Source organism: Coprobacillus cateniformis (assembly GCF_009767585.1).
In the GTDB taxonomy this organism is placed as follows: Bacteria; Bacillota_I; Bacilli_A; order Erysipelotrichales; family Coprobacillaceae; genus Coprobacillus; species Coprobacillus cateniformis.
This window is the reverse complement of the sequence record NZ_WSNW01000001.1, coordinates 1,182,118-1,297,460: the sequence shown is the minus strand read 5'-3', so window position 1 is coordinate 1,297,460 and position 115,343 is coordinate 1,182,118. Positions and strand designations below refer to the sequence as shown.

Annotated in this window: 114 protein-coding genes, 3 pseudogenes and 1 other annotated feature (2 of these 118 only partly in view); of the genes and pseudogenes, 103 read left to right on the top strand and 14 right to left on the bottom strand. The window is 39.0% G+C overall.

All coding sequences use genetic code 11. The features are described from left to right. The 7 genes from GQF29_RS06660 to GQF29_RS06630 form a co-directional block, all read left to right on the top strand. On the top strand, nucleotides 1–672 hold the 3' portion of the coding sequence (locus tag GQF29_RS06660) for a beta-glucoside-specific PTS transporter subunit IIABC (RefSeq protein ID WP_008789308.1). 1,179 nt of this gene lie to the left of the window's left edge; the window shows 672 of its 1,851 coding nt (coding positions 1,180–1,851); its start codon lies beyond the left edge, outside the window; it ends in the stop codon at nucleotides 670–672. An 11-nt stretch (nucleotides 673–683) separates the two neighbouring features. Further along, nucleotides 684–1,520: a PHP domain-containing protein gene (locus GQF29_RS06655; RefSeq protein ID WP_008789309.1), complete on the top strand. Its 837-nt coding sequence runs from the start codon at nucleotides 684–686 to the stop codon at nucleotides 1,518–1,520. Continuing rightward, nucleotides 1,517–2,275: a tyrosine-protein phosphatase gene (locus tag GQF29_RS06650; protein WP_008789310.1), complete on the top strand. Its 759-nt coding sequence runs from the start codon at nucleotides 1,517–1,519 to the stop codon at nucleotides 2,273–2,275. The genes GQF29_RS06655 and GQF29_RS06650 overlap by 4 nt, the downstream gene beginning before the upstream one ends. A gap of 3 nt (nucleotides 2,276–2,278) precedes the next feature. Further along, nucleotides 2,279–2,947 (top strand): MgtC/SapB family protein, encoded by a 669-nt coding sequence (locus GQF29_RS06645; RefSeq protein ID WP_054689500.1) that lies wholly within the window; start codon nucleotides 2,279–2,281, stop codon nucleotides 2,945–2,947. Nucleotides 2,948–3,027: 80 nt separating this feature from the next. Further along, nucleotides 3,028–3,259 (top strand) — a binding site (T-box leader). Nucleotides 3,260–3,295: 36 nt separating this feature from the next. Beyond that, nucleotides 3,296–4,786 carry a lysine--tRNA ligase gene (gene lysS / locus GQF29_RS06640; RefSeq protein ID WP_054689517.1) on the top strand — a complete coding sequence of 497 codons (1,491 nt, stop codon included), beginning with the start codon at nucleotides 3,296–3,298 and terminating at the stop codon, nucleotides 4,784–4,786. 321 nt (nucleotides 4,787–5,107) lie between these two features. Next, the gene (locus GQF29_RS06635; protein WP_160340769.1) at nucleotides 5,108–6,784 is read left to right on the top strand and encodes an AAA family ATPase; all 1,677 of its coding nucleotides are present in this window, start codon (nucleotides 5,108–5,110) and stop codon (nucleotides 6,782–6,784) included. A gap of 20 nt (nucleotides 6,785–6,804) precedes the next feature. Continuing rightward, entirely contained in the window at nucleotides 6,805–7,623 is an 819-nt protein-coding gene (locus tag GQF29_RS06630; RefSeq protein WP_160340768.1) for a DNA adenine methylase, read from the top strand. 57 nt (nucleotides 7,624–7,680) lie between these two features. Here GQF29_RS06630 and GQF29_RS06625 read toward each other — a convergent pair whose 3' ends face one another. The 4 genes from GQF29_RS06625 to GQF29_RS06610 form a co-directional block, all read right to left on the bottom strand. Further along, the gene (locus tag GQF29_RS06625) at nucleotides 7,681–8,781 is read right to left on the bottom strand and encodes a site-specific integrase (RefSeq protein ID WP_054689495.1); all 1,101 of its coding nucleotides are present in this window, start codon (nucleotides 8,779–8,781) and stop codon (nucleotides 7,681–7,683) included. Further along, nucleotides 8,781–9,065: a helix-turn-helix domain-containing protein gene (locus GQF29_RS06620; RefSeq protein WP_054689494.1), complete on the bottom strand. Its 285-nt coding sequence runs from the start codon at nucleotides 9,063–9,065 to the stop codon at nucleotides 8,781–8,783. The genes GQF29_RS06625 and GQF29_RS06620 overlap by 1 nt, the downstream gene beginning before the upstream one ends. Nucleotides 9,066–9,077: 12 nt before the next feature. Beyond that, nucleotides 9,078–10,319 carry a MobV family relaxase gene (gene mobV / locus GQF29_RS06615; RefSeq protein WP_054689493.1) on the bottom strand — a complete coding sequence of 414 codons (1,242 nt, stop codon included), beginning with the start codon at nucleotides 10,317–10,319 and terminating at the stop codon, nucleotides 9,078–9,080. 186 nt (nucleotides 10,320–10,505) lie between these two features. Continuing rightward, complete coding sequence (locus tag GQF29_RS06610) at nucleotides 10,506–11,477, bottom strand: AAA family ATPase (RefSeq protein WP_160340767.1); 972 nt, start codon at nucleotides 11,475–11,477, stop codon at nucleotides 10,506–10,508. Nucleotides 11,478–11,777: 300 nt separating this feature from the next. On the opposite strand from GQF29_RS06610, the gene GQF29_RS06605 reads away from it, so the two are divergent. The 50 genes and pseudogenes from GQF29_RS06605 to GQF29_RS06340 all read left to right on the top strand — a co-directional run bounded on the left by GQF29_RS06605 (nucleotide 11,778) and on the right by GQF29_RS06340 (nucleotide 65,747). Beyond that, on the top strand, nucleotides 11,778–12,449 hold the full coding sequence (locus GQF29_RS06605; RefSeq protein WP_054689491.1) for a helix-turn-helix domain-containing protein: 672 nt from the start codon (nucleotides 11,778–11,780) through the stop codon (nucleotides 12,447–12,449). 94 nt (nucleotides 12,450–12,543) lie between these two features. After that, complete coding sequence (locus tag GQF29_RS06600) at nucleotides 12,544–12,873, top strand: hypothetical protein (RefSeq protein WP_054689490.1); 330 nt, start codon at nucleotides 12,544–12,546, stop codon at nucleotides 12,871–12,873. A 76-nt stretch (nucleotides 12,874–12,949) separates the two neighbouring features. Then, nucleotides 12,950–13,867: a helix-turn-helix transcriptional regulator gene (locus GQF29_RS06595; RefSeq protein WP_054689488.1), complete on the top strand. Its 918-nt coding sequence runs from the start codon at nucleotides 12,950–12,952 to the stop codon at nucleotides 13,865–13,867. A gap of 50 nt (nucleotides 13,868–13,917) precedes the next feature. Continuing rightward, a complete protein-coding gene (locus GQF29_RS06590; protein WP_160340766.1) occupies nucleotides 13,918–14,490 on the top strand; it encodes a GNAT family N-acetyltransferase in 573 nt (190 codons plus the stop codon). A gap of 129 nt (nucleotides 14,491–14,619) precedes the next feature. Further along, nucleotides 14,620–15,213, top strand: a pseudogene (locus GQF29_RS06585) (amino acid--tRNA ligase-related protein); the annotation flags it as partial. A gap of 568 nt (nucleotides 15,214–15,781) precedes the next feature. Next, nucleotides 15,782–17,170: a zinc-ribbon domain-containing protein gene (locus GQF29_RS06580; protein WP_008789313.1), complete on the top strand. Its 1,389-nt coding sequence runs from the start codon at nucleotides 15,782–15,784 to the stop codon at nucleotides 17,168–17,170. Then, a complete protein-coding gene (locus GQF29_RS06575; RefSeq protein ID WP_008789314.1) occupies nucleotides 17,167–17,346 on the top strand; it encodes a hypothetical protein in 180 nt (59 codons plus the stop codon). Before GQF29_RS06580 ends, GQF29_RS06575 begins: the two co-directional genes overlap by 4 nt. Nucleotides 17,347–17,859: 513 nt before the next feature. After that, the gene (locus GQF29_RS06570; RefSeq protein ID WP_202086284.1) at nucleotides 17,860–18,714 is read left to right on the top strand and encodes a ParA family protein; all 855 of its coding nucleotides are present in this window, start codon (nucleotides 17,860–17,862) and stop codon (nucleotides 18,712–18,714) included. Then, on the top strand, nucleotides 18,671–19,609 hold the full coding sequence (locus GQF29_RS06565; RefSeq protein WP_008789316.1) for a ParB/RepB/Spo0J family partition protein: 939 nt from the start codon (nucleotides 18,671–18,673) through the stop codon (nucleotides 19,607–19,609). Before GQF29_RS06570 ends, GQF29_RS06565 begins: the two co-directional genes overlap by 44 nt. A 284-nt stretch (nucleotides 19,610–19,893) precedes the next feature. Continuing rightward, nucleotides 19,894–24,144 (top strand): SpaA isopeptide-forming pilin-related protein, encoded by a 4,251-nt coding sequence (locus GQF29_RS06560; RefSeq protein WP_017144063.1) that lies wholly within the window; start codon nucleotides 19,894–19,896, stop codon nucleotides 24,142–24,144. A 160-nt stretch (nucleotides 24,145–24,304) separates the two neighbouring features. After that, nucleotides 24,305–24,601, top strand: a complete 297-nt coding sequence (locus tag GQF29_RS06555) for a hypothetical protein (protein ID WP_008789318.1) — start codon at nucleotides 24,305–24,307, stop codon at nucleotides 24,599–24,601. 12 nt (nucleotides 24,602–24,613) lie between these two features. Further along, the gene (locus GQF29_RS06550; RefSeq protein WP_008789319.1) at nucleotides 24,614–24,892 is read left to right on the top strand and encodes a hypothetical protein; all 279 of its coding nucleotides are present in this window, start codon (nucleotides 24,614–24,616) and stop codon (nucleotides 24,890–24,892) included. A gap of 25 nt (nucleotides 24,893–24,917) precedes the next feature. Continuing rightward, the gene (locus GQF29_RS18605) at nucleotides 24,918–30,650 is read left to right on the top strand and encodes an N-6 DNA methylase (protein ID WP_438266054.1); all 5,733 of its coding nucleotides are present in this window, start codon (nucleotides 24,918–24,920) and stop codon (nucleotides 30,648–30,650) included. Nucleotides 30,651–30,824: 174 nt separating this feature from the next. Then, a complete protein-coding gene (locus GQF29_RS06540) occupies nucleotides 30,825–32,945 on the top strand; it encodes a recombinase family protein (protein WP_117599152.1) in 2,121 nt (706 codons plus the stop codon). Continuing rightward, a complete protein-coding gene (locus tag GQF29_RS06535) occupies nucleotides 32,870–33,247 on the top strand; it encodes a TnpV protein (RefSeq protein WP_054325472.1) in 378 nt (125 codons plus the stop codon). Before GQF29_RS06540 ends, GQF29_RS06535 begins: the two co-directional genes overlap by 76 nt. A gap of 340 nt (nucleotides 33,248–33,587) precedes the next feature. Further along, entirely contained in the window at nucleotides 33,588–34,148 is a 561-nt protein-coding gene (locus GQF29_RS06530) for an RNA polymerase sigma factor (RefSeq protein WP_071428839.1), read from the top strand. Beyond that, nucleotides 34,145–34,837, top strand: a complete 693-nt coding sequence (locus GQF29_RS06525) for a hypothetical protein (RefSeq protein WP_054690455.1) — start codon at nucleotides 34,145–34,147, stop codon at nucleotides 34,835–34,837. The genes GQF29_RS06530 and GQF29_RS06525 overlap by 4 nt, the downstream gene beginning before the upstream one ends. Before the next feature lie 560 nt (nucleotides 34,838–35,397). Beyond that, entirely contained in the window at nucleotides 35,398–36,420 is a 1,023-nt protein-coding gene (locus tag GQF29_RS06515; RefSeq protein WP_173783928.1) for an AAA family ATPase, read from the top strand. Nucleotides 36,421–36,600: 180 nt separating this feature from the next. Beyond that, nucleotides 36,601–37,866 carry a plasmid recombination protein gene (locus GQF29_RS06510; RefSeq protein ID WP_117599154.1) on the top strand — a complete coding sequence of 422 codons (1,266 nt, stop codon included), beginning with the start codon at nucleotides 36,601–36,603 and terminating at the stop codon, nucleotides 37,864–37,866. Nucleotides 37,867–37,989: 123 nt separating this feature from the next. After that, the gene (locus GQF29_RS06505; RefSeq protein ID WP_054325550.1) at nucleotides 37,990–38,178 is read left to right on the top strand and encodes a transposon-encoded TnpW family protein; all 189 of its coding nucleotides are present in this window, start codon (nucleotides 37,990–37,992) and stop codon (nucleotides 38,176–38,178) included. Between the two features lies 1 nt (nucleotide 38,179). Further along, a pseudogene (locus GQF29_RS06500) lies at nucleotides 38,180–38,914 on the top strand (helicase); the annotation flags it as partial. A gap of 7 nt (nucleotides 38,915–38,921) precedes the next feature. Then, nucleotides 38,922–39,296 (top strand): TnpV protein, encoded by a 375-nt coding sequence (locus tag GQF29_RS06495; protein ID WP_001129922.1) that lies wholly within the window; start codon nucleotides 38,922–38,924, stop codon nucleotides 39,294–39,296. Between the two features lie 366 nt (nucleotides 39,297–39,662). Then, the gene (tet(O), locus tag GQF29_RS06490) at nucleotides 39,663–41,582 is read left to right on the top strand and encodes a tetracycline resistance ribosomal protection protein Tet(O) (RefSeq protein WP_000691758.1); all 1,920 of its coding nucleotides are present in this window, start codon (nucleotides 39,663–39,665) and stop codon (nucleotides 41,580–41,582) included. Between the two features lie 51 nt (nucleotides 41,583–41,633). Further along, nucleotides 41,634–41,807 carry a cysteine-rich KTR domain-containing protein gene (locus GQF29_RS06485; protein WP_002779755.1) on the top strand — a complete coding sequence of 58 codons (174 nt, stop codon included), beginning with the start codon at nucleotides 41,634–41,636 and terminating at the stop codon, nucleotides 41,805–41,807. Between the two features lie 487 nt (nucleotides 41,808–42,294). Continuing rightward, nucleotides 42,295–42,807 carry a sigma-70 family RNA polymerase sigma factor gene (locus GQF29_RS06470; RefSeq protein ID WP_000241709.1) on the top strand — a complete coding sequence of 171 codons (513 nt, stop codon included), beginning with the start codon at nucleotides 42,295–42,297 and terminating at the stop codon, nucleotides 42,805–42,807. A gap of 94 nt (nucleotides 42,808–42,901) precedes the next feature. Then, a complete protein-coding gene (locus tag GQF29_RS06465) occupies nucleotides 42,902–43,327 on the top strand; it encodes an RNA polymerase sigma factor (RefSeq protein ID WP_000323895.1) in 426 nt (141 codons plus the stop codon). 83 nt (nucleotides 43,328–43,410) lie between these two features. Beyond that, nucleotides 43,411–43,581: a hypothetical protein gene (locus GQF29_RS19095; RefSeq protein WP_000331638.1), complete on the top strand. Its 171-nt coding sequence runs from the start codon at nucleotides 43,411–43,413 to the stop codon at nucleotides 43,579–43,581. A 458-nt stretch (nucleotides 43,582–44,039) separates the two neighbouring features. After that, a complete protein-coding gene (locus GQF29_RS06455) occupies nucleotides 44,040–45,065 on the top strand; it encodes an AAA family ATPase (RefSeq protein WP_001170964.1) in 1,026 nt (341 codons plus the stop codon). A gap of 416 nt (nucleotides 45,066–45,481) precedes the next feature. Next, nucleotides 45,482–46,555, top strand: coding sequence for a MobV family relaxase (mobV, locus tag GQF29_RS06450; protein WP_014636936.1), 1,074 nt, complete (start codon nucleotides 45,482–45,484; stop codon nucleotides 46,553–46,555). A gap of 8 nt (nucleotides 46,556–46,563) precedes the next feature. After that, entirely contained in the window at nucleotides 46,564–47,418 is an 855-nt protein-coding gene (locus tag GQF29_RS06445) for a ParB/RepB/Spo0J family partition protein (RefSeq protein ID WP_000743700.1), read from the top strand. Nucleotides 47,419–47,463: 45 nt separating this feature from the next. Continuing rightward, complete coding sequence (locus tag GQF29_RS06440; RefSeq protein ID WP_001206986.1) at nucleotides 47,464–47,694, top strand: YdbC family protein; 231 nt, start codon at nucleotides 47,464–47,466, stop codon at nucleotides 47,692–47,694. Further along, on the top strand, nucleotides 47,694–47,957 hold the full coding sequence (locus GQF29_RS06435; protein ID WP_000253176.1) for a hypothetical protein: 264 nt from the start codon (nucleotides 47,694–47,696) through the stop codon (nucleotides 47,955–47,957). The genes GQF29_RS06440 and GQF29_RS06435 overlap by 1 nt, the downstream gene beginning before the upstream one ends. A gap of 54 nt (nucleotides 47,958–48,011) precedes the next feature. Next, the gene (locus GQF29_RS06430; protein ID WP_001820670.1) at nucleotides 48,012–49,868 is read left to right on the top strand and encodes a recombinase family protein; all 1,857 of its coding nucleotides are present in this window, start codon (nucleotides 48,012–48,014) and stop codon (nucleotides 49,866–49,868) included. A gap of 1 nt (nucleotide 49,869) precedes the next feature. Further along, nucleotides 49,870–50,808: a hypothetical protein gene (locus tag GQF29_RS06425; RefSeq protein ID WP_054689833.1), complete on the top strand. Its 939-nt coding sequence runs from the start codon at nucleotides 49,870–49,872 to the stop codon at nucleotides 50,806–50,808. A gap of 20 nt (nucleotides 50,809–50,828) precedes the next feature. Beyond that, the gene (locus GQF29_RS06420) at nucleotides 50,829–51,791 is read left to right on the top strand and encodes a DUF3991 and toprim domain-containing protein (RefSeq protein ID WP_008789321.1); all 963 of its coding nucleotides are present in this window, start codon (nucleotides 50,829–50,831) and stop codon (nucleotides 51,789–51,791) included. After that, nucleotides 51,788–52,207, top strand: coding sequence for a DUF3846 domain-containing protein (locus tag GQF29_RS06415; RefSeq protein WP_008789322.1), 420 nt, complete (start codon nucleotides 51,788–51,790; stop codon nucleotides 52,205–52,207). Before GQF29_RS06420 ends, GQF29_RS06415 begins: the two co-directional genes overlap by 4 nt. A 256-nt stretch (nucleotides 52,208–52,463) precedes the next feature. Next, nucleotides 52,464–52,805, top strand: a complete 342-nt coding sequence (locus tag GQF29_RS06405) for a plasmid mobilization protein (RefSeq protein ID WP_002594670.1) — start codon at nucleotides 52,464–52,466, stop codon at nucleotides 52,803–52,805. Then, the gene (locus GQF29_RS06400; protein ID WP_008789324.1) at nucleotides 52,796–54,181 is read left to right on the top strand and encodes a relaxase/mobilization nuclease domain-containing protein; all 1,386 of its coding nucleotides are present in this window, start codon (nucleotides 52,796–52,798) and stop codon (nucleotides 54,179–54,181) included. Before GQF29_RS06405 ends, GQF29_RS06400 begins: the two co-directional genes overlap by 10 nt. Beyond that, nucleotides 54,165–54,959, top strand: coding sequence for a PcfB family protein (locus GQF29_RS06395; RefSeq protein WP_008789325.1), 795 nt, complete (start codon nucleotides 54,165–54,167; stop codon nucleotides 54,957–54,959). Before GQF29_RS06400 ends, GQF29_RS06395 begins: the two co-directional genes overlap by 17 nt. A gap of 6 nt (nucleotides 54,960–54,965) precedes the next feature. Then, nucleotides 54,966–55,850, top strand: coding sequence for a hypothetical protein (locus GQF29_RS06390; RefSeq protein ID WP_008789326.1), 885 nt, complete (start codon nucleotides 54,966–54,968; stop codon nucleotides 55,848–55,850). A 12-nt stretch (nucleotides 55,851–55,862) separates the two neighbouring features. Beyond that, a complete protein-coding gene (locus GQF29_RS06385) occupies nucleotides 55,863–56,066 on the top strand; it encodes a hypothetical protein (protein WP_008789327.1) in 204 nt (67 codons plus the stop codon). Beyond that, on the top strand, nucleotides 56,053–57,861 hold the full coding sequence (locus tag GQF29_RS06380; protein ID WP_008789328.1) for a VirD4-like conjugal transfer protein, CD1115 family: 1,809 nt from the start codon (nucleotides 56,053–56,055) through the stop codon (nucleotides 57,859–57,861). The genes GQF29_RS06385 and GQF29_RS06380 overlap by 14 nt, the downstream gene beginning before the upstream one ends. A gap of 19 nt (nucleotides 57,862–57,880) precedes the next feature. Continuing rightward, nucleotides 57,881–58,243, top strand: coding sequence for a hypothetical protein (locus GQF29_RS06375; RefSeq protein WP_008789329.1), 363 nt, complete (start codon nucleotides 57,881–57,883; stop codon nucleotides 58,241–58,243). A 73-nt stretch (nucleotides 58,244–58,316) separates the two neighbouring features. Next, nucleotides 58,317–59,153, top strand: coding sequence for a VirB6/TrbL-like conjugal transfer protein, CD1112 family (locus GQF29_RS06370; RefSeq protein ID WP_002594677.1), 837 nt, complete (start codon nucleotides 58,317–58,319; stop codon nucleotides 59,151–59,153). 135 nt (nucleotides 59,154–59,288) lie between these two features. Next, entirely contained in the window at nucleotides 59,289–59,657 is a 369-nt protein-coding gene (locus GQF29_RS06365; protein ID WP_002594679.1) for a PrgI family protein, read from the top strand. Nucleotides 59,658–59,759: 102 nt separating this feature from the next. After that, on the top strand, nucleotides 59,760–60,410 hold the full coding sequence (locus tag GQF29_RS06360; protein ID WP_002594680.1) for a hypothetical protein: 651 nt from the start codon (nucleotides 59,760–59,762) through the stop codon (nucleotides 60,408–60,410). Between the two features lie 74 nt (nucleotides 60,411–60,484). Then, nucleotides 60,485–62,815, top strand: a complete 2,331-nt coding sequence (locus GQF29_RS06355) for a VirB4-like conjugal transfer ATPase, CD1110 family (RefSeq protein WP_008789330.1) — start codon at nucleotides 60,485–60,487, stop codon at nucleotides 62,813–62,815. A gap of 13 nt (nucleotides 62,816–62,828) precedes the next feature. Continuing rightward, nucleotides 62,829–63,230, top strand: coding sequence for a DUF6075 family protein (locus GQF29_RS06350; protein ID WP_002594682.1), 402 nt, complete (start codon nucleotides 62,829–62,831; stop codon nucleotides 63,228–63,230). 6 nt (nucleotides 63,231–63,236) lie between these two features. Next, nucleotides 63,237–64,004 carry a class B sortase gene (gene srtB, locus GQF29_RS06345; protein ID WP_008789331.1) on the top strand — a complete coding sequence of 256 codons (768 nt, stop codon included), beginning with the start codon at nucleotides 63,237–63,239 and terminating at the stop codon, nucleotides 64,002–64,004. 39 nt (nucleotides 64,005–64,043) lie between these two features. Further along, a complete protein-coding gene (locus GQF29_RS06340; RefSeq protein ID WP_008789332.1) occupies nucleotides 64,044–65,747 on the top strand; it encodes a lysozyme family protein in 1,704 nt (567 codons plus the stop codon). 64 nt (nucleotides 65,748–65,811) lie between these two features. Here the strand turns inward: GQF29_RS06340 and GQF29_RS06335 are convergent, their stop codons facing one another. Beyond that, on the bottom strand, nucleotides 65,812–66,264 hold the full coding sequence (locus GQF29_RS06335; RefSeq protein ID WP_008118497.1) for a hypothetical protein: 453 nt from the start codon (nucleotides 66,262–66,264) through the stop codon (nucleotides 65,812–65,814). Between the two features lie 226 nt (nucleotides 66,265–66,490). On the opposite strand from GQF29_RS06335, the gene GQF29_RS06330 reads away from it, so the two are divergent. Next, nucleotides 66,491–66,826 (top strand): helix-turn-helix domain-containing protein, encoded by a 336-nt coding sequence (locus GQF29_RS06330; protein WP_002594686.1) that lies wholly within the window; start codon nucleotides 66,491–66,493, stop codon nucleotides 66,824–66,826. A gap of 155 nt (nucleotides 66,827–66,981) precedes the next feature. Then, nucleotides 66,982–67,197 carry a hypothetical protein gene (locus tag GQF29_RS06325; protein WP_002594687.1) on the top strand — a complete coding sequence of 72 codons (216 nt, stop codon included), beginning with the start codon at nucleotides 66,982–66,984 and terminating at the stop codon, nucleotides 67,195–67,197. A gap of 282 nt (nucleotides 67,198–67,479) precedes the next feature. Here the strand turns inward: GQF29_RS06325 and GQF29_RS06320 are convergent, their stop codons facing one another. Then, a complete protein-coding gene (locus GQF29_RS06320) occupies nucleotides 67,480–68,814 on the bottom strand; it encodes an IS30 family transposase (protein WP_008789333.1) in 1,335 nt (444 codons plus the stop codon). A 304-nt stretch (nucleotides 68,815–69,118) separates the two neighbouring features. On the opposite strand from GQF29_RS06320, the gene GQF29_RS06315 reads away from it, so the two are divergent. The 8 genes from GQF29_RS06315 (at nucleotide 69,119) to GQF29_RS06280 (ending at nucleotide 77,954) form a co-directional block, all read left to right on the top strand. Beyond that, entirely contained in the window at nucleotides 69,119–69,325 is a 207-nt protein-coding gene (locus GQF29_RS06315; protein ID WP_008789334.1) for a helix-turn-helix domain-containing protein, read from the top strand. 17 nt (nucleotides 69,326–69,342) lie between these two features. Then, nucleotides 69,343–69,588 carry a type I restriction endonuclease gene (locus GQF29_RS06310; RefSeq protein WP_008789335.1) on the top strand — a complete coding sequence of 82 codons (246 nt, stop codon included), beginning with the start codon at nucleotides 69,343–69,345 and terminating at the stop codon, nucleotides 69,586–69,588. Between the two features lie 128 nt (nucleotides 69,589–69,716). Continuing rightward, entirely contained in the window at nucleotides 69,717–71,369 is a 1,653-nt protein-coding gene (locus GQF29_RS06305) for a histidine kinase N-terminal 7TM domain-containing protein (RefSeq protein ID WP_160340765.1), read from the top strand. Then, nucleotides 71,366–72,655, top strand: a complete 1,290-nt coding sequence (locus GQF29_RS06300; protein WP_008789338.1) for a sensor histidine kinase — start codon at nucleotides 71,366–71,368, stop codon at nucleotides 72,653–72,655. Before GQF29_RS06305 ends, GQF29_RS06300 begins: the two co-directional genes overlap by 4 nt. Further along, nucleotides 72,656–73,300 (top strand): response regulator transcription factor, encoded by a 645-nt coding sequence (locus tag GQF29_RS06295; RefSeq protein ID WP_008789339.1) that lies wholly within the window; start codon nucleotides 72,656–72,658, stop codon nucleotides 73,298–73,300. It begins immediately after the preceding gene. 161 nt (nucleotides 73,301–73,461) lie between these two features. Beyond that, complete coding sequence (locus GQF29_RS06290) at nucleotides 73,462–73,845, top strand: hypothetical protein (protein ID WP_017144065.1); 384 nt, start codon at nucleotides 73,462–73,464, stop codon at nucleotides 73,843–73,845. Between the two features lie 312 nt (nucleotides 73,846–74,157). Beyond that, nucleotides 74,158–76,854 carry an InlB B-repeat-containing protein gene (locus tag GQF29_RS06285; RefSeq protein WP_160340764.1) on the top strand — a complete coding sequence of 899 codons (2,697 nt, stop codon included), beginning with the start codon at nucleotides 74,158–74,160 and terminating at the stop codon, nucleotides 76,852–76,854. 488 nt (nucleotides 76,855–77,342) lie between these two features. Then, entirely contained in the window at nucleotides 77,343–77,954 is a 612-nt protein-coding gene (locus tag GQF29_RS06280; RefSeq protein ID WP_008789344.1) for a YczE/YyaS/YitT family protein, read from the top strand. A 313-nt stretch (nucleotides 77,955–78,267) separates the two neighbouring features. Here GQF29_RS06280 and GQF29_RS06270 read toward each other — a convergent pair whose 3' ends face one another. Beyond that, entirely contained in the window at nucleotides 78,268–78,624 is a 357-nt protein-coding gene (locus GQF29_RS06270; protein ID WP_008789346.1) for a GDSL-type esterase/lipase family protein, read from the bottom strand. A gap of 186 nt (nucleotides 78,625–78,810) precedes the next feature. Between GQF29_RS06270 and GQF29_RS06265 the strand changes: the two genes are divergently transcribed. From GQF29_RS06265 to GQF29_RS06195, 14 genes are all read left to right on the top strand, one after another. Then, a complete protein-coding gene (locus GQF29_RS06265; protein WP_160340763.1) occupies nucleotides 78,811–82,806 on the top strand; it encodes a M64 family metallopeptidase in 3,996 nt (1,331 codons plus the stop codon). 77 nt (nucleotides 82,807–82,883) lie between these two features. Next, nucleotides 82,884–83,363, top strand: a complete 480-nt coding sequence (locus tag GQF29_RS06260) for a DUF5640 domain-containing protein (RefSeq protein WP_008789348.1) — start codon at nucleotides 82,884–82,886, stop codon at nucleotides 83,361–83,363. Between the two features lie 15 nt (nucleotides 83,364–83,378). Next, on the top strand, nucleotides 83,379–84,152 hold the full coding sequence (srtB, locus tag GQF29_RS06255; protein WP_083807000.1) for a class B sortase: 774 nt from the start codon (nucleotides 83,379–83,381) through the stop codon (nucleotides 84,150–84,152). Nucleotides 84,153–84,198: 46 nt separating this feature from the next. Continuing rightward, on the top strand, nucleotides 84,199–85,182 hold the full coding sequence (locus GQF29_RS06250; protein ID WP_008789350.1) for a helix-turn-helix transcriptional regulator: 984 nt from the start codon (nucleotides 84,199–84,201) through the stop codon (nucleotides 85,180–85,182). A 213-nt stretch (nucleotides 85,183–85,395) separates the two neighbouring features. Further along, nucleotides 85,396–85,971, top strand: a complete 576-nt coding sequence (gene lexA, locus GQF29_RS06245) for a transcriptional repressor LexA (RefSeq protein ID WP_233523979.1) — start codon at nucleotides 85,396–85,398, stop codon at nucleotides 85,969–85,971. Between the two features lie 130 nt (nucleotides 85,972–86,101). After that, nucleotides 86,102–86,827 (top strand): ImmA/IrrE family metallo-endopeptidase, encoded by a 726-nt coding sequence (locus GQF29_RS06240; RefSeq protein WP_008789352.1) that lies wholly within the window; start codon nucleotides 86,102–86,104, stop codon nucleotides 86,825–86,827. A gap of 561 nt (nucleotides 86,828–87,388) precedes the next feature. Further along, on the top strand, nucleotides 87,389–87,976 hold the full coding sequence (locus tag GQF29_RS06230) for a hypothetical protein (RefSeq protein WP_008789353.1): 588 nt from the start codon (nucleotides 87,389–87,391) through the stop codon (nucleotides 87,974–87,976). A gap of 104 nt (nucleotides 87,977–88,080) precedes the next feature. Beyond that, on the top strand, nucleotides 88,081–88,641 hold the full coding sequence (locus tag GQF29_RS06225; protein WP_008789354.1) for a type II toxin-antitoxin system PemK/MazF family toxin: 561 nt from the start codon (nucleotides 88,081–88,083) through the stop codon (nucleotides 88,639–88,641). Beyond that, nucleotides 88,634–88,855, top strand: a complete 222-nt coding sequence (locus GQF29_RS06220) for an excisionase (RefSeq protein ID WP_002587855.1) — start codon at nucleotides 88,634–88,636, stop codon at nucleotides 88,853–88,855. Before GQF29_RS06225 ends, GQF29_RS06220 begins: the two co-directional genes overlap by 8 nt. Nucleotides 88,856–88,946: 91 nt before the next feature. Next, nucleotides 88,947–89,177, top strand: coding sequence for an excisionase (locus tag GQF29_RS06215; RefSeq protein ID WP_008789355.1), 231 nt, complete (start codon nucleotides 88,947–88,949; stop codon nucleotides 89,175–89,177). Beyond that, nucleotides 89,158–89,394: an excisionase gene (locus GQF29_RS06210; RefSeq protein WP_230862189.1), complete on the top strand. Its 237-nt coding sequence runs from the start codon at nucleotides 89,158–89,160 to the stop codon at nucleotides 89,392–89,394. Before GQF29_RS06215 ends, GQF29_RS06210 begins: the two co-directional genes overlap by 20 nt. A gap of 14 nt (nucleotides 89,395–89,408) precedes the next feature. Then, the gene (locus GQF29_RS06205) at nucleotides 89,409–89,660 is read left to right on the top strand and encodes an excisionase (protein WP_008789357.1); all 252 of its coding nucleotides are present in this window, start codon (nucleotides 89,409–89,411) and stop codon (nucleotides 89,658–89,660) included. An 11-nt stretch (nucleotides 89,661–89,671) separates the two neighbouring features. After that, nucleotides 89,672–90,904, top strand: a complete 1,233-nt coding sequence (locus GQF29_RS06200; protein WP_008789358.1) for a tyrosine-type recombinase/integrase — start codon at nucleotides 89,672–89,674, stop codon at nucleotides 90,902–90,904. Nucleotides 90,905–91,775: 871 nt separating this feature from the next. After that, nucleotides 91,776–92,237, top strand: coding sequence for a GyrI-like domain-containing protein (locus GQF29_RS06195; RefSeq protein WP_008789359.1), 462 nt, complete (start codon nucleotides 91,776–91,778; stop codon nucleotides 92,235–92,237). A gap of 129 nt (nucleotides 92,238–92,366) precedes the next feature. Here the strand turns inward: GQF29_RS06195 and GQF29_RS06190 are convergent, their stop codons facing one another. Both GQF29_RS06190 and GQF29_RS06185 read right to left on the bottom strand, forming a co-directional pair. Continuing rightward, nucleotides 92,367–93,665, bottom strand: a complete 1,299-nt coding sequence (locus GQF29_RS06190) for a tyrosine-type recombinase/integrase (RefSeq protein WP_004612414.1) — start codon at nucleotides 93,663–93,665, stop codon at nucleotides 92,367–92,369. An 87-nt stretch (nucleotides 93,666–93,752) separates the two neighbouring features. Next, complete coding sequence (locus GQF29_RS06185) at nucleotides 93,753–94,448, bottom strand: helix-turn-helix domain-containing protein (RefSeq protein WP_004612413.1); 696 nt, start codon at nucleotides 94,446–94,448, stop codon at nucleotides 93,753–93,755. Nucleotides 94,449–94,619: 171 nt separating this feature from the next. Between GQF29_RS06185 and GQF29_RS06180 the strand changes: the two genes are divergently transcribed. Both GQF29_RS06180 and GQF29_RS06175 read left to right on the top strand, forming a co-directional pair. Beyond that, the gene (locus GQF29_RS06180; RefSeq protein WP_004612412.1) at nucleotides 94,620–94,835 is read left to right on the top strand and encodes a helix-turn-helix domain-containing protein; all 216 of its coding nucleotides are present in this window, start codon (nucleotides 94,620–94,622) and stop codon (nucleotides 94,833–94,835) included. Nucleotides 94,836–95,082: 247 nt separating this feature from the next. Then, nucleotides 95,083–96,519 carry a MobA/MobL family protein gene (locus tag GQF29_RS06175; protein ID WP_008789361.1) on the top strand — a complete coding sequence of 479 codons (1,437 nt, stop codon included), beginning with the start codon at nucleotides 95,083–95,085 and terminating at the stop codon, nucleotides 96,517–96,519. 51 nt (nucleotides 96,520–96,570) lie between these two features. Here the strand turns inward: GQF29_RS06175 and GQF29_RS06170 are convergent, their stop codons facing one another. The 4 genes from GQF29_RS06170 to GQF29_RS06155 all read right to left on the bottom strand — a co-directional run bounded on the left by GQF29_RS06170 (nucleotide 96,571) and on the right by GQF29_RS06155 (nucleotide 98,580). Next, nucleotides 96,571–96,744, bottom strand: coding sequence for a cysteine-rich KTR domain-containing protein (locus GQF29_RS06170; protein ID WP_004612410.1), 174 nt, complete (start codon nucleotides 96,742–96,744; stop codon nucleotides 96,571–96,573). 9 nt (nucleotides 96,745–96,753) lie between these two features. Continuing rightward, complete coding sequence (locus tag GQF29_RS06165) at nucleotides 96,754–97,497, bottom strand: CPBP family intramembrane glutamic endopeptidase (RefSeq protein ID WP_004612409.1); 744 nt, start codon at nucleotides 97,495–97,497, stop codon at nucleotides 96,754–96,756. After that, the gene (locus tag GQF29_RS06160; protein ID WP_004612408.1) at nucleotides 97,497–98,060 is read right to left on the bottom strand and encodes a TetR/AcrR family transcriptional regulator; all 564 of its coding nucleotides are present in this window, start codon (nucleotides 98,058–98,060) and stop codon (nucleotides 97,497–97,499) included. The genes GQF29_RS06165 and GQF29_RS06160 overlap by 1 nt, the downstream gene beginning before the upstream one ends. Before the next feature lie 139 nt (nucleotides 98,061–98,199). After that, nucleotides 98,200–98,580, bottom strand: coding sequence for a TnpV protein (locus GQF29_RS06155; RefSeq protein ID WP_008789362.1), 381 nt, complete (start codon nucleotides 98,578–98,580; stop codon nucleotides 98,200–98,202). A 483-nt stretch (nucleotides 98,581–99,063) separates the two neighbouring features. Here GQF29_RS06155 and GQF29_RS06150 point away from each other — a divergent pair, with 483 nt between their 5' ends. The 12 genes and pseudogenes from GQF29_RS06150 to GQF29_RS06090 all read left to right on the top strand — a co-directional run bounded on the left by GQF29_RS06150 (nucleotide 99,064) and on the right by GQF29_RS06090 (nucleotide 108,722). Next, nucleotides 99,064–99,660: a lipoprotein gene (locus GQF29_RS06150; RefSeq protein WP_008789363.1), complete on the top strand. Its 597-nt coding sequence runs from the start codon at nucleotides 99,064–99,066 to the stop codon at nucleotides 99,658–99,660. A 144-nt stretch (nucleotides 99,661–99,804) separates the two neighbouring features. After that, complete coding sequence (locus GQF29_RS06145) at nucleotides 99,805–103,764, top strand: MSCRAMM family protein (RefSeq protein WP_008789364.1); 3,960 nt, start codon at nucleotides 99,805–99,807, stop codon at nucleotides 103,762–103,764. Between the two features lie 109 nt (nucleotides 103,765–103,873). Next, nucleotides 103,874–104,230 carry an LPD28 domain-containing protein gene (locus tag GQF29_RS06140; RefSeq protein WP_008789365.1) on the top strand — a complete coding sequence of 119 codons (357 nt, stop codon included), beginning with the start codon at nucleotides 103,874–103,876 and terminating at the stop codon, nucleotides 104,228–104,230. Nucleotides 104,231–104,245: 15 nt separating this feature from the next. Next, on the top strand, nucleotides 104,246–105,184 hold the full coding sequence (locus GQF29_RS06135; protein ID WP_117599110.1) for a DNA adenine methylase: 939 nt from the start codon (nucleotides 104,246–104,248) through the stop codon (nucleotides 105,182–105,184). 66 nt (nucleotides 105,185–105,250) lie between these two features. Further along, complete coding sequence (locus GQF29_RS06130) at nucleotides 105,251–105,670, top strand: hypothetical protein (RefSeq protein ID WP_008789367.1); 420 nt, start codon at nucleotides 105,251–105,253, stop codon at nucleotides 105,668–105,670. Further along, a complete protein-coding gene (locus GQF29_RS06125; RefSeq protein WP_008789368.1) occupies nucleotides 105,648–105,926 on the top strand; it encodes an AbrB/MazE/SpoVT family DNA-binding domain-containing protein in 279 nt (92 codons plus the stop codon). The genes GQF29_RS06130 and GQF29_RS06125 overlap by 23 nt, the downstream gene beginning before the upstream one ends. Beyond that, nucleotides 105,919–106,263 carry a DUF3852 domain-containing protein gene (locus GQF29_RS06120; RefSeq protein ID WP_008789369.1) on the top strand — a complete coding sequence of 115 codons (345 nt, stop codon included), beginning with the start codon at nucleotides 105,919–105,921 and terminating at the stop codon, nucleotides 106,261–106,263. Before GQF29_RS06125 ends, GQF29_RS06120 begins: the two co-directional genes overlap by 8 nt. Nucleotides 106,264–106,281: 18 nt before the next feature. Beyond that, a pseudogene (locus GQF29_RS06110) lies at nucleotides 106,282–107,136 on the top strand (conjugal transfer protein TrbL family protein). Then, nucleotides 107,136–107,471, top strand: a complete 336-nt coding sequence (locus GQF29_RS06105; protein WP_008789371.1) for a hypothetical protein — start codon at nucleotides 107,136–107,138, stop codon at nucleotides 107,469–107,471. Before GQF29_RS06110 ends, GQF29_RS06105 begins: the two are co-directional and overlap by 1 nt. Nucleotides 107,472–107,577: 106 nt before the next feature. Beyond that, nucleotides 107,578–108,000 (top strand): hypothetical protein, encoded by a 423-nt coding sequence (locus GQF29_RS06100; RefSeq protein ID WP_017144072.1) that lies wholly within the window; start codon nucleotides 107,578–107,580, stop codon nucleotides 107,998–108,000. A 147-nt stretch (nucleotides 108,001–108,147) separates the two neighbouring features. Further along, nucleotides 108,148–108,420, top strand: coding sequence for an ArsR/SmtB family transcription factor (locus GQF29_RS06095; RefSeq protein WP_008789373.1), 273 nt, complete (start codon nucleotides 108,148–108,150; stop codon nucleotides 108,418–108,420). Nucleotides 108,421–108,491: 71 nt separating this feature from the next. Then, the gene (locus tag GQF29_RS06090; RefSeq protein WP_008789374.1) at nucleotides 108,492–108,722 is read left to right on the top strand and encodes a hypothetical protein; all 231 of its coding nucleotides are present in this window, start codon (nucleotides 108,492–108,494) and stop codon (nucleotides 108,720–108,722) included. A 150-nt stretch (nucleotides 108,723–108,872) separates the two neighbouring features. Here GQF29_RS06090 and GQF29_RS06085 read toward each other — a convergent pair whose 3' ends face one another. Then, entirely contained in the window at nucleotides 108,873–110,033 is a 1,161-nt protein-coding gene (locus GQF29_RS06085) for an IS110 family RNA-guided transposase (protein ID WP_008790901.1), read from the bottom strand. A 351-nt stretch (nucleotides 110,034–110,384) separates the two neighbouring features. Here GQF29_RS06085 and GQF29_RS06080 point away from each other — a divergent pair, with 351 nt between their 5' ends. From GQF29_RS06080 to GQF29_RS06045, 8 genes are all read left to right on the top strand, one after another. Then, a complete protein-coding gene (locus tag GQF29_RS06080; protein ID WP_430392660.1) occupies nucleotides 110,385–111,116 on the top strand; it encodes a permease in 732 nt (243 codons plus the stop codon). Between the two features lie 14 nt (nucleotides 111,117–111,130). Beyond that, a complete protein-coding gene (locus tag GQF29_RS06075) occupies nucleotides 111,131–111,391 on the top strand; it encodes an RDAC family protein (protein WP_008789377.1) in 261 nt (86 codons plus the stop codon). Between the two features lie 13 nt (nucleotides 111,392–111,404). Then, entirely contained in the window at nucleotides 111,405–111,737 is a 333-nt protein-coding gene (locus tag GQF29_RS06070) for a thioredoxin family protein (RefSeq protein WP_008789378.1), read from the top strand. 6 nt (nucleotides 111,738–111,743) lie between these two features. Beyond that, complete coding sequence (locus GQF29_RS06065; RefSeq protein WP_008789379.1) at nucleotides 111,744–112,136, top strand: arsenate reductase/protein-tyrosine-phosphatase family protein; 393 nt, start codon at nucleotides 111,744–111,746, stop codon at nucleotides 112,134–112,136. 99 nt (nucleotides 112,137–112,235) lie between these two features. Further along, nucleotides 112,236–112,556 (top strand): hypothetical protein, encoded by a 321-nt coding sequence (locus GQF29_RS06060; RefSeq protein ID WP_008789380.1) that lies wholly within the window; start codon nucleotides 112,236–112,238, stop codon nucleotides 112,554–112,556. 3 nt (nucleotides 112,557–112,559) lie between these two features. After that, nucleotides 112,560–113,162 (top strand): hypothetical protein, encoded by a 603-nt coding sequence (locus GQF29_RS06055; RefSeq protein ID WP_008789381.1) that lies wholly within the window; start codon nucleotides 112,560–112,562, stop codon nucleotides 113,160–113,162. Further along, nucleotides 113,140–114,981: a VirB4 family type IV secretion system protein gene (locus GQF29_RS06050; protein ID WP_008789382.1), complete on the top strand. Its 1,842-nt coding sequence runs from the start codon at nucleotides 113,140–113,142 to the stop codon at nucleotides 114,979–114,981. The genes GQF29_RS06055 and GQF29_RS06050 overlap by 23 nt, the downstream gene beginning before the upstream one ends. Before the next feature lie 2 nt (nucleotides 114,982–114,983). Continuing rightward, a protein-coding gene (locus tag GQF29_RS06045; protein ID WP_008789383.1) for an amidoligase family protein crosses the window boundary here: on the top strand, nucleotides 114,984–115,343 show its 5' end (the start). It continues 651 nt past the right edge of the window; the window shows 360 of its 1,011 coding nt (coding positions 1–360); its start codon is at nucleotides 114,984–114,986; its stop codon lies off the right edge, out of view.

The following is a 115,343-nucleotide window of genomic DNA, read 5'->3' as shown; positions in this document are numbered from 1 at the left end:
TGTTTGGGCGGTTTATATGCAGGCTTTACAGCTTTAAAAGCATTTGCTTTTATGACACCAAGTGTTATTAACTTCCCTATGTGGATGGGTGGTAATGGAAATGCGAACTTAATAAATGCTATTATTACAATGATTATTTCTGCTGTTGGTACATTTGTAGCAATGCTTGTTATTGGCTTTGAAGATCCTATTGATGAAACAAAACCAAAAGTGAACAATACAATTAATACTGTACAAAGTCCAGTTGAAGGTCATGTTATTGATTTAAATGATGTAAATGATGAAATGTTTTCTGGTGAAGTCTTAGGCAAAGGAATTGCTGTTATACCGCAAGATGGTAAAATATATGCTCCTGCTGATGGGGTGATTTCTGCAACTTTTGAAACAAAACATGCGATTGGGTTAACAACTGATAAGGGTGTTGAGATTTTAATACATATTGGGATTGATACTGTGAAATTGGATGGTAGGCCATTTGTTCAATATGTGACAAAAGGTCAAACTGTTAAACAGGGAGATTTGTTATTGGAAGTAGATTTAACTCAGATTAAAGAAGCAGGATTAGATGCAACAACTATGGTTGTTGTGACAAACTCAAGCAATTATTTAGAGATTATTCCAACACAACAAAAAAATGTTACAAAAAAAGATAGTCTTTTAACGATTATCTAGGAGGTCAATCAATGGTATATGCTGATTTACATGTTCACACAAATCATAGTGATGGGACAAAAGAAATACGTGATGTTTTGATGATGGCTAAAGAAAAAGGAATACAAAGAATTGCAATTACTGATCATGATACAATTGATCATTTAGATGAAGTGAAACGTCTTGGAGAGGAATTAGGCATTCGAACTATTCGGGGTGTAGAAATGAGCTGTTATGATGAGGATGTTGCAAAAAAGATTCATATTATAGGTTTATGGTTGAATGAAAAGGCTCCTCATGTAGAGGCACTCTGTCAAAAAACATTAGCATGTAGAGATGCATATCATCATAAACTGATTGAAAATCTTTCTCAAAAGGGCTATCATATCACTTATGAAGATGCTAAAAAATATTCCCCTTATAACATTGTTTTTAAAATTCATATCTTTTTAGCATTGATGGAAAAATATCCAGAAGAAATGACACCAGAAAAATATCGTGGACTCTTTGCATCAAAAACATCAAAAGAAACTGATTTACAAATGGGTTATATAGATATACAAAAAGGTATAGAAGCTATTCAAAAAGATGGTGGAATTGCCATAATTGCTCATCCATGTGAATATAATAATTATGATGAAATTGAAAAATATGTTGGATATGGATTACAAGGTATAGAAATCTCTCATCCTAGTATGAAAGATGAAGATTATCCTTTAACACAAAAGTATGCAAAAAAGTTTAACTTATTTAAAAGTGGGGGAAGTGATTTCCATGATTCTCGTTTAACACAAATGGGTGATTATGGACTCAATAAACAACAGTTTGAAGAATTAGTGAACCATATGAGAAAGGTAAAAGGATTATGAGGGAATTGAAAATTAGAAATTTTAGAGATGTCAGTGGATATCAAAATCAAGATGGACAAGTCATGAAAAAGAATAAAATTTTTAGAGGTGCTTCATTAGATCAAATCACATTTGATGATGCTTTATACATGGAAAAAGAACTAGGAATTCATTACATTTTAGACTATAGAGATGAAAAAGAATCTTTGATGAGCCAGGATATTGTTTTTCCAAATGCTATTTATGAGCGTATTGCAGCCTTACAAGTGAAGGAAGCAACAGATGAAGGTTTTGATTTTGGTTCTATGTTACAAGGTGAAATGACTTTAGAAAAACTAAAATTTCTATTGAGTTATGTAAGTGAGGGTTATAAGACTATGGCTTTTGATAATCCAGCTTATCATAAACTTTTTGAGTTGTTACTACGAAATGATGGGCATGTTTATTTTCATTGTACAGCTGGAAAAGATCGTACAGGTGTGAGTGCATTTTTAATTATGATGGCTTTAGGTATGAGTGAAGAAGACGGAATTCAAGAATATTTATTATCTAATGAATATTTGAAGGTCTTTAATGAAGCCTTCTGTGATGAATTACAAATACCAGCAGATATGAGAAAATATTGTGAACCATTGTTATATGTTCAAAAAGAGAATATAATGTATACAATCAATTCTATTAAAGAAAGATATTCAGACTATAATGTATTCTTGGAAAAAGAATATGGTATTGATGAAGAAAAGAGGAAATTGCTAAGAAAAATATATTGTGAATAGGAGATGTTAATATTGCCATCTATAGTGATTCATTGGGAATGGTTTTTAAGAATACTCATAGCAGGAATGTGTGGTGCATTTATTGGTTATGAGAGAAGAAATAGGAATAAAGAAGCAGGAATTAGAACACATTCTATTATTGCTTTAGGAGCTGCATTAATTATGATTGTTTCTAAATATGGCTTTCCAGATGTGAATGAATACGATGCTGCACGTATGGCTGCTCAAATTGTCAGTGGTGTTGGTTTTTTGGGAGCTGGTGTTATATTTGTAAGACATGGAACTGTATCAGGATTAACAAGGGCAGCTGGTATGTGGGCAACCGCTGGGGCTGGTTCTTGTATTGGAGCAGGACTATATGATGTTGGGATTATGGCAACATTATGCGTAGCTGGATTACAGTTTATATTCCATAAAGGTATATTTTGTAAATTTACCAATCAAGGTCAAATTATACAAATACAGGTGACCCAAGATTCTTCTGCTCTCGCTGATATTCAACATACCTTAAAAAAACATGGCGTTGCGATTCAGTCAATGAAGGTTGAAGTCATGGATAGAGATACATTATTTATTGAAGTTGATGGTGTCACACCACAATCATTTAGCCGTGAGGAATTGTTAGAAGAAATGATGGATAAAAAATATATGAAAATGTTTAGTTACGCATAAAAAATAGTGATAAATACTTGGAAAACCAAGTTCTTTGCTTGACAAGGACTTGGTTTATTTATATAATACAAAGTGTATAGAAAAAGGCTATGAATAGAGAAGTAATTGTTAAAATGTATGAATAGAGAGTCCTGCTGGTGGAAATGGATGATAACAAAAACAATGAATAAAGACTAGGAGCCGTATTTTGGATCAAAAGTGATAAAATAACGTGTGCCGCGTTACAGGCTAGACTCTGATAGGAGTTGAAAAGGTTGTTATAGTGATATAATGACGAATTAGGGTGGTAACACGATGACTCTCGTCCCTTATGGATGGGAGTTTTTTTATTTGGAAAAGGAGAAGACAATGGAAGAAAGACAGTTTAGTGAACAAGAGTTAGTCAGAAGAGAAAAGTTAGATTTTTTAAGAGAAAGAGGAATTGATCCTTTTGGACAAAGATTCGATGTTACACATTTTTCAAAACAGATTAAAGAGGAATTTGCTGGTAAAACACATGAAGAATTAGAAGAAATGGCAGTCCCTGTTAAAATTGCAGGAAGAATTATGACAAAACGTCGTAAAGGAAAAGTCTGCTTTATGCATATTCAAGATAGAGATGGACAAATTCAAATTTATGTCAGAAAAGATGTTATTGGTGAAGATGAATATGAAGTTTTAATTAAGAGTGATATTGGTGATATTGTTGGTATAGAGGGAACTGTATTTGTAACAAACACTGGTGAATTATCAGTCAAAGTAGCAAAGTTTATTCATTTAACAAAAGCATTACGTCCTTTACCTGAGAAATATCATGGTTTAAGTGATGTTGAAGAAAGATATAGAAGAAGATATGTAGATTTAATTATGAATGAGGAATCAAGAAAGATTGCTTTTGCAAGACCTAAGATTATTCGTTCAATTCAAAATTTCTTAGATAGTCAAGGTTATGTTGAAGTGGAAACTCCAGTCTTGAATCCTATTTTAGGAGGAGCGGCTGCAAGACCATTTACTACTCATCATAATGCTTTAGATATGAATTTCTATTTAAGAATTGCAACTGAATTATCATTAAAAAGATTAATTGTTGGTGGAATGGATGCTGTTTATGAAATTGGACGTTTATTTAGAAATGAAGGAATGGATAGAACTCATAATCCTGAATTTACAACAATTGAAGTGTATAAAGCATTCAGTGATTTAGAAGGAATGATGGATTTAACTGAAGGTATTATTTCTAATGCTGCAATGAGTGTTTGTGGTACATATGATTTAGAGTATAAAGGAAACAAGATTTCTTTAGCACCTGGATTTAAACGTATTTCTATGACAGATGCTATTAAGGAACAAACTGGCATTGACTTTGCGAGTGATATGACTTTTGAAGAAGCAAAAGCTTTAGCTGAAGAAAGACATATTGAAGTTGAAAATCATTTTGGTTATGGTCATATTATTAATGCTTTCTTTGAGGAATATGTAGAAGAGACAATTGTTGAACCTACTTTTGTGTATGGTCATCCAATTGAAATTTCTCCACTTGCTAAGAAGAATTTAGAAGATCCACGTTTTACACAACGTTTTGAATTATTCATTTGTGGAAATGAATATGCAAATGCATTTACAGAATTAAATGATCCTATTGATCAATATGAAAGATTCTCTAATCAGTTAAAAGAAAAAGAATTAGGTAATGATGAAGCCAATGAAATGGATTTAGATTATGTAGAAGCATTGGAATATGGATTGCCACCAACAGGTGGAATGGGTATGGGTATTGATAGACTTGTGATGTTATTAACTGGTCAAGAATCTATCCAAGAAGTTATCTTATTCCCTCAGATGAAACCAAGAAATAAATAGTGATGAAATCAAGATAATTTGAATTATCTAAGTCAAATGAATAATAAAAATTAAAAGCATAACTTAAACCATAATCTCTTTTATAAGTGGAATGATATCTAGTTTATTGTTATGCTTTTTTTGTTATAATGAAAGTTATTTTTATGGTAAGTGGCATACAACTGGCATACATCATATTAAAGGAATGGTATTGAGATATATTATAAATTTCAATAAACCGTTTAGCAATTTAGTTGTTTTGATATTATAAGTTACTAATGACATTTTATTTAGTAAAATGTATAATATAATTACATTTTGTATGGATAGGAGATAAGTAAGATGATAGTAAAAAGTGTTGAAATTAATAAATTTAGATCATTCGATAATCAATCATTTAAAATGGGCAAATATATAACTGCACTTGCCGGAAAAAATGCAACACAAAAAACAACTCTATTAGGGATGATTGGGCAACCATTTACTATATCTCAAAAAGATCATCCATTATATGGATGTCAAACTATTGATGGCTATAATTTTAGATCACAATTCAAAGATAAATTTAAGTTGTCACAAACATTTGATTTAGCTGGAATGCATAATTGGACATTAAATTTTTATAATAACAACTATTATAATAATAATAAATTGGAGTTAAAAAGCATTCCTAGACCATTAAAATCCAATCCTAATGCTATTAGATTTTGGAATGCAGAGAGTAAATCGAAAGGTTCAGGATATGTACAACTTCCTGTGTATTTTTTAAGTCTTTCTAGATTGTTTCCAATAGGAGAATCAGGTAAAACTAAATCTATAGATATTAAATTATCTATAGAAGAAAATGATTATTTTATTGAAAATTATAGAAAAATTTTATCAATTCAATCACAAAATAATGCAAATGCTGTAATGGAAAAAGCAGATACTAAGAAAAATTTTGTTGGTATAAATGACGATGTTCATGATGTTTTTACAAATTCTGCGGGTGAAAGTAATATAGGTAAAATTATTTTAGCAGTATTATCGTTTAAGAGATTAAAAAATCAATTTGGTACTAACTATAAAGGTGGAATGTTATTAATTGATGAATTAGATGCAACTTTATATGGCTATTCGCAAATTAAGTTAATTGAGTATCTGTATCAAAGTGCTAAAGAATTAAAAATTCAAATAGTATTTACAACACATTCTCCTTTGATTCTTGAAAAAGTTGGTCTTTTACAAAAACAAGAAAAGAAAGATGCACAGCAAAGGGGAATAAATACTAATATCCCTGACTATAATTACAATAGTGAGATTGTATATCTAAAACCAGATTATAAAAAGAATCTTGAAGGAGCTATTGTAAGAAAAGTGAAATGTGAAAACATAAGAAGTGTAAAAGAACTTAAAAAGATTTTAAATGATATTAATTTAGAACCAACATTAATTAGTCAGGATTTGCATGTCTATGTCGAAGATGAGAGAGCAAAAAGTTTTTTAGAGTTTTTATTAAAAAACTATTTAAAAGTTAATATTAATAATTATTTGAATATTATTGATGTCGATTTAGGATATACTAATTATCTTCAGTTATATTCCAAAAAAATACCAGAATTCTTGAATAGTGTGATTATATTAGATCATGATGTGTTAGTCAAGGCTAGTAATAGTCAAAAACAAATAATAGTTCAAAGTAATAATATTATTCTTTTACCTGATGATGTTGAAAGAGGTATGTTTGACTTGTTAAAAGATCCAACAGTCTATTCCCATTTTGAAAATGAATTAGAAGGAATACAGATGGATTATGACACATGTTTTAGGGATTTTCCGCTTGATAAATATCAATCATTAGAATATAAGCAATGGTTCAAATATATTGAGAATATAGTGAAAGATGTAAATATTTTATTTAAATTTTGGCTTAATTATAATATAGAGAATGCAAATCAATTCATTAATCAATTTATTGATAGCTACAATTATTTAGCTGATAAATTTAATTATGATAATTTAAACTTGCCTATTGAATAAACTAAAAAGGAGGGGTATGTATGGCTAATTTTTCTCCTTTGCGTTATCCTGGTGGAAAGGGAAAAATGTATAATCAAACTGTGAAAATACTTAAGGAAAATAATTTAATAGGATGTACGTATATTGAACCATTTGCAGGAGGAGCAAACTTGGCTTTAAATCTACTATTTAAAGGACAAGTAAAAAAAATAATTTTAAATGATTATGATTTGGCCATATATGCATTTTGGTATTCTATCTTAAATCACGCTCCAGAATTTATTGAAATGATTAAGAATGTAGATGTTTCGTTAAAAGAGCGAGAAAAACAAAAAGAAATATATGTCAATGAAAAAAAAGATTTATTAAAGTTAGGATTTGCTACTTTTTATTTAAATAGGACAAATAGATCTGGCATTATTAAAGGTGGACCTATCGGTGGAAAAAATCAAAATTCTAAATATTTAATTGATTGCAGATTTAACAAAGAAGATTTAATAAAAAGAATAGAAAAAATCTATAGCGAAAGAAAAAAAATCAAAATATATAATCAAGATGCAATGATCTTTTTAAAAAGAAAGTTTAAGCCTGATTCGTTTTTATTTATAGATCCTCCATATTATAATAAAGGTGCAGAATTATACGAGAACTCGTTTACTCCTACAGGCCATAAAAGGATTTCTAAAAGAATTAAAAAACTTTCAGTTCCATGGGTATTAACATATGATTGTGTAGATGAAATAATAGATATGTATTCATTTTGTAAAGGCAAAGAATATGAGTTATCTTATACTGTTCAACATAAGAAAATAGGAAACGAAATAATGTTTTATAGAGATAATTTAATTATTGATTTTTGATAATAAAGAAAAAGCATATTAAAAGTAATAATCTACTATTTAATATGCTTTTTTACATTATAACTGATCGATATATTCAATTAAATTCTTACGACTTTTTTCATAAATATGAGCATACGTATTTCGCAACATTTCTACACTATGACCTAATCTTTCGGCTATGAGCAATTCAGATATTACTGGATTTGATAACAAATAACTTGCATGAGAATGTCGTAGCCCATGCACTGTTATTCTTTTAACTCCAGATTTTTCTACATCTTCATTAAACCATCTTCTAAGTGTAGCTATAGAGATATAAGTTTGATCTTTATACAAATAGTAATCCTCATTAAACCCTTCTAACTGAGAAACAATAATATATCTCTTTTTTAATTTTTCCACTAGTCTATTTGGCAGTTGAATCGTTCTATTTGAACGTGGAGTCTTAGGTGATGTTATTCTTGATGTAATTGCACTTAAGGATTTAGATATCCTTAGTTTATTATTAATAAGATCAACATCTCTCCATTGCAAAGCACAAAATTCACCAATACGTAAACCAGTAAGAAACATAAATTCGTAGATATCCCTTTTATATTCATCTTCAACTGTATTGATAAATTTGTGATATTGTTCTATTTCCCAAAAGTTTTCTTCACAAGACTGCTTTTTTATTATCTTATTTGGGTCTTTAGGTGGTTTAACTTTATGACATGGATTCTTTTGTAACCAATCATGATCAACTGCATAAGTGAATAATCCTGAGAGGTGTAATAAAATATTACGAGTTGATGACTCTCCATAAGCTCTATCATTATATCCATTTTGTAAAATTTCATTGATCCAACGTGTAATTTCTAAAGTTGTAATATCGTCAATATAACGATTACCAAAGCTAGGAGATATAACATATTTCTCAAATCTTTTATAGGCTTTAATAGTAGATAATTTAATATGATTAGGAGCATCCTTATGATACTCCACAATCAAATCATCTAATTTCAAACGAGTTGGCGAAATATGATTATATTGTTTTAAAAACTCTGCCTCTGCTAATTTTGCAGCTTTCTTGCTTTTAAAGCCTCTGCGTTTGTAATTCTTTCTTATTCCATTTTCATCTTTTGGCAGTTTTCCGTAAAAAGACCATGTTCCATTACTTTCCTTCTGTTGAGCCATTACACTGCTCCCACAATAGCATTATGATAATTTATTTTATTAACATCATCTTTCTTTCGTTTTTCGACAGTCTGTTTACTTATCATAGCTTTATTTTTATTACTAACATCTAAACCAATATAATCATCTTGGAAAGTTCGAATGACTTTTTGGGAGAACATATAATTTTTCCCAATTTTAATACCATCTATTATCCCTACTTCACGTAACATGGATATTGTATTTACATGCACATGAAGTAACTCAGCTACTTCTTCTCTTGTTAGCATTTTTAATTCTTCCATATAATATCCCTCCTATCTTGAAATATCTTTATATGAATGTTGTTCTTTTTTTAGAAAAACATCTTCATTTGATATATTTTGTTGACTTAAAAAGTTAATGCGTTCTTTTAATGTTTTGAACATCATTGCTGATTTTTTAATGGTTTTAAAACATATATCTTTGAGAATATCAATATTTATAGAATAATCATTTCTAGTAAATATACTTTTAAATTCATTAAATACTTTATCTAAACCAATAAGAGAAAGAAAAGATTCGTGAATAAATATTTGATTTTTGAGTTTTTCTGTTTTATTCTCTAATCTATCATAATTATTTCTTAAGCAAGAAAAATCATATTCTTGATCTTTAATCTGTTTTTCTAACGAGAAAATAGAATCATACAAATTATTGATTACTTGATTTTTTTCTTTTAATTGCTTTGCTAAAGGCATCTGTCTATATGAATCAATTTCTTTCTTTTGTGTTAGTGTTAAATGAGATAAAGTTCGAACATCAGATTGTAATTGTTTATTTGTATTTTTTAATTCATCAATAACCTGATGACTTTTCTTTAAAGACTTTGTTTTTTCAAAAATATTTGTAGTTTCATAGTTGATTTTATTCGATTCTACAATGATATTCTTACTTGCTTCAATATGATCATAAACATTCTTTAAACTTTTCTTTAAACTCAAATCTTCTTGATTTTTGAGTTCTTTTATTGTGCGATTTCCGTTGATTGTGGCATCGTTTTGGATAGCTGGCATATAACCCAATCTATTTTCAAGATAAGCTCCTAAATCAGGATGAAATCGCTTGAGTTCTTTCTTTGTCAAAATGTCCTTACATTTCAACCTCTCAATTCCATCAATTTCTACAACTGGTATAAATGAGAAATGAATGTGTGGTGTTGCTTCATCATTGTGTACCCACGCACTTACAATATTTTGAATACCATATTTGTCTCTTAGAAAATCATATGTGTATTCAAAGAATCTTTCTTGATCATCAGCAAGTACATCTTTTGGTAAAGTTACTATCCAATCAACAAGATAAACAATATCATCACGTTTGATATGTTTAACTTCATCTATTCTTTTCTTTATGAATATTTCAGGCTTCATCGGTTGAATTGTCTCAGCAAGATTATAGTTGAGATGCGTACGACTTATATCTATATCTTTGTTTGAAAGTTCGCACCCTTCTCTACGCTCACAGTGAATGACCAAGCCGATGACACCTGTACGTTTGACTTTTTGTGCATGTGCCATACTTTTCATCCTTTCAAAAAGCTCCCGGCAGGGCAAGTTTCCAAAAGGCTTTAGCTTTTTGGTATAACTTGCTAGACCAATTTTTTGGTCTCTCTTTTTAAAGATTGCCGATAGGCTTTATATTAAATTTTCAATGTTCTTGTTTTGTGACAGTGTGACAGTTGACTTCTATAGGGATTTCATCTGTCATCCTGTCATTTTATCGTTTTCATGATAGACTATTTTAATTATTCTTTTTTGACCATTTCTATCGTTAATAAAAGTGATATGATTTTCATCTAAATAAGGTTTATTTTGTTTTAGATACTTTGTAAGATAATTAGGATTAAGTTCCATCTTTGTCTTTTGAACAATCTCTTGACAAGTTCCTACAAGTTCATGTTTCTCTAAACTTACTACTGTATTAATCAACAGAAGAATATTTTTTGGTATTTCTTCAGTTATTGAATATTCATCAGTATCTAATATCCAATTAATATTTTTTTCATCTTTTTTGATCTTAATTATAGATTTATTACTTCTTAATATGAGTTTCAATTCTCCATGAGTATCAAATTCATTTCTTACGGAAAGTAACAACGTTCCTGTCGTAGCCCCAGAAAGTGCTTTTGACCCTATGAGATTATCCTGATCTATTCTTTCTTTATTTTTCTTTGTATGATGAATAAGAATACATATTAGATTTTTCTTAACAACAATATCTCTTAATTCCTTTAAAATAGGATAAACTTCATAATAACTATCATTAGAAGAGATAACTTCATCCAATCCAACATACGAATCAATAATAATAAGTTTATATTTTTCCATATCAACTATTTGATTTAATCTTTCATTTATATCATATATAGATTTAGAATCATTGAACTCATATAGAATTTCATTTGTTCCTGAAAGATTTAACGAAATAATTCGATTCTTTGTTTCAAAATCATAATTATCATTATCAAAATAAATAACTTTGCCTTTAGGCATAGATTTACCAAAAAAATCAATACCTTGTGCTACACAATTTGCCATTGTTGTTGCAACCATTGATTTTCCTACTTTGCTTGTTCCAGCTAAAACATACAAACCTGGCTTAAGCAACCCACCGAAAAGGTTTACGCCCTCTGATTTAAATTCTTTTTCTAATAATTCTTTTTGAGTTATTGGCATATAAAAACTCCTTTCTTAAAATAAATTTGAAAGGAGACATATTATTTGATATAATTCTCTAGAAAGAGCATTATGAAATATGTCTCTTTTCGTAGACGACTATCTAGAAAGTTTGGCGATGGACTAGATAGTCTTTTTTTCACTTATATCTCATTTACTTCACCTCCTCGATAAGGTATAATAATATAGTAGAAAATTATTAACTATAAGTATACCTTAATTATAATATATCACAAGGTATACTTATATGCAATATCATTATGGATATTTTTACACTATTTTATGTTAGGAGATATTATCATGTACTTTAAAGACTATATAAAAATGATGAGAGATAGAGATAAAATTACACAAGCACAATTAGCCAATGCTTTAAATGTGTCTTTGAATACCATAAAAAAAATTGAAAGTGGATCAACAAAAATCCCAAATTCTAAATTGCTAAATGCAATAGCAGAATATGAAAATGCACATCCATGCAAAGTATTAAGTAGAATTTTATTCGGTGATATTGTTGAAGACACTGACGAAAGATCAAAAAAAGCAATGAGAGTCACTTTTGCTTATTTTTCTTATAAGTATTTGGAAGGATGGAATATTGATCATGTTTTTAATGTTGAATACGTAGATGATATAGGTGATAGACAATTTATTGGAGAAATAAGCAAGAAAAAAGATTCTAAATATGTATTATTGATTGATTATATTGATAGATATCAATTAGATACAAGATACATTGATTGGCGAGAATACCAAATAGGATTCTTCACCCAAATATTTACAACTATGATATCTATTGATAAAAAATACATGGGAATGAATATCTTATTTGACGCTAACGATGAAAAAGAAGTAACTATCTTTAACGCGCTCAAATCCTTTGATACAGATCGTGTTAAAACTCAAATCACATATATATTATTTGATGATGTAGAATATAAAATTAAAGATACTCACTTAGTTACTAAGTAAGGAATGTGATAAATATGAAAGAAAATGAGTGGACACAATCCATTTGCGAACTGTTACAAAATCAATTAGGAGATAGTATATATATATTGATGTATTGAAAAAGATATCATATGCTTTAGAGTATATTGAATTTGATGAAAATCTTGATGGTGTTAAAACAAATGTTCAAGAATTTGAAACAGATCTATTAATTTACGAAAAACTAAATAACAGCATAAAACCAAGGGTTATAATTGAATCAAAAATTCAATCAGTGACAACTCACGATGCTATTACATATAGCTATAAGGCACAATGTCATAAAAACGTCATACCTTATTTGAGATATGGAATTATGCTTGGGAATAGAGGTGAGTATCCTTTGCCAGGAAGACTATCTAGACACGGCACCAATTTTGATTTCTTACTCAATTTTAAAGGATAAGAATTAAAATTTTTGAGAAATTTATTAATAAACAAATATAAATTTAATAAAACCATAGAAGGATTTTTAAAGAGAAATGAAAATAGAAAGATTGTTATTAATTATAATATATTTGCTTAATCATAAAAGAGTTACTGCCAAAACTTTATCAAATCAATTTGATGTTTCAATTCGTACAATTCAAAGAGATATTGATACATTAACTCTTACAGGATTTCCTATTATTTCGTTTGTTGGAACAGACGGTGGATATGAAATTGATGAGCAGTATAAAATGAATGTACAGTTAGCAGATGAACAAGACTATAAAATAATAATATCAGCTTTAAAAGGTTTTAATAGTGCTTTTACCAATAAAAAAATAGAGAGAGTTTTAAATAAAATCAAGTTATTAAATCATGATTCTCAAGAACATATCATTTTAGACTTTAGTATTCTCAAAGAAAAAAAGCCAATTAATAAAAACTTGCTATTATTGGAAAAATTAATATTAAATCAAAATGTTGTTGAGTTTGATTATACAAATTCAAAAAATGAATTTTCACAAAGGAAAGTTGATCCTATTGCTATTATTTATAAATGGTATTCATGGTATCTCATTGGCTTTGATAGAGATAGAAAGGACTATAGATATTACAAAATTATAAGAATGGAGAATATCAAAAAAGTTTCTGGCTTTAACAATCATTATCAACAAGACATTTATCAAATTATGAAAAATAAGATGAATGATCAAAGAGAGTATTATAATATTGAAGTATTGTGTAAAAAAAATAGTCATATTAAAGCAATTGAATACTTAAATGCAAAATTAATTGCAATAAAAGATAATGGTGATTACGTTTTATCTTTACACCTTCCTAAAGATGAAGAACTATGGAAAGGAACATTATTATCTTTTAGTAATGAAATAGTCATTTTAAAACCTTTGGAAGTAAAAAAAGAATTAAATAAAAGAGCACAGGAATTTTTACACAGTAATTGTGACATATAGCTGTCATAGTTGCTGTGTTATTATTTATATATAATGAAGGAGGCAGAAAAATGATTAATGTAAATAATAATATATATATAGAAAATAATCAATTTAGTTTAAGAATAGTAAAATTTGAAGATGCTAAAGATTTATTAGAAGTTTATTCTGATTCAAAGGCTCAACAGCTATTTAATAGCGATAATTGCCATGGGGATGATTTTCACTATGAAACACTGCCAAGGATGGAAGAAGCTATTTCTTTTTGGTTAGAAAATAGTAAAAATAAACATTTTATAAGATTATGTATTATTGATAAAAATATAAATATAGCCATTGGAACAATAGAATTATTTCAAAGGCGTTCCAAAGATTACTACAATGGTAAAGCTATTATGCGTTTGGATTTAAAAAGTAATTACGAAAAAAGTGAGTATATTAAAAATATTATTCAACTCATAATACCCAATATTTATACTATCTGTTGTAGTAAATTTCTTGTAACTAAAATTCCAGTTTTTGCAAAAGAAAGATTAAAAGCTTTTAAGGATTTAGATTTTGAAAGTGAAAAAGAATATTTAATTGGAACAGATGGAACACAATATGGTAATTACTATACTAAAAAAGTCGATTATATTTCATAATGAGATGGCATACATTTCGGCATACAAAACAAGATAACTATATATAAAATCTACAAATTATATACATTTTTAGATGTTTACTGATACAAAAAAACACATAAAAACATATATAAAAATTATATATGGATTGAAATGGATTTAGATTATGTAGAGGCTTTAGAGTATGGACTACCTCCAACAGGTGGTATGGGAATGGGAATTGATCGACTTGTTATGCTGTTAACTGGACAAGAGTCAATTCGTGAAGTAATCTTATTCCCGACAATGAAGACCCTCGGTGGTGTAAAATCCGAAAATGGTGTAAGTTCTAAAGAGGTTTCTACACCAAATTCAGAGCCTGAGAAGATTGATTTTTCTAAGGTAAAGGTAGAGCCTTTATTTGAGGAAGCAGTTGATTTTGATACATTCAGCAAGTCAGATTTCCGTGCAGTAAAGGTTAAAGAGTGTGTTGCCGTACCGAAGTCAAAGAAACTGTTACAGTTCACTCTTGATGACGGAACAGGCACAGATAGAACCATTTTAAGCGGTATTCATAGCTTTTATGAGCCGGAAGAACTGATTGGAAAGACTCTTATCGCTATCACAAATCTTCCACCGAGAGCTATGATGGGCATTGACTCTTGCGGTATGCTCCTCAGTGCTATCCACGAAGAAGAAGGCGAAGAAAAGCTTCATCTTCTGATGGTTGATGACCATATTCCGGCAGGTGCAAAGCTCTACTAAGAAGTACCGTTTTACCCTATAAAACGGGATGTACTTCATTTGTGAAAAAGCTCTGAAAATACACAAATACACCAAATTTACACCAAATGGTGCTTGAAATGGTGCAGAGCCTTAAAAATCGCATAATTTTCAAGATATATGGGCAGTTCCATTGCGGAATTGCCCATTTTTCGTTATAAACCGATGTTTGCACAGAAGATGGATAACAGTTAAGATGTTCCTGACGATACGATATTGTATGAGCTTAAAATTGGAGGAACAAGAAATGTATATGCGATTGACACCGAGAGAAAAAGAGATGGCAGATATGTTTGAGCAAATGAGCAAGGATGAACAGGAAATAATGATTGAGTTTGCAAAATGATTACGAACGGAAGACCCTAAAGAATTGGTAAAAGAAATAAATCAGCGATTAGATATAGATGATGAGTAATCGGTTGTATATTGTCCTTTGAGAGAGGAGAAATCTTTTCTTAATGGGCTTTTTTATTTTTACTGATATTCGCAAACTACAAGAAAAAGCCGAAACTTCATATACTTTAATCACAGAGGAAGTGGAGGTTTTGATATGAGTAATAGCTTAGCGGCAGTACATCCGGAATTGATTGTCGAATGGTCGGATAGGAATTTACCGCTGACACCGGACAGCGTGACTTTCGGCTCGAATAAGAAAGTATGGTGGAAAGGTGCTTGCGGTCACGAATGGGAAACAAGTATAAAGGCTCGTTCCAGTGGGGAGAAATGCCCCATATGCTCCGGTGCGAGAGTGATTGAAGGAATTAACGATTTAAATACATTGAAGCCGGAATTGGCTTCGGAGTGGTCAGAGGAAAATGAAATCAAACCGACAGAGGTATCTATCGGCTCACACAAGAAAGTGATATGGAAATGTAAATTAGGACACGAATGGATAGCCACTGTAAAGAGCAGAACCATCAATAGAACAGGTTGCCCGTACTGCTCCCATAACAAAGTGCTTGCAGGATTTAATGACCTTGCAACAGTATTGCCGGAAGTAGCAGCAGAATGGTCGAACAAAAATGAAAAGAAGCCTAACGAAGTTACGGCATTTGCAAACAGCAAGGCTTGGTGGAAGTGCAATACCTGCGGTTATGAATGGAATACGCTTATCTCCACACGCTCAGGTGGCAGTAAATGTCCCTGTTGCAGTGGCTATACATTTATAAAAGGTAAGAATGACCTAAAAAGTACACACCCACAGATAGCCAAAGAATGGTCAGAGAAAAACTATCCTCTGCAATCGGATGAAGTCAATGCAAAGTCGAGGAAAAATGTATGGTGGTATTGCAGAAAATGTGGAAACGAGTGGAAATCAGTTATCAATGCCCGTGTGAAAGGAACGGTTTGCCCTGTCTGTGCAGAGCGAGAAGTGCTTGCCGGATACAATGACCTTGCAACAACTGATAGAGAATTACTTGTTGAGTGGGATTATGAATTAAACAAGTTAAAACCGACAGAAGTTTCAAGAAATTCGGCAAAGAGAGCGTGGTGGAAATGCAGATACGGTCATTCTTGGAGTATGAAGATAAACGAGCGTACTGTTCTTGGAAAAGGGTGCAGGATGTGTGAGCAGAAGTATATGTCGTTATTCCCGGCTCTTGCAATCAGTTATTATTCCAATTTGAAAGGATTGAAAGTTGAACTTGGCTCTGATAGGTTATTCGGCATTCCACTTGATGTATATATCCCACTGGAGCAGGTTGCCATTCAAGTGAATACGGACTCGGAGAAGATAGATATACTAAAGGAACATCTTTGTAAACAACGGGGAATCAAACTCATTAAGTTGCCGATGAAGCCAAACGAAGTGGAAAACGTTTATGCACAGCGTATCAAAGCAGCATTTCAGAGCGTACATATATTTATATCTTCCGACACACAAGAAGATGTCAGGATAATAAGGAAAACATTTGAGAACTGGAGGAGCAGCAGATGAGAGAAAAGAAATATCATATTTATCTAACCGATGACGAGCAAAGCAGAGTGATACAGTCGCTTATCAATCTGAAAAATAACTTGATAGCACAAGGCAGATATACCGATGCAGTAGATGATGTCCTCTGCAAAGTGCTTGGTGCAAAGAAAAAGAAATTGAAAATAGAATATATTTAGAACGTTGATTTGCCGTCTGTTTTTAACCGAAACAGACGGTTTTTTTGTTTTCAAAAATTTTTTCAAAAAATTTTTCGGTAAAACAGCGATTTTGGGTGTCCAAAATGAAGCCCTTTGTGCAATGAGTGAAGGGGTTAATTCCTGATGATGAAAATGGAAACCTTTTCACTCGTTTTTTGACAACTGAATATACAGGTCGCTAAGACTTTAATTCTGATGATAGCCACTTTAGCAGGTACGCCGAAACTTCTGAAAATTGCAGAACAGCGAGAACTCCTGTTATGAGTATCGGATTGCAACCGATATGGCGATGACAGTCAGAATGATAATGATACTTCTCTACGGAGCTGGCGGAGTACCCGGCAGAGGTTAGAATCCTATGATACAGATAAGCAGTCTGTTCCTTAGTGACTTCCCATGAGCGTTTTGCTTGGCAAGGGGTGTTGAGAACAAATATTGCTATGACCGATTAGGAAATGGGTCGGTCAGGTACATAGCCATAATGCGGTGGCTATGAATTTTCAGAAAGGAGGGCAAAAGGAAGTGTCAAACTGCAAAACGATTTCCGTATGTAACCAGAAAGGCGGAGTCGGGAAAACCACCACAACCGTTAATCTCGGAGTCGGGCTTGCAATGCAGGGCAAGAAAGTATTGCTCATAGACGCAGACCCGCAGGGAGATTTAACGACTTGTCTTGGTTGGCAGGATACAGATGGCTTGGGTATCACGCTTGCAACGAAACTCACAGATGTAATCAATGAAACGATGACAGACCCTATGGTTGGTATCCTGCACCACGAAGAAGGTGTTGACCTTGTTCCGGCAAACCTTGAGCTTTCAGCAATGGAATTTAACCTTATGAACGCAATGAGCAGAGAAACTACACTCAAGAACTATCTGAGTCAAGTGAAGAACAGATATGATTATGTAATTATAGACTGTATGCCTTCACTTGGTATGGTTACTCTCAATGCTTTATCGGCAGCAGACAGTGTTATTATTCCGGTTCAGGCTCAGTATTTGCCTGCAAAGGGTATGACACAGCTTGTGCAGACCATTTCAAAAGTAAAGAAGTATATCAATCCGGATATTAAGATAGACGGTATGCTGCTTACTTTGGTGGATAGCCGAACAAACCTTGCAAAGAGTACGGTGGAAGCACTCAGGGCAAACTTCGGTAATCAGATAAGAATGTATCGAACACAAATCCCGATTGCCGTAAAAGCCGCAGAAACTTCTTCCAAAGGCAAAAGCATTTATGCTTATGAGCCAAACAGCACAGTGTCTAAGGCATACGCTGAATTTACAAAGGAGGTGTTAGCCGATGGCAGGAAGAAAGAGCGACTTCACTCTCACGAAGCTCGATGATTTATTTACCACTCAGGCACAGAGAGATGAAGAACAGCTTTCAAAAATCCGAGATATTCCATTGGAGCTGATTGATGATTTTCCCGACCACCCGTTTAAGGTCAGGGACGATGAAGATATGATGCAGCTTGTGGAGAGTGTCAAGGAAAGAGGGGTTATTACTCCGGCAACGGTAAGGCAGAAAGAGGACGGCAGATATGAACTTGTTTCAGGACACAGACGAAAGCGAGCTTGTGAACTGGCAGGATTTGAAACACTGAGAAGTGAGATTGTAGACCTGAACAGAGATGAAGCGACCATTTTAATGGTTGAGAGTAATTTCCAGAGGTCAGAGATATTGCCAAGTGAAAAAGCCTTTGCCTATAAAATGCGTTTGGAAGCAATGAAAAGACAAGCAGGCAGACCAAGAAAAGAAAATGTGTCCCCAGTGGGGACGAATTTACGAACTGATGAACAAATTGCACAGGAAACAGGGGACAGCAGAAATCAGATACACCGATATGTGCGTCTGACAAACCTTGTTCCTGAACTGCTTGAATTTGTTGATGAGGGACGTATCAAAATGCGTCCTGCCGTAGAACTTTCTTACCTTGATGAAGATTGCCAGCGTGATGTGGTTGATGAAATCGACCTGAATGACGCAACCCCGTCACACGACCAGACAATCCGTATGCGAAAGTTATTCAACGAGGGCAACCTTACAACCGAAGCAATCCACGCTGTTATGTCTGAGGAAAAGCCGAATCAAAAGGAAAAAATCGTGTTGAGGGGCGACAGAGTAAGGCAGCTTATCCCGAAAAACATTCCCGTCAGTCAGACGGAGGATTTTGTCTGCAAAGCATTGGAGCATTACAACAAGTTCTTGCGTAACCGTGCAGAGCGTGACAGCAGATAGCCTGTTTTACAGTTCCCCTTTCTCACACTCTAACCCCTTAGTTATACTTTTACCTACCGAAAATGATATATACTATCTCACTTGAATATAACTATCTCAAAATATATGTCTATCTCTAAGGGGGAATCGCACAGTATGAACGGACTGGAGGTGTATGGTAAAATGAAAAATTAACGAAAAATCCGCATTTGTTTTTCGGCAGGTAAATCTTGTCGTAAGAGAAAATCCATAAAGGCACATCGTAGCGATACGGTGTGTTTTCAATTTTTACAGGAGGAAACGCAATGATAAAGTCAAAATTCAAAAGAGTCACGTCGCTTTTCTTGGCGACCCTTATGTGTGTGACCACTTTTGCAGGCATTGGCTCGACAACAGCATATGCTGCTTCGGGAGAAAAAGCCGATGTTTATATGGTCGATTTCCCTCGTGATGGCGATGCTAATTACGATGGGGTATGGGGACACAGCAATTTGACCTTGAAAAATGGTTGGCATACCGGACGTTCCAATTTTACCAATCTTAAGGCTATTGGCTCATACTCAGGTAATGTTGCTTATTGTATTGAGCCGGGAATTTCGCTCAAGGTCGGTCAGACAATGAATAAGTATGACGAAAATTATTTTAATAACCTTGCAGCCAATGGGGTTATTTCCGGAGATGAAATCCGTCTTTTCGTTGGTCGTATTTTACAGTATGGCTATCGTGGGACAATCTCGACATCTTGGAGGTCACAGAATGAAGCGGCAGCAAACAGCATTGCACAGGCTTATGCCACGCAGCTTCTTATCTGGGAAACTGTTATCGGAGAGCGTGATGCAAACTTCAATCATGTAGCAGCCAGTGGTTGCAGCAATGTGAAAGATGTCATCAATGCAAAGCATCCGCTCCGCAATAAGATTTTCAGTTATTACAACAGTATGGTACAGAGTGTACAGAACCATGCGACCATACCGAGCTTTTGTAATAAATCATCCGGTTCGGCAAAGACAATAGAGCTTGAGTGGAACGGAAGTAAGTACACAACTACTCTGACAGACTCCAATAATGTGCTGTCCAAATATAATTTCAAGGCAAGCATCAGTGGAGTAAGTTTTTCAGTGAATGGTAACAAACTTACGGTTTCTATGGACACCGCACCGAGTAAGGAATTTACCATTACCGCAACGAAGAAAAATGCAGTCCGCAGAGGTGTGGTTGTATGGTCAGAGGGCAAACACGGTCAGAACTCCAGTGTGCAGGATGTTGTCAGCTATGCTCAGGAAGTAAGCGACAGTATCAACGGTTATGTGAAGATGAAAGTCAGCTATGGTTCTTGTCAGATTGTAAAGACCAGTGAGGACGGCAAAGTTGACGGTATTAACTTCACGATTACCGGAAACGGTATCAATCAGACAGTTACAACAGCTAATGGCGGTAAGTTCCAGATTGATAACCTTATGCCGGGTATCTATACTGTAACCGAGCAGGCATACGATAAGTACGAGCCGCAGGAAACACATAGAGTTACTGTTGTAGCAGGACAGGTTGCAAAGGTCAATTTCAATAACAAATTGAAGCGTGGCGACCTTCAGGTAGTGAAGTCCTCAGAAGATAACCTTGTTGAAGGTGTGAAGTTCCATCTTTTCGGTACTTCTCTTTCCGGTGATGCTGTTGACCAGTATGCAGTTACGGATAAAGACGGTGTGGCAACTTTCAAAGATGTGCTTATCAGTGGTTCTGAACCATATACTCTTGAAGAAGTGGACACAGCTATCCGTTATGTTGTGCCAAAAAATCAGACTGCACCAGTGAAGTGGAAAGAAGTAACCACAAGAAACTTCAATAATATTTTGAAGAAGTTTACTGCAACAGTAACAAAGAGCGACGCTGAGAAAGGCGAAGCACAGGGCAATGCCAAACTTTCGGGAGCAGTTTACGGTATCTATAAGGGAGAAACGCTTGTAGATAAGTATGTTACTGATGAAAACGGTCAGTTCACTACTAAAGAATATGTTTGTGATACCGATTGGACAATCCGAGAAATTACACCGTCAGAGGGATATTTGCTTGATAAGACTATCCATGAAGTAGGTGCAGACCCGAAACTTTATGAGGTGGAACACAACCTTACTTCCAATGATGTAACCGAGCAGGTAATCAAAGGTAACGTGGCTATCATTAAACACACTGATGATGGAGAAACAAAGATTGAAACTCCTGAAAAGGGAGCTTCCTTTGAGATTTATCTGAAATCTGCCGGAAGCTATGACGCAGCCAATAAAGACGAGAGAGATACTATCGTTTGCGATGAAAATGGCTTCGGTCAGACAAAAGATATGCCGTATGGTATTTATACCGTACACCAGACTTCCGGTTGGGAAGGCAGAGAGATGATGGATGATTTTGATGTGTTCATTTCACAGAACGCACAGACTTATCGTTATCTCATCAATAACCGTAACTTCGAGAGCTTTGTCAATGTAGTCAAGGTGGATGCAGAAAGCGGAAAGAGTATTCCGTATGCAGGAGCAGGATTTAAGATTTACGACCCGCAGGGCAATCAGGTCAAAATGACCTTTACTTATCCGACACCGACCACGATTGATGTGTTCTATACCGACGCAAACGGTTCTCTTGTAACACCTGAAAAACTGGATTACGGCAAGGGATATTCTATCGTAGAGGTACAAGCTCCATACGGGTATGTACTTGATGATACTCCGGTATATTTTGATATTACCGAAGAAAATTCCACAGAGGAAGGCGGCGTAACTGTTGTGAAAGTCAATAAACCGAATATGGCACAGAAAGGTACTATCACGGTTGAAAAGACCGGAGAAGTATTTAGTGGTGTCAATGTAAGTGGTTCTGAGGACAGTGATGTTATCTATCAGCCTGTTTATGAAGTGGCAGGACTTGAGGGTGCAGTTTATGAGGTCCGTGCTGCGGAAGATATTAGTACACCGGACGGTACACTCCGCTATTCAAAGGGCGAAGTGGTAGATACTATCACAACAAGCTCCGATGGATTTGTGAAGAGCAAAGAACTTTATCTCGGAAAATACGAGGTCAAGGAAATTACTGCACCTTACGGAATGGTAGTGAGTGGCGAAACACATACGGTTGAGCTTACTTACGCAGGTCAGAATATCTCTGTTACCGAAACTTCCACATCGTTCTATAACGAAAGACAGAAAGTTCAGGTAAGCCTTGCAAAAGCCATTGAAAAGGACAAGACATTTGGTATTGGCGACAACGGAGAAATCAAAAACATCAGCTTTGGTCTTTATGCCGCAGAAGATATTGTATCTGCAAGCGGTACAGTTATTCCGGCTGATGGACTGATTGAGATTGTCAGCGTAAATGAAAATGGAACTGCTGTTATGAAGTCAGACCCTCCGTTTGGCAAATACTATGTCAAAGAGATTGCAACCGATGAGCATTATGTTCTCTCTGATACGAAGTATCCGGTTGTGTTTGAATACGCAGGTCAGGATACCGCAACAGTTGAAATCAAAGTAAATGATGGAAAAGAAATCAAGAATGAACTTATCTATGGTTCTGTATCAGGTAAGAAGATTGACGAGAACGGAGAAGCACTTGAGGGTGCTGTTATCGGTATCTTCAAAGCCGAAGAAACAGAATTTACAAAGGATACTGCACTTATGACGACTACCTCTGCAAAAGACGGTAGTTTTTCTTTTGAAAAAGTTCCTTATGGCAAATGGATTGTAAGAGAAATCGAGCAGCCAAAGGGATTTGTTCTTGATGAAAAAGCGTATGAGGTCAATATCAGCAAAGCCGAGCAGGTAGTTGAAATTGAGATTGTCAATGAGTATGTTCACGGCAATATCAGACTCACGAAGGTGGACGCTGAATATCCGGATAACAAACTTATGGGTGCAACCTTTGAGGTATATAAGGACACCAATGAGAACGGAAAGATTGATGATGGCGATGAACTTATCGGAAATCTTGAAGAAACCGAAACCGGAATTTATGAGATGAAAGAGCTGCTTTACGGAAAATATATTGTTCGTGAAACCAAAGCACCGGAGGGCTTCCTGCTTGATAAGGGAGAATACTCTGTTTTCATTGAGAAAGACGAAACAACTTATTCCGTTGAGAATAAGGCAGGTGTTGGATTTATCAATGAAGCTATGCGTGGAACACTGAAAATCGTTAAGACATCTTCAGACGGTAAGGTTAAAGGTTTTGCGTTCAGAGTAACCGGAGCAAACGGCTATGATATGACATTTGAAACAGATAAGAACGGCGAAATCGTGATTGAGGGACTTCGTATTGGCGAATATACCATATCAGAAGTGGCAAACAATGCGTCTGCCGCATATATCACACCTGCCGACCAGAATGTTACTATCAAACTTGATGAAACAGCCGTTGTAAAAATGCACAATGAGTTAAGAGATACGCCGAAAACAGGAGATAATACCAATATGAAACTTTGGTATGTCCTTGCCGGACTTTCTTCTGTCGGTATCGCCGTAACTTCTGTTGTTGCACACAAAAAGAAGAAAAAGGAGGGTAACGAGTAATGGAAGCAAAGACAATTATCGCTATCGCATTAGTCGCCGTTATTGTCGGCGGCTTTATCTTTCTTCAGGTTAAAAACCGTAAGAAGTAAGTAACAAGCGAACATTAACCAGTCGGGGCAGAGCGTAAAAACTCTGTCCCTTTAATTTTTGGAGGAACATTATGAAACAACAGAAAACGGTGGAGAGCCGAGTGCTTGAAATCTTAAAGGAATGCCCGATGTCGAGGTATGATGATATGCTTCTCATTCTGCATTATTACAACCAATACGGATATATGCCTGCCGGAAATCTTCCGCTTGAGGATATTGTATTTAATTACAGAGCATACGGACTTCCTTGTTTTGAAACCATACGCAGGGCAAGGCAGAGAGTACAGTCCCTTTTTCCTGAGTATTCACGTAATCCGCAGAAAGAAGAACAGAGCGGCAGTATTTCTATTGTAATCAACATTAGCTAAGGAGGTATTTTCGTGAAAGACAAAGCAACTTTTCAGAATAAGGTCAAGGTGCTGAATAAACTCTTTGACTCCGGTTGTGATACGGAGAAAAAGTTGCAGCAGCTTGATATGGAAGCAATCCTGAAAATCCCGAATATCACGATTCCTGATATGGGTGTGATTATGGAGCTTCAGAAGAATACAAAGTCCGGTAAACTCTTTTCGTATTTGGGCGGAGGTTCTGATGAAGCAGTAAAACATAACAGAGGTAACAATGAGAAGAAAGAGCCTGCTATGCAGGAGCAGAGATAAGAAACGATAAGGAGGTGCAAGGGTAATGGCACGAAAATATGACCTTATTTCTGAGCTTTACAACCGCACCTGCAAAACGGTTGTGTCAAATCCTCAGAACTGGCAGGCATTCTTAGCTTCGGCTTGCCGAAATTATAAGTTACGCTATGACGAACAGCTTCTTGTATATGCACAGCGACCTGATGCAACGGCGGTTCTTGAGATAGAGCAGTGGAACAAAATTTTTGGCAGATGGGTCAACCGAGGTGCAAGAGGTATTGCTGTTTTTGCTGATGAGAACCGTTCACGGCAAAGACTGACACATTACTTTGATATTTCAGATACTCACGAAAGCAGATATTCAAGAACAGTCCCGATTTGGGATATGCGTCAGGAATACGAAGCTGATGTGATTGAAACATTGGAAAGCACTTTCGGAGAGATTGAGAATAAGAGCAGTCTTGCCGAAGCAATTATGGGAGCAGCAAGAAATGCGGCAGAGGATAATATCCCTGATTATCTGCAAGACCTTTACTATGCAACCGAGGGCAGTTCCTTTGAGGAAGTGGAAGAGGATATTGTGGCTTTCATTTATAAAAATGTCGTGACAAATAGTGTGGCATATATGATGATGTCAAGGCTTGGCGTTGATACGGACGGTTATTTTGAACTTGATGATTTCAGAGATGTTACCAACTTCAATACGCAGGAAACACTCAATGCACTTGGATTTGCTACCAGTGATATTGCAGAAATGGGATTGACGGAAATATCTAAAACAATTACTGCACTCAACCGTCAAAATCGCATAATTGTCGGTCAGGACAGAAATGAATACAATAAGGTTGAAAATAACGACGAAAGGAGTTTGGACAATGAACGAACTGACCTACACGATGGTGGGCGATTACAGCCTTCCGAACCTGAAACTTCCACAGCAGCCGGAAGTGACTTTGGGCAGATACGCTCAGATGAGGAGAGAGTTTCTGAAGGAACATCACAGAGTCCTTTACTACAATCTCCTGACGAGGGGCGAACTGACACAGCACTTGGCGGAAGTGGAACAGAGAGCCAGCAAGATGGAGGAAACAATCCTGAGCCAGATGGCACAGAAAGAGGGAGTGACCGAACAGATGAAAGCAGAGGATATGATGAAATGGGTTCGTCTGATGAACTCCCTTCGCAGCTCGGCACAGGAAATCGTGAAAGCGGAAGTGATATTCGCTTAGAGTATTACGACAGAACGCATGAGGATAAAAGCCTTCCGTTCTTTGGACGTGATGAAGTAATCAATGAAATTCTCAGGACGACACCACATTTGTCAGCTAGTCTGGAAGAAATCAAAGATTATTATGAACGTAATCCTGATAACAAAGACCGTACAGAGTATATAAAGAGTATTTTCAATAATGATTATACCGAACTTACTTTAGAGGACGGCGGGACAGTAGGGTACAAGACCTTTGAAAACGTTCTGCATTTGTGGGAGGGCAAATACGACAGCAGAACCGCACAGAGCTTTTATGATTGGGCTGTTATTGCCCGACACTTTGAAGCTATGCGATTACTGGGAGAATTAAGTGACAGCATAAAACCATTACCGTCAATGGACGGTCAGATGACATTCATATTAGACGGTCGGGCAGAGGAAAAGAAAACCTCTGCCTTTGTTTTTTCTCAGGAGATTATCGACGCTGTTCTTGCGAATGGAAGCGGATTTTCTGAGGGAAAAATGCGTATCTATGAACAGTTTGAAAAAAGCCTTTCTGCAAAAGAAAATGCCGACTTCTTGAAAAATGAATACGGTTGGGGCGGTTCTTATCCCGTCATAATCGGGGCAGGCATTGATGAGAGCCACGATGGAAAAGGTATTACGATTACGAAAGGCATCGGTAAAGAAAATCCACATATCACACTTTCGTGGTCGCAGGTGGAGAAGCGTATCGGGGAACTTATCCGAATGGACAGATACTTAAATCCAAAGGAAAAAGAACGTTATCCTCAGTGGCTTGAAAGTCAAGAGGAACGCAGAGCCAAAATCGAGGAAATGAAAAGAAATCGTGAGATACTCTCTAATGCACCACCGGAGCAGGAGGTTGAACCAGCCGAAAAAGAACCTGAAGAAGCAGAACAGCCGCAAGATGTGCAGTATGAATATCATCTTGGCGATAAGGTGTATATCGGTGCTTCTGAGTATGAAATCTTATCTGTTGATGATGAGAGAGTAATGCTCTATGACTATGATATGCCACTGTTCAATAAGGAATTTTCACGCACAGAGTTTGACAGAAAAGTGCGTGAGAACCCGATGAATGAGCATTTGATTGTGAAGGAAGAACCTGCCGAAGAAAGAAATGAAACGGAAGAAGTTCAGACCAATATGGGCAGTATGCCGATTGAGGATTATCGAGAGATAGTAGCTTCACAGTCAGGTTTTGACAGCTATGATGAGATGTATCATCAGGGGTATCGCATAGGAAACGGTTATGATAAAGAGCCTGAGCCGGTAGTTCCTGCTTGGGAGCATAAGAAAAAGGTCAAGGGCTTTGACCTGCACCCTGATGTGCCTATGGCAGACCGTCATACCTTTAATCTCAGAGAAAATGAGGTTGAAACAGTTGGTAAAAAAGAACGCTTCCGCAGAAATATTATGGCGATACAGCTTCTTAAAAAATGTCAGGAAGAAAACAGATTTGCCACTCCTGAAGAACAGATTATCTTATCAAAGTATGTCGGTTGGGGTGGGCTTTCAGAAGCCTTTGATGAAAATAATTCAGCGTGGGCAACTGAATATCTGGAACTTTCTTCGGTATTAACACCGGAGGAATATGCTTCGGCAAGAGAAAGCACGTTGACTGCGTTCTACACGCCGCCCGAAGTAATAACAGCCATTTATAAGGCAATGGAGCAGATGGGCTTTCAGGAGGGCAACTTGTTAGAGCCGTCCTGCGGTATCGGTAATTTCATCGGTATGCTGCCGGACACAATGCAGGACAGTAAGATTTACGGTGTGGAACTTGATACGATTTCCGCAGGGATTGCACAGCAGCTTTATCAGAAAACAACCATTGCGGCACAAGGATTTGAAGAAACCAATTTGCCGGACAGCTTCTTTGATGGAGTGGTTGGTAATGTGCCTTTTGGAGATTTTAAGGTATCGGATAAAAGGTATGACAAGCATAAGTTCCTGATACACGATTACTTTTTTGCAAAGTCCCTTGATAAGTTAAGACCCGGCGGTGTGATGGCTCTTGTAACGAGCAAAGGCACAATGGATAAGGAAACTTTAGCAGTACGAAAGTATATTGCACAGAGAGCAGAGCTTCTTGGAGCAATTCGATTGCCGAATAATACCTTTAAGGGTAATGCAGGAACGGAAGTCGTTTCGGATATTCTTATCCTGCAAAAGAGAGACAGACTGATAGATATTGAGCCGGATTGGGTTCATCTTGATACCGATGAGAACGGAATTAAGATGAACTCTTATTTTGTGCAGCACCCTGAAATGATACTTGGAGAAATGAAGATGGTATCGGGGCGTTTCGGTATGGAAGCAACTTGTGTACCGTATGAAAATGCAGACCTTGCAGCACAGCTTGATGAAGCGGTAGCAAATATTCACGGAGAAATCACGGAATATGAAACCGAGGAAGAACTGGAGGAGGAAGATAATTCTATTCCGGCAGACCCAACAGTGCGAAACTTTTCCTATACGGTAGTGGACGATAAAATCTATTATCGTGAAAATTCCCGTATGACTCCGGTGGAAGTGTCGGCAACCGCAGAGAACCGAATTAAGGGTATGATTGCTATTAGAAATTCCGTCAGAACGCTGATTGAATTGCAGACAGAAGATTACCCTGACAGCGAAATCAAAGCGGAGCAGGAGCGATTAAACAGACTTTATGATACCTTTTCAGGTAAGTACGGACTCATTAACAGCCGTGCAAATACTTCTGCTTTCTCGCAGGACAGTTCATTCTCTTTGCTTTCCGCATTGGAGATAATCGGAGAGGACGGAGAACTGGAGCGTAAGGCTGATATGTTTTCTAAGAGGACAATTAAGCCGCATACTCCGGTTACTTCTGTTGATACGGCAAGCGAAGCATTGGCGGTATCTCTTGGAGAAAAAGCTACGATTGATATGGACTATATGATGGAGCTTTCCGGTAAATCGGAGAATGAAATCTTTGAGGACTTAAAGGGTGTTATCTTCTTAAATCCGCTTTATGAGTATGGTAATGCTTACGAACCGAAGTATCTGATGGCTGATGAATACCTTTCGGGTAATGTCAGGGAGAAGCTGAGAATTGCAAAGAACTCGGCAGAACTCTATCCGGAAGATTATAAGGTCAATGTGGAAGCACTTCAAAAGGTGCAGCCGAAAGACCTGACTGCAAGTGAAATTTCCGTGCGACTTGGTGCAACTTGGCTGCCACCGGACGATGTGCAGGAGTTTATCTTTCATTTGCTTGAAACACCACGCTATGCACAGTGGAATATCAAAGTTCACTTCTCTCCATTTACGAGTGAGTGGAATATGGAGGGCAAATCTTACGACAAAGGAAATGTAAGGGCATATAACACTTACGGAACTTCCCGCATCAATGCCTATAAGATTATCGAGGAAACGCTGAACTTAAAAGATGTGCGTATCTTTGATTATATCGAAGATGATGAGGGAAAGAAAAAAGCTGTCCTGAATAAAAAGGAAACAGCGATTGCTCAGTCGAAGCAGGAAATGATTAAGCAGGAATTTCAGGACTGGATATGGTCTGACCCTGAACGAAGGGAAAGGCTTTGCAAATCCTACAATGAGAAATTCAATAGCGTCAGACCTCGTGAGTATGATGGAAGTCATATCATCTTCAATGGTATGAACCCTGAAATTGAACTCAGGGAACATCAGAAAAATGCGGTTGCCCATATCCTTTACGGAGGAAATACGCTTCTTGCACACGCAGTCGGAGCAGGAAAAACTTTTGAAATGGTAGCGGCAGCACAGGAGTCGAAAAGGCTTGGACTTTGTAATAAGTCACTGTTTGTTGTACCAAATCACTTGACCGAACAATGGGCGGCTGAGTATTTGCAGCTCTATCCAGCGGCGAATATCCTTGTCGCAACAAAGAAAGATTTTGAAACCAAGAATCGTAAAAAGTTCTGCGGCAGGATTGCAACCGGAGATTATGACGCCGTTATCATCGGACATTCACAGTTTGAGAAAATCCCGATGTCCATTGAAAGACAGAGGGCAATCTTAGAACAGCAGCTTGAGGAGATAACCGGAGGAATTGCAGAACTCAAGCGAAACCGAGGGGAAAACTTCTCCATAAAGCAGCTTGAAAAGTCAAAGAAATCTATCAAGCAGAAACTTGATAAACTCAATGACCAGACGAAAAAAGATGATGTTGTAACCTTTGAGGAACTTGGTGTAGACAGGCTTTATATTGATGAAAGCCATTATTACAAGAACCTTTATCTTTATACAAAAATGCGTAATGTGGGCGGTATCGCACAGACGGAAGCACAGAAATCTTCCGACCTCTTTATGAAGTGCCGTTACCTTGACGAGATTACCGGAGGACGAGGAACCGTATTTGCAACGGGTACACCTATCTCAAACAGTATGGTGGAACTCTACACGATACAGCGATATTTGCAGTACAACACGCTTGTGAAAAATGGATTACAGCACTTTGATGCCTGGGCTTCCACTTTCGGAGAAACTATTACGGCAGTGGAACTTACACCGGAGGGCTATACTTTAGTAGGACGATAAATAATGCGTTTCTAAATTGAAAATAGGCTATCAAAATCGGTCTTGGAACTTCAAAAAAATATTTTGATTTTCTTGAAAAACAGTTCCGCTTTGTACCCCTATTTTCTCCTATTAGCAGAGGGAGTAATCCCTGTAATGCTAAATCGGATTACATAAGGAAAGGAGGATAAGAGAATGTCAAGGAGTTCAAAGATTACAGCACTCTATGAGCGTTTGTCGAGAGATGATGATCTTAATGGTGAGTCAAATTCAATCACCAATCAAAAGCAATACTTGGAAGATTACGCCCGAAGAAATGGTTTTACGAATATCCGTCATTTTACTGACGATGGTTTTTCGGGTGTAAATTTCAATCGTCCGAGTTTTCAGGAGTTGATTAAGGAAGTAGAAGCAGGAAATGTCGCAACGATTATTGTTAAGGATATGAGCCGATTAGGGCGAAACTATCTGCAAGTCGGTTTTTATACGGAAGTTCTGTTCCCACAGAAAGATGTCCGTTTCCTTGCGATAAATAACAGTATCGACAGCAATAATGCTTCTGACAATGACTTTGCCCCATTTTTGAATATAATGAACGAATGGTACGCAAAAGACACAAGCAATAAAATCAAGGCTGTGTTTGACGCCCGTATGAAAGACGGAAAGCGTTGTAGCGGTTCAATTCCCTATGGATATAACCGATTAGCAACCGACAAACAAACGCTTGTCGTTGACCCTGTGGCTTCTGCGGTGGTAAAGCGTATCTTTTTGCTTGCCAACGAGGGCAAAAGTCCGAGAGCAATCGCTGAATTGCTTACCGAAGAAAAGGTTTTAATTCCGGCTGCACACGCAAAGGAATATCACCCCGAACAGTATAACGGAACAAAGTTTTCAGACCCGTATCTTTGGGGAATGTCAACCATAAGAGCGATTTTAAGCAGACAGGAATATCTCGGTCATACTGTTTTGCGTAAATCGGTCAGCACCAATTTCAAACTGCACAAAAGAAAGAATACCGATGAAGATGAACAGTATGTATTTTATAATACGCACGAGCCTATCATCTCGCAGGAACTTTGGGACAGCGTTCAGAAGCGAAAGAAACGAGCGAACAGGACAGCGGCAAGAGGAACGCATAGCAACCGTTTAAGCGGTTATCTGTACTGTGCGGATTGTGGCAGAAGAATGACCCTGCAAACGCATTACAGTAAAAAAGACCGTTCGGTGCAGTATTCTTACCGTTGCGGCGGATATGCAAGCAAAGTAAACTCCTGCTCTGCCCATTCAATTAGTGCTGATAATGTTGAAGCCTTGATATTATCGGCTGTCAAACGATTATCAAGATTTGTTCTGAATGACGAAGAAGCCTTTGCAAAGGAACTTCAAGCACTTTGGAATGAAAAGCAGACAGAAAAGCCAAAGCACAATAAATCGGAATTGCACCGTTTTCAGAAGCGATACGATGAATTGTCTAAACTTATTCGTGGCTTGTATGAAAATCTTGTTTCGGGATTACTGCCCGAAAGACAGTATAAGCAACTGATGAAGCAGTACGATGACGAACAGGCTGAGCTGGAAACGAAGATTGAGGAAATGGAAAAGGAACTTACCGAAGAAAAAGTAAATGCTGTTGATATTAAGCATTTCATTTCTTTAATTCGCAAGTGCAAAGAGCCGACAGAAATTTCCGATTTGATGTTTGCTGAACTCATTGACAAGATTGTGGTTTATGAAGCAGAGGGTGTGGGAAAAGCAAGGACACAAAAGGTTGATATTTACTTCAACTATGTCGGGCAGGTCGATATTGCCTATACAGAAGAAGAACTTGCTGAAATAAAGGCACAGGAAGAACAGATTGAGATGGAACGCTTGGCAAAACAGCGTGAGCGTGAAAAAGCCTACCGAGAGAAGCGAAAGGCGAAAAAACTCGCTGAAAACGGTGGAGAAATCGTCAAGACAAAGATATGTCCTCACTGTCAAAAAGAGTTTGTGCCTACAAGTAACCGACAGATATTCTGTTCAAAAGATTGTTGCTATCAGGCAAGGCAGGACAAGACAAAAGCCGACAGAGAAGCTGAAAAAGGAAATCATTATTATCGTCAGCGTGTCTGTGCTGTGTGTGGCAGTACCTACTGGCCTACACACAGTCAGCAGAAATTCTGTTCCGAAGAATGTCAAAAGATAAACCATAACGAGAAGTCTTTGGAATTTTATCACAAGAAGCAGAAGGAGAAATCAGAATGCAAAGATTTATTACAGACGAAAGAACTGGTATCCAGTACGAACTCATCGGAGATTATTACTATCCCTGCTTGACGATAGAAAACGAAGAACCGCCTACGCTCACAAAATACGGAAGAATGAGGGAAAGATATTTGAGGGAGCATAGGAAAGTCTTATATTGCAATCTGCTTACAAGCGGAAAGTTATATGAACACCTTGCTGAAATTGATACTTCGGCGTGTAATATGGCGGAGTATCTGATAAAGGAAATGGCAAGAAAACAAGGTGTGACGGAACAACTGAAAGCGGAGGATATGATGAGATGGGTCGGATTGATGAATAATATCCGAGCCTGTGCAGATGAGATTGTATTGAACGATATTGTGTATTCCTAATAGCATACCAGCCGAAAAGGAACTGCTGTCTTTACTGATGGCAGTTTTCTTTTTCGGGAAGTATTCAAGAAGTCATTAAGTCGTGAGTGTAATGGAAGTGGTTAAATTGAAAGTTCATAAAGATGGTATGATGTGTTAAAATGAGAGTGATGAATTGTAATTTTCCGCATTGAATATTAAGAGACTTGTAGGTGTAAGCCTTTTGCTGTTTTATTATATTCTTTCAAAAAATGAAAGCTAATCTTTGAATAAATATTTTTTGAATTTAAGTGACGCTTGACACATTTTTCCCGTTTATTAGGGTGAAAGGCCTTAATACAAGGGAAAGGAGGAGAAGCCTATGGATGATAAGCAGATATTAGATTTATATTGGGAGCGCTCCGAAGCTGCTATATCCGAAACTTCAAAAAAATACGGAAAGTATTGCAGATACATAGCCTTTAATATTCTTCACAATGACGAAGATAGCGAGGAATGTGTAAATGATACTTATTTAAGAGCTTGGAACAGCATACCGCCTAACCGTCCATCTGTCCTAAAAACTTTTTTAGGGAAGATTACTCGCAACCTATCTTTGGACAGGTACGAACTGCTTAATGCAAAGAAACGTAATGGTGGGCAAATGCCATTGGTTTTTGATGAAATACAAGAGTGCATACCATCGTTGGATAGTACAGAAAACATTGTTGAAGAAATCGCTCTAACGGATATTCTCAACCGCTTTCTTTCTTCCCTGTCATTAGAACAGCGAAAAATCTTTATGAGAAGATATTGGTATTTATCGCCCATTAAAGAAATTGCAACGGAATATGGTATGAGCGAGAGCAAAATCAAGATGTCATTATTTCGTTCAAGGAACGAACTCAAAAAATTGTTAGAGAAAGAAGGTATCTCTGTATGAAAGAAAAGAAACTTTTAAGGGCATTGGGAAATGTCGATAATCAGTATATTAAGGAGGCTGAACCTATGAAAAAAACAAGTAAAATAACTAATCGGCAAAAATGGGTGTCTGTTGCAGCTTGCTTCGTACTCGTTGCTGTGATTGGAGTGGGAGTTTTTCAAAGCAATCTGTTTGGTACAAAAAACGATATTGCCACGCTGAATGATGGAGAAACAATTACTTTTGTTAAAAATGACTTATCACAATCTTCAATTAACTTAAATGTAACAACAAGACCTTTGAGCGATGCTGAAATTGAAATGCTTTTTGCAGACTTGCCTGTTACCGCAGATGCTTATTTTGATGCTGACAATCATAATATTCTGGGTTTTGAGGGAAAAATTGATGATACAAGAATGGTAGTTTCTAAACAGGGTGTAAATCTATTAGATACTATCATTGATGGAAATACAATCACTTCAAGTGTAGACGGCGTTGATATCAACGCAGGATATTTCGTAACAAAGTCAAATAGTCAAGGTGTCAAAACCGTAATATATTATGCAACCTTTGATATGGGAGAGAACACTATTTATGTAGAGTATTCTGGCGTTGAAAATGAAAGTGAAACTGTAAAAAACAACTTGGCAGACACAATTTTGAAGTTGATTGAGAACGGTGCATTTGATTTGAGCCAAATCCAAGAATAATCTGCAAATTTCATATACTAAGAACTTGATGTAACACCCTATACCCTTAAAAAATAGGGAAAGTAATATAAAGCCCCAAAAAACAAGTCTAAAAAGCTCTATTAGAACGGTATCTTCGCTTTTTGCCTGTTCTTATGATTATAATTTTAGTGGTCACGTTTTTTGCTACTTGAATGACAGAAAACATCGTAGAAATACGGTGTTTTTTGTTGCCCCAAACCCTACAATTTCATACATAACCACAGGTTAGTACAAATACCTTGCGTGATTTTTTTGAAAGGCTTAGAAAGGCAATTTTGCCCGATTTTCGCCCCGAAAAATGACAGAAACAAGGCTCTGAGTATCTTTCCTGTGGTTTTTTTATTTTCAGACGGAAAGGAGGATTGATATGCCGAGAATGAGTAAGAAACGGAAACAAGATTGGGCATTGTTTCTGAACGAAAGAAATCGCATTACCTACAACGAACTTTGCAGAAAATGCAGTAATGACTGCAAGCAGAGTTTCCGTTGTATCGTGGTGCTTTGCCCTAAGTATTTATCGAAAAGGAGAACGAAGAAAAATGAAGCAAATGGAAAATGAAATGAATGTAAATGTCCCTCTCGAAGTTATTAAGGCAAGTGAGATTGAGCCGAAGGAAGTGAAATGGCTGTGGTATCCGTATATTCCGTACGGCAAGGTTACGCTGTTGCAGGGCGATCCGGGCGATGGAAAAAGCAAGTTAATGCTGTCAATCGCCGCACTGCTCTCTAAGGGCGAACCTCTGCCTTTTACTGAAACGGAAGAAAATGAGCCTATGACTATCATCTATCAGACAACGGAAGATGATGCAGACGATACGGTAGTACCCCGATTTAACTCTGCCGGTGGGAACGGAGAAAACCTTATCTTCATCAAGGAAGATGAAAAGTCTTTATCCTTTGGAGATAACCGTATTGCTGAAGCAATCGAAAAGTATCACGCAAAACTTTTAATTCTTGACCCGATGAGTTCCTATATCGGAGAGAACTGTTCAATGAACAATGCCAACGAAACAAGGGCAGAGTTTAATCACTTGATTGCAGTTGCAAAAAATACTGGCTGTGCCATCGTGATTATCGCCCATATGAACAAGATGAGAGATATAAATCCTCTTTATCGCACCAACGGTTCGATTGATATTGCGGGTGCTGCAAGAAGTATTCTTGCAATCACACGCACACCGAACAAAGAAGCACCAGCGGAACGATATATGGTGCAAGTGAAATCTAACCTTGCCCCGACAGGCTCGGCAATTCTTTTTGAGGTGGCAGAAAAGGGAGTGGACTTTATCTCTGAAATGGAAATGACAGCAGAAGAAGCGTTCCAATCCCTCGCACCCAAAATGGGCAGACCGAACGAAAAGGAAATCAAGGCGAAAGAATTTCTTTTGGAAATGCTGAAAGACGGAGAAATGCTTTCTTCGGATTGCGAAGAAAGACTTGAAGCCGCTGGGTTCAAAAAATCGACCATCAAAAAGGCAAAGAAGAAAGCAGGAGTTATCTCCCGAAAACAAGGCTTTCTGTGGTACTGGTCTTTGCCGATGGGCGATATACCGAGAGAATAAAAGCAGGCTGTCTGATGGCGGGACAGTCTGTTTTTATGATGGAGGTATCAAAAGGAGGTCAAGGGGGAACACCCTTGCCCACGACATCTTTGCAGACGAAGTCTGAAAGTGTCATAGTGGGTTACACACATTCAGAGAATGTTGTGTAATGGCTTCGCCCTGTCTGGAAAGGAGAGAAAAATGGCAAAAACCAATAAGGCGGATATGAGTTGTGCAAGGGTAAAACAGTACACCGCTTTTGATGTGAGCAAGGCGGAAAGGCACAATGAACGCAAGAATGAAACCTATGAAAATATGAATGTGATTACGGAACGCATAGCCCTTAATGTGCATTTCAAAAAACCGACTGTCCCAACCTATATGGAGCAGTTAAAGCAGATGGAAACAGACGGGTTAGTATCGCTTCGTGGACTGAGGAAAGACGCTACCCTTTTCAATGAGATTGTGATTGATGTGAATACGATGTACTTCGAGCGTAACGGTGGTTATGAATATGCAAAGCAGTTTTATGAAGAAGCCTATCATTTCATCGAAGAAAAATTCGGTGCTGATAATGTTATATCGGCAGTAATGCACGCTGATGAAATCAATGTAGCCGCAACCGAGGAACTGGGAAAAGAGGTTTACCATTATCATCTTCACGCAATGGTTCTGCCTGTTGTGGAGAAAGAAATCTTATGGAGTAAGCGTTGTAAAAACCCCGAACTGCGAGGAACGGTCAAGGAAGTGGTTAATCAGATAAGCCATTCAAAGAAATGGAAATCGGATATTCCAATGACCGATGAAAAAGGAAATCCATTGTTAAAGAAGAACGGCAAGCCGATGTTTCGAGCTTCGTACAGCATACTGCAAGATGAACTGTTTAATTATATGACGGAACGAGGGTTCAAAGGCTTTCAGCGTGGCGAATACGGAAGTACAGCAGAGCATTTAACTTCCCTGCAATATCAAATCCAACAGGACAAAGAACGATTGGAGAAGTTGCAGAAGCGTATTCAAAAGGAACAGGTTAAATATGAGCCTGCCCGTCATATCTCAAAGACCTTAAACGAGATTGACGGTATGGGACAGAAAACCTTTACGGGCAAGATGGCAATATCCAAAGAGGACTACTCACAACTGACTGCCCTTGCAAAAGAGGGAATTACCAGTCGTGCGGAAATCAATAAGTTGGAGCAGAGTGCAAATTATTACCGACAGAAATATTTTGACAGTGCAAACGCATTGGAGAGAATGAAAACCAAATACAACGAACTGAAAGAAAAGTGCAGACCTTTTCTTGAAGCGTTGGAGCATTTCCCCGAAGTTGCTAAACTTTTTACCGAAAAAGTGAAGCAACTTTTTTCTTTTAAGGAAGCACAGGAACGAGCCGAAAAAGAAGCGAGGGAAAAAGAAAGACAAGAGCGTATTAAGGCACGAAGAAACAAGCGTGGTATGGAAAGATAACCATTTCCATTATACTCACGACTTAATGACTTCTTGATATGTTCCGATGAAACAGGCTGTATTTGTGGGGTGTTCCAAACGGAATGCCCCACAGTCAATTTATGAAAAGGAGAAACGGACTATATGAAAGAAAACACTTTATCTTATACAACGCGAATAGGCAAAACAACTTTTATTGTCAATGTGAAGCAATCGGAAAGTGCGAAGAAGCCTTTGAATACGGTGTTTCAAGAAATATGCCGACACGAGATGTTAGGCGTTTTTTCAGCAGATAAATATTTGAATTTAGAAAACTTACAAAAATCATCTTGACAAACTCGTTCCCGAAGGAACGGGATACCGAGCAAAGACAAGGTTCGCAAAATTCTATAACTTGCCTGAACTAATGGCAATGTTCAAGGAGATAGCGGACATTAAGACAGCGGATATGTTGAACCTGCCAGTACCGGAAGCAAAGTACCATAACATTGCAGTAAAGCCGTCGGAAATGCAGAAGGAAATGGTTGCTTCCCTTGCAGAGAGAGCCGAGCAGGTGCGTGGCGGCGGTGTGGATTCAAGCGTAGATAATATGCTGAAAATCACAAATGACGGAAGAAAACTGGCTCTTGACCAGCGTATGCTAAACGATATGCTGCCTGATTTTGAGGGCAGTAAAATCAATGCCTGCGTCGATAACATCTATCGGATATGGAAAGAAAATGCCGACAAGAAATCGGCACAGCTTGTATTCTGCGACTTGTCCACTCCGAAGAATGACGGCACATTTTCCGTCTATAACGACATCAGGAAGAAGCTAATTGAGAGAGGTATTCCTGAAAGTGAAGTGAAGTTCATACACGAAGCCGACACGGATATGAAGAAAAAAGAACTGTTCCAAAAGACCCGCAAGGGAGAAGTCAGGGTGCTTCTTGGCTCTACTCAGAAGATGGGAGCAGGAACGAATGTACAGGACAAACTTATCGCACTTCACGACGTGGATTGTCCGTGGCGACCTTCAGATGTAGGACGGATTTTGCGGACATTCAAAATAAAAAAGAATGTGGAGGTAACAGACAATGGCAAAATCATTATTTGAGGAACTGGGCGGCAAATACGAAAGGCAAGGGGATTATTTGATACCGTGCTTAACTGTACCCGCCGAAGAAGAACAGGCAATAGGCATCTGGGGGCAACGGCATTTAGATTATCTAAAACAGTACCGTAAAGTTACATACACCAATCTTCTTACAAGCGGCAGGCTAAACGCCTACCTTGCCGACATCAACAGACAGGCACAGGAACGCTTTGAAAGGCTCATAGAGGGTATGAAACAGGCACAGGGCATAACGGAACAGCTAAAGGCAGAAAACGCCTTAGAATGGACAGGATGCCTCAATAACATAAGGGCTTGTGCGAGGGAGATTGTGGAAAAGGAAATTATTTTTGCATAAACAGATGATTAGTGGCAGGGGGAAATCCTGCCGCTTTTTCTGCTTTAGTTTGTCAGCTTGACAAATAAAGGGTTAAGGAATATAATTAGATTCAGTATTATACAAGGAGTTAATAAATATGCGGCAAGGTATTCTTAAATAAACTGTCAATTTGATAGTGGGAACAAAAAGTAGCAGTCCCGTTTCACTTTTAATATGGGGCTTAGTTTTTTGTACCCAGTTTAAGAATACTTTTATCATGTAATTTTATATGCCCGAAAACATATAAGTGTTTTGGGGCTATTGGAGTTATTTACCCAGTGATAGGAGTATTTATCACTGGGTATTTTTATGCCCTTTTTTGGGTGTTGATAGGAGGAAAATCACATGAAAATAATTAACTTAGGCATTCTGGCTCACGTTGACGCAGGAAAGACAACATTAACGGAAAGTTTATTGTATACCAGTGGTGCAATTGCAGAACTAGGGAGCGTAGATGAAGGCACAACAAGGACAGATACAATGAATTTGGAGCGTCAAAGGGGAATCACTATCCAGACAGCAGTGACATCTTTTCAGTGGGAGGATGTAAAAGTCAACATTATAGATACGCCAGGCCATATGGATTTTTTGGCGGAAGTATACCGTTCTTTATCCGTATTAGACGGAGCAGTATTATTAGTTTCTGCAAAGGATGGCATACAGGCACAGACCCGTATACTGTTTCATGCACTACAGATAATGAAGATTCCGACAATTTTTTTCATCAATAAAATTGACCAAGAGGGGATTGATTTGCCAATGGTATATCGGGAAATGAAAGCAAAGCTTTCTTCGGAAATTATAGTGAAGCAAAAGGTTGGGCAGCATCCCCATATAAATGTAACGGACAATGACGATATGGAACAGTGGGATGCGGTAATTATGGGAAACGATGAACTATTAGAGAAATATATGTCAGGGAAACCGTTTAAAATGTCAGAACTGGAACAGGAAGAAAACAGGAGATTCCAAAACGGAACGTTATTTCCCGTTTATCACGGAAGCGCTAAAAACAATCTGGGGATTCGGCAGCTTATAGAAGTAATTGCCAGTAAATTTTATTCATCAACGCCTGAAGGTCAATCTGAACTATGCGGGCAGGTTTTTAAGATTGAATATTCAGAGAAAAGGCGGCGTTTTGTTTATGTGCGTATATATAGCGGAACATTGCATTTGAGGGATGTTATTAGAATATCTGAAAAAGAGAAAATAAAAATCACAGAGATGTGTGTTCCGACAAACGGTGAATTATATTCATCCGATACAGCCTGCTCTGGTGATATTGTAATTTTACCAAATGATGTTTTGCAGCTAAACAGTATTTTGGGGAACGAAATACTGTTGCCGCAGAGAAAATTTATTGAAAATCCTCTCCCTATGCTCCAAACAACGATTGCAGTAAAGAAATCTGAACAGCGGGAAATATTGCTTGGGGCACTTACAGAAATTTCAGATGGCGACCCTCTTTTAAAATATTATGTGGATACTACAACGCATGAGATTATACTTTCTTTTTTGGGGAATGTGCAGATGGAAGTCATTTGTGCCATCCTTGAGGAAAAATATCATGTGGAGGCAGAAATAAAAGAGCCTACTGTTATATATATGGAAAGACCGCTTAGAAAAGCAGAATATACCATCCACATAGAAGTCCCGCCAAATCCTTTCTGGGCTTCTGTCGGGTTGTCCATAGAGCCGCTCCCTATTGGAAGCGGAGTGCAGTATGAAAGCAGAGTTTCACTTGGATATTTAAATCAATCGTTCCAAAATGCGGTTATGGAGGGGGTTCTTTATGGCTGCGAGCAGGGGCTGTATGGATGGAAAGTGACAGACTGTAAAATCTGTTTTGAATATGGATTGTATTATAGTCCTGTAAGTACCCCCGCAGACTTTCGGCTGCTTTCCCCTATCGTATTGGAGCAGGCTTTAAAAAAAGCAGGGACAGAACTATTAGAGCCATATCTCCACTTTGAAATTTATGCACCGCAGGAATATCTCTCACGGGCGTATCATGATGCTCCAAGGTATTGTGCAGATATTGTAAGTACTCAGATAAAGAATGACGAGGTCATTCTGAAAGGAGAAATCCCTGCTAGATGTATTCAAGAATACAGGAACGATTTAACTTATTTCACAAATGGGCAGGGAGTCTGCTTGACAGAGTTAAAAGGATACCAGCCAGCTATTGGTAAATTTATTTGCCAACCCCGCCGCCCGAATAGCCGTATAGATAAGGTTCGGCATATGTTCCACAAGTTAGCTTAACAGCTTGCAAAAGTCATATAAAATGAGATTTGAAAGGATTAGAGACTAATTATGATGAAATGCGAATGGATATTGTGTCCTGTTTGTGGGAGCAAAACCCGTAATAAAATTAGGAAGGACACTGTTTTGGAGAATTATCCCCTTTATTGTCCAAAATGCAGACAAGAAAGATTGATTAAAGTTGACAACTTGAAGATAACTGTCATCAAAGAGCCAGACGCTTAAGACGCAGAGCCGATGAAATTGTGGAACAATTCACGAATCATCGGCTCTTTTTGTTTCGTATTTGAAAGAACAAACTCACCAAATAAAAAAAACGATATTCGGGTGGGTTATTTTGTTATACCCTAAATTACCCTCTGAATTTGTTTTTAAATTTGGAGGGATTTTTTTATGTCCTTTTTTCGGGCAGTTATCTATCTGCTCATACGAAGCAAAATTTATCAATACATAGCATATCAGAGAACGGCAGGAAACCAGTTAAAAAAATTTCTGCCAGTGCAACGGTACTTCTCACCTTGAAAGTAGAAGTACAATCTCCATACAATAGAATTACTATTTCCTATAACCGTAAAGGTCACAGAGCCTTTGCGGTTTTTCTTTTGTCGATTTTTGTTGGAAAGTGCCGTAGGGCTGTTTCTGATATGCGGTGTCGTTCTCCGCCTCTCCATCTGGATTTTTTACATTTCAAAAATTCAGATGGGAGGTATTTATGGTGAAATATGCACCAAGAAAGGTATATATCAGAGAAAGTGGCGGCTATGTGGAATTATCCTACACGGAGTTCTGCCGTTGCAGGGAATCCGACCAGACCTATATGGACAAGCTGTTTATCCCCATTCAAGGCTGTCTGCTTGAAGTCGTGAGGGAGCAATACACAGACTTCTACCGTGACAAGGAACGGTGGCGTTATCTGCAAAAATTAGATACAAAGAATAGACTGCTATCTCTCGACGGATTTACGGACAGCGAGGGGAATCCTCTGGACTTTATCACTGATGAAGCGGTGGACATTGCAGAAACCGTTGTCAATGCGGTCATGGTGGACAGGCTGAAAGCCGCCCTGCCTTTGCTGTCGGATAGTGAACAGGAGCTGATACAGGCAATCTTTTTTGACGGACTTTCCGAGCGTGAAGTCGGGGCGAGGTTGGGCATAACCCAGAGCGTTGTAAACAAACGCAAAGCCAGAATCCTAATAAAACTAAGAAAGATAATAGAAAATTAAAATTTAAGGCGTTCAGCCCCCTTGTTTTTTCCTTTGGGAAGATGAGGGGGCTTTTCTCTGCCCTCTCAATCAATTCTGATTGGAGGAAGTAAGAATGGCATACAACCACGGACGGGAGGACAGGAAATGGCGTATCTGGAAAGAAGCGGAGGAAAAGCTGCTGCGTGAGTGCGGCGTTGATGAAGCGACCATTGAGCAGATACGCATGGCGGACAGGGCAGACTTCAATTCCAACAGGCGGTTTTACCGATGGACGAATGACGTTGCGGAATATCTTGAGGACATGGCAGGCAGGGAGCGGCAGGCGGAAGTGGGTACGGTTGCGGAGTTACTGGAAGAGATTGAGAGCGAAAATCTCTATCAAGTATTAGTCACGGTGGACGGGCGTACCTTGAAAATCGTCCTGCTGAAAATGCAGGGGTATTCCACAAAGGAGATTGCCCCGCTTGTGCATTTGACGACTGGTGCCATCTATGCGAGGTTAGACCATCTGCGGAAGAAGCTGCGGAAAATTTTATAGCTTCTAAAACAGCCTGCCATCCTGCGGGCTACTGGGTGAGGGATGGAAATCCCCTCACTCATTTTTTGCAGGAGGACAACAGGATGGCATACAGGGTTAAGGCATACACGCTTCGGGAGGAATCCACGGAAAGCGGCACAAGGTATTTTATCAGCTTTAAGGACGGGCAGGGCAAATCCCACGAGTTGGAAGTGTCGGAACAGTTCTTTATGGAGTTTCGGCAGATGGAGCGCAGGAACAGGAATCTTTTCTAATGGGACGAGCGGCACAGGGAGTTTAACGAGGTATGGGACGAAACCCTTTACAGACGGGCGTTGCGTGTGCCTAAGAGCCTTGATGAACGCATGGTTGAGGAAGAACGGAATGAAACGCTCTATAAGGCGGTTGGGAGCCTTCCAGAGATACAAAGGCGGCGTTTCCTGCTCTACTACGAGTATGAGTTCAATTTTTACCAAATCGCCGCTATGGAGCATTGCACCGCTTCGGCAATACAGAAATCTGTTGCGATTGCAAAGGAGAAAGTAAAGGCGGAAATTGAAGAAATATCTCCAACCGTGACCGACACCGCCCGAAAAAGAAATCTGTTTTTTATTTGTGTGGGATTGGCGGCATTACATACTCTCACTTTTTTCCGTGGGAGTAAATCTATTTTTAAGGAGGTCAACGCCTATGTGCAACGAAAACAAAGACACCGCCCGAAAGGAGGAAAGCCATGCAGAAGTTACAGACAGTCAACGCCGAAACGCTCCTTTATGAACCGCTTGAGAAACCATCCTTTGTGGTGGACAGCCTTATCCCGACAGGCTTATCGCTGTTCTGCGGCTCACAGAAGATAGGCAAAAGCTGGCTCATGCTGAAGCTATGCTTATGCGTGTCGCAGGGAATCCCTTTATGGGATATGCCGACAATGGAGGGCGATGTGCTTTACCTCTGCCTTGAGGACACGTTCTGCCGCATACAGGACAGGTTATTTCGTTTGACGGACGAAGCAAGCGGGCGGCTCCACTTTGCCGTGGCAAGCTGCAAGCTGTCAGACGGTCTTATCGTGCAGCTTGAAGATTATCTGAAAGATTACCCAGACAGCAGGCTCATTGTCATTGATACCTTGCAGAAAGTCCGTACAGCTTCAAAAGACAATGCCTATGCAAGCGACTATGGGGACATCTCCCTCATCAAAGACTTTGCCGACAGGCACTCTCTGGCGGTCATTGTCGTACACCACATCCGAAAGCAGAATGACAGCGACGTGTTCAACAAGGTGTCTGGGACGACAGGATTAACGGGGAGTGCGGACGCTACCTTTGTTCTGGAAAAGGAGAAACGTGCGTCTGACACCGCCAAGCTGTATGTGACGGGCAGGGACACGCCTTATCAGGAATACACGCTGCGTTTCCGTGATTGCCGTTGGGAGCTTGTGGAGCGGAAAACGCAGGAGCAGCTTGCGAAAGAAACGATACCAGATGTCCTTTTTCGGTTGGTGGATTTTATGAGGGATAAGGAAGAATGGATAGGCACGGCAACGGAACTGTTAGCCGCTATGGGGGAAACGGAAACCATACCCACGGTGATTACGAAATGGCTGAATGAATACCGCACCACATTTTTAAGCGAGAACCGTATCTGCTACCAGTACAGCCGCAGGAAAGACGGCAGGCGGATTGCCCTTGCAAGGAGGGCGGGTGACAGCGGTGATGGTGGTGACAGCGATATTAGGATACCCCCCTGTTACTGTCATTGACGCTTAAAGCCATGTAAAGCTGGCGGCTCTGCCCTGCGGGTGACAGCAGTGACGGTGGTGACAGTGATTTTAGGATACCCTGCCGCTGTCATCCCTACGGGAGAACACCCCGTAAACGCAAAATGCAGGCGTGAGATTTACTCGCCCTTTTCGGTCGTGTAAAACCACCCCTGCGGTCAGAAAAATCATTCCGATTTTTCCGACTGCGTTTACAGGGTGTAACACACTACACTTTGCCCTGCAAAGTCGTGTGCCAGACGTTCCCTCTGGACTCCCTTAAGGCAGGGCTGTGCCCTGCTATCCTACGCCTTACGGCTTCGGATAAAAGAATGGCGGCATGACGGTGACGGCTCTTGCGAGGGGGGTATCCCAAAAACACCGTCATCATCGACATGACCGTCATGCAGGGGGTGAGGGTGACAGTTGCGGCAGTCGGCAGGGGGTATCCCAAAACTGCTGTCACCACCGTCACCGCTGTCACCCCAAAGGACGGTCACCCGCCGAAAGAAAGGAGGAATCCGCCTATGCCTTATGCAATCCTGCGTTTCCAGAAACGAAAAGCGGGCGGCGTTGCGGCTTGTGAACGCCACAACGAGCGGAAGAAAGAAGCCTACAAAAGCAACCCAGATATAGATATGGAACGCTCTAAAAACAATTACCATCTCATAGCACCACCAAAGTACACCTACAAGAAAGAGATTAACCGCATGGTAGCCGAAGCGGGGTGCAGGACAAGGAAAGACAGCGTGATGATGGTGGAAACGCTCATCACAGCTTCACCAGAATTTATGAACCAGTTACCGCCCGAAGAACAAAAAGCGTATTTCCAGACGGCTCTTGACTTCATTTCGGAGCGTGTTGGAAAGCAGAATATCCTCTCCGCTGTCGTCCATATGGACGAGAGAACGCCCCATATGCACCTCTGCTTTGTGCCGATTACGCCAGACAATAAGCTGTCAGCGAAAGCTATCTTAGGCAACCAGAAATCATTATCCGAGTGGCAGACCGCCTACCATGAGCGGATGTCCTCACGGTGGAATCAGCTTGAACGGGGGCAGTCCTCAATGGAAACCAAGCGGAAACACGTCCCCACATGGCTCTATAAATTAGGCGGCAGGCTTGATAAACAGTATGAAGAAATCGTGTCTGCCCTATCCGACATCAACGCCTTTAACGCAGGGAAGAAAAGGGATAAAGCGTTAGATTTACTCTCTGCATGGCTGCCAGACGTGGAGAAATTCTCTAAGGAAATCGGGAAACAGCAGGCGTATATCGACAGTTTGAAAGAGAGAATTGGGCAGGAATCAGACTATGCGGGGCGTATGCGTGATGAAAAGTACGAGCAGGAACTAAAGGTGCAGAAAGCGAATCAGAAGATATTTGAATTGCAGAGAACCAACGAGCAGATGGGGCGGCTGCTGTCAAAAATACCGCCCGAAGTGTTGGAAGAATTGCAGAAAAATCATAGAAGCAGAGCGAAAGAAAGGTAGATATGTGAATGAAGAAACAGGATTTTAAGGTGTTAAAGACCAAAGACTTGTACCCGTTCCCCGACAATCCGTTTCATGTGGCAGAAGATGAAACACTGTCAGAGTTAGCGGAAAGCATCAAGGAATTTGGCATTGTCACGCCGATAATCACACGCCCGAAAGAGGACGGGGACGGTTATGAAGTGATTGCAGGACAGCGGCGTGTCCGTGCTTCTGAACTTGCAGGGATAAATACCGTGCCTGCGTTTGTCCTGCCCTTAGACCGTGACCGAGCCATCATCACCCTTGTAGACAGCAATTTGCAGCGTGAGAATATCCTGCCATCGGAGCGGGCGTTTGCTTACAAGATGAAATCCGAAGCCATGAAGCGGCAGGGTTTCCGCACAGACTTAACCTCGTCACAAGTTGTGACGAAGTTGCGGACGGACGACAAGGTGGCACAGGGCTTCGGCGTGGGCAGGATGACCGTGCAGCGTTTTATCCGCCTGACGGAACTGATACCGCCGATTTTGCAGATGGTGGACGAGGGGAAAATCGCCCTCACGCCTGCGGTGGAACTGTCCTTCTTGAAGAAAGACGAGCAGGAAAACCTCTTTGCCACGATGGAGAGCGAAGAAGCAACGCCCTCACTCTCACAGGCACAGCGGATGAAACAGTTAAGCCAGAGCGGGCGGCTTGACATGGATACGATATTTGCGATTATGACGGAGGAAAAGGGCAACCAGAAAGAAACCTTGAAAATCAACACAAGCAAGCTGAAAAAATACTTTCCGAAGAACACAACGCCGAAGCAGATGGAGGAAACCATCATCAAACTTTTGGAGCGTGAGTTGCAGAGGAAACGCAACCGTGACAGCCGCTAATCTTCTTTTTTCGGGAAGTAAATACAGAGAGTTGAGGTATGGAGAATGAGAGAAATCCAGTATGAAATCGTAAAGGAAATCGCAGTATTGTCTACGGGCGACAGTGGCTACACAAAGGAAATCAATCTCATTTCATGGAATGGGAAAGAGCCGAAGTATGACATCCGCAGCTTTTCCCCGAACCGTGAAAAGTGCGGCAAGGGAATCACGCTGAACGCTGATGAAGCGGCGGCACTCCTTAAAGCATTACAGAAAGAATTAAACAGCGAGGATTAATGGTATCTGATTGGCAGGGCGGGGACATTTCCAAACTCTTCCCTGCCCTGTCTGGAAAGGAAGATTTAAGTATGGGCGAGGATAAGAAAGCAGATAAAAAGAGAAAGCGTATCGTGCCAAAAGCACCAGTGCAGATGATAATCAGCCGTGAATATGTCGGCACACAGACCGTTACAGAAGCGTTTGTCCCGATTATCTCCGAGGATATTCGGAAGAAGATTGCCGAGGGCGACACCTTCGACAATGAGGGGCTGTCCGCTTAGAATGTACGCAATGGGACATGAAAACAGATAGGACAGATACGGAGGTTTTACAGTATGGCAGGAATCAAAGAAGAAAAGAAAATCTATTTAGTCGGCATTTATTGCCGCTTATCTAAAGACGATGGTACGGATAACGAGAGTGCGAGCATTGCGACACAGAAATCCATCCTCACGGATTATGTGAAAAAGCAGGGATGGCACATAGCAAAAACGTATGTGGACGATGGTTATTCTGGTACAAATTTCCAAAGACCAAGTTTCCAGAATATGATAAAAGACATTGAAAGCGGTCTGATAAACTGCGTGATTACGAAAGATTTATCCCGTCTGGGGAGAAACTATCTTGATTGTGGGTTATATCTGGAAGTTTTCTTCCCAGAGCATAACGTGAGGTATATAGCGGTCAATGACGGCGTAGATACCTTGAATAAATCTGCTATGGACATCACGCCTTTCCGCAACATTTTAAACGAAATGTATGCCGCTGACATATCTGTTAAGATAAAATCGGCATATCGGGCGAGGTTTCAACAGGGGAAATTCATGGGAACTACCGCCCCTTATGGCTATATCAAAGACCCTGCCGACCACAACCATCTGCTGATAGATGATAAAGTGGCACATGTTGTAAAAGAGATATTCGACCTTGCATTAAAAGGGAATGGAGTTGCCAAAATTTGCAGACATCTTAATAAACAGCATATCCTACGCCCTGCCGCTTATGCGGCGGAGCGTGGCGAAACAGGCTTTGAACGTCATTTTGAGGGGAACGAGGACAAACGCTATATTTGGAGTGGGAACAGCGTGAGGAGCATTTTAAGAAGCCCGATATATGCGGGAAATCTTGTAGGCTACAAACGGATTGCCGCCAATATGAAAAGCAAGAAACGCCCCTCTAAGCTGCCCGAAGAATGGGAAGTGATACCCAATACCCATGAGGGAATAGTCACGCAGGAGGAATTTGATATTGTCCAACAGCTTATTACAAGTCGTAGGCTTCCACAGAACAAGGGAGGATTTGTAAATATTTTTGCAGGCGTTATCAAGTGTGTGGACTGCGGATGTGCTCTGCGGGCAATGAACGTACACAGGAGGAAACGCCCAGAGATTATCGACTGTGTACAGTATTCATGTAATAATTATGCAAGAAACGGAAGAAGCGAGTGTAGTGCCCACAATATAGAAGCAAGGGATTTATTCAATGCCGTTCTTGCCGACATCAACTGTTTTGCGGATATGGCAGTGAATGATGAAAAGGCGGTCAGGGCCATAGAAAAGCGGCTCACGGAAACAGACCAGAGCAGGGCGAAAGCATTAGAGAAAGAACGTAAGAAGCTGAACAAACGCCTTGCGGAACTGGACAGGCTGTTTTCCTCTCTCTACGAGGATAAGGTCATGGAGCGTATTACCGAGCGGAATTTTGAGATGATGTCGGGGAAATACCAGAAAGAGCAGCTTGAAATTGAAGCAAGGCTGAAAGAGGTGACGGAAACTCTTAATGAAAGCTACGAGAAATCACGGGGAATCCGTGACTTCCTCGCCCTTATCCGAAATTATCAAGGCTTAAAAGAACTGGATGCAACAGTTATAAACGCACTCATAGACAAGATACTTGTTTCGGAGCGTGAGAAGATGGCAGACGGAACAGTGAAGCAGGAAATCAAGATTTACTATAAATTCATCGGCTTTGTCGATGAATTACATATCATACCTACAAAACGGTGGGCAGCAATGCCCGCTAAAAATTGTACGGTGTGCGGCGTTGAATATGTCCCGGGCTCTGGTGCATCAAGGTATTGTCCTGCTTGTGCCAAGAAGATACGGAGGGAGAAATCAAACGAGAGCAAACGCAGGAGCAGAGAACAGAAAAGGATAGCATGTATGAACTGTCCGCAAAAAATGACCGACTGATTTGGAGCAGCGTTCCGGTAGAATTGTCCGTCAGGGCAATGAAAATCCGCAGGTAGATATTTACCGCTATGTAACAGAGCAGACCTTTGATGCATACCTCTATCAGCTTGTGGAAGGTAAGCAGAAGTTCGCAAGTCAGATTATGACGAGCAAATCTCCGGTCAGGTCGGCAGAGGATATTGATGAAACCGCACTGTCCTATGCGGAGATAAAAATGCTTGCAACAGGCAATCCGTATATCAAAGAAAAGATGGACTTAGACATTCAGGTGCAGAAGCTGAAGATGTTAAAATCCAATTTCTTATCGGAGAAATACGGACTGGAAGATAAGGTCATCAAGTTCTACCCACAACAGATTGCTTACTTAAAATCCCGTGTAGAGGGACTTACAAAAGATGTTGAAACAGCAAAATTACACCCGAAACCGATAGACGAGCAGCCGCTTGGAATGATGGTATCGGGTGTTTCTTATTCCGAAAAAGCCGAAGCAGGTCAGGCAATCATCAATGCCTGCAAGTCAATGAACAGTCCCGATGCGATACCACTTGGCGAGTACCGTGGCTTTCAAATGGAACTGTATTTTGATACGGTGCAGCGTAATTATGTTGTGAAACTGAAAGGCGAAACGAGCAGAGATGTACCGCTTGGCGACGATGCTCACGGTAATATCGTGAGAATAGATAACGGCATAGAACGCTTTGAGGAAGCACTTGCTGATACGAAAAACAGCCTTGAAAATACGGAGAAGCAGTTTGAAACAGCGAAGCAGGAAATCGAAAAGCCGTTTGCAAAGGAGGAAGAATTGAGGGCAAAAACTGCCCGACTTGATGAGCTGAATATCCTGCTCAATATGGATAAAAAGGAAAATGAGATTGTCGGCGGAGAGCCTGATGAGGGCGAGCCAGTCGGCGGCAGAAAGGAGAAATCGTATGAGAGATAAACAGGAAGGCGGTGGTCGATATGCCATTTATCGCACCTGAGTTAATCATTCAGGCGAAGCAGATGGACTTATTAACCTACCTGAAAAATTATGAACCGTATGAGCTGGTTAAGTTTTCGGGGAACACCTATTGCACCAGAACCCACGACAGTTTGAAGATTTCAAACGGGAAATGGATATGGTGGTCGAGAGGTATCGGTGGCAGGAGTGCTTTGGATTATCTGATTAAGGTCAAAGGTTACAGCTTCCTTGAAGCGGTGGAAACCATTATCGGACACACAGCGATTCAGGCTCCGGACTATGAAAAACCACAGCCAAAAGAGGAAAATAAACCGCTTCTTCTCCCTGAAAAATGTGCTTCCAATATAGTGATTACAGAGTATCTTTTCGGGAGAGGAATAGATTTTGAAATCATCAATTACTGTATCTCTAATGACCTTATCTTTGAGAGCCTGCCGTATCACAATGTTGTGTTTGTAGGCTATGACGAGAAGAAAGAACCCAAATATGCAGCCTACCGTTCCACGAATAAGCGTAGGATTATGGGCGATTGCAGTGGCAGTAAAAAAGATTATTCTTTTCGGCTTGGTAAGGAAAACTTGGAGGAAGTACACCTCTTTGAGTGTGCCATTGACTTGTTATCCTATGCCACGCTTGCAAAATTGAACGGGCAGGATTGGAAAGAAATGAGCTTTGTTTCGCTGTCTGGGGTGTATTCTCCGGCAAAGAAAATTGAGGACAGTAAAGTGCCGATTGCACTGGAAAAGTATCTTGGCAGTAACCCATCTGTTAGGAAAATCCGTATCCATTTTGACAATGATATAGCGGGCAGAAAGGCAGCACAGACCTTAAAAACTATTCTGCCGGATAAGTATGAAATCGTTGATGAGCCACCAAAAGCAGGTAAGGACTTCAACGATTTTCTTTGTATGCGGATGGGAATTTACAATAAAAAAACACACGAAAGGAATGAAGAACGATGAATGATTCTAAGATTAAAGTTCTCTTGGTAGAACCGGAAAAGTACCCGAAGGAAATTGTAATCGACGACAGTCTGGAAGCAATGCAGGAGGTTGTCGGAGGGGATATTGAGGAATATATGCCCTTTGATGATGACGTTGCAATCATCTGTAATGAGGAAGGAAAGATGAGAGGACTTTCGCTTAATCGTGCTGTTTATGTGCAGGACAACGATAAGAAAGAGATGGTTGACATTATCTGCGGCAAGTTCTTTATCTGTTATGCACCGCCTGAGAGTGAGAGCTTTCAGAGCTTGCCGGACGATATGATGAAGAAGTATAAGGAACAGTTCAAGTATCCTGAACGCTTTTCTAAGGATGTGGGCGGCAATATCGTGGCTGAACCTTTTAAGCCGAAATCAAAGGATTATGAGAGATAGCAGCCTGAGAACGGGGCAACCCGGAGGAGATGTTTATTCTTAGCGAGCAGACCATTTGGATAAACACAGTTTCCCAAACGGTAAAAGGCTCGTTAGGGGTTGCCCCTAATACCCCGTGAGAAAGGAGAACTTGATTTGAGAGAGTTATTACTTATCGCCGCCGGAACACTGCTCGGCAGTTGTCTTGGCGTTACGATGATGTGTTTATTCCAGATTAACAAAGATTGCAGAGTAAAGAGAAAGGAAGATACCGATTATGAGAAAGAGAAACATTCAGAAGATTGTACGCTTTAACCGCAAGGAAGCACAGGATTTGGCAGCAAAGGCAAAGAAGGCTTGTCTTTCCGAAGCAGGACTTATCCGTTTGCTTATCAGAGGTTACGAGCCGAAAGAGAAACCCGATGACCGCTTCTATGATGTGATGAGGGAACTTTCCTCTATCGGTAATAACATCAATCAGCTTGCAGCTAAAGCTAATACGCTTGGTTTCATTGACGCACCTATGCTGAAGAATGAAGCTGCGAAGTGGAATAAGTTCCAGTCAGAGATTGAAAGGACATATCTTCGTCCAAATCAGAGCGAAATGAAATGGCAGTAACAAAGTTGTGGTCGGTAACAGAAAGGCTCGGTCAGGTCATTGACTATGCGACCAATCCCGAAAAGACTTCTGCCAAAATCAAAAGGGAGTTTTCACAGGAACAGTATCAGGCTCTTGCAGATGTCATTGCTTATGCAAAGGACGAAGAAAAAACAGAGCGAGAGTTCTATGTTGAGGGTATCAACTGTAATGTGGCGATTGCCCGTGACCAGTTCATAACGGTTAAGGAACAGTACCAAAAGACAGACGGTATCCAAGCCTATCACGGATATTTGAGCTTCAAGGAAACGGATATATCTCCTGAGATGGCACAGAAAATCGGAATGGAGTTTGCAAATGAAGTGTGGGGAAAAAGATTTCAGGTCGTTGTGACAACCCACCTGAACACAAAGCACCTGCACTGCCATTTTGTCATCAACTCTATTTCTTTTGTCGATGGCAAACATTTGTGGGGCGAGGAAAAAGCGTGGTTCAAATTCCGAAAGGTTGCAGACAGGATTTGTGAGAAGTACGGACTTTACTATGACCCGAATCCGAACCGCAGTAAGCAGTTGGAGTATCTGACGATGAAGGAAAAGGCAGGTATGCCGACACGCTACTCGGTTGCAAAAGAAGCCATTGACTATGCTATCGACCACAGCAAGACCCTGAAAGAATTTCAGTTTGCTCTCAAGGAAATGGGATATGCCTATAACCTGAGTCCAAGCCGAAAATACTGGACGGTCATTCCAAAGGGATACGATAAGCCGATACGACTGAAAAATCTCGGAGCAGATTATACCAATGACCGGATTGTAGAGCGTATCAAAGAAAATCGTAACAGATGGGCAGAGATTGAGCCGTTCCAGAGGGCGACTTATAAGCCAAGACAGTACCGTATGCAGACCAGAGGGCAGAAGCTGAAAAAGAAAGGCGGACTTTATGGGCTGTATCTGTATTACTGTTACAGACTCGGTTATCTGCCCAAGTATAAGAAACAGAATAACGCAAGGCTTCATTATCTCTTGAAAGATGATTTAATGAAGCTCGATAAGATTACTGATGAAGTAAGGCTGCTCGGACGAGAAAATATTTCCACGGACGAACAGCTTTTTTCATATAAAACTTCCTTAGAGAAGCAGATGGAAAATCTTGTTGCCGGAAGAACACATCTCCGAAAAAAGATAAGAACAAATATTGATGATGGTCAGCTTCAGGCGGCAAAAGATGAAATCGCTTCTATCAACGGAGAATTGAAAAAACTCCGACGGGAAGTAAAACTCTGCGAGGATATTGCGGAGAGGTCAAAGGTTATGGAAGAAAACCTTGAGCATATCGAAACAGAGGAAGAAAAACAGCAGAGAAAGGAGAAATCACGCTATGAACAACGGTGGTGACGCAGCAGAGCAGGTCGTTAGGCTTTCGCTTGAAGGATTTGAAGTTGCTGCAAGATTAAGCGGTTCGGCGGCGAAGAATATCGCATTGCTTTTGGTATCGGTTCTGAAGCAGGAACAAAAGACAAAGGGCAAAGCAAGGCTTACCAATATGATTAAGTCAGGCAAGGAGCTGAAAGTCTTTTCCATTCCGCAAAAGGATTTGAAGAAGTTTACCGAACAGGCAAAACGCTATGGCGTTCTTTATTGTGTCCTCAGAGATAAGAACACAAAGGGAGAGAATGCTCCGGTAGATATTATCGCAAGAGCAGAGGACGCTTCTAAAATTCAGCGTATCGTTGAAAGATTTGAACTTGGCAAGGTGGATAAGGCTTCTATTGTCAGTGAAGCAGAGAAAGCTATCGCAGACCGTGAAGCGGTTGAAAAAGAAAAGCCGACTAAATCCAAGAGTGAAATCATTATGGAAGAAGCGGTCAGAAATCCAATGCAGAAAGAGGAGCGAGCAAACGCAAACCCCTCAGTCGCCAAAACAGACAAAAGCCCTCTGTCAAGGCAAAACTCAGAGCCGGTAGAAACGCAATCTGATAAGGGTGTTGCAAAGCCAGTGGAAAAACCATCGGTCAAAGAGAAACTTGACCGTTACAAGGCACAGGCAAAACAGCAAAAAGAAGCAGAGCGTAAAGAACCGGAGATTAAGAAAGACGGCAAGAAGCCGCAGCAGAAAAACGGTCAGACGGTACACCGTCAGCCGAAGAAGAAACCCAAAACAAAAGAGAGGTAATTCACTATGACAAATGATTTCAAACCCGCAAAGGCTGGCGGTAATCAGCCAAGATTATCCAAAGAGGAGTATGCGGAAAAGAAGCGAGCAGAAAAAGAAAAGGTCTATCAGATGATTGATGACGCTGCCCGTGAGATTGTGAGTGACCCTGAGAAGTTCAAGAGCTTTCTTGATACGCAGAGTCGAATGGACAGATATTCCGCAGCAAATGCTCTCCTTATTTATAGTCAGTATCCGCAGGCAACACAGCTTAAAGATTTTGATGATTGGGGTAAGGACAATGTGAAGATTACCAAAGGGGCAAAGAGTATTTCTATTCTTGAACCAGTGGAATATACAAGAGCAGATGGCTCTCCGGGTATTTCCTACAATGTCAAAAAGGTATTTGATGTTACGCAGACAAATGGAAGAAAAGCTCCGGCAGTATCAGCAAACCGTGACCCGAAAGCACTTATCACGACAATGCTTGATGTATCTCCGGTGGAGGTTGCGTCAACCGATGAACTTCCGTATCCGAATATGGCAGCTTTCTATAATAATGAAAAGCAGACCTTGTATGTGAAGCGTAATGTGGGCGACAGCGTAGCAGTTGCTCAGTGTGTCGCTCAGGAACTTGGACACGCACAGCTTTCCATTAACAGCGAAAGTTACAGCCGCAGGGATATGGGCTTTCAGGCAGTGTGTATCGGATATATGCTTTGCAAGAAGTATGGCGTAGATACACAGAATTTTGCAATTAACCGCATTCCGGAGGGACTGGCTTCCAAAGAGCCGAAAGAAATCCGTGCGGAGCTTTCCAAGACTCGAAATGCAATGGCAGAAATTCACAGTCATATCTCTGATGAAATGTTCCGCAAGAAGCAGGAGCGTTCAAAGGACTATGAGAGATAACGGAGGGCAGATATGGAAAAAGAAAAACTCTACCACATTGCTTTGGACGATTACGAACACGGTGTTGTCATTCGCTCCTTAAACGATGAGAAAACAAAGTTGATGGAGGAAGGCAAGTCCGCAGATGCAGTAGACGACCTGCTTGTAAAAGTCGGAAATGCCCCATTGAAAAAGTTCAAAGTAATTGAAAGGAAACGCTCAGATGAAGCGAGATAATGACAGGCAGACTGCCATTATTTTATCTATTGTCGGTATCGTTCCGGTCATATGGCTGGCACTTCTGATTGCACCTTCCATAAGCGGAGGACTGCCGGAGATAGCAGCCAATCTTGCGACACTCTTTGATAATCCATTTTCCATAAAATTATGTGGGGACAGCCTGAAAACTGTCCTCATTTTGCTTTTATGCTATGGAATGGGTATCGGGATTTATTTCTCGACAAGAAAGAATTACCGCAGACGAGAGGAACACGGTTCTGCTAAATGGGGCAATGTCAGAGCAATTGATAAAAAGTACCGACAAAAGCCGCTGTCAGAAAATAAGCTGATGACTCAGAATGTGTGCATTGGACTTAATGCCAAGAAGCACAGACGAAATCTGAATACGCTTGTGTGCGGTGGCTCCGGTGCAGGTAAGACAAGGTTTTACGCAAAGCCTAATATTATGAACGCTGCCAGAAACAGCTATGTGATATTAGACCCGAAAGGGGAAATCCTGCGAGATACGGGACATCTTCTTGAGAAGAAAGGTTACGAAGTGCGTGTGCTTGATTTGATTTCAATGGAGAAAAGCCATTGTTACAATCCGTTTGTATATTTGCAGAACGATAATGATGTGCAGAAGCTCGTAACAAATCTTTTCAAGAGTACCACTCCAAAAGGTTCACAGAGCAATGACCCGTTTTGGGATACGGCAGCGTCAATGCTTCTGCTTGCACTTGTATTTTATCTGCATTATGAAGCACCACCGGAAGAACAGAATTTTGCAATGGTAATGGAAATGCTCAGAGCCGGGGCGATTGAGGACGAGGACGACCCAAGTCCTTCTCCGCTTGATAATCTGTTTTCAGATTTGATGATAGATAATCCTGACCACATTGCTTTGAAGTATTACCACTCTTACCATTCCGGCTCTTCCAAAACATTAAAATCCATACAGATAACCCTTGCAGCAAGGCTTGAAAAGTTTAACTTGGAGAGTCTTGCTGCTCTTACTTCTGCCGATGAACTGGATTTGCAGTCACTCGGAGAGAAAAAGGTGGCACTGTTTGCACTGATACCGGATAACGACTCCAGTTTCAACTTTTTGGTATCCATTCTTTACACACAGCTCTTTCAACAGTTGTTTTATGCAGCCGACCATATCCACGGCGGCTGTCTGCCTATGCCCGTTCATTTTATGATGGACGAATTTGCCAATGTTTCACTGCCGGACGACTTCGACAAGATACTGTCGGTTATGCGTTCCCGTGGGGTATCGGTAAGTATCATCTTGCAGAACTTGGCACAGCTTAAAGCCTTGTTTGAAAAACAGTGGGAGAGCATTGTGGGTAACTGCGATGAATTTCTTTACCTCGGTGGAAATGAGCAGTCAACCCATAAATATGTGTCGGAGCTGTTGGGCAAGGAAACCATTGATACCAACACGTTCGGAAAGAGTACCGGAAGAAGCGGTAATTATTCCACCAACTATCAGATTAGCGGCAGAGAGTTACTTACCCCTGATGAGGTGCGTATGCTCGATAATCAGTACGCTATTTTATTTATCCGTGGGGAAAGACCCATTATGGATTTCAAATATGACATTATGAAACACCCGAATGTGGCACTTACCACAGACGGAAAGGCAAGTCCTTATAAGCACGGAGAAGTCACAAAAGATATTGCTTCGATTGCTATTTGGGACATTGACCCTGCAACACTTCCTGAAAAGGAAATGGAAGAAACGAACTGGGAACTTCTTTCCGATGAGGAGATGGAAGCTCTGTTCATAAACAATCAAACAAATTAAATTTTGGAGGTATTCAACTATGACTATTTTTAAGAAAAAAGCAACTGACACTCAGGAAACAAAGAAACTGCCTATGACCGGAAAGATTAGGAAAGGCTTCCGTGCTTATTGCACAATGGTCATTGTCGGTGCGTTGGCACTTGGAATGACAACGACTGCATTTGCAGCGAATGACCCGCTTACCGTAGTCAACAATCTGTCTGACTTTATCTTCGGACTTATCCGTGCCATCGGTATGATTTTGCTTGGCTTTGGTATCGTGCAGGTCGGTCTTTCACTCAAATCTCACGACCCTTCTCAGAGAGCCAATGGCTTCCTGACTCTTGCGGGTGGTATCATTATTACTTTCGCCAAAGAAATCCTTACTCTTATCACAGGCTAAGATAAGAGTTACACAGTTATCGAGGGGTGTGCCAAGTTAAGGTACACCCCTTAATTGTAAGGAGGTGCTTTGAATGAGTGATAACTGGGTAGTTCAAAATCTTGAAAATGCCCTTGAAACTTGGAATGAAAAACTGTCGGAAATATGGACGCTCATCACAACTACACCGCAGAACTTTAAGGGCGGGAATATCTGGAAGGTTATCGTTGACATCAACGGTGCAGTTCAGGCTATCGGGCTTGCCTTACTTGTGTTGTTTTTCGTGATAGGTATGGTAAAGACCTGCGGAAGTTTTACAGATGTGAAGAAACCGGAACACGCTTTAAAACTCTTTGTTCGTTTTGCACTGGCGAAAGGTGTTATCACATACGGAATGGAGCTTATGCTTGCACTATTTAATATCGTGCAAGGGACAATTTCAACCATTATGAATGCTGCCGGATTTGGAACTCCGGAACAGACGACCTTGCCCGCAGAGATGGTAACGACCATAGAGGATTGCGGATTTTTCGAGAGTATTCCATTGTGGGCGGTAACGCTTATTGGGGGATTATTTATCACAGTGCTTTCGTTCATTCTGATAATGACGGTGTACGGAAGATTTTTCAAACTTTATATGTACACAGCACTTGCACCGATACCGCTTTCCACATTTGCAGGAGAACCGACACAGAATGTCGGCAAGAGTTTTATCAAGAGCTATTGTGCAGTTCTGCTTGAAGGGGCAGTCATTGTACTTGCTTGTATTATTTTCTCTGTATTTGCTTCATCGCCGCCAGTAGTGAATCCTGATGCAGCAGCAGTTACGCAGGTTTGGGCATATATCGGGGAACTGGTATTTAATATGCTTGTTCTTGTCGGTGCAGTGAAAATGTCTGACCGTATTATCCGAGAGATGATGGGACTTTAAGGAGAGATTTTGAGATGAACCAAAGAGATTGTAAGAAATGTGTTTACTATGGCGGTAAACGGAAGGGCAAAGTCTTTTGCCTGAATGATAAATGCGTGAGGGAGAAAGACCGAAATCGCAGGAAAGGAAACAGATATGGAAGTAAAAATTAACCGAGAAATCAGAAATTATACAGAGTCAATGTTTTTTGGACTGTCGCTCAGACAGTTCATTTTTTCTGTTCTCGCTTGTGGCGTTGCAGTAGGACTGTATTTTTTGCTCAAACCGTATGTTGGCACGGAAACCGTATCGTGGGTGTGCATTTTGGGTGCTGCTCCGTTTGCGGCACTTGGTTTTGTGAAGTACAACGGTATGACCGCAGAGAAAGCAATCTATGCGTGGATAAAGTCGGAGTTTTTGATGCCGAAGAAGCTGGTATTTCACTCCACCAATGTGTATTACGAACTGATGAAGCCAAGCATTGAACAGAAGCAGAAGGACCATTTTCGAGAATCTAAAACATAAAATAAGATTTAAGCTATTGACAGACAGGTGCTTTCTGAATATACTATAATGATTTAGCATTTGACTAGATGGGCGGCTTGGGAAGAAAGGAGAAATGTTAATATGTATAAGTATGTGGAAGACAAACAGTTTCTGAGCCGTATGCGTTCGTTATGTGGAGAAATAATGCAAGACCTTTGCCATACGCTTAAAGAAGAATATGACATTGGTGCTTCATTCTATCTCGTGGGTAGTGGTGCAAGAAACCTGATATTACAAAATGCTAATCAACCGATTGATTTGGATTATAATCTTGAAATCACAAGAATTGATGATTGGGAAGATTGCAAAGAAATCAAAGAATGTGTCAGAAAGGCTTTCAATATTGTTCTTAGAGAATATGGGTGGAGTGACTGCCAAGATTCTACCTCATCTTTAACAACGGAAAAGCGGCACTTTAATCAGGGAAATAGTACAGAATTTTCAATGGATATTTGTATTGTTTGCGAGGATACAGACGGAAACTATCATCGCCTTATTCACGATAAGAGATGTTTTCCAAACAGATATTTCTGGAATCAAGCACCTAATTCAAGAAACATTAGAGAGAAAGCAAAGTATATCAAAGAAAAAGGAAAATGGACATTAGTTAGAGAGCAGTATCTGAAAATAAAAAAGCAGTATTTGACTTCCAACGACTACAATCATTCCTCTTTCATTTGCTATATTGAAGCAGTCAATAATGTATATAATTCAAGAAAGCACTGGAACTAAATAAAACCAATTTGATGTATCGTCACTATAATCAGTGGCGATATTTTTTTGCCAAAAGGAGGTCATGAGTTTTTATGATTAAGACTCTTACAAACCTGTTTAAGCAGGACAAAGAAAAATTTGTTGTACCGAAAGGTGTGCAGGACGTGATTCCCGTAGTGGCTATCTCTGATGATGGCATTTTCAAAGTGGGAAAGGATAAATATTCAAAGACTTATCGCTTTACGGATATTAACTATGCAGTGGCAAGTCGTGAGGATAAGGAAGCGATGTTCCTTGAATATTCCGAACTTCTGAACTCCCTTGACAGTGGTGCAACGACAAAAATCACAATCAATAATCGTCGGCTCAACAGACTGGATTTTGAGCAGACAATTCTTATTCCGACAACCGGAGATAATCTGGACGAATATCGAGAGGAATACAATAAAATGCTTCTTGATAAGGCAACGGGTGCAAACTCCATTGTTCAGGATAAGTATATTACCATTTCCATCAACAAAAAGAGTGTGGAGGACGCAAGAACTTATTTTGCCCGTGTCGGTGCAGATTTGATTGCTCACTTCGGCAGGCTCGGAAGTAAATGTGTGGAACTGGAAACAGACGAAAGACTTCGTATTTTTCACGACTTTTATCGTGTGGGAGAGGAAAGCTCTTTCCATTTTGATATTAAGGAAACAAGAAAAAAGGGACACGATTTTAAGGATTATATCTGTCCTGACACAATGGAATTTGAAAAGGACTATTTCAAGATGGGAAACCGTTATGGAAGAGTCCTTTTTCTTCGTGAATATGCGTCCTATATCAAAGACAGTATGGTAGCGGAACTTACGGATATGAACAGAAATCTGATGATGTCCATTGATATTGTTCCCGTTCCAACTGATGAAGCAGTAAAAGAAGCAGAGAACCGTTTGCTTGGTGTGGAAACCAATATCACGAACTGGCAGCGTAGGCAGAATGCCAATAATAACTTCTCTGCAACTGTTCCGTATGATATGGAGCAGCAGAAGAAAGAAATGAAAGAGTTCCTCGATGACCTTACAACCCGTGACCAGAGAATGATGTTCGCTGTTATCACGATGGTTATTACAGCAGACAGTAAGGAGCAGCTTGAGAATGATACGGAAGCATTGCTTACCACAGCAAGAAAACATCTTTGCCAGTTCGCAACGCTGAGATTTCAGCAGGTAGACGGACTCAATACGGTAATGCCGTTTGGAACGAGAAAGATTGATGCGTTCAGAACACTTACCACAGAGAGCCTTTCGGTATTTATCCCATTCAGGGTGCAGGATATTTTCCACGAGAACGGTATCTATTACGGTCAGAATGTTATCAGCAAAAATATGATTATCGCAGACCGTAAGCAGCTTTTGAATGGTAACTCCTTTATTCTCGGTGTATCCGGTGGTGGTAAGTCGTTTGCAGCAAAGGGAGAAATCATCAATCAGGTGCTTTCTTCGGATGCAGATATTATTATTATTGACCCTGAGCGAGAGTATTCACAGCTTGTCAATGCGATGGGTGGAGAAGTAATCAATATTTCTGCTACTTCTGACAATCACATCAATGCAATGGATATGAATAAGGATTACGGCGACGGTGCAAACCCTGTCATTTTGAAATCTGAGTTTATTATGTCCCTTTGTGAACAGCTTATCGGCGGAACAAATCTCGGAGCGAAGCAGAAGTCTATCATTGACCGTTGTACGGCAAGTGTGTACCGCAGTTATCAGCAGAATGACTATCAGGGACATATACCGACCTTGCAGGATTTCAGGGCAGAACTTTTGCAGCAGGACGAACCGGAAGCAAAGGAACTGGCACTTGCTATTGAGCTTTTTACGCATGGTTCTCTGAACACTTTTGCAAAGCAGACGAATGTGGATACCAATAACCGCCTTATCTGCTATGACATTCTTGACTTGGGTAAACAGCTTATGCCGATAGGTATGCTTGTTGTCCTTGACTCTATCCTGAACCGTATCACACAGAACCGTGCAAAGGGTAAGAATACCTTTATCTTCATTGATGAGATTTATCTTCTGTTCCAGCACGAATATTCTGCAAACTTCCTCTTTACCTTGTGGAAGCGTGTGAGAAAATACGGTGCATACGCAAGTGGAATTACCCAGAACGTCGATGACCTTTTGCAGAGCCACACAGCGAGAACAATGCTTGCAAACTCAGAGTTTATCATTATGCTGAATCAGGCTTCCACAGACAGGCTTGAGCTTGCAAAACTTCTGAATATTTCCGACCTTCAGATGTCCTATATCACGAATGTGGAAGCAGGACACGGACTTATCAAGGTGGGAAGTTCACTTGTACCGTTTGCAAACAAATTTCCTAAGAACACGAAACTTTATAAACTGATGACAACCAAACCAGGCGAAGCGTAAGGAGGAATTTAAAATGTCTAAGATTCAATTTCGCAATGCTGCACACAGAGATTTTGTATTGGAAAATCTGGATAAGTGCAAAGTCAACGACTGCTATCACAGAGCATTTTTCTATGTGATGGGCATTTCAGAAGAAACGAGAATGAACATCGGAAAGATGTTTGATTTCAAGAGGGACTGTATCATACCGGAAGGTATGCACGGCGGTTGGCAGACAAGTGGCACAGTCAAGGTCTGCCACCTTGCCTTTAATCTCTGGAATGGATTTACGGAAGAAGGCAGGGAAAATCTCTATACACCGGAGGAACTGTTCTGTTGCGGATATGCTCCGTATTTTATGGAGGGTATCAAGTTGAGGTATCCGGAGTATTGCAGAGATTTGACTCCACCTAAGAGAAACGATATGGAAAGGTAAGAGAAAATGAGCAGAAAAATCTATATTATTATTGCAGTGGTGTTTACGGTAGTGTTGTCTGTAAGCACCTTCTTTATTATCCGTAATCACATTGACTCTGCCAAGCAGAATGAAGTCTATGATAACCTTGCGGAGATTGTGGAGGACGAGCCGCCAAAGGAAAATGAGGGCGTGACGTTTTCGGAAGATAAGGACTATCTTGCGGAATATCTTGAACTCTATCGGCAGAATGAGGATATGGTGGGTTGGATAAAGGTTGAGGATACCAATATCAACTATCCGGTCGTGCAGTCTGTAAATGAGCCGAACTTCTACCTGAAGCACAAGTTTGATAAGACCTATTCTGCTTATGGCTGTCCATATGTGCAGGAAAATTGTGATGTGCAGAAACCTTCAGACAACATCATTATTTACGGACACCACATGAATGACGGTTCTATGTTTACGGGACTGATGAAGTACAGAAATAAAAGCTTTTGGGAAGAACATAAGGATATTACTTTTGATACACTGACGGACAGACACCAGTATGAAGTGATTGCAGTCTTTAAGACGGTTGTTTATACAAACAGCTCCGATAGCTTTAAGTATTATGAGTTTACGGACGCAGAAAATGCGACAGAGTTTGATGCGTATGTTGCTAAGTGCAAGGAACTTTCTCTGTATGATACCGGAGTATCGGCAGAGTATGGCGACAAGCTGATTTCTCTTTCTACTTGTGAATATTCAAGAAGCAATGGCAGGCTTGTTGTTGTCGCTAAGAGAGTGGATTAAACCCCACTCTCTATTATTTTTCGAGAAAGGAGGAAACCGATGGCTGATATAAAAACAAGAGATACAAGCAAAGGTACAATCAAGACCATAAATAAGGCAGCAGTTGCCACGGAGCGAATGAAGAAAGCCTATGTGATGACGAAAGATAAGGCAGAACATTCCACCAACGCTTCGGAAAATTCCGCAGAGGAATATGCTTCCGATAAAATCGAAGCGGCAACGGATAAGACTGTTCACGAAACGGCATACCGTGCGGATAAAGTCGGCAGATGGGGTGTGCGTGAAACAAGACAGAATTATCAGAAAGCCAAAAGGGGAATTGAGAATTTCAAGACCAAGCGTGCAGAGAAGCAGCTTCAAAAACAATCGGTCAATCCTGTCGGAAAACAGAGCATCCGAACTCTGGAGCGTACGGAGAAAACAATTAAACAGTCTGCAAGGTCGGCAGGAAATACGACAGTCAAGACCGTATCGAAAGGTGCAACCAATACTGTTCAAAGGTCGGTTAAGACTGCTGAACAAACGGCAAAGACTTCTATTAAGACCACAAAAGAAGCTGCCGTTATAGCACAGAAAACAGCAAAAACAACAGCCAAAGCAACACAGAAAGCGGCTCAGGCGGCAAAGAAAGCGGCAAAAGCCACAGCAGATACCGTCAAAGCCACAGCGAAAGCTACTGTTGCGGCAGTCAAAGCAATTATTGCAGGGACAAAAGCACTTGTAGCAGCAATCGCCGCAGGCGGTTGGATAGCAGTGTTGATTATTATGATTGTCGTGTTGTTTGGTGCTGCCGTAGCAATGTTCGGAGGAGGAAGTGACAGTAATTCCTATACTCCGGTAAGTGCAGAGGTAGAAGCCTATGAACCTATCATACAGAAGTATGCCAAAGAGTACGGCATTCCTGAGTATGTAGAACTTATCAAGGCGGTTATGATGCAGGAAAGCGGCGGCAGAGGACTTGACCCAATGCAGGCAGCAGAGGGCAGTTTCAATACAAAGTATCCGCACGAACCCAATGGAATTAAAGACCCTGAATATTCTATCCAGTGTGGTGTTCAGGAATTGAAAGCGGCTCTTACCTCGGCAGAGGTGGAAAGTCCGATTGATATGGAGCATATCAAACTTGCCTTGCAAGGCTACAACTTCGGTAATGGGTATATTTCTTGGGCAAAAACAAATTACGGTGGATATTCCTATGCCAATGCAGTAGAATTTTCGACAATGCAGGCTTCCAGACTTGGGTGGAGCAGTTATGGAGATACGCAGTATGTCGCTCACGTTCTGAGGTACTATCCGTATGGACGAGCCTTTACTGCCGGAGGTAATCAGGCGATTGTTGAGGTTGCCTTGACACAGCTAGGCAATCAGGGCGGACAACCTTACTGGAGTTGGTATGGCTTTAACAGTCGAGTGGAATGGTGTGCCTGCTTCGTATCTTGGTGTGCTGACCAATGCGGTTATATTGAAAGCGGACTTGTTCCGAAATTTGCAGGTTGTGTGGACGGTGCAAACTGGTTTAAGTCAAACGGAAAATGGCAAAACCGCACTTATGAACCAAAGACAGGAGATATTATCTTCTTCGATTGGGAGGGCGATGGTACAACAGACCATGTTGGTATCGTAGAGAAATGTGAGAATGGCACAGTTTATACCGTTGAGGGTAACTCAGGCGACGCCTGCAAGCAAAGACAGTACGCAGTCGGAAGCAGCAATATCTATGGATACGGTATTCCGGCATATTAAAAATTCCAGACGGTGTCTGGAAAATCGAAAAGATGGCTGCTCAGTTGAGTAGCCATCGGGTACATTATGAGAAATCGGTTGTTTCTCTGTTATTCAGGAAAATATGGTGTGTGTGATAAGTGAAGCTGAAAAGCATATCGGCATTTTCTTTACTGCCGTCTAAAAAGGAAATATCATCGGCAAGGATAAAAAGAATTGCTAACAGCTTCTTGATATATCCAGTGTAGCAGGCATAATCTACATAGATGTTAGCGATATATCCCTCGGCAAATTCTATCAGGTCAGCGTCAATTTCAAAGCTGTTGGATAACTCGTAAACGGTCTTGATGAATTTGTCCTTATCAGCAATTCGTTCTTTACTTGGAACACTTCTGCGGTTCTTCTGTATGAATTTCAAAAAATCATCAGCTTCCGTAAAGTCAGGAGTGATTGTGTTGCCAGTTCCCAAATCTGTTTTGTAATCCTCAAATTTCTCTTTTTCAAACCGATTACTGAATATTATCTTTTGTTCGTCCATTCCTTTTTACCCCTAAGTTTCTTCTATGGAGATTGTTTGACTTGGCTCTTGGGTTGTGATTTGTCTTTCGCCATTAACAATCATGAATTACTACTTTTGTAGTATAACATAAAAATAGTTGGGAATCATCACTAATAGTTGGTTTAACTTCCTTTGGGTGCGTGTGATTTGAAATCGACTTAACCTATACTATTAGTTATGGAAACACACTAAGGGAGGTGATGTGATGAAGCTCGATACAATCGGCAAGAATATAAGAAAGTTCCGACTTGCGAGGAAATTACGCCAAGAAGATTTGGCTGAGAAAACAGATTTGACAACAAATTATATTGGTATGGTTGAGCGTGGAGAGAAAATTCCGTCACTCGAAACTTTCATAAAGATAGTAAATGCTTTAGGTGTATCATCGGATATGGTTCTTACAGATGTTCTGGAAACGGGATATACAGTCAAGAACTCAATGCTGAATGAGAAGCTTGAAAAACTTGCTCCTGAAGATAGAAACAGAATTTATGAAGTCATAGATACACTTGTGAAGCAGTCAAAGCAAATACTTCCATAAAACACAGAAGTTCGTCCTAATCGACGAGCTTTCTTTTTTTCGGTATAAAAAATTTCTGCTATCGACAAATTTTTCGGGACTTCGACAGAGAGAATATGCTATAACAACAACTATCAGTGATAGACACATACTAATAGACATAGGAGGAAGTAGAAGTGAACGACATTTTCAGACAAATAGCGAAAGAAAATGGAACAACCGAAAAAGCAGTAAAAGAGGAAATGCAGTTTGCCATTCGGGAAGCAATGAAAAGTGCTGAACCGGAAGCAATCGCTTTTTGGAAAGCAGTTGCACCGGACGGAAAAGAGCCGCCGATAGAAAAGGTCATAGCAATGATTGCATTGAATGTTAATAATAGAATGTATAATTGAGGTGCTTCGGCATCTCTTTTTTATTATTCTTTCCTTGAATGAAAAACTAAAACTTGACTGAAATATCGTCTGATTACACAAAATCGATTTTCGCCCCCAATTTCGACTTATATTGTTGTGCCTTCTTTCTGAAAGGTGCTATAATTAGCATATTCCAGACAGCGGGTATATCAAAAATTGCATAGCAAACAGACGGCTGGCTAATTCTTATGCAAAAGTAAACGCGACCCGTCTAATAACACCTATTGACAATCGATTACTACCTGCATTTAAGTCTTTTAATTACTTTTTAACAAATAAGTCTGGCATCAAATGCACTTCATCTGGCGGGATGAGGTGCATTTTTAAAAATCTCATTAATTCTTGAAAATCTTCATCATCTTCCTCAACCAACTCATATGGACTTTTATTTCCAAGTCCAGGTCGTTTCACGCTATTGATGTGATTCATGAGCTTAGTGATGTCATCCTGATTATAAGAATTTAAGCTTTTCTTTTTAGGAATCGCATAACGAATAAATTCATGGTTTTTCTCGATACATCCTTTTTGCCATGAAGCCATTGGATCACAGTAATAAAGACTTGTTCTGTAAATCAGAAAGCCGTCCTCATCAGTTGTAAGCTCCAGCTCATCAACTTTCTTGAATTCGCTGCCATTGTCAGTCAATATAACTGGAAATAATCTTCTAAATACTTCTATTCCAAGCCCTGACTCAAGATAGTCAAACACTCTTTTTACAGATTCTGCTTTCCCATCTGGCATAAGAAAAAGTAGCATTACATTGTTCTTCCTAAATATCATTGTAAGAAGCCTTTTCCCTTGTTCTCTCACACCTTTTACAGTATCCATTTCTACCACTTCATCTTCTGTATACTTTACTTTCATCGCATACTCAAAATCAGTGTAAGTTCTGCCTTGGCGGAATTCTATATTTGCAAATCCAAGAGGTGGCTGATACCCTTTTCCTCGTTTCTTATACCCGGTTTTTCTACGCAGGTCTATGTTTTTGACTGTCAACTCACCATCATCTATGTAATTATAGAGAGTCCGCAAACATACTGGTATTTCATTTTCATGCTCAGCATATATGTGGGTAAGAGGCTGTCCCTTTTTAACAAGTTTGGTAATCAGTTCATCCATTTCAGATTTCTTTTCATCAGAAATGCGAACTCCCTGTCTGCTTTCGCTTCGTCTTCGTGTGACAGTTGCATCAGCATGCTTTGCACTGTAAATATATTTGTCTTTTGAACAAAGCTTTTTCTCTGAACAGTTATTACACACATATGGAGGCTTTTCGAATTTATGGCATGCCCGGGATACATATTTACCGCAGTATTTCTGGCAGTCCACACTTCGGCATCTACAACAGTTTTCTTCGCAGGACTCATCTCCACAAACGTGATGCTGTACATACTGTCTTACAAATCTGCAGTCCTTTCTTAGAAAATAGTTACCCGGAATGAATGTACGATTTTCTTTAATCTCATGTGCAATTGTTGACGGATGACGATGGAGTAGTTTTCCTATTTTTTTGAAGGAATCTTTACTGCTAATTCCGGTTTCTATCGCAATCCTGTCAGACAGATCCATCTGTCCTTCTTTTTTGTAATAAGTCATATCTGCCCCTTTCTAGCAGATAGCAATCGATATCTTAACTATATCATGTCTGCCAGAAGAAGCCATTGCAAAAGTAAATTAGACTTTTTTAGCCATTTTCAGTTGTCAAAGTACAGGTTTAATTTTTCAATCTAGGTTTATTATTCTTTAAAAGAATTGTATTAGGTGTTTGTAAAAAGTGACATCTTGTCGGATAGGAGTTGCGAATAAATCCCTATATCTTGAAAAAATAGATTATTCATAGTATAATGTTAAATGAGTAACTGTAACCAAAAGGAACGGAGAATACGAAGGAGCGTTACAGATGAGAATAAGCTACAACAAACTTCAAAAACTTATGATTGATAATCAAATGAAAAGACAAGATTTAATGCGTGCTGCGGAGATTTCATCGTCTGTTGCAACAAAATTAAATAAGAATGAAACAGTATCCCTTGATGTGCTTATGAGAATTTGCAAAGTATTTCATTGTGATATTGGCGATGTATGTGAAGTCATATTAGACGAATGATATGAGGAGGTCTGAAGATGGCGGCAAGTGGTAAGAAAAATATGTTTAACGAAGCTACCCGTGTTCAAATGCCAGCAATGGTTCATTTGACACGCCTTGGTTATACCTATTTCGGGAAAATAACTGAAGATATGGCAGGCACAGTATATGACCCTGATACCAATATCTTAATTAACGTTTTCAAGGAGCAGTTCGCACGGCTTAATCCTACCCACGCAGGAGAAGCGGAACAGACATTGAAAACTATTTATGCTATACTTTAATTTGAGTAAATGTACCTAATTCCGAAAGGTAAGGGAAAATAAAAATTTTCAAGGGGATATCCCCTTGTTGGTTACTATGTAACCAACAAATAATCCCTATCAAGCAAAGAAAAAGTGAGGTGGCTTGTGTGGCAAAATCGGAAAACAGAAAGTACTATACTGCAATCGTTGTTGCAGCCTTAATCGCCTGCGCTGTCGTTTTACGAGTTTTGGGAAAGTTTGATATCTTGAGAGTTCCGGGTGGGATCGCCCGCTCGCTGATCTATATTGCCCTGTATATCGGATGGGGAATTTCTGTTTACAGGCGTATCCTTTATGCACCTGTACGACGCTATATGGTCGGTGTCTCATTTTTGGCTGTTTTTTGGTTTATGCTGCGAACGCTGAAATATCATTTCGTCGCTTCTCCCAATGTGATACGGCATTTATGGTACGGCTACTATGTCCCGATGCTTTTCATACCGCTTCTCTTTGCTGCAGTTTCCCTGTATCTCGGTAAATCAGAAACATTCCGTCTGCCGATATGGGCAAAACTGCTGCTATATCTCCCCCCCGTGCTTTGCGTGCTGCTGGTATTGACCAATGACCTGCATCAGTTTGTATTTTCTTTTCCGTCAGGAGGAATTTGTATCGGCGAAAGCGGAACCTATACATATGCGGTTGGCTATTATTTTATCATCGCTTGGGTGGTCGTTTGTGCACTGACCGCCTTTGCGATCACGCTGTACAAGTGCCGATTGGCACAGCGTAAAAAATATCTGCCTGTACTTGTGCTGCCCTGCTCCATCGTGTATGCGGTTATCTATGCAAGCGGTGCAGAGTGGATGCAAATCATCGGCGGAGACATCACGGCAGCGCAGTGTCTTATGTTTGTTGGAATGTTGGAATGTTGTATTCAGGTGGGGCTTATTCCCACCAATACAGGGTATGCGGCACTCTTTGAAGCAGGAACTTTCGGTGCACAAATTACCGATAATGACTATCAAATCCGTTACACCTCTGCTAATTCCCCTGAGATTTCAAAAGGAATAATGCAAAAAGCGGAAACCGCCGCTGTCAGCCTTGATAAAAATACATTACTGAAAAGCCATCCCATTGATGGCGGTCATGTGTTTTGGCAGGAGGATATTACCGAGATTACCGCACTGCTTGAACGGCTTGAGGAAAACAACGAGACGATTGCAGAAAGCAATTATCTGGAACAGGAAAACTATCGTGTTAAACTGAAAATCAAAACACTGCGGGAAAAGAACCGATTGTATGACCTTTTGCAGGACAAGACAGCAGAACAAGTTGATTTGTTAGAGCGCTTGTTTTCTCAGTACAATGCAGGGTCAGATTATGAAAAACGCCGCAGTCTGCTTGCAAAAATCGCCGTAATCGGTGCCTACATAAAACGCTGCGGCAACTTAATCTTTATCGGTGAACAGTCAAAAACTACAGATACGGCGGAACTGTCGCTTTGCATGGAGGAATCCTTTGCCAATTTGGAACTTATGGATATAGACTGTGCGATGGATATTCCTGGCGGCAGCAGAATTCTCGTCGAGGACGCCATTCGGGTATATGACTTTTTCGAGAAAGTGATAGAGACCGCCATAGATGACCTGCAATCCGTCTTGATGAAAGCACGCAGTGCTGCCGATTCCGTTATCTTTCGTTTGGAAGTGGAGAGCAGCTGCCCGCTTGCGGACTTTACAGAGTCCTGCGAAAACTGTCTCTTTGAGGATGGCGTATGGTGCTTTACGCTGAGAATAGGAAAGGCGGGTGAACAGTTATGACAACCTTTTATAACTCTGCTTCAACGGAACAATCGGTATTATTGGTATGTCTGTTTTTCTCGTTGGTTTTGAGTTTGTTTTGCTTTATCGTGTCTCTTACCCGAAGCAGAAAACGGTGGATTACAGTCCTGAACGCAGGAATATATTTGGCACTGTTTGCCCTGCTGTCTGTTTTGACAGAGAGTTTTTCAAAAATTCGGGAAGGCAGAGAGTATCGCACCTTGCTGCCGCTTCCTATGTGGTCGCTGTGGTGCATTACAGGCATAATAGAAGTTTTTCTCATTTTCGGTGCAATTGCTCTTTTTCGTCAGAAAAACCGAGGACTCGGCCGTAATTCAATCAAACAAGCCTTTGATACCCTGCCAAGCGCTGTTTGCTATTTTGCTCCATCAGGTATTGTTAAACTGTGTAATTTTCAAATGCATCGCCTGTTTCGAACCTTGGCACAAAGCGATTTGCAAACATTCAATGAATTACAGCAGGCACTCAAAGAATGTGACGGAAAAAGCGGCGTCATAAAACTTTCCGATGAAAGACAGACTTACCTTTTTCCTGACGGAACGGTGTGGCGTTATGCACAGACCGAGGTAACTGCGCCAAGCATCGGCAAGTATACGGAAACCATCTTTTTTGATGTAACCAAACTTTATGAAAAAAATCTGCAGCTAAAAGCACAGACAAAACAGCTCAAGAAGATTTCTCTTAAATTAAAGTTCCTTTCGGATAATGTTCTGACCTTGACTAAGGAGAAGGAAGTTCTTGCGGCGAAAACAAAGCTGCACGATCAAATGGGCGCAGGCATGATTGCCGTGCGCAGAATGTTACAGCACAAGCAGACGACTAAAGACATTGTGGAGGCTATTCGCCTGTTTAGAAAAGCTGTAAATATGATGAAAATTGATAATGAAAATCCGCTGGAACGAAGCGAACTTGCGGAATTTATGCACGATGCAGATGCAATTGGTGTAAAGATAATATTGACTGGAGAGATGCCCGAGCAGACGGAGGTTTACAACGCCTTTATCGTTGTTATGAGGGAATGTCTTACCAACGGTGTTTGCCATGCGGGGGCAACAGAACTTCAGATTGACATACGGCAAGACGACAGCAGCCTGTCTATGCGCATTACAAACAACGGAACCGTTCCCAAAGGAGAGATTGTGCCGAAAGGCGGACTGAAGAATATGGAACACTATATTATAAATCTGCAGGGTACTGTAAAAATACAGTCATCGCCGGTGTTTGCCTTGACCGTAACAGTACCATTTGCAAAGGAGGGTATGTAAATGATGCAGGTGCTTGTCGTTGATGACCAGAGAATGCCTCGTGACAATATGGAACAAATACTTGCCGCCAGCGGCCGCTATGAGGTTGCGGCAAGTATCAGCAGTGCGGAACTTGCCATTATAAAGTGTAAGCAGCAGCCGATTGATTTGATTTTAATGGATGTCTGCACAAAAGGCAGTAAGAACGGTATTGATGCTGCCGCCGAAATCAAACAGCAGTTTCCGAATATAAAAATTATTATTGTAACCTCTATGGTTGAGGTAAGTTATCTTGAGCGTGCCAAAGACGCCAAAGCAGACAGTTTTTGGTATAAGGATTTAAGCCGGGAAGAACTGATCGATGTAATCGACCGCACAATGGCGGGCGAACACCTTTTTCCGGGTGAAACACCGAGGGTAAAATTGGGACTTGCAACCAGTGCAGAGTTTACATCCAAAGAAATTGAGGTTTTGAGGCTCGTATGTGAGGGCTTGGAATACGGTGAGATTGCAGAGAAACTGAATGTGTCTGTCAACACGGTAAAAACTCATGTTTCCCACATTCTGCAAAGAACGGGCTATGCCAATAAAACCCGCCTTGCCATAGCGGTCACCAACAAGAATTTTATTATTCCGAGTATTCCCGAAGATCAAGAAGAAATCTGAATACAGGCAGACCGTTTCCCCGACTTCATCTGAGGTCGGGGTTATTTTTTTGAAAAAAACTTTAAAAAATCACCCATATGGGTGATGTGCGTCAGGAAATCGCTTTGTATAATAAAAGTACGATAGAAATATTATACCGTATTATACTGGGAGGTGGTATCATGCGCAGAGTGGTTGTGGATATGCAGAACGCCTTGTTTGCCGATGCAATATCTTCAGCACTAAAAAATTTTGATTCGGATTTCAGCGTTTATCAAAGCGAAGCTCCGGAGCAAACAACCGAGATGTGTTTCGATATACAGGCGAATGTTCTGATTATGGAGGTCACCGCCTATACTCCGTGGAAGCTTGAGGAACGCATGAAAATTCGAGATGAAGTAAAAGCACAACTCCCGAACTGCAAAATCGTTCTTGTGGTGGATGAAAATACCGAAAAGAAGCTGGCGGACAAGGTGCGTCAGGCGAAGAAGGACGGGCTTGTTGACAATTTCATCTACGGCTCTGTTTCTTCCACCTATCTTTCGGCGGTAATTGATACGCTGTAACGGCAATTTATCTCTGCGGGAAAATCGCTTTATCTGACAAGAAGGGGGGGAAAAGTTTACGGCAGATAAAATTAAAAAAGCTACATCAGCGAAAACGGCAGGAAAGATCAAGGATACTTGCCTTTGATCCCGACCACACTTGTGGTAATGAGTCACTTAAGTTCAAACTGCCGAAAAGAGGCGAGGATTTCCATCGGTGTGGCAACGAGCCTCATCCCTCTATCGTGTAGCGACCGAAAGTTCCCGTAAAACCGGGAACCGCAAACAATCTAAAATACCGAAAAAATAAGAAATTGAGGTGAACACATAATCATGAAAATGAGAAAAACAAAAATAAAATTCATGTCGCTGTTACTGGCGGTCATGATGATTGTCGGTGTGCTCCCAACCACGGCGCTGGCGGCAACCTATAATGATGTTAAGGTCAACGGAGTATCCCTTGGTGACGGGAAGTATCTTGCGAGCAACAGCGCAACGGACTCCAACTATTCAAACACGGAGCCATCGAGCTATGTCGCATGGTATAAGGACGGCACTTTGACGCTGAACGGCTATAAAGGAACAGGCATCGTGTTACAAGGTGCCCCCGCAGCTGATCTTATCATCAAGCTGATCGGCGACAATACCATTACGACTACGACCAATGAAGTAGGAATCCAAGGAAATAGCGCAGCCGGCAGTATTACCATCACCGCAGACAGCGGCAGCAACGGTAATCTCACGATCGATATGACCCACTCGACGAGACCTGTGTTCGGCATTAATGGATACGCGAACAGCGTGACGATCACGGGCAGTGCCGATGTGAAGATCACCGCCGTAGCGACAGCTACAGATCAAGAAAGCTTCGGCATTAAATCGAGCAAGGCTGTTTCCATTTTGGACAGCGCAAGTGTGGGCATCACCTGCAAGACGCCGAACAGTACCAGCAGATCAGACACCTGCAACGGCATTTATAGCGATACGGGTGTAACCATCAACACCGATGGCACGATTCAGATCGATGTACACGAGGCAGGCGATGAGGCTTACAGCTATGGCATTAATTCTATGGGCACTTTGACCTTGACGAAGGTCGGCGGGATGACGGTCAAGTGGAAGAAAGCCGGTGTGCAGGGTTCGCCGCTTCTTCCGTCCTCTGCGAGCTTTGATCCCACTGCATACGACACCCACAAGGATACTACGGATACTACCAACTGCGTTGCTACCTATATGCCAAAGGGTACCACGCCCACGACCTACACCGTAAGCTTTGACGCTAACGGCGGTACAGGCACAATGGCAGATGTAACCGATATTTCCGGCGAATACACTCTCCCTGCAAACGGTTTTACTGCTCCTGTCGGTAAGCAGTTCAAGGCTTGGAGCGTTGGCGGTGTTGAAAAGGCTGCTGGCGACAAGATTACCGTTACTGCTAACACTACCGTAACCGCAGTTTGGGAGCCGATCCCGGTTACGACCTATGACCTCACAACAAGCGTAAACGGCGGTCACGGAACGATTTCCGCAAGCAAAACCGGACTGACGGCAGGCTCAACCGAAACGATTACCTTTAACCCTGAAGTTGGCTATGAAATCGACACCGTTACGGTGAACGGTACTGCAACATCTGTATCTGGCAATACTTTGAATGTTACGATGAACGAAAACAAAACCGTTGTTGTAACATACAAAGCAATAGAGTACAACATCACCGTTACAGACGGTAAAGCGACAATTGGCGCTGGAAGCGAAATCAGCAAAGCGGCAGAAGGTACAGCTGTTACCCTGACTGCAAATGCGGCTCCGTCCGACAAGGTATTTGATAAGTGGGAAGTTATAAGCGGAAGCATCACCCTTGCGGACGCAAACAGCGCAACCACAACATTTACTATGCCTGCAAGTGCAGTAAGTGTGAAAGCGACCTATAAGAACGCTCCACATACGCACACCTATAATCAGGAAACTGTAAAACCGGAAGCACTTAAAACCCCTGCTGACTGCACAGGCAACGCAGTATATTTCAAGAGCTGCTCCTGCGGTGCAATCAGCACAACAGATGCCTTCGTAGCGATGAATACTGCTCTCGGTCATGCATATGGTTCTGATTGGAAATACGATTCTACAAACCACTGGCACGAATGTTCTCGTTGCCACGACAAAAAGTACGAAGCGGCTCACGATTACGGTTCTGACAATGTTTGCGACACCTGCGGATATTACAAAACTGTACCGCACACTCACAATCTGACTTTGGTTGCTGCGAAAGCTGCCACCTGCACAGAGGGCGGTAAGGAAGCATACTACAAGTGCGAAGGTTGTGGCAAGTTCTATGAAGATGTACTCGGTACAAAGGAAATAACCGACCTTGCATCTTGGGGCAATATTGCTAAGATTGCCCACACCACAAAGCAAACCGTAACAAAGGCAACCCCAACAGCAAACGGCAAGATAGTAAATTACTGTTCGGTATGTAAGAAAACTCTTTCAACAACAGTAATTCCAAAGGCATCAAGCATAAAGCTTAAAGCAACATCATTAACATATAACGGAAAGGTTAGAACACCTAAGGTTATTGTTAAGGACAGAACAGGAAAGACACTTGTTAAGAATACTGACTATACTGTGTCTTATGCAAAAGGCAGAAAGTATGTTGGCAAGTACGCAGTAAAGATTACCTTTAAGGGTAAATACAGCGGAACAAAGATGCTTTATTTCACAATCAAGCCAAAGGCAACAAGTATTTCCTCACTTACAGCAGGTTCAAAGAAGTTTACAGTAAAGTGGAAGAAGCAGGCTACACAGACAACAGGCTATCAGGTACAGTACAGTGCCTCAAGTAAATTCAGCAAGGCTAAGACCGTAACAGTAGGCAAGAATACAACAGTATCAAAGAAAATTTCAAAGCTTTCGGGCAAGAAAAAGTATTATGTAAGAGTTCGCACCTATAAGACAGTTAAGATTAACGGCAAATCCATAAGGATTTATTCAGGCTGGTCAAAAGCTAAGACTGTTACAACAAAGAAATAACAGATAGCTAACCATTTAAGGATGGCGGTAGCGGAGCTTCCGCTGCCGCCTTTTCCTTACGAAAAGGATTTCTTCGGAAGTCCCTTTCCGAAAGGCGGCAAAAAAGCGCTTTGCCGATTTTCGGAAAGAAATCGAACAAGGAGAAATCAAATGGACGAACAAGAAAAAGAAATTGAAGAAATACTCAGAACATTTGACAAAGCACCTTCGCCTTCGTCAGAGAATAGTGTTCAAAGTCATTTTAGTGCGATTGGGGGCATTTATGACTGAGACTTTTGAGAGACATCGCTCAAATCAAAATCGTAACACGAATTGAAATGAGCAAAACTCCGAGCGAATACAGAAAATCATATTTATAACCGTTGACTTTATAAAAGCTCGGGTGTATAATCAAAAAAATAAAGCTGTCTCGGCTGATGAAGACTATAAATTTTGCTGTTTCTGAACACAACAGCAGAGTTTACAGTCTTATTTTTTTAGGTGATAATATGAAATTCAAAAAATATGCAACAAAAACGCTGATGATCGTTATCGGATCAATAATATCCGCATACGGAATTACGCTTGCAATAGGCGCAGGTTTCGGCGGCGCAACACTTGCGATATTGTGGCAAGGGCTGACGAATGTGACAGGTATGTCAATCGGCACATCGTCGCTTATTGTGGCTGTGGCAATGATAATTTTTGCCCTTTTCTATGACAGAAAACAAATCAATATCGGCACAATTCTTTACCAAATCATTTACAGTTTTTTCGTAGATGTATTCACAAAAATTCAGCATTATACAGATATTAAAGCGGTTAATTTTGTTATAATGCTGCTTGGCATTGCTATATTTTCGTTCGGAACGGGGATTTACTCCGCCGCTGATTTCGGCAGGGGCTCATATGAAGCAGTCACATTTTCGCTTGCCGAAAAAAACGGGTGGAAAATCAAAATCGTACGAATGGTTCTTGATATTATAATGGTAATTATCGGCGTTTTGCTCGGCGGTAAATTCGGAATTTGCACAATTGCCACCGTTTTGCTCTCCGGTCCGATAATTCAGGCAACCGTAAGCACTGTTAAGAAATCAAAGATTTTAAAAAACATTTCTTAAAATTCTCATACAAGCCTAAAAGTGATAAGACATACAAAAAGGATGGAATTCGATTTTGAACAAGTCCGTAAAAAATGGACAATAGAAAAAACGGAGTTAAGGTTATATCCGCTAACGAAAACATTAGCGAAGGCTCAAAAGGCATAATTCTTGAATACGTACTTGAAGGTATGGCTGAATATTATTCAGCAGACTTATCAGAGAAAGTTATTCGTGGATTAACATAAAATGTAAGTTTAACGGTGATCCGATTACATTCGGATTCAATTTTGAACCTGCTGCTATCCTCGGAACATTTGTGTTTTGAGGCTTTTTATGCCCGGATACTGCTTTTTACGGCGGTATTCGAGCAAAGTGTCTGCGTTCTTTGCAAAATTTCTTTTATATTTTTCAAGGTGTACTCGGTCGGAACTCCTATGCCGATGTCATTCGTTCCGATTAAAATCACAAGATTTTTCGGGTTTATGTTCAAGGCGTTACATTCGAGCCTTTCCAACAATCTGTCGCTGTCAACGGCAAACAATCCCGCACCGATTGCGCCGCAAAATTCAGGCTTATCGGATATGAAAATCTTTGTGTTCAACCGCTTTTGCAACACTTTTTTCAAAAACGTGTTTTCGGGCAGATGAAATAGTCCCCCTTGGCTTGCAACTAAACCTAAAAATCGCATAATTTTTAAGGCTTTTGCCCTGTTTTGGGTAGAAGCCTTTTTGCATATTTAATAAGATTTTCTTCTTCGTGTAATATTAAATGTGTCGGCTGTAAAATTAACAAAAATAATTGGATTTTCATTGACACATATAACACCTTGCAATATAATAAAAGCAAATATATAGCTTAGAAAGGAAGTTCCTTAATGACGAAAAAAATAACCGCAATATTCTTGGCATTGTACATGGCAATTTCCGTTTTGCCGATGACCATTCAGGCGGCATCAAAGCCCGATATTAAAGTTGGCGACTATGTTAAAATGGGCGTGTATAACAATGCCTCAATTCTTTGGCGATGTGTAAGCATTGACAATAACGGACCGCTTATGCTTGCAGACAAAATTGTTGACACCCTTGCATATGATGCCAAAACAAATGACAACAGCAATTCAAAATCACACAGCAGAAGCTATAAGCGTGATGATTACGGTTCTAACTATTGGAAAGACAGCAATATGCGTTCTTGGTTAAATTCGACCGCAGCTGAAGGCAAAGTCGATTGGCTTTGCGGCAACCCTCCGAAAGACGGATATGTAAGCGGTGTGGGAGCGTACAACGAAAAAGCGGGTTTTCTCAACGCTTTTTCAAAATCTGAAATTGCGGCAATGAAAACCGTTACCCAGCGTTCTCTCGTTTCTCATCCCGAATACAACAAGGGCATAGTTGATGGAGACGCAAATTCGGATTTGTTATACTACACCGATATTTCGGAAGCGGTGGCAAACTACGACAGTTCATATTTTGAAACTACAACCGAAAAGGTTTTTCTTCTTGATGTAAAGCAGGCTAATGCCGTGTGGAAAAATCTCAAAGGTTATTATGTTGCGTATAATAATGACGGTATGGCTTGGCCTTATTGGCTTCGCACTCCTGTTACCGATTGCAATCACGATATGCGTTATATCAGTTCATCGGGTCAGGTCGGTCGTTATGCTCCGTGGTATTCCGATTTGGGCGTAAGACCTGCATTTTATCTCGATTCCGAATATTTTGTTACAACTTCCGGCAGCGGCTCACAAAGCAGTCCTTATATCGGCTCTGCTCCAAATAAGCAAGAGGATGATTATACAATTTCGGAACCTGCCGAGGACGCAAATCCCGATTGGAATGTCAGCACCGAGCAAAGCATTCAGCTCACCCTCGGCCCGTGGTATTCAAATGACGGAAAATATTCTAATCCTACCATCCCTGTTTATACCATCCAAAAAACACGCAGCGACACGGAAAATATGGTTGTTGTCGTTTGCGGCGAGGGATACACAAAAAGTCAGCAGGGCAAATTCATCAATGATGTCAAACGACTTTGGCAGGACGCTATGAAATATGAACCGTATCGCAGTTATGCCGACAGATTCAATGTTTACGCTCTTTGCACAGCTTCCGAATCGACTTTTGACAATGGTGGAAGCACCTTCTTTGATGTTATAGTCGACAAATATAATTCGCCTGTTATTTCTAATAATCTCCACGGAAGTCAGTGGAAAAATCATATTTTTGAGAGATGTATCGGTCCTGAATTTATCGAGAAAATTCACGATGCTCATATCAAAAAAAAGTGTGATCCAAACACAATTCCGTCCGGTTCGGAATATGAGCCTTATTATTATGTTCACGATTATATTGCTCAGTTCGCTATGGTTGTAAACACAAAATCAGATTTCGGCGGTGCTTATAATAACCGTGAATACGGCTTCCATTATTTCATTTCGCCATCAGACAGTTATCGTGCGTCAAAAACTTTTGCACACGAGTTTGGACACGGTTTGCTCGGTCTCGGTGATGAATACAGTAACGGATATTTGCTTGACGATAAGGAACTTAAATCACTCAATCTTTCCTCGGTTGAAGACCCGGAAAAGATAAAATGGCGACAGCTTTTAGGTTTTAGAAACACATATACCTGCCGCAATGCTTACGGCTCAAAAATGCTTGTTTCAAGTTATGAGTGCATAATGAGAGACACAAACTATCAATTCTGTGAGGTTTGCCGTTTGCAGGGCTTCAAGCGAATGTCTCAGCTTGTTAAGGATGTAGACCTTTATGTTGCAACTCCCGAGGTTAAGGAATATACGGGCGCTTACTCAAAGCCGTCTGATTTTACCGACCTTGAAACAAGTTCATATTATAATTACACATATAATCGCAATGACCGACTTTTGAGCGGCAACAGCAAAAGCAGATTTAATACTAATATGAACGGTAAAAAAATCGAGCTTAGAACTGTTATTCAAAACATTTCAGATAAAAATGCACGACAATTAAAATTCAAAATGTGGATTAAGCACTCCGACGGAAGCGTTGCGACCGATTCATCGGGGAATCCGCTTCAAACAGTACAAACCTTTGACATTCCTGTTTGGAATGATAAGGCAAATTTCTGGCCGCTCGGTGCTTTGGATCACATCAAAAGCGACTTTAATTCAGGCTTAAAGAGTTGCTCGCTTATTTATCAAATTCCGTCTGATGCACAGCTTAAGAGCGGCGATACCGTGGCATTTCAGGTGCTCGATGAAAACGGAAATGTGCTTGCAGACGACAATACGGAAACACAGCGCTACACAACCGTTTCAATTCAGTATAAATTTGAGGACGGCTCTGAAATTCCAAACACTGCCGGCGGAACATTTACCGTGCCATACGGCACAAAGCTTGATTTAACACCGGCAAAAACACTTTATGATTATGAATTTATAAAGGTTGACGGCTTGAATAAGCCTATTGTTTCGGACGGAACGGTTGTTACATATTATTACAAAAATAAAAACGAAGAACACACTCACAATCTGACTTTGGTTGCTGCGAAAGCTGCCACCTGCACTACTGCGGGCAATTCCGCATACTACACCTGCGATGGCTGTGACAAGTGGTTCGCAGATGCAACAGGATCGGTAGAAATTACCGATAAAACCAGTGTGAAGATTCCGGCTCCCGGACATACCGCAGGCACAGAATGGAAGTCTGATGATACTAACCACTGGCATGAATGTTCTCGTTGCCACGACAAAAAGGACGAAGCGGCTCACGATTACGGTTCTGACAATGTTTGCGACACCTGCGGATATTACAAAACTGTACCGCACACTCACAATCTGACTTTGGTTGCTGCGAAAGCTGCCACCTGCACTACTGCGGGCAATTCCGCATACTACACCTGCGATGGCTGTGACAAGTGGTTCGCAGATGCAACAGGATCGGTAGAAATTACCGATAAAACCAGTGTGAAGATTCCGGCTCCCGGACATACCGCAGGCACAGAATGGAAGTCTGATGATACTAACCACTGGCATGAATGTACAGTTGCAGGTTGTGGCGTGATTATCGAAAGCACGAAATCGGCTCATACCGCAGGAGAGTGGATTGTAGATACCCCTGCAACAGCTACCACCGCCGGTACAAAGCATAAAGAATGTACGGTTTGTCATCGTGTATTGGAAACACAACCTATTCCTTCAACGGGAACAGAACTCAAAATCATCGCCGGAGATAACCAGATATATAACAAGGCAAGTGGAAGTGATGTGACAATTACCTGCAATGGTGATTTTGCAAAATTCACGGGAATTAAGGTGGATGGCTCAGTTGTTGATTCCAGCAATTATACCGCCGTTTCCGGTTCTACCGTTCTTACCCTGAAAGCAAGTTATCTCGGTACGCTGACAGACGGAAGTCATACAATCACCTTTGTCTACACAGACGGTGAGGCAAACGCTAACCTGACAGTTAGAACAGCAGGTAGTGGACATATTCATGACTATGGTACTGAATGGAAATCCAATGCAGATAATCACTGGCATGAGTGCAACTGCGGAGATAAGAAGGATGAAGCAGCACACAGCTTCAAGTGGGTTGTTGACAAGGAAGCTACCGCAACCAAAAAGGGTTCCAAGCATGAAGAATGCAAGATCTGCGGTTACAAACGCTCGGCAGTTGAAATTCCTGCAACAGGAACATCGACTGCTCCGACAGACACAACAAAGCCTAATGACACAACAAAGCCCGGAAATACCAATGGCAGCGAAAAATCTCCGCAGACCGGAGATAACAGCAATATATTCCTTTGGTTTGCATTGCTGTTTGTTTCGGCAGCTGGCGTTACGGGAATAACAGCTTACAACAAAAAGAAAAAAGAACACGCTGAATAAGTCAGCAATAGACCTTTAAGCAAAGGGCGGTGACGGGGATTCCCGCTACCGCCTTCCTGCTTAGATTGGAGAAAGCGATGCAAGACTATCAACCTATCAGTCCCGGCGAGCAAAGGCACTCGGAAAGACCTTTAACTCGGTCGGAACGAATCGCTTCTAGAAATAGAATGAAAAAGAAAAAACAGAACCAGCGCCGTATGCTGATCGGCGGTGCTTCTGTCCTGCTGATTGTGATTATTGTTGCCATTATTTTGATTGTAAAAGGCTGTTCGGGTGCGACAGACGCACTTGCAGGCACCTGGGATTTAGATAGCAACACTACCTATGAATTTGACGGCAAAGGCAGCGGTGAAATGCTCCTCACCCTTGCAGATTATGATTTTACCTATGAAATCAAGGACAATCAGCTATATATCGACTTTGTGAACGAATCGGCACATGACGCAACCTATGAGTTTAGTGTCAAAGGCGATACCCTCACCCTCATCGGTGGCGAAGGAACAATCGGCGGAACTTATGAGCTGACTAAGGTGCATGATAAAAAAGCAGACAAATAAGGACGGTGTTACGCTATTAAAAAGGTATGGAAAATCCTGATTTTATCTGTATGTATAACTGTTTTTTCTTTATCTGCATATCACATTTATGATTATTGGAAAGAAACACAGGACAGTCAAAGACAGAATGATGTGCTGATTGATAAAGCGATAGAAACCGCACCACAAACACAGCAAACGGAGAATGGACAAACAGAATCTGCGATAAAGCCTGTTTCTGAAACTGCACCAATTACGGTAGACTTTGAGCGTTTGCAGGAAGAAAACAAGGACATTATTGCTTGGCTCTATTGCCCGGATACCGAAATCAACTATCCGGTAGTACAGAGCAAGGATAACGAGTATTATCTTCGCCGACTGCTTGACGGTACTTGGAATATAGCGGGAACGCTTTTTATTGATTACCGAAACGCCGCCGATTGTTCTGATCTGCATACCATTATCTACGGTCATAATATGAAAAACAACACGATGTTCGGCTCTCTGCCTAAATACAGTAAGCAGGAATATTACGAAGAACATTCTGTTTTGTATCTGCTCACACCAAAGCAGAATTATAAAGTGAAGCTGATCGCCGGATATGTTACACCGTCAGATTCAAAGGTGTATGAATTTGAGAAAACGAAAGAGGAACGTAGTGGACTGCTGAAAACAGCGCTGGATAATTCCTTGTTTACCTCCGGGACAACTGTATCCGATGAGGACAGACTGCTTACACTGTCTACCTGTTCCTATGAATATGACAATGCTCGTTTTGTACTGATGGGTATTTTAAAAGAAATCGGGTGAAATTTACTGTAATTTGCGGTGAGTCTGTTCGAGAAAGGATAAATGTATGGAAGCAAAACCAAGAATACTATATCTACTGAAAATCTTGTTGGAGCGTACTGATGAAGAACACCCGCTTTCTACAACGCAGCTCATCGGGATTTTGAATGAGGAATTTGGGATTTCTGCTCACAGGACAACCATAACGAAGGATATAGCAGCTCTTGTGGAATATGGACTGGATATTGTAACCATTCATTCGACGCAGAGCAAGTATTTTGTAGCCAGCCGAAAGTTTGAACTGCCGGAGCTGAAACTGCTGATAGATGCAGTAGAGTCATCGAAGTTCATTACAAAGAAGAAAAGCGAAACGCTGATTGAGAAAATACATACGATGACCAGTCCGGGGCAGGTGGCAAAGTTGAAGCGTAATAATTATGTAGTCAATCGAATTAAGCCGGATAATGAGCAGATATATTACATCATCGACGCTATAAACGACGCCATCAATGCAGGCAAGCAGATTTCTTTTCAGTATTATGATTATACCGGATTAAAGAAAAAGGTTCTGAAGAACAAGGGCGAGATTTATAAGCTGAGCCCGTATAAACTTCTCTGGTGTGGGGACTATTATTATGTTCTCGGATACTCTGAGAAGAAAAGCAAGGTTATCAATTTCAGGGTAGACCGTATTGCTTCCAAGCCGGAGATACTGGATAAGGATATTATTCCTATGCCTGATGATTTTGATATTGAGAATTACACAAAGGAAGTATTCTTTATGTTCTCAGGCGAGAAAGTCCTTGTGGATTTACGATGTGATAACAGTCTGATGAAAACAATGGTTGACCGTTTCGGAGAAGATGTGACAATCCTTGCGTATGATATGACTTCTTTCAGGATACAGACCGAAGTATCAGCCAGTCCGACTTTTTTCGGTTGGGTGTTTGGCTTTAATGGCAAGGTACAGATACTTGCACCGGAAAGCTTGAAAGAGCAATACAAACAAATGCTTACAAAAGCTACTGAAGATATGAAAGAGAATGAATAGTGTAGATTTGCATTTATGTGTATGGTCTGCATAAAGCGTAAAGTCAATATTAAAGAATGAAGAGGTGTTAGCAAATTGCGACACCTCTTTTTTTTTACGAAAAACCTACTTGAAAAATTTTTCGTATCAGGTATAATAAAACTATCGAAAGCAAACTGCTTCCGATAGAAAAGAAAGTGAGGCGCAGGTATGAGAAGCAAGAGTCCTGAACTTATGAGTGAAATAAAAAAGTATATCGAGGATTATTACCTGCAAAACAGACAATCCCCATCGACTACAAAAATTGCTGAAGCTGTTGGTATTGCCAGAGGTACAGCATACAAATACTTGATAGAGATGGCTGAGAAGAATATGATTGAGTACGACGGGCAGGAGATTAGTACCAATGTGACCCGTAAGTACAGTGGCGAACAGACACAGACACCGATTGTAGGTTCTATTCCTTGTGGTAGTCCTCAGTATGAGGAAGAAAATATTGAAGAATATGTATCACTTCCTGCTGCTATTTTCGGCAAAGGAGATTTCTTTATATTAAGAGCAAGCGGTCAGTCTATGATTGAAGCAGGGATTGATGACGGCGACCTTGTGGTTGTCAAAAAGCAGGTAGAAGCCAATGAGGGCGATATAGTAGTTGCCCTTGTGGATAATCAGAATACATTGAAACGTTACTTCCGAGATGATGAGAATAAGAAAATCATTCTCCATCCGGAAAATAAGAAGATGAAAGACATCATTGTAGATGAGTGCTGCATTCAGGGTGTGGCTTGTCACATCATCAAAGAACTATAGCAGAGGACAGACGAATGAGAACACTTGAAGGAATTCGCTATCTAATCAATTTGGATAGTGCGGAAATACAACAGAACTTTGCCGGAGGAGTTGCACCGCCGGACAAGGTGGAGTCGGAGGTGGACACAACTTGAGTATTTATATGTCAAGAGCCGAGTTGGAAGAAATCAGCGAAGGCTTGATAACAGCTTATGCTAATAAGTTTAGCAATCGAGTGATTCAATCCATCGACATAGAACATTTCATTACAGAATTTCTTATGTTACGAATTGAATACGCTTCTTTCGCAGAAGATGATGCAGGCAGGATTGGTTTTCTGGCAGATGGAGCAACACCACTGCTGGTACATCAGGACGGAAAAATTATTCCCTTTGTTTTCCCGAAAGATACCATCGTACTTGATAAATTTCTTCTTGCTGAAAAGGAGCAGGGACGTCGCAGGTTTACAATGGCACACGAAGCGTCACATCATATCTTGAGTAAGATGTATGCAATGCCGAGTGAAGGACGCTTTCATGCAGAGTATGACAGTGAGCGTAGTTATTCCAAAGAGGAACTGGCTCAGATGTTTGCGTCTGTTGAGTGGCAGGCAGATACAATGGGAGCTTCGCTTCTTATGCCGAGAAGAATTATTGAAAATGCCTTGGCGAAATATAATCAGTCAAATCCGATAAAAGTTTATGGCGATAATACCATCACTTCAAAGGATAAAGCAGTTATCCGTAGAATGGCAGCTTATATCGGAGTATCCTATACAGCTTTGGTTATCAGATTGAGAGATATGGGACTATTTGAGTATCACAATATCCTTGAGTACATTTCCAATGAATTAAATCTTGGAGGTGTTTCGCAATGAGGTTACAGACTCAGGTAGCACCTGAAATACAAAAGAGATTGCTTCTGTCAAGAGTAGAAGCAGAAAGCCTGAAAGAGCGTGATATTCTCTGCCCGACTTGCGGGTTCAGGATACAGAGAGTTTTTTCAGACGCAACCGGACATTTGAGTGTGAAGTGTCAGAAATGCAAGAATGTCCACATTTTAAATCTTGCTTACTTCCGAAGAATCCGTAGGAACGGATATGGCAGGAATTGCAGGCGATGAAGATTACAAGTAAATATCGAAACGATTTCTAATCGAGTAAGCGGAGATAAGCAATTTATTTGCTAAACTACCAAGCACCGTACGAAGCCGGATAAGTGAAGAATAGAAGTATTCTTTGCTGTCCAGATTCGACGGTGCTTTTTTTGTTGCTGTTTTATTCGATTATGCTTCGTGCAGTATTAGGTCTTTTCCCTTACTTGGGAAAGGACTTTTATGTTTTATAACGCATGGCAGTGCCAGATAGCTAAATACCCGTAATCTCCGAATTTTTGATTTCAAACCAATTCAAAAATTCAAATTCAAGGAGATTACGGAAATGACAAAGAACAACAAATTAAATAATCAGGAAGAACTTTTCGCAAGAGATTGTAAACTTATGAACCTCAAATATGAATATGACGGATATACCGGCACAGAGAAATGGGCAGTTATTACCGAACTTACCGAAGAAGAACTGTGGGATAAATATCCAGATATTATCAGCAGATATACTCCATTTGTCCTGCTGTCTATGGCACAGGGAAAAGTGATTATTGACGATAACAGAGAAACTCATAGATGTGAAATGCGAGATGCAAGACATTTAGATGCTTTTTGTTATGAAGATGATTTATTTGAGCAATTCCATAATGAAGCATTCTTAGATTTTGTTGACCCATTTGAACTCAGAGAAGCAGAAGAAATTGCAGAGAGGAAAGAATTACAGCGTCTGCGTGAAATTGAGAAAGTTAGAATAGTGCTTTCAATGATGAAACCAGCTCAGGAACGAAGATTGTATAAGTTTGTCATTGAGGGAAAGAGCTGTCGTGAAATAGCCGTAGAAGAAGGTACTTATCACAGTTCTGTCAGCAAATCTATTGAAGCGGCAAAGAAAAATTTTAAGAAATTTTATGAGAACCTCTGATTTTGGGTGTCCAAAATGAACTCTTTTGTGCAATGAGTGAAGGGGTTATTTCATTCCGGATACGAATGACACTTCAAAATATTTAGAAATGTGAGGTTTTACATATGAAAGAAAAAACAATTTGCCGTGGGGATTTATTCTACTACGACTTCGGAACACGAACAGGTTCGATACAAAGCGGAACACGACCGGTACTTGTAATTCAGGCAGATGATTATAACAGAAACGCACCAACAATTATTGTGGCTGCTGTAACAGGCGTTATCAAGAAAAGATACCTGCCGTCACATATCCTGCTCGGTCAGGAGTTTGGACTCAAGAAGCCGTCAATGGTTCTACTGGAGCAACTTCAGACAGTAAACAAAGATGAACTCAGAGATTACATCGGAACGATTGAAGATGAGCAGCTTTTAAGGCGGATAAATATAACGCTTAAAAAGACTTTCGGACTTTGGATTTATAAGGAAGAAAAGAAAGAAAATATCCGTTGCCTTTGCCAAAAGTGCCTGAAAGATTATATTCACAATCCCGATTATATCGTGCGTCGCCTTGACCCGTTTGCTAAGGTCAAAGACCATTGTGATAAATGCAATCAAACCGGTTGGGATTATGTGATTACCGAAAGACAGTACAACGCAAGAGAAAAGGGGTGTCAGAATGTCTAAGAAAAGATATGAAATTGTAAGTTATGACATCCCGCTTTGGTTAAAACCTGTTTTATCGGTAACGGAAACTTCAATTTACACAGGGATAAGTGCCAATAAGATATATGAGATGTCAGAATCGGAGGACTGTCCTTTTGTGATATGGATAGGAAGTCGCAGGGTAATCAAGAGAAAATCCTTTGAGGAATACCTCGAAAGGCAGTATTCAATATAGTAAAAAGTCAAATCTGCGATGAGTCCGATTGCATAATGGGCTTATCGCAGAAAAATGAATATACTGATGCCATCAATACAAGGAGGACGAAATGCAAAGCAAAAAAGAAATGCCATTAGAGCATAAGCCTATATTAACCATAAGAGAAGCGTCTTTTTATACAGGAATCAGTGAGAAAAAACTGATTGAAATAACAAATCTATATGCCTGTCCATTTGTATTGTGGATGGGTAATCGCAGATTTATCAAGAGAAAAGCATTCGAGAAATTTATTCAGACATCGGAATTTAAGGGAGGTGCAGATGATGAACAGATTGAGTGATGAGTGGTTTTCCAGTAAAAGCGAGAGCGTTCCGTTGTGGCATAAGATAGCACTTTCTATTGATGAAATGTATGTATATACGGGCATTGGTAGAGAAACAATACGAGAACTTACAAAGCAACCGGAAGCAAAACAATTTACATTGAAAATTGGGAAAAGAACTCTAATTAAACGCAAACAATTTGAAGAATATTTAGACCAGATGTGTTCTATTTGAGGGGAGGAATGTAGATGTATAAAATAGATGGTTCTGAACTTTATGAATATCAGCAACAGCTATTGCAACCACCGGAGGATATACCGATTTGGGAAAAGAAATGTCTTACGGTCGAGGAAGCGGCTGCTTATTCAGGTATTGGAGAGCGAAGATTAAAGGCATTATTGATGGATAAGGATTGCAGTTTCAGAATTGCAAGAAGCGACAGGCTTTTAATTATACGAGAGAAGTTAGAGGAGTTTATTGACTCAAGCACAGAATTGTAGGAGGTAACACAATGGCAAATACTAAAAGAAAAGATAAATCAAGAAAGGTTCTCCGCAAAGGGGAATCGCAACGTCCAGACGGTACTTATCAATTCCGATGGACAGATGAGAACCGTAAAAGACATTGTATTTATGCAAGGAACTTGGATGATTTAAGATATAAGGAAGATGAAATTGACAAGGACAAGAAAGACGGTATCAAGGCAGAAGCTCGCTATACATCACTTAACGATATGTATGAACTTTGGAGAGATTTGAAACGTGGAATAAAGAATAATACTTTTGAAAATTACAAATATATGTACGAGACATTCGTGCGTAATCAGATTGGTTCTCAATTCATAATGTCTATAAAAAAGACTGATATAAAGAGGTATTATAACAGTCTTGTTGATGATAGACATCTGAAACCCGCAACGATTGACAGCATACATACCGTTCTTCATCAGGTTTTTGAGATGGCGGTAGATGATGATTATATCAGAAGTAATCCAACAGATAATGTTTTGCGTGAACTTAAGAAATCGCATTGCTTTAAGACCGAAAAACGCAGGGCATTAACTAAACCGGAGCAGGAACTTTTTCTTGAGTATCTGAAGAATACACCGGAAGCACAGTACTGGTATCCGATATTTGCGGTTATGGTTGGAACAGGGTTGCGTGTGGGAGAACTAACCGGACTTAGGTGGTGTGATATAGATTTAGAAGAAGGGATTATAGATGTGAATCATACACTGGTTTATTATGACCACAGAACTGAAGGAAGCAAGAAAGGCTGCTATTTCAATGTGAATACAACCAAAACTCCGGCAGGTATGAGACAAGTTCCTATGCTTGAATTTGTGAAAGAAGCATTTTTAATGGAAAAAGAAAGGCAGGAACTTCTCGGACTGCATTGTGAAGCTACGGTTGATGGATACACTGATTTTGTTTTTGTAAATCGTTTTGGTCAGCCGCAACATCAAGCAACCCTCAATAAAGCAATCCGTCGTATCATAAGAAATTGTAATGATAAGCAGTTTCTGGAAAGTGAAAATCCAGAGGTTTTACTTCCACACTTTAGCTGTCATTCTCTCAGACATACATTTACTACAAGAATGTGTGAAGCCGGAGTGAATGTGAAAGTCATTCAGGACGCACTCGGACACAAAGATGTATCTACTACATTGAACATCTATACAGATGTAACAAAGGAATTAAGAAAGTCAGAGTTTGAGGGATTGGAATTACAATTTAATCAGTAAATAGTCAGAGAATCAGAAAGAGAGCATATGCCGTAGAGATGCGGGGTGTGCTTTCTTTACTTTATGACGAGAAAGTGGTAGAATGAAGCACAGGACTTATAGCAATGATATAAAACCAAAAACTAAATAAGGACATACACCATTTACACCAATTTTTACACCAAACCTCATTTTTACTTTCACGAAACAAGTGGGAATGGTGTAAAGAGGTTGAATAAAAGCCCATTCATAGGCGATAAAATTTACAAAATGGAATTAAGTCGTGAGTGGACGATTTCGTTCCTCACATGAAACAAAGAAATAAGTAATTACAACCTCATGTGAGCATTATATAACACTTAAATAATCGAAATTTATACCATACAATCAATGCTTTTTACAATGTATAAGTATCATACACATTGTAGATAAAAATCATTGATTTTGCCGTGAAAATTGATTTTTTCGTAAAAATGTCGTGAATTTTCCGTGAAAAATTAGAGAATGAATATGATATTTTTTAAATATAAATGAAGAATATTGTGATTAATAACGGAAGAAATCACAGATAAGAAAATTATTATACAGTTAAAAATTAAAGTTTTAATTAATAGCATTTTATCATTTTTGAATTGTAATAATATCCATATCTTTATAAAAGATGTGGATATTTTTTGGACAGGGGTTTGATTCCCCTCGCCTCCACCAAATTTAATGCTCAATTTGGATGTCATCTAAAACAGATGGATGTCATGCATGATATATGGTCTTTTTTGATTAAGAGTTCGCCCAATTTGGATGTCAATAAATTTGAAAATGATTGTTATTGATAAACATGAATTGTATAATAAATTTAATAGAAAGATAAATTGGAATTTGATGGAGGTAAAAAATGAAAATTGAAAGATGTGAAAAAGAGTCCTTTGTTGTAATAGGGAAAGAGGGTTCATCATTAGATGGAGCAGGATTTATTCAAAAATTATGGGACGAGGCAAATTCCCATTTTGAAGAAGTTCAACATTTAGCAAAGAAAGATGAAAACGGAAATATAGGTGGAATATGGGGAGCAATGTCTGATTTTTCTCATTCATTTAATCCATGGGAGGACTTCAACAAAGGACTTTATCTTGCCGGAGTAGAATGTAGTGATGACGCAGAAGCCCCCAACGGTTGGACAAAATGGATTATTCCTGGTTATGAATATATTTATGTGGAATGTGAAAGTGACGATACCTTTTCAAAGGCGATAAAATATCTGGAAGATAATGCTATTCCATTGGTGGGTGCAGTTCATGATTTTACTTGTCCGCAGACAGGGAAAAATTATATGTTTTTTCCGATTAGAAAGTTATAAACAAATTCCAATTTATCTATTCAATCCTCTGTAAACCCTGTGTTTTCAAGGCATATCGCCTATTAAATATTCAAACCTTATGTATTTTCCCTTGTTTTTGCCCTTATGAGCCGAAACAAGGGAAATTTTTTATGCTCCGCCGATTACCTTATCCAGTAGTCTTGCGGAAGTACGCTTCGCTTCCCTTGTAGCGTGAGCGTAAATGTTCATTGTGGTACTAACATCAGTGTGTCCGAGTAGTTCCTGCACATCTTTAGGTGCTGCACCGTTTGAAAGCAGATTGCTTGTATAGGTGTGTCTGAGCATATGGAAGTGGAAATCCTCCAATCCCTCCAACTTTTTTCTCGCTGTCCTGCACATAATCCCCACCGTACTCGGTGCTTCAAATGCCCCGTCAGGTCTAAGGCAGACAAAGGATAATTCCTTGTACCCCTCTGGGACTTCCTCCGCCCTCGGCAGACTGTAAACCTCATAATAGGTGCGGTCTTTTTCTTTGACCTCCAAATAGTAATTAAGACTGTACAGTTCCCCGTATCGGAAACGGTTTTTATGCTGTTCTGCTTTCGCAGTTTTCAGGATTGCGGCAAGCGTATCGCAAAAGTCAACTGTGCGGATTTTTTTACGCTTTGTTGCCCCTATTTCTGTTTTGTGCCTTGCCCCGTTGTAACGCATACTGCGGCGTACTGTCAGATATTGTTCTTCAAGGTTGATGTCCTGCCAAGTCAGACCACAGACCTCTCCAATACGCAAGCCTGTATAATAGGCTATCTGTATAGGAAGAAGTGCAGGATTGTTTTTCTTTTTCAGGAAGTCCTCTAACCTCTGATACTGGTCATAGCTGAGCGTTGGTGTGGAAGTTGTTTCCCCATCCTCGTAAGAGAACAGCTCGTATTCTTCTTTCTTTCCTCGCCATACCACATACTGCATCGGGTTAAAGGTTATCAGCCTTTTCGGGAATACTGCAAAACGGAACGCCCCTTGTAAAACAGCCGAAAACAATCGGAGATACCCTTTGCTGAGTGCCTTTGCAGTTGTACCGTCAGGATTTGTGCCTCCAAAGCTGAGAAAGTCTATATACGCCTGTAAATGGTCGGCGGTTACGGTTTTCAGCTTTCGGTTTCCTATCGGGTGCTGTTTGATACGGTTGACCGTTCCTTGATAGGACATTACCGTACCATTGCTGAGATTGCCGGGTTTCAGTTCTTCCTCCACCCACAGATCGAGCAGCATACCAACCGTGATGTTTTCAGACTTCGCAACGAATTTCTTTTCCTCATAGTCAGCGATTGCTTTTCTGAGCAGGGCTTCTGTTTCAGACTTGCTTTCTGTTCCCACAAACTCTTTCTGTACTTTTCTGCCGCTTTCATCTTCGATGTAGAAGCGTGCGTACCACTTTTTACCTTTTTTTCTTACAGAACCTTTTGCCATAGATAAATTTCCCCTTTCTATCCGTGGCAATCGGGACTGTGACATATGGTGTGCGTAAAGTAATAAGGTTACTTATGCCGATGAGTGTCAGTCATCGTTTTCACTTGTCAAAGAGCCACGGAATTTTTCTTTTTCAGCAACCCTTTCTTCAGCTGCTGTCACTATCCCGAACAGGTCGCCCATCTTTACAGCGGTGCGTCCCTCATCGTAGATATGTAAAATCCCATCTAAAAACTGCTTCATATCCTCGATAGGAAGTTCCATTTCTTTACGGTAAACTCTTTCCATAATTGCCCTTGACTCAATCGCATAGCGGCGTAAGGACTGCTTTAAGCCTTCGTCCTCCGCTACACGGTCAACTTCAGCCGTTGCGTCTGCAAAGTGATAAGCCATAACCGTATAGAGGTCAATCATCTTTCCGAGGAATGTCGTGAGCAGCTGTTGGTGCGGTTCTCCCTTTACCACAGAAGAAACCGTATCAAGATATTTTTTGATATGTTCCTCCATATCCCTTGCACATAAAGTGCGGCTATCATATTCCTTATCTTCGGAAAGTCCTGTCAGCCATTCGGGAGTGGTCAGGAGTGCCTCTGCCAGTCCATTGATAATCATTGTACGCTTCGGGTCTACTCCGTCCGCTTCATATCTCTGAATAGTAGATTTGTTTACCCCGACACGCTTACCAAGTTCGGGCATTGTTAAGTTTAATTCTGTTCGGCGTTCTTTCACTCGTTCACCGACCTGTTTTGCGGTGAATGTAATTTCTTTTTTCAAGGTTTTCACCTCCTATTGCTGATAGTATATCATAGAAAAACTTATTTTGCAACCATAAATTTAATAATAGGCAAAAATATTTCTTAATAAGTTGCAAAACAAGTTGACAAGAGATAGCAAAACAAGTATAATTACAGATACACAGTTGCAAAATGCGTATTTTGAAAGGATGTTGATAAAATGAGCAACATCAAAATGGGTTTAACCATAGAAGAAGCAGCAGAATGTACGGGTATCGGAAGAAATACAATGCGTAAGTTGGTAGACTGGGGCAAACTTCCCGTCCTCAAGGTCGGCAGAAAAGCGATTATCCGCAGGGATACTTTAGAGCGATTTATGAGTGTCAATCAGGGAAGAAACCTGCTCAATGAAAACGATGTCCGCAAAGTAGAATAACTGTTCTCCAAGCCCCCAGCGTTTGAGAGCGAAATACACCCCTCGCACAAATCTTCGATTTGTACTCTGGGTATTTCGCCCTTGCAGGGGGCACTGTATCACAGCTTCGGACAATGCACCGCCGCTATGATACAGAAGAAAACAGCACACTGTTTTCTTCGCTGTCCGTCTGCTTACGCCGCCGAAACAGCGGCAACCGATTTCTCGGTTGCAAAAAGAGTATGCCCGTCACGGGAGAAAGGAGTATATGGCAAGACATTCATTTATACAGATGTCGAAGCTACCCAATGTCAAGGGAAGAATATCCTATATCACAAGCCACGCAAGACAGGAAAATCTCTATGCCACCTACCGCACCGCTGACAATGAATTTGGGAGTAACCTTGCAAGGGAAAGCCAGCAGGAATTTAAGCGAAGCGGTACAGAGGGCAAATGTATTGAAGCAAGGGAATTAATTATCGCCCTGCCTGAAGTATATACAAGATACGAGCCGCAGGAAGTCCTTGAAGATTTTACGGAGGAGTTCCACAGGCGGTATGGTGTGGAGTGCGTGTCAGCCCTCCACCACAACAAACGCAAGACAAACTATCATATCCACCTTATCTTCAGCGAAAGAAAACTGCTTCCTGAACCTGACATCAAGAGAGCCACACGCAGCGTGTTCTATGATGAAACAGGCAAAAGGGTACGCACCAAGAAAGAAATCACAGGGGAGGACGGACAGATACGAAAAGGCTGTACCGTCATAAAAAAGGGCGAGGTTTACGAAAGCCACCTCTTTACCGTGAAAGATGATAAATTCAAAAATGAGCCTTTTCTTCGGGAGGTAAAAGAGATTTACACCGACCTTATCAATCGGCATATCTCCGATCCCGAACAGCAGTTAAAGGTGTTTGATAAGAACAGCGTTTATCTTCCCACCAAGAAAATCGGTAAGAACAATCCCAAAGCCGCCGAGATTGAAGCGGATAACACCGCAAGGCAGGAATGGAACAGGACAGCGGATATGGCGTTGTTATCGGGTATTTCCGAAGCAAAGATTTTAGAAGTCAAGCAGACCGAGATACACGAAAAAGCAAGTCAGTCAATCATGAGCAAAGGCTGGTTACCTAATCTGTTCCGTGGGATTGTGGCAAAGGCAAAAGATTTTCTGCAAAGCCTTATCAGGGAAAAGGATATGCCGCCCAAGCCTACACTTGATATTGATATGGCAGAGTTCTGCCATATGCGAAGCCTGATGATAAAAGCGCATGAGGGGGCAAAGGAAATCCGTCATTTACAAGACGATATTCTTCCAAAACTGAGAGCGCAGCTTGCCGATACAAAAGGGATTTTCAAGGGCAAAGAGCGTAAAACGATTACCGAGCAGATACAGCAGACGGAAAAGAAAATCTCCGTTAAGCTGGATAAGCTGCCCGATATTCTGAAAGAGGACGGTTATCCCGATGTGCAGGCGTTTATGCGTACTTTCCGAGAAATGGAAAGTGTTGTAGAACAATATAACCGTGACCTTGCCGAATGGGAACGTCAAGTCAGCAGGAAACCGACAGCCACCGCTAAGGCACAGTACAGACCGCCCGAAAAGCAAAGCGTGTTAAAACATCTGCGTGAGATACAGGAACGCAATAAGCAGAAACCGCCCCAAAGACAGCGTAAGAAATCCTTTGACAGAGATAGCCGATAGGCATTCAAAAACCGCCGTGTATGGTGTTATCCATAGCGGCGGTATACATAATTATTTACTGTCTGCAAGTGTAATTTTCATATCCTGAACATTGATGATTGTTTCCTGCTTACATTTCGGACAGTAGAGAGGAAAGTTTTTTAATTCCGTATCTTCCCGTATCATAGTACGGGTTTTATTGCCGCATACAGGGCAATATATCCATTCTGAAATAATAGTTGGCATATAATATCATCACCGCCTATCATTATTTTCATATTCATCAAATTGTTTTGTTTTTTTCAATATCCACAGTGCGTAACTTAAGCTAATAATACATAATACTGCACTTGAAATAATATGAAACTTCATTGAAGAATTTTCAACAGCAAAAACGCTCGAAGAATTTACAAAACTATGTGCAATAATACACGGTAAAAGGCTCTTTCCTTTGTAAAAAATAATTGTAAAAAGAAAACCTATTGCGATTGCATAACAAACTTGTAAGAGTGTAGGTATTAAATCTTTTCCGTTCAGTAAGTTTACAATATGTCCAATTCCAAAAGTAACACTTGAGATAACAATCGCCAACTTTACATTGTCATTGTATAATGCTTTGAACAGAAATCCACGAAAAATAATTTCTTCAATGAATCCAACGCAGAGCATACTTAAAATATATAACACAGTTTCTAAAACAGACAGCTTCATCGTAACGCCATTCCATAGGTTAATACTCATAATTAGAAGTAGCGGAGTAAAATATAAGAAATTTCTAAGGCTTCCATTAAAAGAACACAGACCGTATTTTTCTTTTAAGTTGTGTTTACTCACAAAAACTAAAAGAAGCAATGTAAAAACTATAGCAACGGGTGCAGCAATTATTTTTTCAGTGCCAAGCGAAGCAGAAAAGCTGTCAGCAACACTAAACAAAACAACATAGGAAATAATCCAAACCAATGAGAAATTTAATTCATTTTTCTTATATAAACGATACATTATAATCCTCCTTTCAATGAATAAACTGTTCCGTCAAATACCAAGTCTAAATCAGATATAATCGTCTGTTCGTCATAGGTCATTTCGTTATTTGCAAACATACTTGCATATCCGTGTGCAATCAGGAATAATGAACGGAAAATGGTTTTCGCCTGTTCTGTATTGACCTCTACTTCTTTACTCAGTATAGCTATAATAGGCTGTAATTCTTCAGAATTTATCAACTCAGAAATATTTTTTCCTATAAACTCATTTGTTTGAAATAGAAACCGAAACAAATTTTTTTCTGTTTCAGCAAAGCGTATATAATTCAGTCCAATATCTTTCATCGGATTTTCACTCTGAATATTAGTTATATATTCGGAATGATACTCATCTGCCTTAACATATACAGTTTTTTTCAATTCCTCTATTGTTTTAAAATGATACATAACAGGTTGAGTGGAACAGCCTAATTTTTTTGATACAGTTCGTGCATTGATATTTTCTGCTCCCTCACTTCGTGCTATCTCAAATGCTGCATCTATAATCATCTCTTTTGTAATTTTCACCTTTGGTGGCATATTTTTCACCTCTCCGCCATTTTATAATTATTGTTATATAACATAAATTATAATAAAGGGAGAGATTTTTGTCAAGTTTCGTAACGAAAATACAGTAAAAATAAGCGACAGAGAATTTACTCCCTGCCGCCTTGTCTACTTATGCGAATATAATTTCCCTCTCCACAATCTCCATAGCACAAGCCCGAATGTTATTCATCTGTCCAACCCATTCTAAGGCATTTTTCGCCTTTAGGCGTTCCGTGATACCCTGTGCCTGCTTCATCTGTTCTACAATCCTTTCAAAGCGTTCCTCCGCCTGTTTATCGACATCCGCAAGATAAGCATTCAACTTGCCACTTGTGAGTAGCGTGGCGTAAAACGCCCTCTTATGTTCCTGTAAATATCGTTTGTGTCGCTGCCCCCATAAACCGATAGGTTTGTTTTCTTTTTCGGCTGGTAAGGTCAGGCAAGGGATATAATAATCTCTTTGCAGTTCATACCAAAGACCATTGCTTTCATCATAAATATACTTGTTCATTAAAAAATCCTCCACTATAATATATTCGCACATATGTCACAGTTCTCCGATTGCCACACTCTGTTATATCTTGTTATGGGATTTTCTTTCCCTTGATTTTGCCCTTATAAGCAGTCAGGGAGAGAGTAAACTTGTGTGAAATCATATAAAGGGATAAGGCGAACACATTGCGATAAATCCTTTATTTTCAAGGCTTTTGGAGGATTTTATTGATAGACTATAACCTCTGCTAAGAGGCTATAAAATTGTGTTATTCAAATTCCAGTTTATCTATAAATTTTAATATATGTATTCACAATTAAAATTTTAGAAGATGAAGAAAAATAAAATGAAGATGATTGAATCTCATTTTAATGAATGATTTGAATCATCTTTTTATTTTGAGTTTAAAGTATAACATGTTAACGTAAAACGATATAAATTAAAAGTATAGACTTTATTAAATTTATGTGCTGATAATATATGTAGGAAAGGATGATGATTATGAAAAAAATATTACTTTTAGCATTAGCAGTTCTCCTATTAACAGGATGTAGTTTAGAGAATCCAAATAAAGAAACAACAAAGTCTTTAAATAATCAAGAAGAAAAAGTTGTATTGACTGATGAAACCGATGAGGAAGAAAAAGAACAAGAAAGTACTTCTAAACCTGCAGAAAAATTGAATAATAAGAAAAGTGAAGAGAAGAAAGTGGATAATAAAACTTCTAATCAAAAGAAAACTACAAATAAAAAAACAAGTAAAACGACAGAATCAAGAAATACTGATAAACCATCAAAACAAAATGATGAAGAAAAAAATAGAAAGACACCTGTTGAAAAAGTACCACAGAAGAATAACAAGAAAGAAGATAAGGCTAAGAAAGAGGAAAAACATAAACACAGGTTCACTGTCAATGGTGGATGGTATAAAACAAGTGATGAAGCAATAAGAAAATTTCAATCCATCTCAGATCAATGGAATAAAAAATATGAAGATGGAGAAATCAGTTGGGATGAATATTGTCGAAAGTGTCCTACTGGATATGAAATCTACAGATGTACATGTGGCATGCAGGGATTAAATCTGATGTATGATTAAGAGTATTATATCAATAATAACTAATAGCTATAAGAGAGTTAGATGATAAAAAATCTAACTCTTTTTTTATTTACAAAGGAGGTGGTCGTGATGATTTAGATCAGTATACAAGCAGTAAAGAAGTAAAAATGAAAGGAGAAGAAAATGAAAACAAATCAATTAAAAAAATTAGGTTTAGCAATCATTTCAGCAGTAATGATGTTTTCCAGTGCATTGGGAAATTTAGGTATCGTTAGTGCTAAAGAGGTCAAATATTCAATCAGAGAATATGAAACTGGTTATAAGACTGATAGAGGAACAAATCTTCTAAAATTAAGGATCAAGGGAGCTGATATTCCTGATTATGGAACACATTGGGGGCAGGTTGCTTTCTGTGTACAGCATGGAGAAACACTCCCAAAAGGATCACATATCTTTAATAATGGAGATCCTACAGGAATTTATAGAAATGCTGCGAGAGTCGCTTATCTTGCAACCTATAGATACAATAATGGAGAATCAGGCGGGATGAAAAGATATGCATATACTCAAAATCTTATATGGCAGGTATTAGGTCAGGTTTCTCAGGGTCATAGTATGGGGGATGATTATTCCAGCTGGAAAAGCAAGATCATGGATGAATATAACAAATGGGATACAATGCCCAGCTTCCATACATCAACACAAAAGTTTGAATTAGGTCAAAGCAAGACCCTCAAAGATACAAATGGAGTGTTAAAGTATTATGATACATTCGATTATACAAAGGATGGTGTGACTTTTGAACATACAAAAGGAAGCAATACGATGAAGGTTACAGTATCATCAAAATGTTCAAAGGAAAGTGTTGCCATCACAACTTCTGATGCCATTAAAGGTGGAATGTCTAAATATACCAATTCTTCCTCAAGTCAGGTCAACTTTGTATTGAAAAGTACAGAAAAGCAGGATCTGATCTGTTCACCTGGGTACAGTGATCCTAGATATTTCAATATCAAAATTGATATCAATTCATTTGGAAGTCTTGAAATTGCTAAAAAAGATAACAAGGGAAATTATGTTCCAGATGTTTCTTTCAAGGTCAGCTACAATGCTGATATGTCTTCACCAATTGGGACATATAAAACTGGTACAGATGGAAAAGTTAAAATCAATAAATTAAAAGCTGGAAAAGTGTATGTTCAGGAAACGAAAGTTCCAGATCATTTGATCATTGATAAAACCATTCATGCAGTAACAATCAAATCCAATGATGTATCAAGTTTTACTGCAACCAATGACTGGAAACAGGGATATATACAGGTAACAAAGAAAGATGCAAAAACAGGACAGGTTGTTAAAAAGGCTGGTACTGAATTTGAAATTGTTCAGGGAACAAAAGTTATTGAAACAATCTCTACAAATGAAAATGGCATCGCAAAATCAGGATTACTTGATTATGGAACATATATTGTCAGAGAAAAGAAAGAACCTGCCAATTATGTCATTGCAACATTAGTGCAGGAACAAAGCATTACCCAAAATGGAAAAACATATGACATTACGATTTTTAATGAACCAGTATTAGGTCAGATCAATTTATCTAAAGAAGATATAGAAACAGGAAAGACAGCACAAGGAGATGCAACGCTGAAAGGTGCTGTTTATACATTAAAAGCCAATGATAAGATCACTAATCCTGCAGATGGAAGTGTCATCTATAAAAAAGGTGAAGTGATTTCTATTAAGAATATTGGAAATTCCACGTATGGAGATACAGGTGAAAAAACAGTTGATGATAAGTATAGTATCACATGGAAGAATCTTCCTATGGGAGAATATGTTATTGAGGAAACAAAAGTTCCAGAAGGATATCTCATCGATGGAACACATCAAGTGACATTAGAAAAGACATCCTCAAAAAAGGAACTGGAAATGAAGAATGTCCTTTCTCAGGAACAGGTTATCAAAGGACAGCTTGAAATCGCAAAATCAGGTCACAGTGGAGAAAGTGGTGTAGTACCTGGTTTAGAAGGTATTGAATTTACAATGAAGTTAAAAAGTGAAGTCAATGCGAAAGGCTGGAATCAAGCCAAGACTTACAGTGTAATTACAACTGATAAAAATGGTAAAGGTATTTCTAAAAAAATTCCTTATGGTACTTATATCGTTAGAGAAACAAAGACAAACTCCAATTATTTAAAAAGTGGAGATTTTTTTGTAACGATTGATAAGGATAAAGAAATCGAATACAGAATGGTCAACAATAAGCCATTTGAAGCATGGCTACAGTTAGTAAAAACTGATAAACAGGGTCATAATGTGAAATTAAGTCATGCCACATTTAAGATTAAAGATTCAGCAGGAAACTATTTAAAACAAAAAGTAGGATTGTTCTATAAAGATGAATGGACAACAGATGATGATGGTAAGGTCGTTTTAGAAGATATGGTCAAGGCAGGGAGTTATACTCTTGAGGAAATCAAAAGTCCTGATGGTTTCCTTTTAAGTGACAATATTCAATTTAAAATTGATTCAGAAGACAAAACAATAACATTTGATGATGAAGGTGATCCAGTATTAAAGATCACTGTTCAAAATGAAAAGCCAACTGGAACAATCGTATTGGAAAAAGCATTTGAACAAAGCGACAATTCGTTTGCACCTAAGAAAGAAAATCTACAGGCAAAATTTCAGTTAACTGCTAATTCTGAAATTGTTGATCCAGCAGATGGAACAGTGATTTATCGTAAAGGTGATGTTGTCAAAACAGGTAATTCTCAAGATGGTATTTATACAACTTCAAAGGATGGGAAGCTTGAAATAACAGATTTGCCACTTGGAACAGGTGAAGCAAGCTATATCCTTAAAGAAGTGGAAACAGAAAAAGGATATGTGTTAAATCATGCTGCTGTTACTTATGATTTTTCTATTAAGGATAACACAACAAAAGTCTATAGAGAAGTCAAACAAATAGAAAATAAATTAACAACTGCATATTTTAAAAAGACAGATGTTGCAGGAAAAGAAGTTGAAGGGGCAAAACTTGTATTAAGTGACAAAGATGGAAATATCATAGATGAATGGACTTCATCCAAAGAAGAACATATCATGAAAGGATTGATCATTGGAGAAACTTATACATTACACGAAGAAGTATCAGCTGAAGGATATGTAAAAGCAAGTGATATCACATTTACTTTTAAAGAAGACCAGCAAAAGACAATTATGATCGATAAAATTGTTTCTGTTTCCAAAACAGATGTGACAGGAGAAAAGGAACTTGAAGGAGCACATATCCAAGTCACAGATGAAGATGGAAAGATTGTTGATGAATGGATTTCTACAAAAGAATCTCATCATATCAACAATTTAGTAGAAGGAAAAATCTATACACTAACAGAGACAACTGCACCAGATGGATATATCAAAGCTGAATCCATTACATTTGAAGTCAGTACAGACAAAGAAGATCAATTCATCGTTATGAAAGATAAGCAAGTTTCATTTAAGAAAATAGATCAAAATGGTCATGTCGTTGTTGGTGCTAAACTTCAGATTGTAGAGAAAGATAGTCAGAAGGTCATTGAAACTTTTGTGACTGATGGAAATATTTATTATTCAAAAAATGTGGAAATTGGTAAAACCTATATTCTACAGGAAATTGAAACTCCTGAAAACTATATCAAAGCTGATGATATAGAATTCTCTGTTTCTAAAGAAAACGAAAACCAAGTCATCTCTATGACAGATATCAAGCTAGATGAGGTTGTCATTTCTAAACAGGATGCTACAACAAAGAAAGAACTAGAAGGAGCTCATTTAAAAATCACTGATGAAGATGGTAATATCGTTGAAGAATGGATTTCTACAAAGGAATCGCATGAAGTGATGTTGGAAGTTGGCAAGACATACACATTAACTGAAATAACAGCTCCTCAAGGATATAATATTGCAGAATCCATCACATTTACTGTTGATGATAATGGAGAAGTCGTACAAAAGATAGTCATGTTAGATCAGCATATTCCTACTATTCTGAAAACTAGCGACAGTGTGAATATCCTATCTTATGCTGGTATTTCATTATGTGCTATTGCAGGTCTCATTTTACTAAGAAAAAGAGGAAAAAATGATGAACAATAAGGAAATTGTGAAAATGATTCTTATGATTGGTTTTATGTTCTTGATCCTATATTTATTGTACAAAGGTGGATATCTCTATCTTCCTATATTTACACCTAAGGTGATGTAAATGAGAAAAGAGACATTTGAATTCTATGAATTTAAAGGTAGAAAGGTCTTGTTTACACCAGCACGTGCAAGATACCTTGAAGAACCTGTTCCAGAGGGACTTTTTAAATACGAAATAAGACATTCCGATGAAGGCTTTGAACCATGTGTTCTAGCCAAGCATATTCTAGTGAATCATTATGGTACGATATTTTCTAGAGTTCCTATTGATCTTGGAGAAAGAGGATATATCGATTTTAGTGAAGATATAGACTTTATTGATTTGAATCAAATCATGACATTTGATGAGTATCTAAGCATGCTGGAAGAAAACTATGATATCAAGGAACAGGAAATGAATATGAAAATGATTAGGTAAAGGAGGTGATAATGATTGGCATTATTAAAGAGCCTTATTTCATGGGTTGGTGGAAAAAAGGCATTAAGAGAACTCATTTATCAAAGATTCCCCAAGAACTATGGAAGATACATAGAAGTCTTTGGTGGAGGTGGATGGGTACTGTTTGGAAAAAAGCCAGATAAGTTTGAAGTTTATAATGATTTTAATAACAACCTGACAAATATGTTTGCGGTTGTCAGGGATCAGCCATTAGCATTTATTCAGGAACTGGGATATCTTCCAGAAAATGGACGATTTATCTTTAATCTTTATAAAGAAATTATTTCAAAACAGAGAATTGAAGACAAATATATTGAAGAGGAAATGAAGAAGGTTAAGGTTTACTTTACGGAACTGCAGGCAGAAGAGATACAGGAAGTGATGAAAAAGGAGCGTATAGAAAAACAGGATGTTAAACTTGCAGTTGCATTCTTTAAACTGATCAGATATTCCTATGGGTCTGGGTGCAAGACTTTTGGATGTCGACCATACGATGTGCGAAAGGCATTTACACTTGTATGGAACATCAGTGATAGATTAGCCAATACAATTATAGAAAATAAAGATTTTGAAGCATTGATTATCCAGTATGATAGACCAGATGCTTTTTTTTATTGTGATCCACCGTACTTCGAAACAGAAGGACACTATGCAGTTGTTTTTACAAAAGAAGATCATATTCGATTAAGAGATACGCTTAAAAAGATAAGAGGCAAGTTCCTGCTGTCCTATAATGACTGTGAATTTATCAGAGAACTTTATAAAGATTATTATATTGAGTCAGTAACCAGATTGAATAATATGGCTCTTCGCTATGACAATGAAGCAGAATTTCCAGAAATACTGGTTTCCAACTACAATCCAATGGAAAGTGTTTCACTGTCAAAACAGCTCGATCTGTTTGATATATCTGATGATGAAGATGAGTCATAGGATAAATAGGAATATTATAAATATTTGCTTTAAGTTAAATTTAAAAAGAAAGGAGAAAAGATATCAATGAAGATCATATCAACAGTAAAGGTATTAGAAAATGGCTGTGTTCAGCTTCCTAAGGAAATGATGGAGCATTTGTTATTAAAAACAGGCGATTCCATAAAGATTGAATGGGAAAGACAGCCAATAAGAGAAAAATGTTTTCAGGTGAGAGAGGATAATGAGGAGGAAATGTTTAATGAAGGGTTTTACTGCATCCTAGAACGTTTCTTTGAAAACTGTCATATTCCTCTTGAGAGTGTTCAGATTCTAGAGAGTGATGGGACAATGACTCTTACTACAAGTGATCATTTAGTGTCTTCTTTAGGAGCAGAAGTTGTATCATGTCTTATGCTTCAGGAAGTTGACTTTGAAAGATTAGCAGATGATCTTGCAGACTGCATCAATGATATATATGAAGATGAGTGTTTACAAAATACTTGATTCACAGGGAAGATTAGTCCTTCCAGCTGAATTAAGAAATCAGGTAGATATTCAAAAGGGAGATATCCTAGAACTAAGAGTCCTCAAAAATTCTATCATCATAGAGAAACTGAATGTCGTCAAACTTAATGATGAATCACTTAAAAACATGCAAAATATGATATTGTCGACTGCCAAGAAATTAGATCGAGGCAGTCTTTTGTTTTTAGCAAAACGACTTGTGGAACTGGCAGAGAAGGAGGAAATGAATGATTAAATTATTAGAGAATAAAAAAGTAAGGCTATTGTTATGTGTGTTGTTGGTTATGTTGATTGCAGTTGTTGTGATACAGCCAACATATGCTGCTGGAAATGTATCTGGAGTTATTCAAAATGCATGGAAGAGTGCTGAAACCCAAATCAAGAATGTCGTGAATAATGTTGTCTTTCCTGTTATTGATCTGATCCTTGCAGTTTTCTTTTTTGTGAAGCTGGGTATGGCATATTTCGATTACAGAAAACAGGGGCAGTTTGAATGGACAGCTCCAGCTATACTGTTTGGATGTTTGTGTTTTACTTTAACTGCTCCTAATTATATCTGGAACATCCTATAAGAAAAAAGGTAAAAGAAAATGTTTTTATGGGATTTTGTGGCTGATACGGTCATGGGGCAGATCGTTGACTGGATATATGAAAAGACATTGGAATTTTTAAGTGAATTTTTTTCGATGATGGGTAACATGGGAGCAGAACTATTCAGTTATGATTTTATCAAAGCGATTGTTGAAATTTTTAGATTGTTTGGCTGGGCTTTATTTGCGACTGGACTGGTTGTAGCCGTCTTTGAAATAGCGATAGAATATCAAAATGGCAGGTGAAGTGTAAAAGGTGCTTCCCTTAATGCTATCAAAGGTTTTATGGCTGTTTCTCTTTTTACAGTATTGCCTATAGAACTCTATAAATTCTGTATTTCCTTACAACTGACTCTCACAAAAGATATGGCTTCTTTAATTGGTGGAAAGTCAATTGGTGTTTCAGCAGAACAGTCACTGACAGCTATCAGCAGTCTAAAAGTAGGAACAGGACTGCTTATATTTCTTCTTATTATGATGGGCTATTCCATTATCAAGGTCTTTTTCGCCAATCTGAAAAGAGGAGGAATCCTCTTGATTACTGTTGTAGTAGGATCGCTTTATATGTTTTCTATAGTGAGAGGATATACAGATGGATTTATTCAGTGGTGCAAACAGGTTGTGGGAATCTGTTTAACAGCATTTCTGCAATCTGTCATCCTTATCGCAGGGCTTGGAGTTATGAGAGAAAATGTTCTATTAGGAATTGGGATCATTTTAGCAGCGAGCGAGATACCAAGGATCACTGGACAGTTTGGACTGGATACGAGTACGAAAGCCAATCTGATGTCAACAATCTATGCTGCACAATCCGCAGTCACAATTACCAGAACAATTGCAGGAGCTATGAAATAATGGAATGGAATCAAAGATATATGGCAGTTATACAGCCAGAAGGAATAGGAGTTATTATCAGTGAAGATGAATTTTCAACATTTATTGCACATTTTGGAGAATTTGGAAATATAGAAATCTATGACTGTTTGACTCATGAGATAATTATTAGAACGAAGGGTGTTCATATTCAATGCTTTTATCCAGATATACATGATAGATCATTAGCAGGACTCAAGGCTAAAAGGTACTATTCTTATTTTGAAAACTACAAATATCAGCTGAAAAGAAAGTATCCAAAAGGAAGGTTAAAGTCACTTTATCAATCGTTAAAAGTGTATTTTGTACAAGAATAGTGCATTTTGTGCATGATTATATGATTTTGAATCGTTTTTAAATATTCAGTAGCTATTGCAGGAAAGTTTTGATATTGTGTGTCGTGAAAAAAGGAGTGGATGCACAATGAAAGAAGAATGGTTTTTCCTGTTTATATCATATTTTGGAGAAGAAGGTAATAGCATAAGGTACAGGTATGTCATTAATTGCCTTGATTTGGAATTGGCTGGTATCGTTGAATTTGATAAATCACTCAAAGAAATTGATTATAAAGACCCTAAAGAACTTATAAAACAAGTGGATGAAAAAAGAATAAGAGAAATTAAAGCTATGGACAAGAAAATGACAAAAAATAATGAATTATATATAATGCTTACAGTTTATTATGTTCTTAATTATTATCATATGCTTGATCGTTTTCCCTATGAAACAGGATATATTAATCCATTAAACGCAGATGAATATTTTAAACATAAAGATCTTATTGAGCAATCAATGGATAGATTCAGAAAAAACAGAGAGATTGAAAAGAACCTGAAAATAAAATAAGGATAAGCAATAAGTGCAGATTTAGGACTTGTTTATAATAAGAGTTATAAATTGAAAAATTTATATTATAACAAAATATAAACATATTGACATTTATCGATATGTATGATATTCTTATATCGAAGAATATGAATGTGAGGTGGTCATATGGAAAAAGATTATGAAAGAGATTCTAAAATTTTTAAAGCATTCTGTGATCCAAATAGATTAAAAATTCTAGATATTTTAAAATCTGGAGAACACTGTGCTTGTAAATTGTTAGAAATATTAGATGTAAGCCAATCAACATTATCACATCATATGAAAATATTAACAGATTCTAAAATTGTGAATGTGAGAAAAGATGGAAAATGGTCACATTATTCTCTATCAAGAGAAGGAATACAATTTGCAATTGATTATTTAGATCAAATGAAATAAGTCTGCCACCAAAATAGGTGGCAAAAATAAAATATTATAAATCGAAAAACATCGATATAAGGAGGAATCATATGGAACAGCTATGGTTATTTATACAAAATCAAGTTCTAGGTATGAAGTGGTTGAATGATCTTATAGGAATGCTTCTAACTTCTTTAGGACTTGATATGACAAGTCATATTGGGGGAAGTATTCAATTCTTTGTTTATGATGTATTGAAAATAACTTATTTATTATGTTTATTAATTTTCATTATTTCGTATATTCAAAGTTATTTTCCACCAGAAAGACAACTATATTAAAGTCAAGTAGTAAATTGTGAAAAAGTATGAAATATAAAATACTTGAAAATATAGTATTCGATCTTTGAAATTGTGAATGTAAATATGTTGAAAAGAACTATAGTTAAAAATAGCACATTTCAATAAAATGTGGTTTGTTAAAAGTTTTGACTATTTGAGTGAATTTATATCGAAAGATAGATTGTTTGTTTCGAGATGATAAATAATCCTCAAAAGTTTTCTTACACAATGACCTAAAGCACAGAGGTGCCCTTTACCTTGATTTCGTTTTAAATGATAGTAATTATTGAATGCAGGGTTATGACGAATTACAGGAATAATGACTCTATAAAGTGTTGTTCTTAGATATTTGGAACCTTTCTTGGTTATGGCTGTTTTATCAGCTGAAAATTTGCCAGATTCACTTATATAAGGATTTACACCTGCAAATTTAATTACTTTTCCTGCATTTGAGTATTTACTTATATCACCAAGTTCAGCTAAAATAGAAGTACCAGTAATAATTGATATTCCTGGTATTGATGTGATAGAAGAAGCTTGTGTGATGGCGAGTTCTTCTATTTTTTTATCTAATTCTTCAATTTGAGAGTTGATTAAATCAATACTGGAAATAACCGATTGAATGATAAAAGAAATAGAAACATCATGAATGCCAACAGAATTAGAAGCTAATTCTTTTAATTCTTCCGCACTAAAGGAGTTACAATATTTAAAACATTTTCTTAAAGAACGAATGTCTGTATGAGCAATTGTATAAGCGTCACTATATTTTCTTAAAATGTTTAAATAAGTAATGGTGTATTCGTTATTAAATAATGTATTAAATTCAGGAAAAACAATGTCAATATGTCGTTGAAGAACATTCTTTTTACGATTCATTTCAAGGGTTAGTTGTGTACGATAGCGAGTTAATTCTTTCGCTTCCTTTAATTTCTCATCTTGAATAGAGATGATACGATAGTAGGCTTTGTCTAAAAGCGCTTTCGTAATTAATAGGGCATCTTCTTTATCACTTTTAACGGATTTTAAAGAAGCTTTTCTAAGGCTTTTAGTAGTAATAGGGTTAATAAGAGCTACTTTATAGCCTTCAGCCAATAAACTACTTTCAATGGCGAAGTTATAGTGCCCTGTATCTTCCATACCGATTAAGAGTTCGTTTTTTGAATATTTATTAAGTTCCGTATAGAGTTTTTTAAAACCTTCTTTATTGTTTTTGAAGAAAAAAGGATCACATAAAGATTCGCCAGTAGAAGCCTCCATGATAAAAGCAGCGTGTTCATATTTGGCGATGTCAATGCCAACAAGTTTCATAATTATCAATTCCTTTCTTACGATAGTTTGTGATTGTGAAATTGAATCCACTTCAAAGGTATCAAAAACCTGGTGTGTTTAGAATTCAAAAGACTCATACAACTAATAATAAATGCGATACGAAGAAGTGGTAAGATTCTTTCTAGAAAGTCAGAGCAATAGAGAGTAAGATACAAATCCACATTCACAATTACAAATTTTATCACAACCTGAAGTGATACCAAAAGATTCAGGTAGAAAGGAGAATTGGTATATTAGATTTATTACTCTTTGTATGAGTAACTTCAATATACCAGAAGTAAAAAGATTTTAGGAAGATTTCATGGAATAACAGCAAATATTGTTTCAGCATTGCTGGGGACTGTGACTCCATTTTGTTCTTGTTCATCAATTCCTTTGTTTATTGGTTTTACCAGTGCAGGATTGCCCTTAGGTGTTACCTTTTCATTTTTAATTTCGTCACCTATGGTTGATTTAGGAAGTTTAGTATTGTTGATGAGCATCTTTGGAGCAAAAATTGCGATTGCATATGTTATCATCGGATTGGTTATTGCAGTTATTGGAGGGACTATTATTGAAAAACTTCATATGGAAAAATATGTAGAGAATTTCATTATGAATGCAAGTGCAGTAGATATTAACTCTCCTACATTAACTCGTAAAGAAAGAGTCATATATGCAAAAGATCAAGTGGTTGAAACTTTTAAAAAAGTATTTCCATATATCCTGATAGGTGTAGGTATTGGAGCAATCATTCATAACTGGATACCTGAAAGTTGGATAGAAAGTGTTTTAGGAGGGGATAATCCGTTTGGAGTTATATTAGCAACAATTGTTGGGATTCCAATGTATGCTGATATTTTTGGAACGATTCCTGTTGCTGAAGCCCTGCTAGCTAAGGGTGCATTACTTGGAACAGTTCTATCATTTATGATGGGAGTGACAACTCTAAGTTTACCATCAATCATTATGTTGAAAAAGGCAGTAAAACCTCAACTATTAACATTGTTTATAGCAATTTGTACAGTAGGTATTATTTTAGTTGGTTATTTATTTAATATTTTCTCATTTTTATTGATATAGATTGGAGGAAAAAGATGGCTAATGTTGTTAATTTTAATATGGTTGTAGAGATTAATCAGCTGTTAAAAGAAAAAGAAATTGAATATTCAATTCATGCATTAGGTGGATGTACCTGTGCAGGATTAAGGCTAAAACAAGATGGAAAAGAGTATCCAGTAAATGAAATATTAGAAGTTATTAATAGTTATTTAGATCAAAAATGGATGAAAGTCAGACAAGATGATAAAGATCCATATATATTAAATGTTGAATCAAAATTTGATTTTGAAAAATAAAGGAGAGAAGATTATGAGTTTATTTAAAAAGAAAGAAGAAAAGAAAAGTTGTTGTTGTCAATGTTCTGTTGACGCAATGGAACAGGCTGAAGAAACAAAGAAAGAATTAGGTATTAAGATTTTAGGATCTGGTTGTGCTAAATGTAATAAGTTAGAAGAAAATGTAAGGCAAGCATTAGAAGAAATGAATATCGAATTGCCAATTGGTCATGTCACAGATTTTGCACAAATCGCTACTTATGGTGTTATGTCTACTCCTGCATTAGTTTTAAATGGAGAAGTTGTTTCTTTTGGTAAGGTATTAACAGTAGATGAAGTGAAGCATATTTTGAAAGTGAAATTATAGAAATTTATGGAAAAAAGATTAAAAATTGCTTTTGTATGTGTTCACAATTCGTGTCGTAGCCAAATAGCTGAAGCATTGGGTAAAAAGTTAATGAATGATAAATATGAATTTTATTCTTGTGGTACAGTACTAAAAAATCAAATCAATCAAGATGCAGTAAGAATTATGAAAGATCTTTATCAAATAGATATGGAAAAAGATCAATATAGTAAATTGATTACGGATATCCCTGAAGTGGATATTATGATTTCAATGGGATGTGAGGTAGGGTGTCCATATATAGGTAGAAACTTTGATGATAATTGGAATTTAAAAGATCCTACTGGGCAAGATGATGAATTCTTTAAAAAGATTATCAGTGATATTGAAAATAGAGTATTAAGTTTAAATTACAAATAATAGGTCAATTTGATCTATTATTTTTTTCTCAAACATATATTTAATGCTTTAAATTAATTACTGGTTAATAATTTATAAGAGGAGTGATATAATGTGTATATGTATCCAGATAATTTAAAAGGAAAACCGATATTATGGCTATGGTATTTAAGAGATATAGGAATCATAGGTATTGGTGCTATTATTTCAGTTATATTTATAAGTCAGGCAAATTTTTATCTGCCTATTGCTATAGTGGGATGTTATGCATTTATGACCATTAGACTTCAGGACACAAGTATATTTGATTTTATTCAATATGCCTGTGCCTTTTTTATTTTTCATCAGCAGTTTTATATATGGTCATATACGAGTCCGAAGACTGTCAATCAAAGTATAACAAATAAAAGAAAAAACAAATTTTTGAGAATGTGGAGGTAGAAAGTGAAGAAAAAGAAGAATAAGTCAAACAAAAAGTTAAAGTCTACAAGAGAACTTATCAATGCAAAGACGATTTCTAATGACAGTTTAAAACTGTTCAACGATGATGAAATCGTCTTTTTTGTTATTCAGCCACAAAACTTATCAGTTATGTCACAGGAAAATATTGGTGCAAAAATCTTTTCGCTTACAAATGTTTTGAAGGGACTGGCTGATATGGAGATGATCTGTCTGAACAGCAGGGATAATTTTGAGGATAACAAGCTCTTCATTAAAAAAAGGATATCAGAAGAGACTGATGAGGTCATTATTAATCTTTTAAAAAAGGATTTATATCATTTAGATCAGATACAAACTCAAACTGCAACCTCAAGATTATTTCTCTTGGCTGTTCGTATCAAACCAAATGATCAGGTGGAAACAGTAGCACTGATCCATCGTATTGAAAAACTCATCAAACTGCAGAATCTACAGGTAGAAAAAGCCAATAAGGAACAGATCAAAAATATGCTTGCTGTTTACTTTGAACAGAATGTCACATCAGATCAGTTTGAAGATTATGAAGGAATGAGGTGGTATCCAAATGATATTGAGGAATCCATTTAAGAAAAAAGAAGTCATCAGTGAAGAGGAAGTTAAAGTACAAGAATTTCTTGATTTAATTGCACCTTCTACAATACGATTTTTTACAGAATATTTTATATGTGGAAATACATATCGCTGTGTTTGGGCAATTAGAGACTATCCGATCTCAACAGATGAACAGGCACTTTTAAGATATATGGGTGAAAAGGATGGGATAACACTCCATATCTATGCAAGACAGGTTACACCTGCAGAAGAGAAGAAAATCATTTCCAATGCTGCGAATAAAAACAGGATGAAACAAAGCAATACTCAGGATTTGCAGGAATCCATCAATGCTCAAAGTAATTTAAAGGATGTTATAGGACTTATTGCTGATATGCATAGAAATAAAGAACCACTTATTCATTGTGCTGTTTATTTTGAATTGATAGCCAATGATTATGATGAATTAAAACTTCTTCAGACAGAAATGCAGACAGAACTTGTCAGAAGCAAGCTCAATGTTGATAGACTTCTTTTAAGACAAAAAGAAGGTTTTCTAGCCGTCATGCCTAGTGGTGTTGATACATTTAAGGAACAGTTTGAAAGAGTACTTCCTGCAACGAGTGTTGCGAATCTGTTTCCTTTCAATTATTCAGGAAAGACTGATGCACATGGTTTTTATATAGGGGCAGATAAATTTGGAAGCAATATCATCGTTGATTTTAATCAGAGAAGTGATGATAAGACAAATGCCAATATCCTTATATTAGGGAATTCAGGACAGGGAAAATCTTATTTGTTGAAACTTCTTCTTATCAATCTGCGTGAACAGGGGTTCTCTCTTATTAATCTAGATCCAGAACACGAGTATGAGGAGCTGACCAACAATTTGCATGGTGTGTTTATTGATATGATGTCAGGAAAGTATATGATCAATGTTCTAGAACCTAAGCTCTGGTCAAATGATTCAGAAGAGGATAATGATGAAGATGTCCCTGCAACCTTTAAAAAGACAACGGTTTTATCACAGCATATTTCCTTTTTAAAAGATTTTTTTAAGACTTACAAGGATTTCAGTGATGAACAAATTGACACTCTGGAGATTATGCTGACAAAGCTCTATAAGTTTTTTGATATTACAGAAAAGACAGATTTGTCTTTATTAAGACATGAAGATTTTCCTATTCTATCTGATTTATATGAATATATAGATGAAGAATATAAGCATTTTACTGAAAACAGAAACAATATCTATACAAGAGAAACACTAAGAGAAATTCTATTATTGCTGAACTCCATATGTGTGGGTAGTGACAGTAAATTCTTTAATGGTCATACCAATATTGGAGAGCATAAAATCATTACTTTTGGTGTTAAGGGATTATTACAGGCAAACAAATCATTAAAAAATGCGTTACTGTTTAATATTCTATCTTACATGTCTAATGAACTGTTAACAAGTGGGTACACAGTTGCAAGTATTGATGAGCTCTACCTGTTCTTAACAAATATGACTGCAGTTGAATATATTCGTAATTTCATGAAGCGAGTTCGTAAGAAAGAAAGTGCTGTTATACTGGCATCACAAAATCTTGAAGACTTCAATATAGAAGGAATTAGAGAACTAACAAAACCATTATTCTCTATACCAAGTCATGCTTTCTTATTCAATGCAGGAAATACGGATAAAAGATTTTATATTGATGCACTTCAGCTGGAAGAAAGTGAATATGATCTTATCAAATATCCTCAAAGAGGTGTGTGTCTATATAAATGCGGGAATGAAAGATACAACCTGGCTGTTCGTGCTCCAGAATATAAGGCTGCACTCTTTGGAAGTGCTGGTGGAAGATAAAGTTGAAGAGCCAAAAATTTGGTATTGAAATAGAGATGACTGGTCTAACCAGAAAAAAGGCTTCTGAGATAGTTGCTAAACATTTTCAGACTGACAGTCAATATGATGGAGGAGCTTATAGAGCTTATTCAGTTAAGGATAATGAAGGCAGGAAATGGAAACTTGTCTATGATTCCAGTATTACTGCCTATATAGGAATAAGAAGAACATATGACGATGATTACAAAGTAGAACTTGTATCACCCATATGCAAATATGATGATATTGAAGATATACAACAAATTGTCAGAAAACTTCGTAAGGATGGTCATGCAAAAGTTAATTCAAGCTGTGGAATTCATATCCATATTGATGCCTCAAAA

Coding starts and splice junctions, on each gene's coding strand:
- GQF29_RS06655 (WP_008789309.1), top strand. CDS start 684: ATGGTATATGCTGATTTACATGTTCACACAAATCATAGTGATGGGACA.
- GQF29_RS06650 (WP_008789310.1), top strand. CDS start 1,517: ATGAGGGAATTGAAAATTAGAAATTTTAGAGATGTCAGTGGATATCAA.
- GQF29_RS06645 (WP_054689500.1), top strand. CDS start 2,279: ATGTTAATATTGCCATCTATAGTGATTCATTGGGAATGGTTTTTAAGA.
- lysS (WP_054689517.1), top strand. CDS start 3,296: ATGGAAGAAAGACAGTTTAGTGAACAAGAGTTAGTCAGAAGAGAAAAG.
- GQF29_RS06635 (WP_160340769.1), top strand. CDS start 5,108: ATGATAGTAAAAAGTGTTGAAATTAATAAATTTAGATCATTCGATAAT.
- GQF29_RS06630 (WP_160340768.1), top strand. CDS start 6,805: ATGGCTAATTTTTCTCCTTTGCGTTATCCTGGTGGAAAGGGAAAAATG.
- GQF29_RS06625 (WP_054689495.1), bottom strand. CDS start 8,781: ATGGCTCAACAGAAGGAAAGTAATGGAACATGGTCTTTTTACGGAAAA.
- GQF29_RS06620 (WP_054689494.1), bottom strand. CDS start 9,065: ATGGAAGAATTAAAAATGCTAACAAGAGAAGAAGTAGCTGAGTTACTT.
- mobV (WP_054689493.1), bottom strand. CDS start 10,319: ATGGCACATGCACAAAAAGTCAAACGTACAGGTGTCATCGGCTTGGTC.
- GQF29_RS06610 (WP_160340767.1), bottom strand. CDS start 11,477: ATGCCAATAACTCAAAAAGAATTATTAGAAAAAGAATTTAAATCAGAG.
- GQF29_RS06605 (WP_054689491.1), top strand. CDS start 11,778: ATGTACTTTAAAGACTATATAAAAATGATGAGAGATAGAGATAAAATT.
- GQF29_RS06595 (WP_054689488.1), top strand. CDS start 12,950: ATGAAAATAGAAAGATTGTTATTAATTATAATATATTTGCTTAATCAT.
- GQF29_RS06590 (WP_160340766.1), top strand. CDS start 13,918: ATGATTAATGTAAATAATAATATATATATAGAAAATAATCAATTTAGT.
- GQF29_RS06580 (WP_008789313.1), top strand. CDS start 15,782: ATGAGTAATAGCTTAGCGGCAGTACATCCGGAATTGATTGTCGAATGG.
- GQF29_RS06575 (WP_008789314.1), top strand. CDS start 17,167: ATGAGAGAAAAGAAATATCATATTTATCTAACCGATGACGAGCAAAGC.
- GQF29_RS06570 (WP_202086284.1), top strand. CDS start 17,860: ATGAATTTTCAGAAAGGAGGGCAAAAGGAAGTGTCAAACTGCAAAACG.
- GQF29_RS06565 (WP_008789316.1), top strand. CDS start 18,671: ATGGCAGGAAGAAAGAGCGACTTCACTCTCACGAAGCTCGATGATTTA.
- GQF29_RS06560 (WP_017144063.1), top strand. CDS start 19,894: ATGATAAAGTCAAAATTCAAAAGAGTCACGTCGCTTTTCTTGGCGACC.
- GQF29_RS06555 (WP_008789318.1), top strand. CDS start 24,305: ATGAAACAACAGAAAACGGTGGAGAGCCGAGTGCTTGAAATCTTAAAG.
- GQF29_RS18605 (WP_438266054.1), top strand. CDS start 24,918: ATGGCACGAAAATATGACCTTATTTCTGAGCTTTACAACCGCACCTGC.
- GQF29_RS06540 (WP_117599152.1), top strand. CDS start 30,825: ATGTCAAGGAGTTCAAAGATTACAGCACTCTATGAGCGTTTGTCGAGA.
- GQF29_RS06535 (WP_054325472.1), top strand. CDS start 32,870: ATGCAAAGATTTATTACAGACGAAAGAACTGGTATCCAGTACGAACTC.
- GQF29_RS06530 (WP_071428839.1), top strand. CDS start 33,588: ATGGATGATAAGCAGATATTAGATTTATATTGGGAGCGCTCCGAAGCT.
- GQF29_RS06525 (WP_054690455.1), top strand. CDS start 34,145: ATGAAAGAAAAGAAACTTTTAAGGGCATTGGGAAATGTCGATAATCAG.
- GQF29_RS06515 (WP_173783928.1), top strand. CDS start 35,398: ATGAAGCAAATGGAAAATGAAATGAATGTAAATGTCCCTCTCGAAGTT.
- GQF29_RS06510 (WP_117599154.1), top strand. CDS start 36,601: ATGGCAAAAACCAATAAGGCGGATATGAGTTGTGCAAGGGTAAAACAG.
- GQF29_RS06505 (WP_054325550.1), top strand. CDS start 37,990: ATGAAAGAAAACACTTTATCTTATACAACGCGAATAGGCAAAACAACT.
- GQF29_RS06495 (WP_001129922.1), top strand. CDS start 38,922: ATGGCAAAATCATTATTTGAGGAACTGGGCGGCAAATACGAAAGGCAA.
- GQF29_RS06485 (WP_002779755.1), top strand. CDS start 41,634: ATGATGAAATGCGAATGGATATTGTGTCCTGTTTGTGGGAGCAAAACC.
- GQF29_RS06470 (WP_000241709.1), top strand. CDS start 42,295: ATGGTGAAATATGCACCAAGAAAGGTATATATCAGAGAAAGTGGCGGC.
- GQF29_RS06465 (WP_000323895.1), top strand. CDS start 42,902: ATGGCATACAACCACGGACGGGAGGACAGGAAATGGCGTATCTGGAAA.
- GQF29_RS19095 (WP_000331638.1), top strand. CDS start 43,411: ATGGCATACAGGGTTAAGGCATACACGCTTCGGGAGGAATCCACGGAA.
- GQF29_RS06455 (WP_001170964.1), top strand. CDS start 44,040: ATGCAGAAGTTACAGACAGTCAACGCCGAAACGCTCCTTTATGAACCG.
- GQF29_RS06445 (WP_000743700.1), top strand. CDS start 46,564: ATGAAGAAACAGGATTTTAAGGTGTTAAAGACCAAAGACTTGTACCCG.
- GQF29_RS06440 (WP_001206986.1), top strand. CDS start 47,464: ATGAGAGAAATCCAGTATGAAATCGTAAAGGAAATCGCAGTATTGTCT.
- GQF29_RS06435 (WP_000253176.1), top strand. CDS start 47,694: ATGGTATCTGATTGGCAGGGCGGGGACATTTCCAAACTCTTCCCTGCC.
- GQF29_RS06430 (WP_001820670.1), top strand. CDS start 48,012: ATGGCAGGAATCAAAGAAGAAAAGAAAATCTATTTAGTCGGCATTTAT.
- GQF29_RS06420 (WP_008789321.1), top strand. CDS start 50,829: ATGCCATTTATCGCACCTGAGTTAATCATTCAGGCGAAGCAGATGGAC.
- GQF29_RS06415 (WP_008789322.1), top strand. CDS start 51,788: ATGAATGATTCTAAGATTAAAGTTCTCTTGGTAGAACCGGAAAAGTAC.
- GQF29_RS06405 (WP_002594670.1), top strand. CDS start 52,464: ATGAGAAAGAGAAACATTCAGAAGATTGTACGCTTTAACCGCAAGGAA.
- GQF29_RS06400 (WP_008789324.1), top strand. CDS start 52,796: ATGGCAGTAACAAAGTTGTGGTCGGTAACAGAAAGGCTCGGTCAGGTC.
- GQF29_RS06395 (WP_008789325.1), top strand. CDS start 54,165: ATGAACAACGGTGGTGACGCAGCAGAGCAGGTCGTTAGGCTTTCGCTT.
- GQF29_RS06390 (WP_008789326.1), top strand. CDS start 54,966: ATGACAAATGATTTCAAACCCGCAAAGGCTGGCGGTAATCAGCCAAGA.
- GQF29_RS06385 (WP_008789327.1), top strand. CDS start 55,863: ATGGAAAAAGAAAAACTCTACCACATTGCTTTGGACGATTACGAACAC.
- GQF29_RS06380 (WP_008789328.1), top strand. CDS start 56,053: ATGAAGCGAGATAATGACAGGCAGACTGCCATTATTTTATCTATTGTC.
- GQF29_RS06375 (WP_008789329.1), top strand. CDS start 57,881: ATGACTATTTTTAAGAAAAAAGCAACTGACACTCAGGAAACAAAGAAA.
- GQF29_RS06370 (WP_002594677.1), top strand. CDS start 58,317: ATGAGTGATAACTGGGTAGTTCAAAATCTTGAAAATGCCCTTGAAACT.
- GQF29_RS06365 (WP_002594679.1), top strand. CDS start 59,289: ATGGAAGTAAAAATTAACCGAGAAATCAGAAATTATACAGAGTCAATG.
- GQF29_RS06360 (WP_002594680.1), top strand. CDS start 59,760: ATGTATAAGTATGTGGAAGACAAACAGTTTCTGAGCCGTATGCGTTCG.
- GQF29_RS06355 (WP_008789330.1), top strand. CDS start 60,485: ATGATTAAGACTCTTACAAACCTGTTTAAGCAGGACAAAGAAAAATTT.
- GQF29_RS06350 (WP_002594682.1), top strand. CDS start 62,829: ATGTCTAAGATTCAATTTCGCAATGCTGCACACAGAGATTTTGTATTG.
- srtB (WP_008789331.1), top strand. CDS start 63,237: ATGAGCAGAAAAATCTATATTATTATTGCAGTGGTGTTTACGGTAGTG.
- GQF29_RS06340 (WP_008789332.1), top strand. CDS start 64,044: ATGGCTGATATAAAAACAAGAGATACAAGCAAAGGTACAATCAAGACC.
- GQF29_RS06335 (WP_008118497.1), bottom strand. CDS start 66,264: ATGGACGAACAAAAGATAATATTCAGTAATCGGTTTGAAAAAGAGAAA.
- GQF29_RS06330 (WP_002594686.1), top strand. CDS start 66,491: ATGAAGCTCGATACAATCGGCAAGAATATAAGAAAGTTCCGACTTGCG.
- GQF29_RS06320 (WP_008789333.1), bottom strand. CDS start 68,814: ATGACTTATTACAAAAAAGAAGGACAGATGGATCTGTCTGACAGGATT.
- GQF29_RS06315 (WP_008789334.1), top strand. CDS start 69,119: ATGAGAATAAGCTACAACAAACTTCAAAAACTTATGATTGATAATCAA.
- GQF29_RS06310 (WP_008789335.1), top strand. CDS start 69,343: ATGGCGGCAAGTGGTAAGAAAAATATGTTTAACGAAGCTACCCGTGTT.
- GQF29_RS06300 (WP_008789338.1), top strand. CDS start 71,366: ATGACAACCTTTTATAACTCTGCTTCAACGGAACAATCGGTATTATTG.
- GQF29_RS06295 (WP_008789339.1), top strand. CDS start 72,656: ATGATGCAGGTGCTTGTCGTTGATGACCAGAGAATGCCTCGTGACAAT.
- GQF29_RS06290 (WP_017144065.1), top strand. CDS start 73,462: ATGCGCAGAGTGGTTGTGGATATGCAGAACGCCTTGTTTGCCGATGCA.
- GQF29_RS06285 (WP_160340764.1), top strand. CDS start 74,158: ATGAAAATGAGAAAAACAAAAATAAAATTCATGTCGCTGTTACTGGCG.
- GQF29_RS06280 (WP_008789344.1), top strand. CDS start 77,343: ATGAAATTCAAAAAATATGCAACAAAAACGCTGATGATCGTTATCGGA.
- GQF29_RS06270 (WP_008789346.1), bottom strand. CDS start 78,624: ATGCGATTTTTAGGTTTAGTTGCAAGCCAAGGGGGACTATTTCATCTG.
- GQF29_RS06265 (WP_160340763.1), top strand. CDS start 78,811: ATGACGAAAAAAATAACCGCAATATTCTTGGCATTGTACATGGCAATT.
- GQF29_RS06260 (WP_008789348.1), top strand. CDS start 82,884: ATGCAAGACTATCAACCTATCAGTCCCGGCGAGCAAAGGCACTCGGAA.
- GQF29_RS06250 (WP_008789350.1), top strand. CDS start 84,199: ATGGAAGCAAAACCAAGAATACTATATCTACTGAAAATCTTGTTGGAG.
- lexA (WP_233523979.1), top strand. CDS start 85,396: ATGAGTGAAATAAAAAAGTATATCGAGGATTATTACCTGCAAAACAGA.
- GQF29_RS06230 (WP_008789353.1), top strand. CDS start 87,389: ATGACAAAGAACAACAAATTAAATAATCAGGAAGAACTTTTCGCAAGA.
- GQF29_RS06225 (WP_008789354.1), top strand. CDS start 88,081: ATGAAAGAAAAAACAATTTGCCGTGGGGATTTATTCTACTACGACTTC.
- GQF29_RS06220 (WP_002587855.1), top strand. CDS start 88,634: ATGTCTAAGAAAAGATATGAAATTGTAAGTTATGACATCCCGCTTTGG.
- GQF29_RS06215 (WP_008789355.1), top strand. CDS start 88,947: ATGCAAAGCAAAAAAGAAATGCCATTAGAGCATAAGCCTATATTAACC.
- GQF29_RS06210 (WP_230862189.1), top strand. CDS start 89,158: ATGATGAACAGATTGAGTGATGAGTGGTTTTCCAGTAAAAGCGAGAGC.
- GQF29_RS06205 (WP_008789357.1), top strand. CDS start 89,409: ATGTATAAAATAGATGGTTCTGAACTTTATGAATATCAGCAACAGCTA.
- GQF29_RS06200 (WP_008789358.1), top strand. CDS start 89,672: ATGGCAAATACTAAAAGAAAAGATAAATCAAGAAAGGTTCTCCGCAAA.
- GQF29_RS06195 (WP_008789359.1), top strand. CDS start 91,776: ATGAAAATTGAAAGATGTGAAAAAGAGTCCTTTGTTGTAATAGGGAAA.
- GQF29_RS06190 (WP_004612414.1), bottom strand. CDS start 93,665: ATGGCAAAAGGTTCTGTAAGAAAAAAAGGTAAAAAGTGGTACGCACGC.
- GQF29_RS06180 (WP_004612412.1), top strand. CDS start 94,620: ATGAGCAACATCAAAATGGGTTTAACCATAGAAGAAGCAGCAGAATGT.
- GQF29_RS06175 (WP_008789361.1), top strand. CDS start 95,083: ATGGCAAGACATTCATTTATACAGATGTCGAAGCTACCCAATGTCAAG.
- GQF29_RS06170 (WP_004612410.1), bottom strand. CDS start 96,744: ATGCCAACTATTATTTCAGAATGGATATATTGCCCTGTATGCGGCAAT.
- GQF29_RS06165 (WP_004612409.1), bottom strand. CDS start 97,497: ATGTATCGTTTATATAAGAAAAATGAATTAAATTTCTCATTGGTTTGG.
- GQF29_RS06160 (WP_004612408.1), bottom strand. CDS start 98,060: ATGCCACCAAAGGTGAAAATTACAAAAGAGATGATTATAGATGCAGCA.
- GQF29_RS06155 (WP_008789362.1), bottom strand. CDS start 98,580: ATGAACAAGTATATTTATGATGAAAGCAATGGTCTTTGGTATGAACTG.
- GQF29_RS06150 (WP_008789363.1), top strand. CDS start 99,064: ATGAAAAAAATATTACTTTTAGCATTAGCAGTTCTCCTATTAACAGGA.
- GQF29_RS06145 (WP_008789364.1), top strand. CDS start 99,805: ATGAAAACAAATCAATTAAAAAAATTAGGTTTAGCAATCATTTCAGCA.
- GQF29_RS06140 (WP_008789365.1), top strand. CDS start 103,874: ATGAGAAAAGAGACATTTGAATTCTATGAATTTAAAGGTAGAAAGGTC.
- GQF29_RS06130 (WP_008789367.1), top strand. CDS start 105,251: ATGAAGATCATATCAACAGTAAAGGTATTAGAAAATGGCTGTGTTCAG.
- GQF29_RS06125 (WP_008789368.1), top strand. CDS start 105,648: ATGAGTGTTTACAAAATACTTGATTCACAGGGAAGATTAGTCCTTCCA.
- GQF29_RS06120 (WP_008789369.1), top strand. CDS start 105,919: ATGATTAAATTATTAGAGAATAAAAAAGTAAGGCTATTGTTATGTGTG.
- GQF29_RS06105 (WP_008789371.1), top strand. CDS start 107,136: ATGGAATGGAATCAAAGATATATGGCAGTTATACAGCCAGAAGGAATA.
- GQF29_RS06100 (WP_017144072.1), top strand. CDS start 107,578: ATGAAAGAAGAATGGTTTTTCCTGTTTATATCATATTTTGGAGAAGAA.
- GQF29_RS06095 (WP_008789373.1), top strand. CDS start 108,148: ATGGAAAAAGATTATGAAAGAGATTCTAAAATTTTTAAAGCATTCTGT.
- GQF29_RS06090 (WP_008789374.1), top strand. CDS start 108,492: ATGGAACAGCTATGGTTATTTATACAAAATCAAGTTCTAGGTATGAAG.
- GQF29_RS06085 (WP_008790901.1), bottom strand. CDS start 110,033: ATGAAACTTGTTGGCATTGACATCGCCAAATATGAACACGCTGCTTTT.
- GQF29_RS06075 (WP_008789377.1), top strand. CDS start 111,131: ATGGCTAATGTTGTTAATTTTAATATGGTTGTAGAGATTAATCAGCTG.
- GQF29_RS06070 (WP_008789378.1), top strand. CDS start 111,405: ATGAGTTTATTTAAAAAGAAAGAAGAAAAGAAAAGTTGTTGTTGTCAA.
- GQF29_RS06065 (WP_008789379.1), top strand. CDS start 111,744: ATGGAAAAAAGATTAAAAATTGCTTTTGTATGTGTTCACAATTCGTGT.
- GQF29_RS06060 (WP_008789380.1), top strand. CDS start 112,236: ATGTATCCAGATAATTTAAAAGGAAAACCGATATTATGGCTATGGTAT.
- GQF29_RS06050 (WP_008789382.1), top strand. CDS start 113,140: ATGATATTGAGGAATCCATTTAAGAAAAAAGAAGTCATCAGTGAAGAG.